Genomic DNA, 111,927 nt, shown 5'->3' with positions numbered 1-111,927 from the left:
CAGGGAGCCCCTGCTGGTGCGCCCGCCGGTCGCCCCGCCCGCAAGCGCATGGTGGACCTCGACCCCAGCGGGCAGGTCACGCAGCGTGAACCGGACCGCGGTGGACGGCAGTTCATGAACTACTCGTTCTTCAAACTCGACCCGGCCTTCCGTCGCCTCCCGCACGCCGAACGCGAGGAGATCAAGGCCGAGTTCATGGCCGCCGCCGACGCGTGGCAGGCCGACGCGCCCGCCGCGAAGGGCCTCATCCAGCGCAGCTACTCGCTGGTCGGCGTGCGCGGCGACGTGGACTTCATGATCTGGCGCATGGCGTTCGACGTCCGCGACTTCCAGGACGCCCAGGCCCGCCTGAACCGCACCCGCCTGATGGGCTACCTGACCCAGCCGTACACGTACACCAGCATGAACAAACGCAGCCAGTACGTGAACCGCGTCGAGGGCAGCGGGCACGGCCTGGAAATCCTGCCCGGCCAGGGCCGCTACCTGTTCATCTACCCGTTCATCAAGACCCGCGCGTGGTACGACCTGACCCCCCACGCCCGCCAGGGCATGATGGACGAGCACATCTACGCGTCCGAACCGTTCAAGGGCGTGCGCATCAACACCAGTTACTCCTACGGCATCGACGATCAGGAGTTCGTGGTCAGCTTCGACAGCGACTACCCGCAGGAATTCGTGGACCTCGTGCACCGCCTGCGCTACACCGAGGCGAGCAACTACACGCTGCAGGACACCCCGATGTTCACCTGCGTGAAAAAGGACCTGCAGGAGACGCTGGACGACCTCGCGTAAACCGGGAGTCTGATCTGGGGGGAGGTCGGGTGGCCTCTCCCCTTCTGTTGCCGTCAGCGGCCCAGTGCGTCGAGGGCGGCGCGGATCTGCCGGGCACCCTCGATGAGGCGGGGGCCGGGGCGGCCCAGGCCACTTTCGGGGACGGCGACGACGGGGACACCCAGGCCGCGCGCCTCGATGACCTCCGGGCGGAGTTTCTTCGCGCCGCACCACGAGCAGACGATCAGGTCGGGGCGGGCGGCGCGGACCTCGTCCAGCGTCAGGGGGCTGCTGCGCCCGGCCCGCTCGGCCAGGGCGTTCACGGCGCCCAGGCTGGTCAGCAGGTCCGTCACCCAGGAGTCGCGGGTGGCGGCGATGATGGGTTTCGGCCACCACTCGACCAGCACGCGCGCCGGGGCTGGGGATGCGCGGTGCAGGGCGGCCAGTTCGGCCTCCAGCGCGGCGGCGACCTCTTCGCCACGTTCCGGCAGGCCCAGCAGCGCCCCCACCTGCCGGATGGTGGCGGCGGTGTCCGGCACGCTGGTCGGGTCGAGGATCACGGTGTTCAGCCCCGCGTCCTGCACGGCCTGCACGACGCGTTCCATGCCGGGCACGCTCAGGCTGGCGAGCACCAGATCCGGGCGGGCGCGGGTCAGGGCGTCCACGTCGATGTTCAGGTCCGGTCCCAGCCGCGCGGCGTGTTCTATTCCGGGGGCGTCGCTGTGGCTGTCCACGGCCACCAGCCGGTCGGTGGCGTGCAGGGCGTGCAGGATGTCGGTGTTGCTGCACGTCAGGCTGGCCAGTCGCGTGGGGGGCATGCCGGGCAGTCTAGGGCGCGGCGGGCGCGGGTGGGAAGTGCGCGCTGGCACGGGCAAACGCCCCCTGACCGTATGGTAGGCTCGGGGGTATATGAAGAACACGTTCGTCGTTTCCATGGCCCTGCTGCTGGCCCTGACCGTCGGCGGCTCCGTCGTCGGGTACAACATCGCCACCACCCCCCACCACAGCGAGGAGAAGGGCGGCCACGGCGAGGAGAAAGGCGGGCACAGCGAGAGCGGCGCGCCCATGAGTGAACAGGGTCCCAGCGCGAACAGCGCCGCGACGGGTGCCGCCGGGGCCGAGGGTGCCCTGGGTGACGTGAAAGCCGACAACGAGGGCGGCGAACTGGCCGGCGAGAACGGCGCCGTGACCGCCAGTGGCGAGGCCACCACCGGCGACGAGAAGGTCAGCACCACCGAGGGCAGCGCCACCGACACCGACGCGGCCGGGTCAACCGGCGAGCAGCCCGTGGAGACCGCCGCCGCCGCCGAGACGCAGGGCGACGCCGTTGCGGGCGAGAAATCCTACGCGGTCAGCTGCGCCGGGTGCCACGGAGCCGAGGGTCAGGGCGTCGTCGGACCGGCCCTGAGCAAGGTGAAGGACTGGACGCTGGCGGAGTTCACCGTCGCCCTGCGGGAAGGCAAGACGCCCGAGCGCGAACTGTCCACCGCGATGCCCCGCATTGCCGACACGCAGCTGACCGACAGCGACGTGGCGAACGTGTACGCCTTCGTGAAGACCCTGAACTGAACACCACCAGCAGAGGCGGCCCCAGGAGTACCGGGGCCGCCTCTGCTCCTGCTGCGCTTCAGATGGGGTAGTACGCGCGGGGCTGTCCCTGCACGAAGTCACGGGTGGGCACCCAGATCAGCGGGTTGCGTTCCTCGACCTCGGGGGGCGGGCCGTAGCGGACCAGGGATTCCACCTGCGCGAACGGCACCCACTTCACGCCCACGACCTCGGGGTCGGTGGGGTCGAGTTCACCGTGGAAGGTCGCGGTGAAGCGCCCGAAGATGGCGTAGCACTCGTTGCGGGTCCCGGTCAGCAGTTCGCCTTCGAGCAGGCTGACGAACATCAGGTCCGTGACGGTCAGGCCGGTCTCGACGAGCACCTGACGGACGGCAGCGTCGCCGAGGGTCTCGCCGGGAAGGGCCTTGCCGCCGGGCAGGCCGTAGAAGATGCTGCCGTCGTCCATGCGTTCCTCGACGAGCAGCAGGTGCCCGTCCCGGACGAGGTACACGTGCGCGGCACGTTTCAGGGGCAGGGTGCGCGACAGGTGGCTCATGTTCCCGGCAGTCTAGCGCGCCCCGGTTCCTGCAGCAGGCTCAGCACGTCGTCCGGGAGGCGGGCGGGGCGGTAGGTCTGGTCGGTGGCGATGTGGCGGGTCTCGCCCGTGGCGAGCAGTTCGTCGCCGCGCAGCACCTCGTACGTGAAGGTCATGGTGCGCGAGCGGACGCTGCTCAGCCGCGCCACGATCCGCAGTTCGTCGTCGTAGCGGGCGGCGCGGCGGTACTCGACGTTTAGGCCCGACAGCATCAGGTAGTACCCGCGCGCCTCGACCTCACGGTACGGGAGGCCCAGGTGGTGCATCAGGTCAGTGCGGGCCACCTCGAACCACACGGGGTACGTGGCATGGTGCGCGACGCCCATCGCGTCCGTCTCGGCGTAGCGCACGCGGATGACGGTGGGCGGCCAGGGCGCGGCCTGCGATTCGGCGGTCACAGGGGGGGGCGGTCGCTGGCGTCGTGGAATTCCAGCACGGGCGTGCGGCGCAGCTTGACGTGATCGGCCACCTGCCGCTGCAGGTACCCGCGCGCGCCGCGCAGCGCGTCGAGCAGGTCCTCCATGTCGCCGGTCATGGCGCTCACGTACACGCGGGCCTGGGCGTAGTCGGCGGTGACGGTCACGCGCTCGACGGTGACGATCATGGGCACGCGCGGGTCGCGCAGTCCGGCGATGGCGTCACTGATCACGCGGGTCAGTTGCGACTGGATCTGTTCGGGTTTCATATGGACTCCGACTGAACGGTTTGCATGAACCGTTCAGTTCGAGCGGATGCGAGTAGGAGAAGGACGGATTCCGGACGTGAAGTGGATAACCCGGTGGTGTTCCGGGTTGCCAGCGGAACAGACGGAATCCGTCTCACGTGCCGCTCCGGCGGTCGAGGGGGTGGGGGGTGGGGACTGGCATCCCGGCATGCTACGGCATCCGGGTCCACCCTGACCTTCATGCGCGCCGCGCGGTCACGGTGCGGGCACGGTGCGGTCACGGCCCCGCGCGCACCCTGGGCGCAGTCACCGCCCGCACCACTTTCAGGCGCGGTGACCGGAGGGGGGAACGCATGCTGGGAACTGGACTGTTGGACCGCGTGACGCGCCGTCACCTGCTGCTGCTCGCCGCGCTGCTGGGCACGCCGCTGGCGCAGGCGCAGGCGCTGGCTGGGCCGGAGGACGTCGTGATGGCCGTGCTGACGGGCGGCGAGGGCGTCACGGCGCTCAACACCACGCACGAGTTCGCGTGCGGGGTGCTGGAACGCGCCGGGTGGACCCTGAGCCGCGCGGGTGTGGACGGGCAGGGGCGGGCGGTGCGGGTGTACCGGGACGGGTCGGGGCGGCACTCGGCGCTCGTGTGGGACCTGAAGCCGGTGCAGGTGCGCGTCACGGACGGCGACATGAGCCCGCTCCGGTCGTGGACGCTGCTGGAGGAGTGATCGGAACTTCTCAGCCGGGGCGCGCGTAGCGTGGGGCATGAACCTGAAACTGCCGTTCCTGAAGACCGATGACGCGCTGCCCGGTGGCGTGACCCGCCCGACGTGGGTGGTGCTGGACCTGAGTGGCCCCTACCCGGAGCGTCAGCCGACGAATCCGGTGGCGGGGCTGCTCAGCCGCACCGAGTCGCTGGAGGCGCTGGCGGCGCGCGTCGAGAAGCTGCGCGGGGCCGCGTGGCTGCACGGGGTGCTGGTGCGGTTCGGGGAGTTCACGGCGGCACCGGCGACGGCGCACGCGATCCGGGGGCTGCTGGCCGACCTGCAACGGGAGAAGCGGGTGGTGGCGTACCTGCCGCAGCTGAACATGCTGTCCCTGATCGCGGCGAGCGGCGCGGGGGAACTGGTGTCGCCGGAGTCCGCCGAGGTGAACATCGGCGGGTTCGGGATCGAGAGCACGTTCCTGGGTGAGTTCCTGAAGAAGCGCGGGATCGAATTCGAGAACCTGCGCGTCCGCGAGTACAAGGCGGCCCTGACGCGTTTTTCCGAGGAGCGGATGGACGACCACAACCGCGAGCAGCTGCAGGCGTACCTGTCGGGCCTGGAGGGCGCGTGGGTGCGGGACCTCGCGGCGGCGCGCGGCGTGCCGGAGGACGTGGCGGCCGGGTGGCTCGCGGCGGACCTGACGAGCGCGCAGGCGGCGCTGGAGGCGGGCCTGATCACGAAGGTCGCCTATGAGGACGAACTGATCGGCCCGGCCAGCCGTCCGTTCGCGGCGGTCGCGGACCTGCTGCTGCCCGCCCGGTCTGGGAAGGCGGCGAAAGCGGGGCGGGTGGCGGTCGTGCCGCTCGTCGGGGCGATCATCACCGGGAAGAGCCGTAATAATCCTGTGCCGCTGCCGCTGCTGGGCGGCCCGATGGCCGGGTCGGACACGGTCGTGGCGGCGCTGCGCCGCGCCAAACAGGACAAGACCACGAAGGCGATCGTGCTGTACGTGAACAGCGGGGGCGGCAGCGCCCTGGCCAGCGACCTGATCTGGCGCGAGGTCGCCACCAGCGAGAAGCCGGTCGTGGTCGTCATGGGCGAGTACGCCGCGTCCGGCGGGTACTACGTCGCCACGCACGCGAAGACGATCGTCGCGTCGCCGTACACGCTGACCGGGAGCATCGGCGTGGTGAGCGGCAAGCCGGTCCTGACGGAATTCAACCGCCGTCACGGCCTGAACCCCGAACGGGTGGGCCGCGACCGCGCCCTGATGTACTCGGCGGCCCGCCCCTACAGCGACGACGAGCGGGAGCACGTCGAGAAGGGCATCCTGGAGGTGTACGACCGCTTCACCACCCGCGTCGCCGAGGGCCGCAACCTCAGCAAGGAGCGCGTGAACGAACTGGGCCGTGGCCGCATCTGGAGCGGGCAGGACGCCCTGGACCGCGGGCTGGTGGACGAACTGGGCGACCTCCGCACCGGTCTGGCGCGCGCGCGGGAACTCGCGGGCCTGCCGGGTGATGCGCCCGCGTGGAACGTCACGCCGAAGAATCACGGTCCCCTCCCGGAATTCGCGCAGGAGGCCGCGCAGGCCGCCCGCGTGACGGTGTGGCCGTTCGGCGGGGAACGCGTGCTGACGTGGTTCGATCAGGACATCAAAGTGCGCTGACGCGGAGGTTGTGGGTTGTGGGCCGTGGGTTGTCGGAGGGGCAGCCCTTCCCACCACCCACGGCCTACAACCTACATCCCTTCGTACGCGTCGATCTGGCGGCGGATGACGTTCAGGCTGCCTTCCCAGAAGTCCGGGGCGTGCAGGTCGATGCCGAAGCGCGCGGCGAGGTCCAGCGGGGTGGCCTGCCCGGTGGCGGCCAGCAGCGCGTCGTAGCGGGCCTGGAAGTCCGTTTCCCGCCCCTGGGCGCGGGCCTGTTCGTACTGAGCGTAGAGGCCCAGGCCGAACAACAGCCCGAAGGTGTACGGGTAGTTGTAGAAGGAGCGGCCGTAGTAGTGCGGCTTGACGGCCCACATGTAGGGGTGGGGGGTGTTCAGGGCGTCGCCGTACGTGTCGCGTTGCGCCTGGACCATCAGGGTGTTCAGGTCGCTGGGGTTCAGGTCGCCGCCCGCGCGGCGTTCGAAGACGGCCTTCTCGAACAGGAAGCGGCTGTGGATGTCCACGACGACCTGCGCGTGCCCCATCAGCTGCGTTTCGAGGACGTACAGACGCTCGGCGCCCTGCGCGGTGGCCAGGGCGGCGTTCTGGATGATGGTCTCGCAGAAGATGCTGGCGGTCTCCGCGAGGGTCATGGGCGTCTCCTGCTGGAGGGGGTCCAGCGGGGCGAGCTGCACGTTGTGGTACGCGTGCCCCAGTTCGTGCGCCAGGGTGCTGACCGAGTCGAGGCTGGGGTCGTGGTTCATCAGGATGCGGCTGTCGGCCCCCTGCCATTTCATGCAGAACGCGCCACTGCGTTTGCCGTCGCGGGGTCCGGCGTCGATCCAGCGTTCCCGGAAGGCGCGGGCGGCGAAGTCGCCCAGGGCGGGGCTGTACGCGCGGAACTGGCGTTCCACGAACGCCTCCCCGGCGGCGTAGTCCCAGTGGGTGTCGCTTCTTCCCACCGGGGCGAACAGGTCCCACCAGTCCAGTTGCGTCTTGCCCAGGTGGCGGGCCTTGGCGCGGAAGTAGCGGCGGAAGTCCGGCAGGGAGCGGACGACGGCGGCCTGCATGGCGTCCAGCGTCTCGCGGTCGATGCCGTTGCTCAGGAGGCTGGGCGCGACGACGTCCGTGAAGCCGCGCCGGGTGGCGAGGGTCCCCGCCTCGCCCTTGACGCCGTTCATGCAGGCGGTGAACACGGTCTCCTGGGTCTTCCAGGCGGCCACTTCGGCGCGGTAGGCGTCCTCGCGCACGCCCGCATCGGGGTCGCTGGCGAGGGCGCGCAGGGCCGTGACGGGCAGGGTCTGGCCGCGGTACTCGCCGGTCAGGGTGCTGGAGACGTTGCCGTGCAGTTTGCCCCAGCCGCCGCCGCTGGCGGGGTGCAGTCGCGCGGCGAGGTCCTCTTCGGGCGGGGTCATCTGGTAGCGGGCGAGTTCGGCGGCGCGGCGCAGCCGGTGCTCGTGCGCGCGGGCGACAGCGCTGCTTTCCAGCAGGTGGGTCAGGGCCGCGTCGTCCAGGCCGCCCAGCCACGCGGTCAGGCGTGAACCCAGCGGCCCGAGGGGCAGGGTCAGGGTGGTCAGGGCGGCCATGCGGGCCTGCGCCGCCTCGTCGCGGCTGTCAGTGGTGACGAAGGCGTACACGAAGGCGCGCACGCGGCCCGCGCGGGTCAGGACGGCGTTCAGTTCGCCCAGCACCGCGTCCACACCAGCCGTCGTGACGGGCGAGTCGGCGCGGACGGCGTGCGTGTCGAACAGGGCCTCCAGCGCCTGCACGTCCTCGGTCAGGGCGTTCAGGTCGTGGTCCAGCTGCGGGTCGGTCAGGCTGGCGTACAGGTCGTCGGTGCGCCAGCGGGGCATCTCGGTTGTGGTCACGTTCCGGAGTGTACGGCGGGGCGGGTGGGGGCAGGTAAGCCAATTGGCGCACGGGTGGGGGTGGGCGTGCCATGCTGGTGGGGTCATTCTCCGTTGGTCTGGACAGGGTCGCCGCGCGCGACTGGATCAGCAGGTCTTTAGTTGATAAAACAAGTCCACTTTTTCTTCTGGAGGTTCCCATGCGTACCCGACTCACCCTGACCGCCACCCTGGCCCTCGCCGCGCTCGGCAGCGCCCACGCCGCCACCACCCTGACCGTCTTCATGGGCAGTCAGCAGCGCCCCGAGATCTTCCAGCCCATCTTCGACCGCTTCGAGAAGCAGAACCCCAACGTCCGGATCAAGATCGAGACCGGCGGTGCCACCAGCGAAGCCCAGAACCAGTACCTCACCACCGTGCTGGCCGCGAAGGACAACACCCTCGACCTCTTCCTGATCGACGTGGTCCGCACCGCCACCTTCGCCGCCGCCGGCTGGGCCGAACCGCTCGACGCGTACCTGCCCAGCAAGGACACCTACCTGAAAGCCTTCCTGCCCGGCCCGGTCGCCGCCGCCAGCGTGAACGGCAAGCTGTACGCCATGCCCGCCTTCACCGACGCGCAGTTCCTGTACTACCGCAAGGACCTCCTCGAGAAGTACAAGGCCAAGGTCCCCAAGACCTGGGACGAACTCGCCGCGACCGCCGCGCGCATCCAGAAGGCCGAAGGCGGCACCCTGCAGGGCTTCAACTTCCAGGGCGCGCCCATCGAGGGCACCGTGTGCAACTTCCTGGAGATGACCTGGACCGGCGGCGGCAGTGTCAATGACGTCACCAGTCCCGCCGCGAAGCAGGGCCTGGGCTTCCTGGTGAACGCCGTGAAGACCAAACTGGCCCCCGCCGCCAGCGCCGAGATGAAAACCGACGACTCCCGCCAGCAGTTCCAGGCCGGGAACGTCCTGTTCGGCCTGAACTGGAGTTACGCCTGGGCGCACTTCCAGGGCAACAGCCCCCAGCCGACCAGGGTCAAGGGCGACGTGGGCGTCGCCGCGCTGCCCGCCTTCGGGAAGAACGCCAGCGCCACCTGCACCGGCGGCTGGGAATGGGGCCTGAACGCCTACAGCCGCAACAAGGCCACCGCCGTGAAACTCCTGCAGTTCATGTCCAGCAACGACGTGCAGCGCGAGATGGCCGTCAAGGGCGCGTACCTGCCCGTCCGCAAGAGCCTGTACAACGACAAGGCCGTGCTGGCCGCCAACCCGCACTTCAAGTCCCTGTACCCCATCGTCACGAAGGCCCGCCCGCGCCCCGTCACGCCCGCCTACCCGCGCGTCAGCGAGATCATCCGCAATAACGTCTCCGCCGCCGTCGCGGGCAGCAAGAGCGTGGACGCCGCCCTGAACGACATGAAGCGTGACCTGGAACCCCTGCTGAAGTGATTCCACCCCTGAACTCCCCTTCCCGCCGGGTTCGCCGTGAACCCGGCGAGGGCCTGCTGGCCTTCTTCCTGCTGCTCCCGGCGGCGGCGCTGCTGCTGGGCGTGCTGCTGTTCCCCATGCTGACCACCTTCCGCGACAGCCTGTACCTGAACAAGCTGACCGAACCGTGGCTCACGGGCTTCGTGGGTGTCAAGCAGTACGCGCAGATGCTCGGCGACGCCCGCTTCGGCGCGGCGCTGCGCAACACGCTGTTCTTCGGCGTGCTGACCGTCGGCGGGTCGTTCCTGGTGGGCGTGCCCATGGCGCTGGCCGCGCACCTGCCCAGCCGCGCGCGGGACGTGGCCCGCGTGGCCCTGCTGCTGCCGTGGGCGATGCCGCCGGTCATCACGGGCCTGATCTTCGCGTGGCTGTTCAACGCGCAGTACGGCGTGTTCAACGACCTGCTGGTCCGCGCGGGCTTCATTCAGGAGCCGCTGCGCTGGCTCAGCACGCCCGGCCTGAGCGTCCTGGCGATGGTCCTCACCATCGTCTGGAAGACCAGTTCCTTCGTCGCGCTGATCGTCCTGGGCGGCCTCCAGGGCATCCCGAAGGAGATGATCGAGGCGGCGCAGGTGGACGGCGCGACCCCCACCCAGACGTTCTTCCGGGTGATCCTGCCGCTGCTGGCCCCCAGCCTCGCCGTGGCGTTCATCTTCCGCACCATCAGCGCCGTGCAGGTCTTCGACATTCCCTACACGTTCATCCAGCAGGCGCCCGCGCAGGGGCTGCTGGAGACGCTCGGCGTGTACATCTACCGCACGGGCATCGAGTTCCTGGACTTCGGGTACGCCGCCGCGCTCAGCGTCGCGTTGTTCGCCCTGAGTCTGGCCGTGACCGCCGTGTACGTCCGTTTCGTGCGGGACGGAGGCAACTCGTGAGTGGCGACACCAGCCCCCAGCGCCTCACGCCCGCGCAGCGCGCCGGACGGTACGCCGCGCTGGCCGCGCTGATCGTCGGCGGGTTCTTCCCGTTCATCTGGATGGTCCTGACCAGCCTGAAATCCGAGGGGGAACTCCAGAAGTTCCCGGTGCAGTACCTCCCGTCGAAACTGGACTTCAGCAACTACGCCCGGGTGTTCAGCGAGCAGCCGTTCGCGCAGTTCTTCCTGAACTCCCTCACCGTCAGCCTGCTGAGCACCGTGCTGTGCATCGCCGCTGCCGTGCCCGCCGCGTACGCCCTGGCCCGGTTGAACCTGCGCGGGCGCGGGCTGCTCATGACCGCCGTGGTCACGTTCAGCATGCTCCCGGTCGTCAGCCTGCTCGTGCCCATGTTCCGCCTGATGCGCGGCGCGAACCTGCTCAACACGTATCCCGCGCTGATCCTCCCCTACGCCGCCCTGAGCCTCCCCATCGGCATCCTCACGCTCGTGGCGTTCTTCAGCGCCATTCCCCGCGACCTCGAAGCAGCCGCCATGGTGGACGGCACCACCCGCGTCGGCGCGCTGACCCGCGTCGTGCTGCCCCTCTCGACGCCCGGCGTCGTCACCGCCGCGCTGCTGGTATTCGTGAACTCCTGGAACGAATTCCTGCTCGCCCTGAGCTTCAACACCAAACTGTCCATGCGCACCGTGTCCGTCGGCGTGACCCTCTACCAGGGCGAATTCGCGTTCCCCTGGCCCCTGATCGCCGCCGCCGTCGTCGTCGCCACCGTCCCCCTCGTGCTCTTGATCGCCATCTTCCAGCGCCGCTTCGTCGCGGGCCTCACCGCAGGCGGCGTGAAGGCGTAGACGGGTGATGGTTGATGGTCGATGGAACCACCCCACCCCCCACTCCCCACTGCCCTTCCCTTCAGGTGACCTATGACCAATCCTTCCCAGTCCGAATTTCTGTGGTTTCTTCAGCTGTCGCGTGACGGCGAGTTCATCGGCACGCGGGAGAAACCGCCGCGTAAGCCGACCCTGGCGTACCTGCAGTCGCTGATCAGCACGGCGGGCGAGGCGGGGTTCGAGGCGCTGCTGACCGCCACGAACTACCACAGTGAGCACGAGAACTACACGGCGGCGGTGGCGGCCCTGGCGCGCAGCGCGCCGACGGATCCGGCGCTGCTGATCGCGGTGCGGCCGGGGATGTTCCACCCGGCGATGTACGCGAAGATGCTCGCCACACTGCAGAACCTGTTCCCGGGGCGGGTGCGGGTGAACATCGTGACCGGCAGCAGCCCGGCCGAGAACGCCATGTACGGGGACCGCGAGGATCACGGCAGGAGGTACGAGCGCACGCGGGAGTTCATGCAGATCCTGCGGCAGTTGTGGACGGCGCCGCCGCCGCAGTCGTTCAGCAGTGACCTGTACTCGTTCGAGAACGCGGTGCTGGACCCGGCGCCCGTGCAGCCGATCCCGCTGTACTTCGGCGGGGCGTCCCCGGTCGCGCAGGGGATCGCGGCGGATCTGGCGGACGTGTACCTGATGTGGGGCGAGCGGGAGGACATGCTCGCCGAGCGGCTGGTGCAGATGCGGGCGCTGGAGGCGCAGACGGGCCGCCCGCTGCGCTACGGGCTGCGGACGCACGTGATCGTCCGCGAGACGGAGGCCGAGGCCCGCGAGGCCGCCGAGCGCCTGATCAGCCGAGTGGACCCGGAGGTGCGGGCCGCGTTCGTGGCGAGCCACGCGCACGTGGACGGCGTGGGGCAGAAACGGCAGATCGACATGATCAAGGACCTGGACGGGGACCTGATGGTCGAACCCGGCCTGTGGGCGGGCGTGGGCATGGCCCGCAGTGGCGTGGGCGTCGCCATCGTCGGCGATCCGCAGCAGGTGGCCGCGAAGATTCGCCGCTACGAGGACATGGGCTTCAGCTCGTTCATCTTCAGCGGCTACCCGCATCTGGAGGAGGCGCGCCGTTTCGGGGAGCTGGTCATGCCGCTCCTGAAGGGCGGCGCGCGGGAGGAACGCGCAATTCACACGGACAGGGTCGCGCCGGTCGCCTGACCTGCCCTGCTCCTCCCCCCTTGAGGGGGAGGTCGGGTGGGGGGTGGCGGGCCGCGCCCGCCGGGTTCAGCTGGCGCGCAGGATGACGTGTTCCAGGCGTTCGGCGACGTTCACGAGGTGATCGCCGAGCCGTTCGAGGTTGCGGGCCATGCGCCCGGCGGTCAGGGCGACGTCGGTGTCCTCGGGGCGTTCGAGCAGGCGGGTGAGGCTGGCGCGCTGCATCTGTTCGTACAGGGCGTCCACCTGTTCGAAGTCGAGGCGCATGACGTCGCGCGCGGCGTGCAGGTCGCGTTCCGCGAAGGCGTACGAGAGCCGTTCGAGCATCTGCGTCAGCAGGCGCACGAGGGGCAGGGCGTCCTGCACGGTGGCGCTGCGGGTGCGGGGCGCGATGGTTTCCAGGTCGCGGGCGACGTTGAAGGCGTAGTCGCCGACGCGTTCCAGGTTCGTCAGGCTGCGGAAGACCATCAGGTTGAACGCGAGGTCGTCCTCGGTCAGGGGGGTGCTGAAGGCCTGGAGGCACAGGTCCTCCAGTTCGCGTTCCAGGGCGTCGGTTTCGGCTTCAAGGCGTTCGGCGCGGGCGGTGAGTCCGGCGAATTCGGCGCGTTCGTTCGCGTCGCGTACGGCGTCGAGCTGTTCGAGGGTGATGCTGAGCATCCGCAGGAAGCGCGCGGTGATGGTGGCCACCGGGCCGGTCGCGGGTGCGCCGGTCGGGTGGGGGGTGGGGGGTGCGCCGCCGTCCATGCCGCCCAGTATCCTGCCGCGTTGTGATGAGGTGGTCAAGGCGGGCGTGACGGGGCGTTCACCCATGCGGACCTCCCCTGATGGCGGGGGTGGAGGGGCGGGTGGTCAGCGGTGGGTGCGGACGGGTCCCAGGGGTGTGAACCCGGCGCGGGTCAGCGCGGCGCGCAGGTCGTCCGGGCTAGCGGGGTGGTGGGGGCGGGCCTGGAGGGTCAGGTCACCCAGGCTGGCGACGGGCCAGCTCTGCACGGTCCAGCCGTCGAGCTGCGGGGCCTGTCCGCTGGGGGCGATGACCTCCACGCTGTACATGGGCAGGCTGTACAGGGGCGCGGCGGGATTGGTCTGCCGGGCGAGGGGCTGGAGGTCGGGCGTGAGGGGGAAGCGGGCCGTGGGGCGCAGGGTGGCAGTCATGGGGGGACCTCATCGGGGGCGCGGCCGGGGTGGCCGGTGATGCCCTCAGCGTGCGCCTGTGGGTGGGGTGTTGACCATCGGTGCGGACGCTGACCCTCGCGCGTCGCATCGGTTTTCCCGATGCCTGCCGGGGTGGGCGCGGCCTACACTGGGGCATGACCTCCCAGCGCCCCTCCTCAGTCGGTCTGCCGTCCCTGGCGCAGCTGCGCGCCCTGCTGGCGGTGGCGGACGCCGGGGGCTTCAGCGAGGCGGCGGCGGAACTGGGCGTGTCGCAGTCGACCCTCAGCGAGGCGATCAGCAAACTGGAGGTGCTGGCGGGGCGGCCCCTGCTGCGCCGGGGGCGCGGCGGGACGGTGCCGACCCCGGCGGGCGAGCGGATGCTGGTCCACGCACGGGCGGCGGTGCAGGCGGCGGGCGACGCGCTGCTGGCCGCGCAGGAGAACACGCAGCTGCGTGGCGTGCTGCGCGTGGCGTCCTTCCGTTCGACCGCCACGCACCTGCTGCCGCCCGCGCTGGCGGCGTTCCGGGCGCAGCATCCGGGCGTGACGGTGCGCCTCCTGGACGGCGAGACGGAGGGCGGCGGGCAGGACCTCGTGCGGCGCGGGCAGGCGGACGCCGCCATCGTGATCGAGGAGAACTGGGGCGACCTGCGCCTCACGCCGCTGGTCATGGACGAGTACCTGTTCGTGGCGCCCGCGCGGCGGGGCACGCACCCGGTCACGCCGGAGGACCTCCAGGGACCGCTGCTGCTGGCTCCGGGGCCGAATTCCTGCAACCTGCGGGTGATGGGGTACCTGCGCCGCTGCGGCGTTCAGCCGGAACGCGTGACCGAGATCGGCGAGGACAGCGTGATCCTGGGCATGGTCGCGCACGGGCTGGGCGTGAGCGTGATGCCCCGGCTGGCGCTGGAACCGCTGCCCGAAGGGCTGGTGGCGCTGCCGCTGCCGGAGCGGCTGATGCGGCCGCTGGCGCTGGCGACCCTACCGCACCGCGCGAACCTGCCAGTGATCCGGGCGTTCACGGATGCGCTGCTCGCGGCGCTGCACCGGCCCCACGCGCCCGCGCCGGACCCGGCGGTGGCCTTGCCGGGCGGGGCTTCTCTGCTACATTGAGCGCATGACGACCCTGTGTTGCCTCCGCTAGCGGCCCACGCGCAGCCCAGCGTCCGTGACCGCGCCCTGATCTCTGTGGCGCGGTCTTTTTATTGCCTACTGAACGTATTGCCTACTGAACGAGGAGACCCCATGACCCAGCGTCCCGAACCCCGCCTGCCCGATCCGAACATCGTCCTGTACGACACCCTGACCCGCCAGAAGGTCACGTTTGAACCGACCACGCCGGGCCGGGTGGGCATGTACCTGTGCGGACCGACCGTGTACAGCGACGCGCACCTGGGCCACGCGAAGAAGGAGGTGGCGTTCGACGTGATCCGCCGCGCGTTCACGCACTTCGGGTACAAGGTGCGGTACGTGGCGAACATCACCGACGTGGGCCACCTCCAGAACGACTCCGACGACGGTGAGGACAAGATGCTGGCCCGCGCCCGCCTGGAGCAGCTGGAGCCCATGGAGGTCGCGGACAAGTACATGTGGTCGTTCGTGAAGGACATGGAGGCCCTGAACGTCCTGAAGCCCAGCATCAACCCGCGCGCGACCGGGCACATCGGCGAGCAGATCGCGCTGATCACGGAACTGATCGAGAAGGGCCACGCGTACGAGTCGGCGGGCAGCGTGTACTTCGACGTGCGCTCCTGGCCGCAGTACGGCAAGCTGTCGGGCCGCCGACTGGACGATCAGGAGGAAGGCGTGCGCGAGGCGGTCCGCGAGGAGAAACGCGACCCGCGTGACTTCGCGCTGTGGAAGAACGCCGAGCCCGGCCACATCATGCGCTGGGAGTCCCCGTGGGGCGTGGGCTTTCCCGGGTGGCACATCGAGTGCTCCGCGATGAGCCTGAAGTACCTCGGCGAGGGCTTCGACATTCACGGCGGCGGCCTGGACCTGCAGTTCCCGCACCACGAGGCCGAAATCGCCCAGGCCGAGGCGGCCGGGCACGCGTTCGCGCGCTACTGGATGCACAACAACATGCTGACCATCGGCGGCGAGAAGATGAGCAAGAGCAAGGGCAACTTCCTGACCATCCAGGACGTCCTGGCGCAGCACGACCCGATGGTGGTGCGCTTCCTGCTGGTCGGCAGCCACTACCGCTCGATCACCGAGTTCAGCGACGCGGCCTTCGAATCGGCCCGCAGCGGGTACCGCCGCCTGACCGAGGCGCTGCACGAGGTCGAACGTCGCCTGCCGGGCGCGCCTGCCGGGCAGAACGCCGCGCTGGACGCGAAGATCGCCGCGCACGTCCAGGCGTTCGAGGACGCCCTGCGCGACGACTTCAACACGCCCAAAGCCGTCGCGGCGCTGTTCGGACTGACCACCGACCTGAACGCCGCCCTGAACACCGGCGAGGTGCCGCGCGGCACGCTGGAAGCCGCCCAGCGCGCCTACCGTGACCTGGGCGGCGAGGTGCTGGGCCTCTTCGCGGGTGGCAGCGGCCCCGCGCAGAGCGACGACTCGCAGGTCGTCAGCGCCCTGATGGACCTCGTCCTGAAAGCCCGGCAGAACTACCGCCTGAACAAGCAGTACGCCGAGGCCGACGAGCTGCGCGACACCCTGACGCAGGTCGGCGTGACCGTCGAGGACACCAAGGACGGCGTCCGCTGGAAACGTTAACCCCGCGGCCATTCCTGAAGGGACCGCGCAGCGCATGAGCCGGCCATGACAGAACCCCCCCATCCGGGCTGACCCGACTGTCAGGAATCTGCAAGCCTGCTCCCCTATCATGAAAAGCGAGCGGTGACCAACACCACCCTCATCCTTCCCTCCGACGGGCACGCCACCTCCCCCCCTGGGCGTGCCCTTCTTCATGCCGCTCCCGGAAGGTAAACCCGCCCCAGCCTGCCCTCACCCGCCCGCAGGGGCGAGCGGTACACTCCGGATCATGCTGCCCCCGCTCGTCAAACAGGTGCTCGACAACTTCAACTTCGACGTCGACCCCGACCTCAGCCGCGAGGAGAACACCGAAGACGTCATCAAGAGCGCCGCCCTGCTCGCCGGGGCGATCAGCGTCGAACCGATCCCCTTCGCGGACATCCTGCTCATCACCCCCGTGCAGGCCAAGATGGTCCTGCACATCGGCAAGATCTACGGGCACGACGTCACACCCGAACGCGCCCTGGAGATCGCGCGGGAACTCGGCGTGACCGTCGCCTACGGCCTCGCCGCGCGGCAGGTCATGCGCGGCCTCGCCAAACTGGCCCTGCCCGTCATCGGCGGCCTGATCACCGCGCCCGCCGTGTACGGCTGGACCTTCGCGCTGGGGCGACTCGCGCAGAACTACTTCGAACGCCGCCTCCAGGGCCTCCCCGACAGCCGCCCCGCGCAGGTGCAGGTCGTGCAGGAAGCCAAACGCGACGCCAAGAAGGTCCTCCCCACCGCGCAGGACTTCAGCGACCTCGCCAGCGAACTGAGAAGGCGGGCCGAGCAGAAGAAATAACGACCCGCCCCTTTTCCCTGCTCCATCCCACCATCCAGTGGGAAAGGCGCACCGCATAGGATGGTGCGCCTTTCCCTGTTTCACGTCACTTCAGGTCGATGTCGATGACGGGGGGTTTCTCGTCGGGTTCCGGTTCGGGCGCGCGGCGGATGTCGGGGATGGCGACGGGGCCGCTGCGGTCGGCGGGCTGGTGGGGCTGGCCGGGGCGGACCCACTGGGTGGTGGCGGCGGGGCCGCCGAGGCGGGGGGTGGGGGGTGGGGTGGCGGCGGCGCGGGCGGCGCGGAGGATACCGTCGACTTCCTGGCTGCTGAGCAGGCCCTTGGTTTCGAGCACGCTGAGGATGCCGAGGACGGTCTTGCGGAGGAATTCGGCTTCCACGGCGGGGTCTTTGGGTGGTGTGGGTTGCTTGCTGGGGCGGGTCATGCCCTGCAGGGTAGCGCGTGGTTGCTCCCCACGCGGTGACATCGGGCGTCCCGGATTCTGCGGCCGGGAGGGGGCGCGGCTTGTGGCGTGGGTGGTATTCTGCTTGCTGTCTGAAAGCGTGGTGTGAATGGTCACCCACACGGCATAACGCTTCGCCCTAGTGTGTTGGCGAGACGGGGCTGAGACGTCGAGGAGGTTTGGATGTACCGAGGAAGAGAGGGGCAGTGGGCGTTCCTGCTTCACCGCCTGTCGGGGCTGGCGATTCTGTTTTACCTGATGCTGCACGTGTTCAGCATCGGGTCGTTCATCTTCGGGGAGCGCTTCTACATGGCGATTCACGAGACGTATGACCTCGTGCCGTTCCGGGTGGGGCTGCTGTTCGTGACGGCGGGCGTGGTGTACCACGCGTTCAACGGGCTGCGGATCATCGTGATGGACTTCACGGGCTTCGGCGTGGCGTACCAGCGGCAGATGTGGTACGGCGTCCTGCTGCTCAGCGTGCTGGCGTTCATCGGTTCGGCCATCGTGGTCGTGCCGCGCATTCTGGGAGGGTACTGATGATTCGCGCCCGGACCTTCACGGACGCGCGTCAGCAGGCGCACAGCAATGCGGAGCTGAACTGGTGGATCTTCATGCGGATCAGCGGTCTGATCCTGATGTTCCTGATCCTGGGGCACGTCTACATGACGTTCATTCAGGTCAGCGAGTCCGACGCGACGTTCGACGCGGTCGTGAACAAGCTGGCGAACCCGGCGTGGAAGTTCTACGACTGGTTGATCCTGAGCCTGTCGCTGCTGCACGGCGCGAACGGCGCGCGGTATTCCATCGAGGATTACGTGCGCAGCCGTCCGAACCGCGCGTGGGTGAAGGGTGTGTTCTACACCGTGATCGCGCTGCTGTTCGCGTTCGGCACGGTGGGTCTGTTCTCCATCTGAAGTTCTTGTTCTCGGCCCCGTTCCTGCGGGGGTGGGGCCGGTAAAGGAAGTTGACTATGCATCATCGTTATGACGTTCTGGTGGTGGGTGCGGGCGGCGCGGGCCTGATGGCGGCGCTGTATGCCGCGAAGGGCAACGTGAGCGTGGCCTGCATCAGCAAGCTGTACCCCACGCGTTCGCACACCGGCGCGGCGCAGGGCGGGATCGGCGCGGCGCTCGGGAACGTGCAGGAAGACCATTGGGAATGGCACATGTTCGACACCGTCAAGGGTGGCGACTACCTGACCGACCAGGACGCCGCCGAGGTGTTCGCCAAGGACATCATCGACGCCGTGTACGAACTGGAACACATGGGTCTGCCGTTCTCCCGCACGCCGGAAGGCAAGATCGCGCAGCGCAAGTTCGGCGGGCACACCCGTGACTTCGGGAAGGCCGCCGTGGAGCGCAGCTGCTACGCGAAGGACCGCACGGGTCACATGATCCTGCAGACCCTGTACCAACAGAACGTGAAGGCCGGGACGACGTTCTTCAACGAGTTCCACGTCACGGACCTGCTGATCGAGGACGGGCGCTGCCAGGGTCTGGTCGCGTACGAACTCTCGACCGGTGAGCTGCACACCTTCCACGCGAAGGCCGTGATTCTCGCGGCCGGCGGGTACGGGCGCGTGTTCAAGATCACCAGCAACGCGCTGACCCTGACGGGCGACCTGATGAGCATCTACTACCGCAAGGGCCTGCCCCTTGAGGACATGGAGTTCTACCAGTTCCACCCGACTGGTCTGGCGAAGCTGGGCATCCTGGTCACGGAAGGCATCCGCGGCGAGGGCGGCATCCTGCGCAACGACAGCGGCGAGCGCTTCATGGAACGCTACGCGCCGACCATCAAGGACCTCGCGCCGCGTGACATCGTGTCGCGCAGCATCATCACCGAGATCCGCGAGGGTCGCGGGGTGGGCCGCGACAAGGACGCCGTGAACATCGACCTGACGCACCTCCCGCGTGAAGTGATCGAAGGGAAACTCGCGGAGATCACGGACCTGGCCCGCACGTACCTGGGCATGGACCCCGTCAAGGACCTCGTGCCGATCCAGCCGACCGCGCACTACGCGATGGGCGGCATCCCCACGAACCTCGACGGCCTGTGCCTCAGCGACGGGTCCGGCGGCACCGTGGAAGGACTGTACGCGGCCGGTGAGCAGGCCTGCGTGTCCCTGCACGGCGCGAACCGCCTGGGCACCAACAGCCTGGGTGACCTCGTGGTGTTCGGCCGCCGCGCCGGGATCGCCGCCGCGAAGTACGCCCGTCAGGTCGAGTACCCCGACATGCCCGAAGGTGCCCAGCGCGAGAGCGTCGACCTGTTCGAGCGGCTGCGCAACGGCAGCGGCAAGGAGAACGTCGCCGCGATCCGCAAGGACCTGCAGGAATCCATGATGAACAACGTGGGCATCTTCCGGAACGGGAAGGACATGGCCGCGCAGGTGGAGATCCTCAAGGAACTCAAGGCCCGCTACCAGGGCGTGACGGTCTCCGACCCGAGCCGCCGCTACAACAGCGAACTGATCGAGGCGATGGAACTGGGCTTCATGCTCGACTGCGCCGAGGCCATGACCGCCAGCGCCCTGAACCGCACCGAGTCGCGCGGCGCGCACGACCGCGAGGACTTCACCGAGCGTAACGACACGGACTGGCTGAAGCACACCATGGCGTACAAGAACCTGAACAAGGCCGACGACGTCATCATCGGGTACAAGCCCGTGGCGCTGAAAGGCTTCACGCGCGCCTTCGAACCCAAACCCCGCGTGTACTGACCCCACCCGGACCGGCGGACCCCTTCACCCCCGCCGGTCCCTGGAAGGAACCTCCCATGACCCAGACCACTGCACAAGCCAGCAGCGCGCCCGTCAGCGCGAGCGTGCCCATGCTGCAACTGAAAGTCAAGGTCCTGCGCTTCGACCCCGAAAAGGACAAGAAGGCGTACTGGACCACCTACGACGTCGAAGCCCAGCCGGGCGACCGCGTGCTGGACGTCATCAACCACATCAAGTGGTACCTGGAACCCAGCCTGACGTTCCGCCGCTCGTGCATGCACGGCATCTGCGGCAGCGACGCCATGCTGATCAACGGCCGCAACCGCCTCGCCTGCAAGACCCTGGTGCGCGACGTCGCCAAGAACGGCGGGACCATCACCGTGGAACCCATCCGCGGCCTGAAGGTCGAGAAGGACCTGCTGGTCGACATGGAGCCGTTCTTCGACTCGTACAAGGCGATCATGCCGTACTTCATCAACGAGTCCCCGGCCCCCGCCGCCGAACGCATCCAGTCCGAGGAAGAAGCCGAGCGCATGGCGCACTCCTCGAACTGCATCCTGTGCGCGTGCTGCACGACCTCCTGCCCGATCTTCTGGGTGAACGGTTCGTACCTCGGCCCCGCCGCGATCGTGCAGGCCCACCGTTTCATTTTCGACACGCGCGACGAGGCCACGCAGCAGCGCCTGGGCATCATGAACCAGAACACCGGCGTGTGGCGCTGCCGCACCGCGTACAACTGCACCGAAGCCTGCCCGCGCGACATCCCGATCACGCAGCTGATCGAGGAAGTCAAACGCGCCGTCATGTACGGCCAGGCGTAAGCCGAAACCCTCCTTCTGGACTCAGCCCCGCCCCGCCCGACGGCAGGCGGGGCTTTGTCAGTCTGGTTGGGGACGTGTACCGTGGGGCATGACCGACGCCCTGCCCCTGCCGTCCTCCCCGCGTGTCATTCCCACCGTACCCGGCCCACCCGTGATCGGGAGTATCACGAACCTGTACCCGCACCGGCTGCGCGCCTTCCTGACCGGCGCGTACCGCGAGCATGGCCCGGTGTTCAACGTGACGGGCCTGGGACAGACCTTCACGGTGCTGGCCGGGCCGGAAGCGAACGTGTGGGCGGTCAGGGAATCCGCGCGGGTGCTGCGCTCGCTGGAGGCGTGGCGCCCCAACGACCGGGCGTTCGGGGTGCAGCGGTCCATGATCAGCGTGGACGGCCCGGAGCACCGCGCGTTCCGGCGGGTGGAGGGCCGCACGTACACCCGCTCGTACCTGGGCGCGAACCTGCGCCGCGCGCTGGCCGTCACTGCCGAGGACCTCGCCCCGCTGCGGGCCGGGGATGACCTGCAGGTGGCGCACTGGTGCAAGGCCGTGATCACCGAGCAGCTGGCGCGCCTGGTCGTGAACGGCACCGCCCGCCCGTACCTGAGCGACCTGCTGTGCTTCGTGCAGAACACCCTGATGGTCCGCGTGACCCGGCAGCGCCCGCCGCTCGTCGAGCAACTGCCGGGCTTCCGGCGGGCGCGGGCGCGGTCGCTGGGCATGGTGGAAACCCTGATCGACGAGCACCGCCGCGTCCCCCCGGAGCAGGCCGGGCGCGAACCGGACCTGATCGACGACCTGCTGGCCGCGCAGGCCGCCGACCCGGCGTTCTGGTCGGACCTGGACCTGCGCATGGCGGCCATCGGGGCGTTCATCGCGGGCATGGACACCGCCGCGAACACCCTGGCGTTCGTGCTGTACCGAGTGGGGCGACACCCGGACCTGATGCCCGCCCTGATCGCCGAGGCCGACGAGGCGTTCCGGGACGGCCCGCCCAGCATGGACACCCTGGGCCGCCTGCCGCACCTGCACCGCTTCGTGATGGAGTGCCTGCGCCTGCACCCCATCGCGCCCGCCATGACCCGCACGGTCACGCAGGACTTCGACTTCGCGGGGTGCCGCGTGCCGCAGGGACGGCAGGTGATCGTCGGCACGACCGTCTCGCACGGGCTGGAGGACTGCTTCACGGACCCCGACACCTTCGACCCGGACCGGTTCGCGCCCGGCCGCATGGAGCACCGCCGGCCCGGCGCGTTCGCCCCGTACGGACTGGGGCCGCACATCTGCGCGGGCAGCGGCATGGCCGAGGGGCTGATCATGCTGAACCTCGCCGCGATCCTGCGGACCCTGGACCTGCGCGGCGACCCCACCTACGTGCTGCGCGAGATGGCCCGCCCCACCGCCACGCCCGACGACCGCCTGACCCTGCGCGTGACGGGCGTGCGGCACCCGGCGGTCAGTCTGCTCGCCTGAACCTCTACACGGTCAGCGGCTCGAGGCTCCGGACGGGCTTTCCGGTCTGCCGCGCGTACGCGATCTCCCGGCGGGTGGATTCGCCCACGTACCCGCCGGGGTTGATGACCAGCACCTCGTCCGCGAGGTCGATCTTGCACAGGTGCAGCTCACCCAGGCGGTCCAGGGCCGCCTCACGTTCGGTACTGCTCAGGTGTGCCAGCGCGTCCTCGTCCCGCTGGCGGTGACTGCCGACACTCAGGACGATCCGGCCCGCCAGCGTCTCGGCCAGCGACGCCGCGTCGAATTCGGTCAGGAAGCGCACGCTGCCGCACAGGCACACCACGCGCGGCCTCTCCCCTACCGAGGTGCTCACGCGGCATCCGCTCCGGTTGAACGATTCTGCGAACCTTTCAACAGGCCGCTCCCTTCAGAACTGCAGGGCGTAGCGGGTGCCCGCCCCGTCGAAGCACTCGCCGACGCCGCGTTCCTGCGCGTCCACCGTCAGGGTGCAGGTCAGGATGCCCGGCGTGTCACCCTCCGCGCGGGCGATCAGATTCCCGGTGTACGCGGGGACGGGGCGGCCTCCCTCCACGCGGGTGCCGCCGCCCGTGAAGGCGCTGCCGTCCGTGCTGCTGCTCGCGCCGAACGCCACGCTGAAGCCCAGCCCGCCGGGCAGCGCGCCGCCCCCGATCAGGTACGTGCGGCCGGTGAACGTGCGCCCGCCGATGCGGATGATGGCGTTGTCCGGCGCGAACGGGTCCCCCAGGCGCGGCGAGAGCGTCCCGCGCTTGAAGGTCACGGTGCCTTCCTCGCCCGTCACGGCGTTCACGATCCGCCCGGTCTGCGGGGCGGTCACGGCGGGCGCACACGCGCCGAGAGCAGAGGCGAGCAGGACCGCGCCGATCAGGGCAGGAGGCTTCATACGCCCAGTGTAGCCCTGACGGTTCCGCTCAGCGGGCGACGACCTCATGGATTTCCAGGACGTTCGGACCGCTGAAGGCGTCCTTCGGGAGGGTGCCACTGCGGGCGTGCCCCTGCCGGAACGCGTCACTGGTCGTCCAGGCCTCGAACGCCTCGCGGGACTCCCACAGCGGTTTCCAGTTCCATTGAAGGGCCAACACCACGCCCTTCAATTCCACTTCCAACCGCCGGTGTTGTCAGGTGCTCGCTCCGCTCGTTCAGGAGATTGAAGGTGCCCTTCAATACTCCTGAATTCTGCTGTCAGAAGGTCAGCACCACGAACGGGTCGCCGTCGCGGGTGGGGCGCAGGACGTGGTTGGCGATGAAGCCCGGCATGCCGTCCACCAGTCCGGCCCGGTCGCGGAAACGTGCCTCGAACGCGTCGTGGTACTCGGCCCTCACGTGGATGCGGTTGGCGACGCTGATCATGGGGGACCTCCATGCCCTCAGCGGGCGAAGTCGTGGATGAACTGTTCCTGCTTCGCCGTCTCGATGGCGTGTGGGCTGCGGGTGTCCCGCACCAGGGCAATGGCGTCTTCGGGGTTCAGGCCGCCCTGCACGAGCAGGCACGCGGCGGTCAGGCCCGCGCGGCCCAGTCCGCCCCGGCAGTGGACGACGACGCTGCGGCCGTCGAGCAGGTGGGTCATGAGTTCGTCCACGTACGCGGCGAAGTCGCGCGGGTCGTGCGGCACATGCTGGTCAGGGATGGGGTACGGGGCGACCTCGATGCTGTACTCGGAGGCGGTGTCGTGGTAGCCGTCCATGCCCAGGAGGTCGAACTCGAAGTCCTCGATGAGGGGCGCGATGACGTTCGTGCCCTGCTGCGCGAGGGTCTGCATGTCCCCGGTGACGCTGCGGTCATGTGTGACGCCCGGCTGGTACACGCTGCCGCCCTTCTTGCCGGGCGCGAAGGTCAGGCCCAGACGGCCGGGCCACAGGCCGGTGGGAATCCAGTCCACGCGGATGGGGTTGGCGGCGCTGGTCACGCGCGGGCGTCCTCGGCGATCCAGCGGGCCGCGTCCAGGGCGTGGTACGTGATGATGGCGTCCGCTCCGGCGCGGCGCATGCCGGTCAGGGTCTCCAGCACGGTGCGGCGTTCGTCCATGAATCCGGCGGCGGCGGCGGCCTTGATCAGCGAGTACTCGCCGCTGACGTTGTACGCCACGACGGGCAGGTCGAATTCGCGTTTCAGGAGGTTCAGGACGTCCAGGTACGCCAGGGCGGGTTTGACCATCAGGGTGTCGGCGCCCTGTTCGGCGTCCAGGCGGGCCTCGCGCAGCGCCTCGCGGTGGCCGCCGGCGGGGTCCATCTGGTACGTGGCGCGGTTCCCGACGCTGGGGGTGGACCCGGCGGCGTCGCGGAAGGGGCCGTAGTAGGCGCTGGCGTACTTCACGGCGTAACTCATGATCGGGGTGTGCGTGAAGCCCGAGTCGTCGAGCGCGGCGCGGATCGCGGCGACCTGTCCGTCCATCATGGCGCTGGGCGCGATGACGTCGGCGCCCGCGCGGGCCTGGGACACGGCGGTCTGCGCGAGCAGGGCGAGGCTGGCGTCGTTGTCGACCGTCCAGGCGTCCGCGCCGCTCAGGCCGGGCACCTCGCACAGCGGGCCGCAGTGGCCATGGTCGGTGTACTCGCACAGGCAGGTGTCCGCGATGACGGTCACCCCGGGCACGGCGTCCTTGATGGCGCGGGTGGCCCGCTGGATGATGCCTTCCTCGGCGTACGCCTGGGTCCCGGTGGCGTCCTTGTGGTCGGGAATCCCGAAGAGGATCACGCTGGGCACGCCCAGGGCCAGGGCCTCGCGGGCCTGCTGGACGGCACTCTCGATGCTGTGGCGCTGCACGCCGGGCATGGTGGCGATGTCGGTGACGGTGTCGCGTTCATGCACGAAGATCGGGTGGATGAACTGACCGGGGTGCAGGTGCACCTCGCGGGTCAGGGCGCGCAGGGCGGGCGTGCGGCGCAGGCGGCGGGGACGGTCCATGCGCCTACGCTACCGCGCGGGCGGCGGGACGAATGCAACGGACCTCCGGCCCACGAAAACAGCTCCCCGGGGTGGGGAGCTGTTCAGGGCCGGTGCGGGATCAGACGGTGCCGAGGAGGCGGCGCACGGCGAAGCGCACGCGGCCCAGGCTGGACACGTCGTCAAAGGCGGTCAGGAGCACCTGGTTGCCGTGCGGGGTGAGCAGCACGGGGCCGCCGTCCACGTCGAGCAGCAGTTCCTGCCAGTCGGGGGTGTTCAGGTTGCTCTGCAGGCTGCCGATCACGGCGCGTCCGGCGGCGACCAGGGTCAGTTCGGCGGGGACGTCCGCTTCCTTCAGTCCGGCCTTGGCGACGATCTTGCCGTCCAGGCCGACCAGGGCGCTGTGGCGCACGCCGCGCACCTCGAGAAGACTGTCGATCATGCCTGTTCCCGTGGGAGGCTCAGGTCCAGCGCGAGCCGGGCGAGGGTCTGCTGGGCGGTGCGGGTGTCGCTGCCGCGCGTCATGGCCGCGCCGACGGTGTAGGGGCCGGTGGTGACGGCGACGACTTCCACGCGTTCGCTGGTGAAGGCGATGCGGGTCACATCCCCGGTGCCGAGGCGGCGGCCGGTGCGGTCCATGCCCTGGCGGAGCGAGGCGAGTTCGGCGGCCAGGCCGTCGCCGCCGTCGCCGTGCGCCTCGACGGCCAGGCCGTCCGGGCCGACGAGGGCGGCGGCGATGACGCCGGGCAGGGTGCGCAGGGGGTCGAGTTTCACAGCGTGGCCTCCAGTTTGCGGGCGGCGTCGCGGCCGTACAGGCGGGCCTGCCCGAGGTTGCTGCGGCCGTCCACGGCGAGCAGCAGGAAGTACTCGGTCTTGATGGGGTGCAGGTACACGCTGAGGCGTTCGCCGCGCAGGTACAGTTCGCGCGGGGCGCCGCCCTGCAGGGTGTCGGTGTAGACGGTGTGCGCGGCGCGGTACAGTCCGGCGTGTTCGGCGACGAGCAGGCTCAGGTCGGCGTCGAGCGTGGCGTGCCCTTCGATCAGCAGGCCGTCGAGGCCCGCGATGGCGGCGGCCCAGGCGCCGTCCACGTCCCGTACGAGTTGTGTGAGTTGATCGAGCATCTGCCCCGCATCATATGCCGCTGACCCGGCGCGGTGTGCGGCGTGTCTGCCCGCGCGGTGGGGGCGCCTCCCCCCCGCGCCGTGCGTGGTTTTTCACGTCCGGTTCAGTCGGTCGCGCAGCGCGGTCAGGTCGGCGTTCGGCAGGCCGTGTGCGTTCAGGTACGCGTCCAGATGGCCCCAGTGCTGGTCGATGTGGGTCAGGGTGCGGCGGATGTCGTCGGCGCGGGTCGGGATGAACGGGGCGAGTTTCGCCCACTGCTCGGGCGTGCGGCGGGCCTGCATGTCCCAGTAGAAGTCGCGCAGGGCGGGGCCGCTGGCGGCGTAGTCGGCGGCGGTCTGGTCGCGGGTCTGTCCGGCGAGTTCGCTGCACAGGGCGGCGATCAGGCCGGTGCGGTCCTTGCCCGCGTGGCAGTGAATGAGGACCGGGCCGGGTGGAGCGTCGAGGATCGCGCCCAGGACGGTCACGATCTGGTTGGGCGCGTGGTCGAGCATGGCAGTCATGTGGTCGGCGTTGGTGCGGGCGGCGGCGCTGGCTTCGTTGAAGGCGCGGTGGCGCCACGGGAGCAGGGGCAGGTTCAGGTAGGCAGGGTGGCCCAGGAACGGGGGTGGATCGGCCGCGCGTTCGGTGCGGCTACGCAGGTCGATGATGCGGCTGAAGTTCAGGGCCTTCAGGTCGCGCCGACCGTCTGGCGTGAGGCGGCTGAGGGTGTCGCTGCGGGACAGGCCGGGGAGACTGCGGCGAAAATTGAGGAGGCCGCCGGGAGGCTGTTCGGATGGGGGCATGTGGGCGGCAGTCTGGCGGGTTGTCCGCCGGGTCCGGGGTGGCGGGAGTGACGGTGTGGTGCGGGATTTCTGGGGTACAATGGGGTCATTGAGGGAGCCGGTTCTATTACGCCAAGAGCAGAATGAGTGTGGTAGAATCAATCCATTCCCGGACTGGCCGGGCCTCGACATTTCAGGCTGACGCGGCGCCACTGCCGGGCCGCAGCAGCCTCACGACTGGAGCCACATGACTGGAATTCACCCCGTTGACATCACCAGTGAAGTCAAGACCAACTTCATCAACTACGCCATGAACGTGATCGTGGACCGCGCGCTGCCCGACGTGCGCGACGGCATGAAACCCGTGCAGCGCCGCATCATGTACGCGATGATGCTCGAGGGCCTGTACTCGAACGTCAAGCACGCCAAGTCCGCGTCCGTGGTGGGCGAGGTCATGAAGAAGTACCACCCGCACGGTGACAGCAGCATCTACGACGCGATGGTCCGCCTGGGCCAGTGGTGGAACATGCGGTACCCGATGGTGCATCCCCAGGGGAACTTCGGGTCCATCGACGGCGATCCGCCCGCCGCGATGCGCTACACCGAGGCGCGCATGACCAAGGTCGCCGAGGAAGTCCTGGCCGATCTGGAAAAGGAAACGGTCGACCTCAAGCCGAACTACGACGAGACGACCGTGGAGCCGTCGGTGCTGCCCTCGGCCGTGCCGAACCTGCTGATCAACGGCGCGTCGGGCATCGCGGTGGGCATGGCGACGAACATCCCGCCGCACAACCTCACCGAGATCTGCAACGGCCTGCTGGCGCTGATCGAGGATCCGGGCATCGGCCTGGACGACATGATGACGCATGTGCAGGGGCCGGACTTCCCCACGGGCGGGCGCATCAGCCGCGCGGGCATCCGTGAGGCGTACGCGACCGGGCACGGCGGCCTGAAGGTGCGCGGCAAGGCCCGCATCGACGAGAAGAACGGCCGCAACCAGATCATCATCAGCGAGATCCCGTATCAGGTGAACAAGACCAACCTGATCCAGACGATCAGCGCGATGTACAAGGCCGGGAAGATCCCGGACATCAGCGCGCTGCGTGACGAGTCCGACCGCAAGGACCCGGTGCGTATCGTGATCGACCTGAAGCGCGGCGCGATCCCGACGCTGGTGCTGAACCAGCTGTACAAGTACACGCAGCTGCAGAGCACGTTCACGATCATCAACCTGAGCATCGTGCACGGCGAGCCGCGCGTGCTGCCGCTGATCGACACCATGCGGTACTTCCTGGAGCACCGCCAGGACGTCGTGACCCGCCGCACGAAGTACGAGCTGAAGAAGGCGCAGGAACGCGCCCACATCCTCGAAGGTCTCCTGAAGGCGCTGGATCACATCGACGAGGTCATCACGCTGATCCGCGCCAGCAACACGGGTGCCGAGGCGCGCGACTCGCTGATGGCCCGCTTCGGCCTGACGGAAATCCAGGCGCAGGCGATCCTGGACATGCGCCTGCAGCGTCTGGTGGGCCTGGAACGCGAGAAACTGCAGGGCGAGTACGACGAACTGCAGAAGACCATCGCGTTCCTGGAGTCGATCCTGGGTGACGAGAAGCTCCTGTGGCGCGAGATCAAGAAGGAGATCCGCGCGGTGCGCGACAACTACGGTGACGAGCGCCGCAGCGCGATCACGCTGCTGGAGGAGGACATCACCAAGGAGGACCTGATCGCCGTGGAGGACATGGTCATCACCATGACCAAGGCCGGGTACCTCAAGCGCACGAAGCTGGACGCCTACCGCGCCCAGAGCCGTGGCGGGCGCGGCGCGAGCGGCGGGAAGCTGCGCGAGGAGGACGTGAACACCCGCGTGTTCGTCGGCTCCACGCACGATTACCTGCTGTTCTTCACCGATCAGGGCCGCGTGTTCCACGAGAAGATCTACGACCTGCCGGAGGCGGGCCGTGACGCGAAGGGCACGCACATCCGCAACCTGCTCCCCAGCCTGCGCGAGGAGGAGAACGTCGCCAGCGTGCTGAGCGTGAAGGGCTTCGAGGAGGCCGGGTGCTTCATCTTCGCCACGAAGAACGGCATCGTGAAGAAGACGCTGATCACCGAGTACGGCAACATCACGTCCGCCGGTCTGATCGCGATCAACCTGCAGCCCGGTGACGAGCTGATCGGCGTCGGGATCGTGCAGGACGGCGACCACGTGGTCCTGGCGACCCGCAACGGCAAGGCGATGCGCTTCGAGAGCGGCGAGGTCCGCGAGACGGGCCGCGCGACGCAGGGCGTGATCGGCATCCGCCTGCGTGACAGCGCCAGTACTGATCAGGATGGGGACGCGGTGGTCAGCATGGCGCTGGTCCCCGGCAGTGACGTGGACAGCGAACTGCTCGCGGTCAGTGAGTGCGGGCTGGGCAAGCGCACCCCGGTGGGCGACTACCCGGCCAAGGGGCGCGGCGGGATGGGCGTGATCACGCTGGACGTGACCGACAAGACCGGCAAGCTCGTGACGCTGGCCCGCGTGGGCGGGAACGAGGAACTGATGGTCCTGACCGAGAAGGGCACCGTGATCCGCACCCGCGTGGAGGAGGTCCGCGTGACGGGCCGCAACGCGCAGGGCGTGAAGGTGATCAACATCGGGGACAAGGACTGCGTGATCAGCGCCTTCCCGATCCGCCGCGAGGATGAACTGTAACCCCCTGAAACATCGCAACCGGGGTGGGCGGTGACGCCTCACCCCGGTTTCTTTCTTCCCGCTGTCTTTATCCGCCGTGCGGTGAGGGGCCGGTGAGGCGTGGCGGCGCACACTGCGGCGGTGGAGGCCGTGCTGGCGCGGGTTCAGCTGGTGGCTTCCAGAGGAGTGATCTGTAATCTAAAGCCAGATTAAAGAAACAAAACTGTTTACAAAAAAGTGAGACTGGGTTACACTGTGAGCACGTCGGGAAAGGGGCCTCACCCCGCCACCCGGCACCAGCGAACACACCTCACACCCGCCCAAGGAGGCGAAACGAATGATCACCAATACCCGCACTGCCCGGACCTTCGTGGACACCGTGACCTACCGCCCCGGCGCCGTCATCCTCTACCCCGGCAAGAGCGACATGCTCTACCGCGTCTCCACCGGCCTCGTGCGCGTGCACACCATGGACGACGACGGCAACGGCCTGACCCTGCGCTACGTCAAACCCGGTGAGTACTTCGGCGAGGAAGCCCTGGCCGGCGTGAACCGCGCCTACTTCGCCGAGGCCGTCACCGACTCCAGCATCGACGTGATCAACCCCGCCCTGATGAGCGCCGAGGACAACCTGCACGTCACCACCCACCTCGTGCGGACCCTGGAACGCGCCTACGAGAGCATCTACCGCCTCGTCGGCAAGCGCCTGCGCGCCCGCATCGCCGGGGAACTGCTGGAACTCAAGGACACCGCGCTGGCCACCCAGCTCGACAGCGGCGAGACCATGATCTACGCCACGCACGACGAACTGGCCGCCGCCGTCGGCTCGGTCCGCGAGACCGTCACCAAGGTCGTCGGGGAACTCTCCCGCGAGGGCGTGATCAGCGCCGGCTACGGCAAGATCACCCTGAAGAACGAATCGGCCCTGGCCGACATCGCCGCCGCGTAACCCCAAGCTTCGCCGCACCGCCGCCTCCAGACTGGGGGCGGCGGCTTTTATGCCCCCTCGCCTGTCCAGCCCTGTTTCTGTACATGTGACACGAATCCTGGACGGTTGGCATTCCCAGCGCGCCCCGCCTGTGCATAGACTCGGGCGATGACCCAGACCTACACCCCCGACCGTCCCCTGCGCGTCGCCGTGATCGGCAGCGGCCCCAGCGGCATCTTCGCCACCGAAGCCCTCCTCAAGCAGGGCGACCTGCCCGCCCAGGTGGACGTCTACGACCGCCTCCCCACCCCCTACGGCCTGGTGCGTTACGGCGTCGCGCCCGACCACCTGACCATCAAGAGCGTCACGCGCGGCTTCGAGAAGACCCTCGCGGACCCGCGCGTGCGCTTCATGGGGAACGTGGAATTCGGCACGGACCTCACCCACGAGGATGCCCTGGCCCACTACGACGCCGTGCTGTACACCGTCGGGGCCAGCAGCGACCGCCGCCTGGGCATTCCCGGCGAGGACCTGACGGGCAGCATGAGCGCCACGGAGTTCGTCGCGTGGTACAACGGCCACCCGGACGCCGCCGCGCGCGAGATGGTCCTGAATGCCAGCGGGGTCGCCGTGGTCGGCGTGGGCAACGTCGCGCTGGACGTGAGCCGCATCCTCGTGAAGACCGCGCAGGAACTCCACGAGAGCGACATCGCCGCGCACGCCCTGACCGCCCTGGACGCCAGCCACGTGCAGGACGTGTGGGTGCTGGGCCGCCGCGGCCCCGCACAGGCTGCCTTCACCACCAAGGAACTGCGCGAGTTCGGGGAACTGCACGCCGCCGAACCCGTCGTGAAACCGCAGGAGATCGCGCTGACCGAATCCGAGAAGGCCGCGATCACCGACAACACCAAGAAGAAGAACGTGGAGGTCCTGCGGGACTTCGCCGCCCGCGAACCCGAGGGCAAGGCGCGGCGCGTGCACCTGCGCTTCCTGGTGTCCCCCGTCGAGATCCTCGACGACGGCCAGGGGCGCGTGGGCGGCCTGAAGGTCGAGCGCAACCGCCTGGACGAGAACGGCAACGCCGTCGGCACCGGCGAGTTCGAGGTGCTGCCCGTGCAGATGGTGCTGCGCTCGGTCGGGTACCGCGGCGTGGCGCTGCCCGGCGTGCCCTTCGACGAGAAACGCGGCGTGATCGCCAACGACGAGGGCCGCGTGACGGGCCGCGTGGGCGAGTACACCGCCGGGTGGATCAAGCGCGGCCCCAGCGGCGTCGTCGGCACCAACCGCAAGGACGCCACCGACACCGTCGCGCACCTCCTGGCCGACGCGAAGGAAGGCAGGCTGCCCGGCGCCGCCCACCCCACGCGCGAGGCCGTGGACGCCCTGCTGGCCGGGAAGGGCGTGCAGGTGTACTCCTTCGGCGACTGGCAGGTGCTCGACGCGCACGAACTCGCCGAGGGACAGGCGCAGGGCCGCCCCCGCGCGAAGGTCGTGCACCGCGACCTGATGCTCGGCCACCGCAAGGGCTGATACCGACTCCGGTTGAAAGGTTTGCAAAATCTTTCAACCCGAGCGGATGCGAGAAGGAGCAAAGCGGGTTCCGGACGTGGAGCTGGCAATCCGGTGAAGTGCCGGATTATCAGCGAAACAAACGGAATCCGTATGACCCGCCTACCCCCGACGTGCCGTCCTGGCGGGTGCCGGGGCGGCACGCCTCATCCCGGCTGGCCAGCCGCTCTGGAATGTGATTTAGATGGAGGTCGATGAGACTTCTGACCTCCCTGACCGCCGCGGCCAGCCTCACCCTGGGGGCCGCGCACGCCCAGACCCTCAGCCTGCCGCTCACCTTCGACGGCCCGCAGACCTGGCAGGTACGGTTCGACGAGGGCATCGGCAACTGGACGTTCGGGCTGACCACGCCCGGCGCCGTGAAGGGCCGCCAGCTGACCGGCACGGCCACCAGCCGCACCGCCGGGAACCGCGCCGCGGCCTTCATGTTCACCCCGGACGACCTGAAGGCCGGACGGGACCGCGCCACCGGAATCGTGGACGGCCTGCCGAAACTGAACCAGTACGCGCTGTTCGCCGTGGAACCCGAGAACGGCCAGATCATCGGCAGCGGCGCCTACACCCGCCTGCTGTGCGTCGTGTCCGGGCCGCCCGCCCCCGGCAGCGCGCCGAACACCCTGACGGGCCGCGCGTACGCCGCCAGCCTGAACCGCCCCGCGCAGGACACCGGCGTCGGCTGCACCGCCACCCGGGAGACCGGCACGCCCACCAGCTTCACGCGGCCCGCCACGCCCCAGGCGCTGGGGTGGCCGGTGCTGCCGCAGGCGGGGCAGAACTGGACGCTCCAGACCCGCCCGGCCTTCTCGGCGCCCACCGCGAAATGGAACGTCCGGGTGGACACGGCCAGCGGCGGCGCCGGGCAGGGGCAGGCGACCGGGCTGAGCAGCGCGCCCGCCGAGTTCAAGTACTTCGACCGCAGCGACCGGCAGTACCCGGACACGCTGGCCGTGCAGATCGGCGAGGACCGCGACCCGCGCGCGTTCGTGTGCCTGTTCAGCTTCGCCAGCAACGGGTACACGCCGGGCCGCACCGTGCTGGGCCGCGCCCTGCTGACCGACACGCTGTGCGAACTCACGCTGGGCGCCCTGGCACCCGGCAGCAGCGTCGGCGCGGCGCAACCGCCCCGCTGGCTGGACGGCGTGAACCGCGTCCCGAAGGCCGGGCAGACCTGGACGTTCAGCACCTTCCAGCTCACGTACCGCCTGAGCTTCGACCGGGCCGAACCCGACGGCTGGAGTGGCCGCGCCACCCTGACCGGGAACGGCACCGCCGAGAAACTCCCGGCCGACTGGACGTACCGCCTGACGTGGCTCGCGACCGGCCTGAAACTGGACGTGACGCTGGGCGGCGCGACCTTCAGCTGTGTCCTGCCCGAACAGGCCCAGGGGGCCCTGGGCGGCAGCCTCAGCGGTGACGCGGTGCTCCTCGCGGGCGGCAAACGGCAGCAGGAGAACAACTGCCGCGTCGAATTCTGACCGGATCCACACGGGCCGGACGCCGGGTCACCCCCAGGCGTCCGGCCTGTAGTGACGGGCGGCCTCAGCTGATCAGGCCGGTATGCACGCGCGGCCGGAGGCCCTGCTGCCGCACGAGTGCCCGGACCTCCTGGCAGCGGCACCCCCGGTAGGTGCACAGCAGTCCCTCCGGGTCGCGGTTCAGGAGGCGCACCGTGCTGTCCACGAGGTCCCGCACGAGGTACAGCCGCAGGGTGCTCTGACCGACCTGCACGCTGCGGGCGCGGGCGTGCACATCCGGCGCGAGATTATCGAAATCCGCCGAGCAGTTCGGGAACGCGGTGGGCAGCACCTGCCCGTCCAGCGGCACGTACCGCGTCAGCAGCGGCACGCCCGCGAGGTGCTCGCCGTAGTGGACGCTGGTGTTACTGCCGAAATCCACGCCCATCAGCAGCGCGAAGCCGTCCAGGTCGTACAGCGCCCCGATGGGCTGGTACGGGCTGCTCAGGGACTGCGCCTCGGTGATGCGGCGCGCCTCCTGGCCCAGCGCGATGAAACTCAGGGTGGGGTGAAAGGACCGCAGCGCGTCGGCACGTTCCACCATCTCCTGCGGTACCCGCCCGATGTCCCGGCTGACCCGCGAGTCCCGGTGGAAGCGCGCGTGCGTGGTCGAGGTGGGCCGCGAGAGCAGCGTGGAGTACGTGAAGGCCGGGGCGACCACCGTCGCGCTCGCGCGTTCCAGGGCGTCCACGACCGTCCGCGCGCCGCCGTCCAGCTGCCCGAAGGCCTTCAGGCTGGCGTGCACGATCAGGTGCTGCGAGCCGTCCAGTCCCAGTGCGCGCAGGCCCTCGTCCAGTTCGGCGGGGGTCACGGCGGGTCGGCGCAGCAGGTTCAGCACGCCCCCAGTCTACTCCGGCGTGCCTCCGGGGCGGGAGGAAAGGCGCACAGTCCCTACCCGCCCGCCGGGCCACCCACAGGGGGCGGCGCGCAGGTCCCCCCACGCGCCGCCCCCTTCAGGACTGGGTTTACTTGACGAACAGCATCTGGCGGTAGGTGGGCAGCGGCCAGTGCTGCTCGGCGACGACCTTCTCCAGCTTGTCGGCGGCCTTGCGCACGGCGCTCATGGCGGGCAGCACCTGGTCGCGCATGTGGTGGGCCTTCTCGTGCACCTCGTCCCCGCCGGTGGCGGCGTTCTGGGCGCTGAGAGCCTGCACGGCGTCGAACAGTTCGTCCGCGGCGGCCTCGACCTCGGCAGCGACGCCCTTGACGGCCTTGCTGGTCCCGGCGGAGTGCAGTTCGGACAGGTACTTCACGGCGGCGGGGAGGATCATGGTGCGGGCCATGTACTCGGTGGTCTCGCCCTCGATGTTCACCGTCTTGAAGTAGATGTCGTACATGATTTCCTGACGGGCGGCCAGTTCGCGTTCAGACAGGACCTTGAACTTCTCGAACAGCGCGCCGTTCTTCGCGTCGGTCAGGTGGTGAACGGCGTCCAGGGTGGTGCGCAGGTTCAGGAGCTTCCGGCCGTGCTCGGCTTCCTGGTGCCACTCGTCGCTGTAACCGTCGCCGTTGAACACGATGCGCTTGTGGGCGCTGTAGGTGGCCTTGACGATCTCGGCGACGGCCGCGTCCAGATCGGTTCCGGCGTCCAGCTTGGCCTTCAGATCTTCGGCCAGGGCGCTCACGGCGTCCGCGACGATGGTGTTCAGGACCGTGATCGGGAAGGAGATGCTCTGGCTGCTGCCCGCCGCGCGGAACTCGAACTTGTTCCCGGTGAACGCGAAGGGGCTGGTGCGGTTGCGGTCCCCGGCGTGACGGGGCAGGGGGGGCAGGACGCTGGTGCCCAGGCCCAGCAGGCCAGCCTCGGCGCCGCGGCCACCCTGGCCGCTTTCCAGGCGGTCGAAGATGTCGCTCAGTTCGCTGCCCAGGAAGATGCTGATGATCGCGGGCGGGGCCTCGTTGGCCCCCAGGCGGTGGTCGTTGCTGGCGCTGGCGACGCTGATGCGCAGCAGGTCCTGGTGCTCGTCCACGGCCTTGATGACGGCCGACGTGAAGAACAGGAACTGCAGGTTCTCGTGCGGGGTGTCACCGGGCTCCAGCAGGTTCTCACCGGCGTTGGTGCTCATGCTCCAGTTGCAGTGCTTGCCCGACCCGTTCACGCCCGCGAAGGGCTTCTCGTGCAGCAGGGCGACGAGGCCGTACTTGCGGGCGGTGTTGCGCAGCACCTGCATGGTGAGCTGCTGGTGGTCGGCGGCGATGTTGCTGTCCTCGAAGATCGGGGCGATCTCGAACTGGCCGGGCGCGACCTCGTTGTGGCGGGTCTTGACCGGGATGCCCAGCGCGTACAGCTGCTGCTCGGCGTCGGTCATGAAGCTCAGGACGCGGTCGGGAATCGCACCGAAGTAGTGGTCTTCGAGTTCCTGGCCGCGGGGGGGCTGCGCGCCGAACAGGGTGCGGCCGGTCATGACGAGGTCAGGGCGGCGGTAGTAGTACTCCTCGGCGATCAGGAAGTACTCCTGCTCGGCGCCCAGGGTGCTGCTCACGCGGGTGCCCTCGCTGGCCCCGAAGAGTTTCAGGGCGGGCGTGACGGCCTTGTTCAGCGCCTCGACGCTGCGCAGCAGGGGCGTCTTGGTGTCCAGCGCCTCGCCGGTCCAGCTGGCGAACGCGGTGGGGATGCACAGGGTCGCGCCGTTGGCGTGCCGCATGATGAAAGCGGGGCTGCTGGCGTCCCAGGCGGTGTAGCCGCGCGCCTCGAAGGTCGCGCGCAGGCCGCCGGACGGGAAGGAGCTGGCGTCGGGTTCGGCCTGGATGAGTTCCTTGCCGCTGAACGCCGCGATAGCGCTGCCGTCGCCGTTGGGGGACACGAACGAGTCGTGCTTCTCGGCGGTCGCGCCGGTCAGGGGGTGGAACCAGTGGGTGTAGTGCGTGGCGCCCTTCTCCATGGCCCAGGTCTTCATGGCCAGAGCCACGGTGTCGGCGATGGTCGGGTCGAGGGTCGCGCCGCGTTCCAGGGTCGCCTGGAGGCTCTTGAAGGTGGGTTTGCTCAGGCGGGCCTTGAGCTGTTCCAGGGTCAGGACGTCGCTGGAGTACACGCTGCTGATGATCTGATCGGGCGTGGCGGTGTCCACGGCGTCCGTACGCCAGTTGCGGGCGGCGGAGATCACGTCGAAGTCATGGTTCATGTCGCTCCCTGTGCGCGGTGGGGTGGGGTCTGTGCGGCGCGCTTGGCATCCCTGATTTCACGCCGCTCCCGTGATGGCACCCACCGGGCATCCTACAGGGGGAGTATATGAGCGGCGCATCAAGACGGTCAACGAATACTTCTGCACAACATGCCGGAATAACGGGACACTCCGGGACTTGACACCAAGAGTCGTGCAGTTTGTACAGTCACGATCTGCCACACTGAAGCCCGACGCGCAACACTCTGCACCGCCCCCCCGGCACGGGCCGGAGGTCGTAGCATTTCTGGACGCGCCGCCCAGCGCCCGGAGGTTCCCCAGTTATGTCCCCCCAGTCCACCACGCCCCCCACCCGCGACCAGATCCTGCAGCAGCTGCAGGAAGCGGAAGTCAAGTTCCTGCGCCTCCAGTTCACCGACATCCTCGGCACCACCAAGAACGTCGAGGTGCCCAAAAGTCAGTTCGGCAAGGCCCTGAACGGCGACGTCACCTTCGACGGCAGCGCCGTGGAAGGCTTCACCCGCGTCGAGGAGAGCGACATGCTCCTGCGCCCCGACCTGGGCACCTTCCTGATCTACCCGCAGTTCTCCCGCGAGGAAGGCGAACGCGGCAAGGTCGCCCGCCTCATCTGCGACGTGGCCCTGCCCGACGGCACCCCCTTCGACGGCGACCCCCGGCAGGTCCTCAAACGGCAGATCGCACGCGCGCAGGCCATGGGCTTCGAGATGTTCGTCGGCACCGAACCCGAATTCTTCCTGTTCGAACGCTCCCCCAGCGGCGTCGGCACCACGGTCACGCACGACAAGGCCGGGTACTTCGACCTCGCCCCGATCGACAAGGGCGAACGCATCCGCCGCGAGATCACCAACAAACTCGTCGAGATGGGCTTCGAGATCGAAGCCGCGCACCACGAGGTCTCCCCCGGCCAGCACGAGATCGACTTCCGCTACGCCCCCGCGCTGGAAACCGCCGACCGCATCGCCACCTTCAAGTTCGTCGTCAAACGCGTCGCGCTGGAATACGGCCTGCTCGCCAGCTTCCTGCCCAAACCGCTGCCCGGCGTGAACGGCAGCGGCATGCACTGCCACCTCAGCCTGTTCAAGGGCGGCGCGAACGCCTTCGCGGACCCCGGCGGCGAACACGGCCTGTCGCGCACCGCGCAGCAGTTCATCGCGGGCCTCCTCGACCACGCGGGCGCGATGGTCGCCATCACGAACCCCCTCGTGAACAGCTACAAGCGCCTCGTGCCGGGCTTCGAAGCCCCCGTGAACGTCGCCTGGAGCACCAGCAACCGCAGCGCGCTGATCCGCATTCCCGCCAAGCGCGGCAACTCCACCCGCGCCGAAGTGCGCATGCCCGACCCGAGCTGCAACCCGTACCTCGCGCTGGCCGTCATGCTCGCCGCCGGACTGGACGGCATCGAACAGGACATGGAACCCGCCCCCGCCATCCAGCGCAACATCTTCAAGATGACCGTCCGCGAAAAACGCCACCACCGCGTCAAGGAACTCCCCAGCGACCTGCGCGAGGCCGTGGACGAACTGGAAAAAGACGACGTGCTGCGCCGCGCCCTGGGCGAACACGTCCTCGACCACTTCGTGGAAGCCAAACGCGCCGAATGGCGCGAGTACAACGCCACCGTCCACGCCTGGGAACTGGAACGGTACCTCGACCTGATCTGAGAGACCACCCCCTCCCAGCCTCCCCCCTCAAGGGGGAGGGGCAGAGCGGACATCAGGCGACGTCCTTCGTCGTGGTCACTGGAAAGCGCAACAGAGAGACAGGGGCAGCCGGTGTCCCATGTTTGTCTTTTACTGGCGGTTGTCGTCGTTGCCGGTCGTGCCGAAGCTGGTGCCGGTCGCGGGCGTGGTCGCGTCCGCCTGATCCTGCCCGTCGGTGACGTGCGCCGTGCCGACGCCCGTGTCGGTCATGCCGCTCTCGGAGTTATCCATGTAGCCGCTGCGGTCGCTCATGCCGTTCCCGGCGTCGGCAGGAAGCCCACCCTGTTTCGTGTCGTCGCTCATGCCCCACTCTCCCCCACCACGGGCCGGACGGGGATGAGCGGGGCGTGCGGGAACCTTGATGCGCAAACGCAGCTCAGGCGATCAGCGGGTGCAGGTCGCCCGTGCTGACGAGGGCCAGCCAGTGCAGCGCGCGGCTGGCGGACACGTACAGCAGGCGGCGTTCGTACTCGGTGCTCTCGTCGTACGTGTCGGCGTTCGCGCTGGCGACAATGGCGGCGCTGAACTCCAGGCCCTTGGCAAGGTTCACCGGCAGGATCACCAGGCCGCCCCGGAAGCGGTGCTCCTGCGTGGTGATGGGCTGCGCGTCCGTGTCGAACTCGCGCAGGGCTTCGGCCATGCGGTCGGCGTCCACGCCGCGCCGGGTGACGATGGCGATGTTGGTGTGTCCGGCGGCCTGCGCGTCTTTGACGGCCCGCGCGATCAGCGGGAGTTCCCCGTCCGGCCCGGCGGGCGCGGTGTAGCGCTGCACCTCCGCGCCGTCGCGGTCGACGCCCTGCACGGCGGCGGCGCGGTTGTACGTCGCGGCGATCCGCGCGCCCAGTTCCGTGATCTGCCGCGTGGAACGGTACGTGCGGCCCAGCGTCAGCACCTGCGCGCCCGGCAGCTGCGCCTGCACCGCCTCCCAGGAACTGGGGCCCTTGTAACCGTGCATGCCCTGGTTCATGTCGCCCAGCGCCGTGATGTGCCCGGAGCGGGTGGCGCGGCCCAGCAGCGCGTACAGCAGCGGCGAGTAGTCCTGCGCCTCGTCCAGCACGACGTGATCGAAGGGTTCCAGCGTGCGCCCGTCCAGCCGCCCGATGCCGCCCGTGAACGCCTGCACGGCCAGCATCAGAGGCAGTTCGGTGACGTCCGCGTGCGCGCGGCGGGGCGTGGGAATCCCGCTGAGGGGATCGGTGCCCAGCAGCGCGATCTCCCGCTCGGTCAGCAGGCCGCTCGCGGCGAGTTCCGCCGGGCTGCCCAGCAGGCGGCGCGCCTCGGTGATGGGCGTGGTCGTGGCGAAGATGCGGCCCAGCAGGTTCGTCAGCGGGGACGACAGCTGGCGGCGCACGCTGGCCTCCTCGTCCTCCGGGACGCGCAGCGTGGACAGCGCCAGGGCCTCGATGGCGCGGCGCATCCCGGCCCGGTAGCCGTCCAGGGGATCGGCGGCGAACACGTCGCGCAGCAGCCCCGCCAGGGCCGCCTCGTCCAGCGTGAACACCTGATCCTCCCGCCCGCGCAGCGCCACCGACTCACGCAGGCCCTGCCCGGCCAGCGCCGCGTTAAAGCGGTTCCAGAGGTGAGTGCGGACCACGTCCAGCATCCGCGCGTCGCCCAGCAGCTTCGCCTTGCGCCACGCCAGCGCCCGGCGGGTGTTGTCCCGGTCGGTCAGCAGCAGGCTGAGGGTGCGGTCCGTGACCTCCAGCTTCTCCAGGCCCAGCAGTCCCGTCGCCCAGGTTTCCGGCGTCGTGACGACCACCCGCTCGATCCCGAGTTCCGGCAGGATGCGCGCCGCGTACGTCGCCAGCACCCGGTTCGGCATGAGGACCATGCACGCCTCGGGCCGCGCCCGGTGCGCCCCCCGGTCCGCGTTCGTCATCCACGCCAGCCGGTGGAAGCCGATGGTCGTCTTCCCGGAGCCCGCCGCACCCTGAATGATCACCGGGACGCCCGCCGGGTGCCGCATCGCGTCGTTCTGCTCCGGCTGGAGCGTCTCGACCACGTCCCGCATCCCGGCGGTGCTGCCCTCCTGCAGGCGGCGCAGCAGCACCTCCTCGCGCCCACCCGTGTCGCCGCCCTGCTCGTCGTCGTACAGGTCCGTCACGCGCAGCAGCGTCTTCTGACTCACGTCCAGCTGCCGCCGACGCCGGATCACGCCCGCACTGCCCCGCCGGGGCGTCCAGCCGAGCGCCTGCGAATAGAACAGACTGCCGACCTCGCTGTCCCAGCTGACCACCGTGTGCGGCCCCTTCACGTCCCGGAAACCGTGCTTCCCGACGTAGAGCGTCTGCTCACGCCCGGCCACGCGCACCTTCAGGCTCCCGAAGTACGGCTGATGCACGTGCGGGGACAGCATCGCCGCGAACTCCTCGGCCTGATCCCCCAGGATGATGCTCGTCTCCAGGTCCGCGCCCATCTGCCGGTCGCGGTCCTCCCAGAACTCGATCTGACGGATCATGGCCGCCACCGTCCCCGACAGGTGTTCCTTCTCCAGTTCAAAATCCGGGTGGGTTTCCGGACGCAATTCCGCAACAGGCATAACGTACAGGATACGGGAAAACGAGAAAGAGGGCACCCGCAACAGGTGCCCCCTACCCCATCCGAATTTACTTGCTGCTCTTCTCAGGCGTGGTCCGGATCGAAAGCAAGGTGTCCTGCTCCTTCCCATTGAATGAGAAGTTCAGCCTGGCGAACTCGATTTCTGGTGACAGGGCGTCTGTGAGACTCGGCAGATACTGCCTCAGCAGAGACATACTATTCGAGCTCGCCTCCGCCGAACTGCCCGTCGCTTCCTTGGTCGGCGTGAAATCAGCCGCGACACTCACCTTGTACGTCAGGCGCACTTTGTCGAGCTGCTGCCACTGCACTCGACTGCCCGTCAGACGGCTGTTCGAGATGACTGCACCGATCTCGGACTTGACGAGTACCACGCTGATGCCCTTCGGAGCGTTCACCGACGTCAGCTTGATCCAGGAAGCGTCCATGTAGGGATCGGGGATCTTGTCACCGCTGGCGCGAACAGAGCTGACATCGACACTCAGCTGATCGAAGTAACGATCGAGTTCGTTGTCGTCCTCGAAGATGGACCTGGGGTACGTCACCTGTACGAACTGAGTCTTGCCCGGCAGCACGGGGGCCGCCGCGTACGGCGCCGCAAGTTCGACGGGGTAGTTTTCCTGCTCGCCGCGCTGCATGGCGGTGCAGGCGGTCAGGGTGGTCAGAAGTGCGGCGGTCAGGGCAATCTTACGCATACCGGCGGAGGCTAGCAGGCTTCATGATTCTCGCCTGCCTCACATGAAGCACACCCCCAGTTTATGAAGTCTTAACCTGGGTGGATGAGCCGACGTTTCCTGGCCGCCGCGCTTCTCCTCTGCTCGACCGCTTCCGCCGAGGTCACCCTGGGCCTGAGTGCGGGCGCCGGACCGGGCGTCGTGCAGGTCGGCGCGCACGCCTCCATCCGGTCCGACTGGCGGGGCGGCGGGGCGTGGCGCGGCACCCTGGTCCTGGAGGCGTGGGCGCCCACCACCCTCACCCCGTAGGTGCGTGCGGACGTGACGTACCTGCGTGCCCTCCCGAGCAACCAGTACGCGGGCATCGGCGTGGGCAGCGGCGTCCTGCTGTCGAATGAGGGCACAGCCGGTGGCGTCCCGCTGTTCGTGTACAGCCCACTGCTCAGCGCGAACGTGCATGGCGTGTATGGCGTCCGCATGAACGGCGTGAACGTCGAGGGTCTCCTGCGGCTCGGTGGGCTGTCCAGCGTCGGCGTGCGCGTGGACGCGCCACTGCGCTGATGCACCGAACGTCTGCGGCGCCCTTGACCCTCTCCCCTGCCGTGTTTCACACTGTGGGTCAGGTGTCGATCCGCAGGAGTACCGCGCGCAGCCACCAGTGAGCGAGCCCGTGACGGTGAGAGTCGGGCGGTGAGGCGGCGCGGGAAGGGCAGCGGGGAGCTGATCACAGACAAAAGTGCCAGTCGGCCGGGGATTCCGGGACTGGAACTGGGGTGGAACCGCGCGTGTCCTCATGCGTCCCCAGACGAGCGAGTGCCGGGAACTGGCCGCCGTCTGGGGCTTTTTTCCGTCGCCTGCCCGAAAGGAGCACGTGATGCCTGCAACGTCGATGGAAGAACTCGTCAGCCTGTGTAAACGCCGGGGCTTCATTTTCCAGGGCTCGGAGATCTACGGGGGCCTTCAGGGCTTCTACGATTACGGCCCGCTGGGTGTGGAACTGAAGAACAACATCAAGGCCGCGTGGTGGCGCACGAACGTGTACGAGCGTGACGACATGGAGGGCCTTGACGCGTCGATCATCATGCACCGGCAGGTGCTGCGCCACAGCGGGCACGAGGCGACGTTCAGCGACCCGATGGTGGACAACAAGAAGAACAACAAGCGCTACCGCCTGGACCACCTCGTGAAGGACCAGAAGGCGGACGTGATCGCCAAGGTGGCCGAGGCGATGGGGCAGAGTGCCGAGAACTTCCCGGCGGTCGTGGCGGCGCTGAACGCGAACCCCGCGCAGGCGTCGCAGGCGCTGAGGGACGCGGGCGTGCGTGACCCGTTCAGCGGCGAGGTCGGCGAGTGGACCGAGCCCAAGCCGTTCAACATGATGTTCAAGACGACCATCGGCCCGGTCGCGGACGACGAGAGTTACGGCTACCTGCGTCCCGAGACCGCGCAGGGGATCTTCACGAACTTCAAGAACGTCGTGGACAGCACCAGCCGCCGCCTGCCGTTCGGCATCGCGCAGATCGGGAAGGCGTTCCGCAACGAGATCACGCCCCGCAACTTCATCTTCCGCGTGCGTGAACTCGAGCAGATGGAGATCGAGTTCTTCTGCACGCCCGGCACGGACGAGGAGTGGCACGAGAAGTGGCTCGAAGCCCGCCTGAGCTGGTGGGAGGCGCAGGGCGTGCCCCGCAGCAAGATCGAGATCCTGGACGTGCCGAAGGAGGACCTGGCGCACTACTCGAAGCGCACGTACGACCTGATGTACGACTACCCCACCCTCGGGCACGAGGAGATCGAGGGCATCGCCAACCGCAGCGACTACGACCTCGGCAGCCACACGAAGAACCAGAGCGAACTGGGTCTCGTGGCGCGCGTGGAGGAGAACCTCGACAGTGTCGCCAAGCTGACCATCCCGCACCCGGAGACGAACAAGCCGGTCGTGCCGTTCGTGATCGAACCGTCCGCCGGGGTGGACCGCGCCATGCTGGCCGTCCTGAGCGAGGCGTTCACGAAGGAGACGCTGGAGAACGGCAACGAGCGCATCGTCCTGAAGCTGAAGCCGCACCTCGCGCCCATCAAGGTGGCCGTGATTCCGCTGGCGCGCAACAAGGCCGAACTGGTCGACCTGGCCCGCAGCATCAAGAACGACCTGCAGAAGCTCGGCCTGGGCCGCATCCTGCTCGAGGACAGCGGGAACATCGGCAAGGCGTACCGCCGCCACGACGAGGTCGGCACGCCCTACTGCGTCACCGTGGACTTCGACACCGTCGGCAAGGGCGAGGACGCCAGCCTGACCGACACCGTGACCGTCCGTGACCGTGACACGCTGGCGCAGGAACGCGTGAAGATCAGCGACCTCAGCGCGTACCTGCAGGCGAAACTGCGGTGAGCGTCCCCGCCGATCACCTCCTGCCGTACCTGAGTGCCGTGGAGCTCGCGGTGCTGGGTGTGTACGCCGTCCACCCGGACCTGACGGACGCGATGGTGGACAGCGCCTACGAGGAACTGATGCGCCGCTACCGCGCCGAGGCCACGAACCACCCCTTCACAGAGGGGAAGCTGGACGGTCTGCGCGCCGAGGTGCACGACGCGGCGCTGCGCGGCCTGACGCTGCGCCTGTCGCAGCCCGGCGGACACCCGGGCGCCGAGGACCTGCGGCTCGCGATTGGTCGCCTTCGCAGCAGCATCAAGACCTGGACGCGCGCCGGTGGGCGGCAGGGGTACCTGCACTTTCTGGAGCGGGAGATCGGCGACCTGAGCGTCGACGCCGAGGAGTAACGGCAGCGTGGGAGAGGGGGACGGCCAGTCGCGCGTCCCCCTCTCCTGTTTCGGTTCAGTGCTGGTGGTCGCCCATGTCCATGCCGTCCATCCCGCCGGGCGCGGGCAGCGGCTGCGCCCCCCGGTCCTTCAGCAGGCGGGTCATCAGGGTGATCTCGGCACTCTGCGCCGCCCCGATCTGCCGAGCGAGGGCCTGCACCTCGGGCCGCACGCCGCGTCCCAGCGCGGGGGGAACCATCGCCAGCGCGCCCTGGTGGTGGCGGGTCATGAGTTGCAGGAAGGTCACCTCGGCCTGCTTCTCGGGCTGGGTGCTGATCGTCGCCACCTCGGCCTGGGTGGCCATGCCCATCATGCGGGCGTGCCCGGCGGTCATGCCGTCCCCGGCCCACGGGCGGCCCCAGAGGGTCAGCCAGCCGCGCATCTGCCCGATCTGCTCCTGCTGGCCCAGCATGATGTCCAGCGCCAGGGTCCGCAGTTCCGGGTCTGTGGTGGTGTCGCGGATGCGGGTCGCCATGTCGATGGCCTGGGTGTGGTGCTGGATCATCTCGCGCACGAAGCGCACCTCGCGGCTGTCCTCGGCGGGCATGATCAGGCGCGGGGCAAGCAGGAACGCGGCGGCCAGGGCGGCGAGCAGGACGGCAATGAACGGAAGGGCGCGGCGCAGGTTCACGCCCGCGAGTATAGGGGCGCGTTCATGAGGCCCGGTGCTCTCCATGCGGCCCGCTACACTGCCCCGGATGACTGGGGAGCGGTGGCGGAACGTGGCGGGCGGCGTGGCGGTGGGTGCGGGGCTGGCCGTGCTGGCCGCGTTCCTGGGCGAGGTGCGCGCCCCGGCAGGCCTGCTGCTGGGCCTCATCGTGGCGGGCGGGGTGGCAGGGGCGTTCCGGCCCAGCTGGGCGGCCCTGCGGGTTGCGGCGGGCGCGCTGGCGGTGCTGATCGCCGCCTGCCTCTTGACGCCCGTGCTGCGCGGGCCGCTGGCGTCCCTGACCCTGAGCGAACCCCCCGTCCGGGCGGACGCCATCGTGGTGCTGGGCGGCGGCGTGCAGTGCGGTACGCGCACGCTGGACGTCAGCAGTCAGGCGCGCCTGCTCCGAGGCCTCGAACTGTGGCGGGCGGGCTACGCGCCTGCCCTGACCCTCTCGGAACAGTCGGGCCTGATCGGGCCGCGCGACTGCCCGAAAATCGACGTCCTGGAACGCGAGATGATCCGCGCGCTGTACCCCTCGGGCGGCCCCACCCTGGTCACGCTGCGCAGCGTCACCACCACCCGTGACGAGGCGGCCCGGGTGCGCGATCTGGCACGGGCGCGCGGCTGGACAAGGGTGCTGCTCGTGACCTCTCCCAGTCACTCGCGTCGCGCCGCCGCCCTGTTCCGCGCGCAGGGCGTACCCGTCGTCAGTGTCCCCGCGCCGGAACCCCTGCTGGACGGCACCCTCCCCTCTCCGCACGACCGCCTGCGCGCCCTGCGCATCCTCACGTACGAGGGTTTGTCGCGCGTGAAGGCCGCGCTGGGCGGCACGCCGGAACGCTGAGGCCTCAGCGCACACTTGCCTGCGCCTGCTTCCCGTACACTGCGCGGTTGTGAGTGAGCGTGTGACGGTGATCGGTGGGGGACTGGCGGGGTCGGAGGCGGCGCTGGCGGCGGCGCGGCTGGGCGTGCGGGTGCGCCTGCACGAGATGCGGCCGGTGAAGATGACCCCGGCGCACCGCAGTGGGAATTTCGCGGAGCTGGTGTGCAGCAACTCGCTGGGGGGCGAGGGCGAGCTGCAGAGCAAGGGTCTGCTGCAGGCCGAGCTGCGCAGTGTGGGCGGCGCGATCGTGGGTGCGGCGGACGCCTCCAAACTGCCGGCCGGGAATGCGCTGGCGGTGGAGCGGGACGAGTTCAGCGCTCGGGTGACGGCGGCGGTGCGGGAGCATCCGCTGATCGAGGTCGTGGACGGTGAGGTGGAGGCCGTGCCGGATGGGATCGTGGTGATCGCGTCGGGGCCGCTCACGTCGGACGCGCTGGCGGCGGACGTGGCGCGCCTGACGGGCAGTGAGCGCCTGAGTTTCTACGACGCGGCAGCGCCCGTGATCGCGTTCGATAGCATCGACATGGACGTCGCGTGGCGCGCGGGGCGGTACGAGCAGAGCGCGGACTACATCAACTGCCCGTTCACGAAGGACGAGTACCTCGCGTTCTTCGGGGCGCTGGAGCAGGCGCGCAGTCACACACCGCACGACTGGGAGAAGCTGGAGTTCTTCGAGGGCTGCATGCCCATCGAGGAGATCGCCCGCCGCGGGATCGACACGCCCCGCTTCGGGCCGATGTCCCCCAAGGGCCTGGACAATCCGAAGACGGGGCGCTGGCCGTACGCGGTGGCGCAGCTGCGTCAGGAGGACCGCGAGGGCCGCATGTGGTCCCTGGTGGGCTTCCAGACGGGCCTGAAGTGGGGCGATCAGAAGGCGGTCGTGAACCTGATTCCGGGCCTGGAAGGGGCGGAGATCGTCCGGTACGGCGTGATGCACCGCAACACCTACCTGAACGCCCCGCTGGTGCTGGAGTCCACGCTGCAACTCAAGGCCGACCCGACCAAGCTGGTCGCGGGTGTCCTGGCGGGCACCGAGGGGTACCTTGAATCGGCGGCGACCGGCTGGCTGGCCGGGACGAACGCGGCGCGCCTCGCGCTGGGCCTCCCGCCCCTCACGCCGCCTGCCGAGAGCATGCTGGGCGGCCTGACCCGCTACCTCGCCAGTGCGAACCCGAAGGGCTTCCAGCCCATGAACGTGAACTGGGCGCTCGTGCCGGAACTGCCCGCCGAGATCAACGAGAAGACCGGCAAGCCCCGCAAGCTCGGCAAGCGCGAGAAACGCCCGGTGATGTTCCGCCGCGGCCTGAACGCCTTCATGACCTGGGCGCAGGCGGAGGCGGGCCTGACCGTCACGCCGCCCCCGGTGCGGGAACCGGAAGCAGTGGGCGCAGAGGGCTGATCACCAGACCGTCAGGGAGGCTGGGGCGACTGCTCCGGCTTCCGCGTCTTATAGCCCCGGGTACTGCCGCAGTTCAATCCGGTACGTGCCCGCCGCGTCCTCCCGCCACGCGAGCGTGAGGGTCCCGTCGGGCGCGGTGGTCAGGCTGGGGCTGCGGGCGTCGCGGCGCGGGTCGCGGTTCTGGACGCCCTGGTCGGTCCATGCCTGGCCGGTCCAGCGGGCGAGGTGCACCTGCCCGGTGCCGTTCACTTCCTCCACCCAGGCGAGGGCGGCGTGTCCGGCGGGGTCGGTGCTGAGGCTGGGGGCGGTAGCGAAGCCCTGGCTGACCTGCGAGCCCATGGGTTGCCAGTTCTGCCCGTTCCAGCGGGCGGCGTAGAGGGTGTCCTGTCCGGCGTGGTCCTCGATCCACGCGGCGATGGGGCGGTCCTGCCCGTCCAGCACGAGGCGCGTGGCCGCCACGTACCCGGGCGCGTGGCGGTTCAGCGGTCCGCCGAGCGGCTGCCACGTCTGCCCATCCCAGCGGGCGGCGAGGACGCGGCTGGCGGTGACCTCGCCCTGAAGCCACGCGACGATGGGCTGCCCGGCGCGGGTGACGGTCAGGGCGGGCGTGCGGGAGAACTGCGTGCGGTCGTTGAAGCGCGGGCCGCGCACCCAGCTCTCCTGAGTGTCGTTCCAGGTGCGGACGGTCAGCTGGCTCCCGTCGGGGCTGCGCAGCCACTCGCCCCACGCGAGGAACGGTTGCCCCTTCCACAGGGCGATCGAGCGGGTGCGGGCGGCGTAGGGCAGGTCGTCGCCCAGGTAACGGTCCCCCCAGTCGGTCCAGGTGTCGCCGGTCATACGGATTCCGTTGGTTTCGTTGACAACCCGGGACAGCGCCGGGTTGCCAACTCCACGCCCGGAACCCGTTTCGCTCCCACTCGCTCTGCTGCGCAGCTCTCCGAGACTGCTCGGATTGAACGGCTTTGCAAGCCATTCAATCGGAGTCCGTATCAGGGCGCGGAATTCGACGACGTCGTTGTCGCCGTAGTTCTCGTTCCAGGCGAGCAGCGCGCCGCCCTGCGCGTCGGTGGCGAGGTTCAGGCTGGCGATGGGGCGCGGCTGCCGGTAGTTGAGGATGTCCCCGACGGGCGCCCAGCCGCCGGGGCCGCCCACCCAGGTGCGCAGCACACGGGCGGTGGAGGTCCCTCGCCCGCTGTTGAAACGGCCGTTGTCGCTGATGGCGGCCAGCAGCACGGTGCCGTCGGGCCGCGCGGCGACCGCGAGTTCCCGGACCGGTGCGCGGATCTCCGGTGGCGCGAGGGACTGGCTCGGGCGTCCGCCCCCCCGGCCAGGGCGGAGGCGAGGAGCAGGGCGGCAGGCAGGAAACGCGCGGGGCGGGCCATGGGAAACCTCCGGGTCAGGTGGGACGGCGAGCGGGACTGACCGCATTGTTCTCCACCGGACGGCCCGTGGGCCAGGGGCACGCCTGCGCTGGGGGTTTCTCACGTGCTGCACGCACCACATCAGGCGGGGCGTGTTCTATGGTGTGGGCGTGAAGCTTGACAGGGTGCTGGTGTACGGGTTGGGGCGCAGTGGGCGGGGCGCGGCGCGGTTCCTGGCGCGGGCTGGCGTGCGGGGCGAGTGGCTCGACGCGCGGCCCGCGCCGGAGGATGCGGCGCTGATGGATGAACTGGGCTGGGCGCGCGGGGACGCCGGCGGCGCGTATGACGTGGTGGTGGCCGCGCCGGGCGTGCCGATCGATCATGCGGACCTGCTGGCCCTGCAGTCGCGCGGGGCGGAGGTGATCGGCGAGGTGGTCCTCGCGGCCCGCCTGCGTCCGGGCCTGCCGATGGTGGGTGTCACCGGAACGGCCGGGAAGGGCAGCACGACCGTGCTGGTCGCGCAATTGCTGCGCGCGGCGGGCCTGAACGCCCGCGAGGGCGGCAACATCGACCCGCCCCTGCTGGACGTCGTGGACAGCGCCGAGGTGGCGGTGGTGGAACTGTCCAGTTTCCAGCTGGAGCGCGTGCCGGGTCTGCGGCTGCCGGTGGCGGTCATCACGAATCTGGGCGTGGATCACCTGGACCGGCACGGGACGGTGGAGACGTACCATGCGGCGAAGCGGAACATCACGGCAGGTCAGGAGGCCGGGGACGTGCTGGTCGTGCCGAAGGGGCTGAACGTGGCGACCCGGGCGCAGGTGCGGCCCTTCTCGCCGGGCCGGATCGCGCTGGCTGACGACACGCCCGTGCTGGACGCCTCGGAACTGCCCGAGGGGGTGCATCCGGCGAACGCGGCGGCGGCGGTGCTGGCAGCCGAGGCCCTCCTGATCCACCTGGACCGCCCGGTGGACGCGGACGTGCTGGCCGGGGCGCTGCGCGCGGCTCAGCCGGTGTCCGGGCGGTTCGAGACGGTCGCGCGGATCGGGAATGTGCGGTTCGTGGAGGACTCGATCGCCACGCGCACCCTGGCCGTTCAGGCGGCCCTGGAACGCGCCGCGCCGCCAGTCGCGTGGCTGGTGGGTGGCCGGGACAAGGGCGCGGACCTCCTCCCGCTGCGCGAGGCGGCGGCCGGGCGGGTGGCGCAGGTCATCGCGTTCGGGGAGGACGGCGAGGCCCTGGCCCGTGGGCTGGGCCTTCCCTACCGGGTCGTGTCGGGCGCGGACGGTGAGGCGACGATGCGCGCCGCCACGCAGGCGGGACTGGACGCCCTGGGTGGACCGGCGGGTGAGGGCAGCGTGCTCCTCGCCCCGGTCGGCACGAGCTTCGATCAGTTCAGGGATTACAAGGCGCGGGGCGAGGCGTTCCGCCGCGCGGCATTGACCCTGGCGGGCGCGGAGGTGCAGGGGTGAGCATTCAGTTGATCATCGCGCAGGTCATGCTGCTGTGCCTGGGCGTGCTGGGCGTCGCGACCGCCGAGCCGGGCATGATCGCCGATCACGGCCTGAAGGCGCTGCTGGCGCTGGGATTCACGCTGGTCATCGCCCGGTTGCGGCCCCGCGCGTTCCTGAAACTCGGTCCGCTGGCGTGGGGCGTGACCCTGTTCCTGCTGCTGCTCGTGCCGTTCGTCGGGGTGGGCACCGCCGAGAGCGAGGCGACGAAACGCTGGCTGGAGTTCGGCCCGGTGCGGTTCCAGCCGTCCGAGATGGCCAAGCTGGGGCTGGTGCTGATGCTCGCGTCGTTCTTCGCGCGGCGCGGCGTGCACAACAAACTGATCAGCGCGACCGCCATGATCATGTTCACGACGTTCCTGGTGTTCATCGAACCGGACCTGGGCACCAGCGTCCTGATGTTCGGGCTGGGACTGGTGCTGATGTACGCGGCGGGCGTGCGGATCAGCAACATCATCTGGTTCCTGCTGGCACTGGTCCTGCTGGCCATCCCGGTCGCGGGCCTGTACCTGGAGCAGCACCCGTACATCCTGTCGCGCTGGAACCAGCATTACTCTGCAGAAGAGGTGCGCGAGGCCGGGTTGGGGCAGATCGGCCTCGCGCACCGCGACCTGAGCTTCGGCGGGATTCCCGGCCAGGGTCCGGACGGCCTGCGGTACGTGTACTTCGGGGATCACACCGACCTGGTCGTCGCGTCGGTGGGGTTCTCGTCGGGGCTGCTGGGCGTGGCGATGCTGCTGTTCGCGTACTGGCTGATCGTGATGACGGCGCTGGACGTCGCGCATCTGGCCAGCCGGGTGCGGCCCATGACACCCGAGATTCACGGGGCGAGCATCCTGGCGATCGGGGCGATGTTCATGATCGTCGGGCAGGCGTTCGTGAACCTGTGCGTCGCGGCCGGGCTGTTCCCGGTGACGGGCGTTCCGCTGCCACTTGTCAGTTACGGCTTTTCCAGCATGCTGACCATGAGTGTCGCGCTGGCCGTGATTCACTCCGCGATGCGGGAGGTGCGGCGGCAGCTGAGTGGGCTGGACACCCCGGACTCGCAGGACGCGCAGGCGCCCCTGCCCGCACCGGCGCCCGCGACCGACTGACGGCATCCAGCAGAGCAGGCCCCCTCGCGCGTCGGAGGGGGCCTGATTCTGTAACGAGTGCGGGTTCAGCCCGGGATGCGCAGGCGGTCGCCGGGGTGGATCAGGTCCGGGTTGCTGATGTTGTTGTAGTGGGCGATCTTCTTGTACTGCATGGGGTCGCCGTAGAACTTCTGGGCGATGGCGGACAGGCTGTCGCCGGGCTTCACGGTGTACACGGTATCGCCGGACTCCTGGTCCTTCTCCTTCGCCATCTCCTTGGCACCCTGGGCGACGCGCACGCCGCTGATGTCCACGCCACTGACGCCATCCACGCCGCGCGCGACCTGTTCCAGCAGGCGTTTCTCGTGGTCGTTGTCCACGACGCCGCGCAGGATGACGCTGCTGCCGCTCTGGAGAACGTCGATGGGGTCGTCGGCCAGTTCGCCGTTGCTGCGGATGGCACTCAGGACGGCCTTGGCGACGCGGCTGCGGTCTTCGGCCTGTTTGATCTCGGCGTCCATGTCCGCGCTGGCGTTCATGTTGCCGGTGGTGGGGGCGATCTCGGTGACGGTGGCGTCGGGCGCGGCCGGGGCGGGCTGGGCGGGCGCGGCGGCTTCCTCCTGGGCGGTCACGCCGGACAGGTCAACGGACTTGACACCGTTGATGCCTTCCGCGATCACGCGGATGAGGTTCATGTACCGCGAGTTGGGTACCATGCCGCTGACGCTGACGGCGCCGCCGCGTTCCTGCACCTGCAGGCCCAGGTCCTTCAGTCGGGGTTGCTCGTTCAGCGCGTCTTTGACGCGGTCCGCTGTGCTCTTTCCGAATGGCCACATGCGCCGAGCGTACCCTGTGGCTCTCGGACACGGTGCGCTGGATTCAGGTTTGGTGAAGTGCGCGGGTCAGGGCAGTTCCGGTTGCGTGATCCAGTTCTCCAGCAGCGTGGCCGCCTCCGGGCCGAGCTGGGTGCGGGTCAGGTGCAGCATGTCGGCGGTGCGGGTGGGCTGTCCGGCGCGGGTGCGGGCATAGGTGTGCAGGAAGGCCCGGAAGGCGTCGTCCCCGATCTGGGTGCGCAGGGCGTGCAGGGCCAGGGCGCCTCTGGCGTAGGCGGTCGCGTCGAACATCTGGGCGGGGGTGGTGGCGGTCAGGGGGCGGGTGCCGGGGCGCAGGCGGTCGCGCCAGCCGCGCAGGAGGGGGGCGGTGTCCTGTCCCTGGGCCTGCGTCCACAGGAGTTCGGCGTAGGTGGCGAAGCCCTCGTTCAGCCAGGTGTCGCTCCAGTCGCCCAGCGGGACGGCGTTCCCGAACCACTGGTGGGCGATTTCGTGAACGATGACGCGTTCGCGGCTGGAGCGGACGGGCATGGTGCTCAGGGTCGCGGTTTCCAGCGCGGGGAGGTCCGGGGTGACGACGACCGAGCCGTAGGTGCTGAAGGGGTACGGGCCGAACCAGTCGCTCAGGGCAGTCAGGATGTCGCCAGTACGGGCGTAGGGGGCGCGGACGGTGTCGGGGATGCTGGTGGGAAAGTAATCGGTGAGGGTGACGTGCTGGTCCCCGATGCGCAGGTCGGGGCGGCGGACGGTGTCGAGCGTGCCGACGCTGATGCCCAGCGCGTAGGTGGGGATGGGGGTGGTCAGGGTGTACGTGACGCTGTGCGTGCCGTCGAGGTTGGGGTGGTCGGCGAGGCGGGTACCGCCGGCGACGGCCGTGACGCCGCGCGGGACGGTCAGGGTGGTGGTGAAGGTGGCGGGGTCGGCGGGGTGGTCGTTGCAGGGGATGAAGCTGCGCGTGCCGTCGGGTTCGCTGAACGTGAAGTTCGCGCCGGGCTGGGTGGGGGTGGCGGGCACGCTCTGCCAGCCCAGCGTGATGTTCAGGGTGGGGTCGGGGACGCCCCCGGCGGGTCCGGCGGCCGTGACGCGGAGGCGGACGTCCTGACCTGCGGGTAGGGGCAGGGGGATAATCAGCTTGTCGGCGGCGCGGCGGTGGGGGACGGGCTGACCGTTCCAGGTGACGTTCAGGATGGCCGGTCCGCTGTAGTCGAGCTGGACGTCCGGCAGGTCGCGTTCGGCGTGCAGGGTCAGGGTGGTGTCGCTGCGCAGGTCCGGGGTGCCGGGGGTGGGGACGGTGAGGCGCAGGTCGTAGTGGGTGACGTTCAGGCCGAGCTGGCCCAGGTGGGGGTACAGGGTGTCGCCCATGGGGGTGGAGGGCGTGAGGACGGCGAGCAGGACGGTGCTCAGCGCGGTTCGCAGCATGGTGCGTTCAGCATAGAGGCTGCCGGGCGCGTGCGACTGGATGAGGGCCGGTGGGAAGTGGGGGCTTGCGCCGCAGTGGCAGGGGTATGATCAATCTCTCACGGGCCAATCAAGAAAGCGCAATCAGATTGCTATGATCGATCTATTTTCGGCAATGATATAGACAGGTCAGTCTGGAATCATGGGAAAGATTTCAAGTTCATTCATGAGCGGCGCATTGACAGACCATCAAGACCCACCTAGAATTGCCGCATCTCAACACCTAACCCCCGGGCACAGCGTGGCCCGCGGGCGACCCATATCCGGAGGACACATGAAGAAAAGCGCACTCAGCCTGACCGTTCTCGCCGCCCTCGCCCTCGGCACCGCCTCCGCGCAGACCACCATCAAGATCGCCAGCCTCAGCCCCCTCTCCGGCGGCCAGAGCGACCTGGGCACCCAGATCCGCAACGGCGCCCAGCTGGCCGTCAACGAGTACAAAGCCCAGTTCAAGAAACTCGGCTTCGACCTCGTCCTCGTCCCCTACGACGACCAGGCCGACCCCGCCACCGGCACCGCCGCCGCCCGCAAGATCGCCGCTGACCGCCAGATCCTCGCCGTCGTCGGCACCCTGAACAGCGGCGTCGCCATCCCCGCCAGCCAGGCCCTGGTGTCCAGCAAGGTCGCCATGGTGTCCCCCGCCAACACCGCCAACGGCGTCACCGACCGCGGCCTGAGCAACATGAACCGCATCGTCGCCCGTGACGACGCGCAGGGCCCCGCCGGTGCCAACTTCATCAGCGGCACCCTGAAAGCCAAGAAGGTCTACGTCCTGAACGACAAGACCGCCTACGGCGAAGGTCTGGCCAAGGAAGTCGAGAAGGCCCTGAAGGCCAAGGGTGTCACCGTCAGCGCCAACGAAGGCACCGAGGAGAAGAGCGACTTCTCCAGCATCGTCGCGAAGATCAAGCTCGCCAACCCCGACGCCATCTACTTCGGCGGCATCTACAACCAGGTGGGCGTGTTCATCAAGCAGCTGCGTGAAGCCGGCGTGCAGACCCCCGTGGTCGGCGGCGACGGCCTGGACAGCGGCGAGCTGCCCGTCATCGTCGGCGAGGCGAACGCGAACAACATCTACTTCACGACCGTCGCCGCGCCCCTGAGCGCGCTGCCCGCCGCGAAGGTCTTCGCCACCAACTACAAGAAGACCTTCAACGACGACGCCCAGGGCTTCGGCGCCTTCGGCTACGACGCCGCCAAGGTGGTCGTGCAGGGCGTGCTGAACGCCGTGCGCGCCAACAAGAACAAGCTGCCCACCCGCGCGCAGGTCGAGAGTGCCATCCGCAAGGGCAGCTTCACGGGTCTGCTGTCCGGCAACGTCAGCTTCAACTCCGCCGGTGACCGTAAGGCCGCGACCCTGTACGTGATGAACGTCACCGCCGGGAAGTTCAAGCTCAGCACCAGCATCCCCGTCAAGCCCGTCAAGCAGTAAAGCGCACGGGAGCGTCTATACACGCTCCCGGACGGTACCTCTACCTCCCCGTACCATCCTGGGGCCGGGCCACGTGCCCGGCCCCTTGCCTTGATGCAAACACGCGTTTGATCGGCGGGGCCGGACACCGCACCCGCCAGGCATCGTGAAAAGCGATACCATTCGGGATAACTGACGCAAAACTGACCTCTTGCACAGCTAGACCATCACGGGCGCGACCCGTGACGTCCGCCCCGCGTATTTCCGTTTCCTGTGGCGCCACCCTTCCCACCTGCATCCGCACTGGCCTGCGCCCTCACCACACGAAAGGAGTTGAGCTGCCTTGGAACTGTCCACTCTGCTGCCCTTCCTGGCGAACGTGATCGTCGGCGGGCTCGTGCTGGGCTTCGTGTACGCCATCATCGCCCTGGGTTACACCATGGTGTACGGCGTGCTCCAGCTCATCAACTTCGCGCACAGCGAAGTGTTCGTCACCGGAGCCGTCGTCGGCTTCGAAGTCTTCCGCGTCCTCGCCCCCGTGAACATGAACGGGTACCTGAAACTCCTGATCGCGCTGCTGGCCGCCATGACCATCTCGGGCCTGCTGAACGTGGTCATCGAACGCCTCGCGTACCGACCGCTGCGCGGCGCACCGAAACTGGTGCCGCTGATCACCGCGATCGGCGTGTCCCTGATCCTCCAGGACGTCCTGCGCGTCATCGAGGGCTTCCAGGGCCGCTTCGACCTGACGTACACCCTGCCCACCGGGTTCTCCTCGGCGTTCTGCGGCCCCGAGAGCAGTTGCGCGCCCCTCGGGAAATTCCTGACCGGCATCGGCGTGAGCCTGCAGCTCAAGGACGTCATCCTGATCATCGTGTCGCTGCTGAGCCTCGCGGTGCTGAACTACATCGTGAACCGCACCCGCATGGGCAAGGCCATCCGCGCCGTCGCGCAGGACCGCGTGACCGCCGGCCTGATGGGCATCGACGGCAACCGCATGATCAGCGCCACCTTCCTGATCGGCGGCGCACTGGGCGGCATCAGCGGCGTCCTGTTCGGCATGAAATTCGGCACCATCAACGCCTACAGCGGCTTCATTCCCGGCGTGACCGCCTTCACGGCCGCCGTGCTGGGCGGCATCGGCTCGATTCCCGGCGCGGTGCTGGGCGGCCTGCTGCTGGGCGTGCTGGAGAAACTGATCGGCGTGTCCAACGTGTTCGGTGAACTGCTGGGCATCAAGAACCTCGCCGTGATCGACGACTCGTACAGCAAACTGGGTGCGTTCATCGCGCTGGTGTTGATCCTGATCTTCAAACCCACCGGTCTGCTCGGCAAGAGCAACGTGGAGAAAGTATGACCGCCGCCCTCAAGTCTCCCAAAGTCACGCCGGACCGCACGATCCTGCTGGTGCTGTTCTTCATCGTCACCAGCGCGTTCCTGCTCGTCTCGCACAACGGCGACCTGCTGAACCAGATGGGAGCGGTCGGGACCGCGCTGAAGAACCCCATCGTGGAAGCCCTGATGGTCAGCCTGTTCCTGGCGAACATCCTCTTCGCGTACCTGTGGAAGGCCGCGCCATGGGCACGCGCCCTGGTGGGGATCGGCAGTCTGCTGTTCGTGCTGCCCGCCGCGGGCCGCGAGGACACCAGCCTGCTCGACCTGAGCATCCAGATCATGATCTTCGCCGCGCTGGCGCTGGGCCTGAACATCGTGGTGGGCCTCGCGGGCCTGCTCGACCTGGGCTACGTGGCCTTCTTCGCGGTCGGCGCGTACACTTGGGGCATCGTGGGCAGCCCGCGCTTCGCGGAGATCCTGCGGTACTTCGGTGAGAATCCGGGCGGCACGAACGCCGGGACGCTCGCCATCGGGCTGGTCCTGACCGTCGTGACGGCCGCGAGCATGATGTACATCAACCGACTGACGTCCCGCGCCGCGCCGACCGCCGCGACCACCTGGAGTTTCCGGCTGGCCAGCGTCGGTCTGGTCGCCGGGGTCATCCTGACGGTCCGCGCCATTCTGGTACTGATGGCCCCGCAGGCTGACGGTCTGGCGAACGGCCTGAACGCCGGGTTCTTCTGGCTGTTCCTGGCGCTGAGTATCTTCGCCGCAGCCGCCGTGGGCGTCCTGATCGGTCTGCCCGTGCTGAAACTGAAGGGCGACTACCTGGCGATCATCACGCTGGGCCTGGGCGAAGTGATCCGCGTGCTGGCGAACAACCTCGACCTGTACTCGGCGGGTTCGCAGGGCATCACGCCCATCAAGAGCGCCTCGGTGCCGTGGTTCGACGCGGCGGCGGGCGCGCTGGGCTTCGCGCCGGACCAGTACTACCTGCTGTTCCTGTACGTGCTGGTGCTCGTCATGATCGTCCTGATCCTGACCGTGAACGTCCGCCTGGACCGCAGCCGTATCGGCCGCGCGTGGATCGCCATCCGCGACGACGAGGTCGCCGCGCAGGCCATGGGCGTGCCGCTGATGCAGACCAAACTGATCGCCTTCGCGACCGGCGCGAGCTTCGCCGGGGTCATGGGCATGATCTTCGCCGCGAAGCAGCAGTTCATCAGCCCCGAGAGCTTCGTGTTGAACCAGAGCATCGCGATCCTGTCCATGGTCATCCTGGGCGGCATGGGGTCCTTCCCCGGCGTGATCCTGGGGGCGGCGGTCGTGACCCTGCTGAACCTGCGCATCCTGCCCGGCCTGGGCGAGGCCACCGCGAACGTCCCCTGGATTCCGCAGGACGCCAATCCCGGCCAGCTGCAGCGCCTGATCTTCGGCGCGATCCTGGTCGCCATGATGCTCCTGCGGCCCGAGGGTCTGCTGCCCAACCGCAGGCGGCAGCTGGAACTGCACCACGACGACAACCAGGAAGACGAGAGTGCCCAGGGTAACGCGGGCGCGCTCGGCACGGCCAGCGGCGACGTGTACAGCGCCGGGTACGCCCCGGCCAAGGAAGACGACAAGGCAGGGGGCAGCAGGTGAGCGGCAACATTCTCGAAGTGGCGGGCGTCACGAAGGTCTTCGGCGGTCTGACGGCCGTGAACGACGTGACCATGAACATCCCCGAACGGTCCATCGTCAGCGTGATCGGCCCGAACGGCGCCGGGAAGACCACCTTCTTCAACATGATCACCGGGATCTACGAACCCACGCGGGGCACCATCCGCCTGGCCGGGCGTGAACTGGTGGGCATGCGGCCCGATCAGGTGACGGAAGCCGGGATCGCGCGCACGTTCCAGAACATCCGCCTGTTCTCCACGATGACCAGCGAGGAGAACATCATGGTGGGCCGCCACAGCCGCCTGAAGAGCGGGTTCCTGGACGCCGTGCTGCGCACCAAGAAATTCCATGAGGGCGAGCAGGAGGCCAGGGACGCCGCGCGGATCATGCTGGACTTCGTGGGGCTGGGCAAGTGGCGGAACGAACTGGCGACCAACCTCCCGTACGGGGATCAGCGCAAGCTGGAGATCGCGCGCGCGCTGGCGACCACGCCGAAACTGATCCTGCTGGACGAACCGGCCGCCGGGATGAACCCCCGCGAAACCGAGGACCTGAAGGCCCTGATCCGCCGCGTGCGGGACGAACTGGGCGTGACGGTGTGCCTGATCGAGCACGACATGCGCCTCGTGATGACGCTGTCCGAACACATCACCGTGCTGGATTACGGCAGCAAGATCGCCGAGGGCCTGCCCCATCAGGTCCGCAACGACCCGCGCGTGATGGAAGCGTACCTGGGCCGCGGCGCCGCCGCCGGCGACTACGGGAAGGAAGAACGCCCCCATGCCTAAGCCCATGCTGGAACTCGACAACGTCCACACGTACTACGACCACATCCACGCCCTGAAGGGCATCAGCCTGACCGTGAACGAGGGTGAGATCGTCGCCCTGATCGGCGGGAACGGCGCCGGGAAGACCACCACGCTGCGCACCATCAGCGGCATGATGAAACCCCGCACGGGCGCCCTGACCTTCGAGGGTCAGACCATCGCCGGGATTCCCGCGCACCACATCATGCAGAAGGGGATCAGTCACGTGCCGGAGGGCCGCCGGATCTTCAAGGACATGAGTGTCCGCGAGAACCTCGACGTGGGCGCGTACACCGTCACCGACCGCGCGCTGATCGAGAGCCGCATTCAGGAGGGTTTCGGGTTCTTCCCGCGCCTGAAGGAACGCGAGCATCAGCTGGGCGGCACCATGTCCGGCGGGGAGCAGCAGATGCTCGCCATCGCCCGCGCGCTGATGGTCGCGCCGCGACTGCTGCTGCTGGACGAGCCCAGCATGGGCCTGTCCCCGCTGTTCGTGGAGGCGATCTTCGACATCATCGTGAAGCTGAACAAGGAGCGCGGCACGACCGTGCTGCTGGTCGAGCAGAACGCGAACATGGCCCTGCAGATCGCGCACCGCGCGTACGTGCTGCAGACCGGCGAGATCAAACTCTCCGGGAACGCCGCCGACATCGCGCAGGACGAGAGCGTCCGCAAGGCGTACCTCGGCGACGAGTAACCCGCGCGACACGGGCCGACCCTCCGGGAGACTGGGGGGTCGGTTCGTTTGTGGGGAGGCAGTGGGGAGTAGGAAGTGGGAAGTGGTGTTCGCGGCCGTCCGCCATCTGCGGCAGCAGGTGAACCGCCGGTCGGTTAGGCTGGGTGCCGATGCGTCTCAAGGTCATTCCGGTGCTGGCGGCCCTCCTCCTGAGCGGGTGCGCGCCGGTGCAGACGGTCGTGAACCCGGCCCAGTTGCCCGCCGCGACCGACTACGGGGCACACGCGAACCCGATGGAGTGGTGGTACGTGAGCGCCTACCTGCCCGCAGAGGGGCTGGCGCTGCACTGGGCGCAGTTCCGGGTGCAGGACAGCCGCGTGCCTGTCCCACTGATGATCTCGCACGTGGCGGTCACGGACCTGCGCACGGGTCAGCTGACGTTCCTGGAGCAGCCCGCCGGGGCGGGCGAGGTGACCTCTCCCCCGCTGCGGGTGAGGCAGGGCGCGTGGACGCTGACGCAGGCGGGGCCGGAGCCGACCGCGCCGCTGAGCCTGAAGGCCGGGCCGCTGGATCTGACGCTGACCGCGGTGAAGGGGCCGGTGCTGCACCCGCCGGGGTTCAGCGGCAGTGCCGATACGGGCGTGCTGTTCTATCAGGGGATCACGCGGCTGGACCTGACGGGCACCGTGAACGGGCGCGCGGTGCGGGGGCAGGCGTGGCTGGATCACCAGTGGGGGAACCAGATTCCGGGCCGGTCGGCGCTGTGGGACTGGTTCAGCGTGCACCTGGCGGGTGGGCGGGACCTGATGGTGTACCGGGTGCGGCGCCCGGACGGGAGCGTGGCGCAGCTGATCGGCAGCGTGGTGGAACCGGACGGGCGCGTGCGGGCCGTCTCGGGCCTGCGTGCCGAACCGGGCGAGGTGTGGACCAGTCCCACCGGGCGGCCCTACACGCTGGGCTGGCGGCTGGTGTCCGACGAGTTCGACCTGAGCGTGCGGGCGGTGCGGCGTGATCAGGAGCTCCTGAGCCGCAGCACCCGCATCGCGTACTGGGAGGGACCCATCGAGGTGACGGGCACATGGGCCGCCGCGCCCGCTGCGGGCACCGGCATGATGGAACTCGTCGGGGGGACGTGGTCCCCGTGAGGCTCATCGGGGCGTTCGGCCTGAGGACACGGCGCTCACTTCCGGCAGGTGAGGTTCACGCGAAAGCTGGGGTCCTTGCTGTAGTTGACGGTCTTGTACAGGGTGCTGCCGCCGCGCCGCAGGGCCGTGACGTCCACCGGGACGATGAGTTTGACCGGTGGGTTGGCCTGGAGTTGCTCGTTGGTGGGCGTGCCGCCCTGCCAGGAGAACGGGAGGTCCATGACGAGGCCCGCGCCGGGCGGCAGGTCCGTGCCGGTCTTGAAGGCGGAGGCGATGCCGCTGAGGCCGAGTTCCTTGGTGCTGCCGTCTTTCAGGGCGAGGCTGACGCCCTTCTCGATGCCGGTGTTGGACAGGTTGAGGAGTTGTTTGCCGCCGTTGCGGATCTCGGTGGTGGCGACCCAGCCGTAGTAGTTGCCGTTCCGGTCGTCCGGGACGTATTTGATGGCGGTGACGCGCAGTCTCCAGGTGCCGTTGAACAGCCATTCGTTCAGGCAGCCTTCCGCCGCGCCGAGCTGGTTGCTGCCGCCCGCAGCGGTCAGCGCCTTCTGCAGCTGGTCCAGGGCGACGTAGGTGCGGCCGCCGACCTTGACGGTATCAAAGGTGGTGGGCTGCCCGCCGATGGTGAGGGTGGTCTTCTGCGCGGCGGCGGTGCTGATGGTGGCGAGGCTGAGGGTGGTGAGAAGCAGCGTGCTGAGGGTGCGGGTCATGGGTGGTCCTCCTGTGTGGTGCTGGGCTGAGGGGAGTGTGCGCCGGGGGGCGTTGCAGGGGCGTTGCGTGCAGGACGGGAGCCACGGCACCATTCTTAAGCCGCAATAAACTTGACACGACTGCACTCAAGTTTCAGAATAGTGGGAGATTGAACGTCCCCGATCCTCACCCCACGGAGGCCCACCCTTGAACCCCGAACGCTTCACCGAAGCCACCACCCAGGCCGTGCAGCAGGCGCAGACGCTCGCGCAGCAGAGCGGGCACCAGAACCTGACGCCCACCCACGTTCTGCGTGCCCTGACCGACAACGACACCGCCACGCGCGCCCTGACCCTGGCGGGCGGCGACCTGACGCAGATCCGCGCCGCGCTGGACGCTGAACTGGCCAAACTGCCGCGCGTGCAGGGTGGCGAGGGTCAGCTGTACCTCGACCCCGCACTGGCCCGCGCCTTTCAGAAGGCCGACACCCTGGCCGGGCAACTCGGCGACTCGTTCGTGGCGGCCGACGCCCTCCTGCTCGCCCTGCGCGGCGAGTACCGCGGCAAGGGGCTGCCCACCGAAATCGACCTGAACCGCGCCGTGAACGAGCAGCGCAAAGGAAAGACCGTGACGACCAAGACCAGTGAGCAGCAGTTCGACGCCCTCGCCAAGTACGGCACCGACCTCACGCAGCGCGCCCGCGACGGCAAGTTCGACCCCGTCATCGGCCGCGACGAGGAGATCCGCCGCGCCATGCAGATCCTCCTGCGCCGCACGAAGAACAACCCCGTGCTGATCGGCGAACCCGGCGTCGGCAAGACCGCCATCGCGGAGGGCCTCGCCATCCGCATCGTGAAGGGCGACGTGCCCGACGGCCTGAAGAACAAACGCATCGTCAGCCTGGAGATGGGCAGCCTGCTGGCGGGCGCGAAGTTCCGCGGGGAGTTCGAGGAACGCCTCAAGGGCGTCATCGACGAGGTGATCGCCTCGGCGGGCGAGGTCATTCTGTTCGTGGACGAGATCCACACCATCGTCGGCGCGGGCAAGACCGAGGGCAGCCCGGACGCGGGCAACATGCTCAAACCGGCGCTGGCGCGCGGCGAACTGCACCTGATCGGCGCGACGACCCTCAGCGAGTACCGCGAGATCGAGAAGGACCCCGCCCTGGAACGCCGTTTCCAGCCGGTGTTCGTGGACGAACCCAGCGTGGAGGACACGATCAGCATCCTGCGCGGCATCAAGGAGCGCTACCAGGTGCACCACAACGTGGAGATCACCGACCCGGCGCTGGTGGCCGCCGCGCAGCTGTCGCAGCGGTACATCACGGACCGGCAGCTGCCGGACAAGGCCATCGACCTGATCGACGAGTCCGCCGCCCGGCTGCGCATGGCGCTGGAGAGCAGCCCCGAGCGCATTGATCAGCTCGAACGCCGCAAGCTGCAACTGGAGATCGAACGCGAGGCCCTGAAGCGTGAGAAGGATCAGGACAGCCAGAACCGCCTGCTGGACATCGAGGGCACCCTAAAGGGCATCATCGACGAGCTGGCCGACGTCCGCGCCCGCTGGGAGGGCGAACGGCATGAGGTCGCCGCGCTGCGCGAGAAACGCGAATCGCTCGATCAGGTGCGCACCGACATCGAGAAGGCGCGCCGCGACTACGACCTGCAACGCGCCGCCGAACTGGAGTACGGGACCCTGCCGCAGCTGGAGAAAGAGGTGCAGGAACTCGAGCGGAAACTCAAGGGCGCCGAGTTCGCGCACACGCAGGTGACCGAGGAGGACATCGCGTCGGTGGTCAGCCGCTGGACTGGCATCCCCGTGAACAAGCTGATGGAGGGCGAACGCGAGAAACTCCTGAAACTGGAGGAGCAGCTGCATGGCCGCGTGATCGGGCAGGACCGCGCCATCGTGAGCGTCGCGGACGCCATCCGCCGCAGCCGCGCCGGGCTCAGCGACCCCAACCGCCCGCTGGGCAGCTTCATGTTCCTCGGGCCGACCGGCGTAGGCAAGACCGAGCTGGCCAAGGCCCTCGCGGAGTTCCTGTTCGACAGTCAGGACGCCATGGTCCGCATCGACATGAGCGAGTACATGGAGAAGCACACCGTCGCCCGCCTGATCGGCGCGCCTCCCGGATACGTGGGCTTCGAGGAGGGCGGCCAGCTGACCGAGGCCGTCCGCCGCCGCCCCTACGCCGTGCTGCTGTTCGACGAGATCGAGAAGGCGCACCCCGACGTGTTCAACGTGCTGCTGCAGGTGCTCGACGACGGCCGCCTGACCGACGGGCAGGGCCGCACCGTGGACTTCCGCAACACGCTGATCATCCTGACGAGCAACATCGGCAGTCCTCTGATCCTGGAAATGCAGCACCGCGGCGAGGACGCCAGCGAGATCCGTGACGCCGTGATGGGCGAGTTGCAGGGTCACTTCCGCCCGGAGTTCCTGAACCGCGTGGACGACATCATCGTGTTCGACGCGCTGACCGCCGCCGACCTGCACCGCATCGTGGACATCCAGATGCGCGGCCTGATCAAACGCCTCGCCGAACGCCGCGTGAGCCTGCACCTGACGGGCGCCGCGAAGGACCGACTGGCGCAGATCGGCTACGACCCGGCCTTCGGCGCCCGCCCCCTCAAGCGCGCCATCAGCCGCGAGATCGAGACGCCCCTGGCCCGCGAGATCCTCCAGGGGAACGTGCCCGACAGCAGCAGCCTGACCGTGGACTACGACGGGACGACCTTCACGTTCCAGACCGGCGCGCTGAACTGATATGGACTCCGATTGAATGGGCTGCAAAGCCCGTTCAATCCGAGCGGATGCGAGTAGGAGCCAAGAGGATTCCGGGCGTGGAGTTGGCAGATCGGTGGGGTTCCGATCTGCCGACGAAACAGACGGAATCCGCACGATAAGGCAGCGGGCAGCGGCTCCCCCGATAAAGGTGGGAGCCGCTGCCCGTTCGGGTCAGGCGAGGTGTTCGGCCAGGCGGTCCCACGTCTCGCTGATGCCCTGCAGCATCCCCATGTCCATGACGGCCTGGAGGTCTTCCGGGCGGACGTACGTGGAGCGGCTGGTGACGCGGGTGCCGCCGGGAACGGCCTCGAAGGTCAGGTCGGCCAGCGTGGCGGGCATCTGGTCGTTCATGGCGCCGTGCTCGTCGCTGAAGTGGTCGGTGTACGTCAGGCGGGTGGGCGCCTCGATGTGCTCGTACACGCCCAGGCCCCAGCTGTTCATGCCGAAGAACTCGCCCTGTGCGGGGTCGGTGCAGGTCATGCAGTAGTGCCAGCGGCCGCCGGGGCGCAGGTCCACGGTGCAGTGCGTGAGGGTCCAGCCGCGCGGCCCCCACCAGTGCTTCAGGTGCTCGGCCTGCGTGAACGCGGCAAACACGCGTTCAGGAGTGGCGGCGAACGTGCGTTCCAGCACGAGGGTTCGGGCGTCTTCGATGCGGTGGTCGAGCGTGGCGTGCGTCATGGGGAACCTCCGGATTCGGTGGGGTCGGGTGCGGGGTCTTCGGGTGGGAGGGTGCGCAGGTAGTCGTCCAGCCGGTCCAGCCGTTCCTCCCAGAGGGGGCGGTAGCGGGTCAGCCAGTCGTCGAGGTCACGAAACGGGGTGGGGCTCAGGTGGGCGATGCGGCGGTTGGCCTGGGGTTCCATGTGGACCAGTCCGGCGTCCGTGAGGACGCGCAGGTGCTTGGAGGTCTGCGGCTGGCGCAGGCCCAGGCGGTCGGCGATCTCGCCGACGCTGTGGGGCCGTTCGCGCAGCAGTTCGACGATCTGGAAACGGTGCGGGTCGGCCAGGGCGGTGAAGGTGTGGTGGTTCAAGCGGCGCGTGACCTCCTTCTGATGCGTTCTGTTGTGCGCTTATTATGCCTCAATCAGAATATTCCTGTCAAGGCATATAGATTGGTGGAGGCAGTCCGGCTTCACCCCTCCCCCATCCGCTCAGGGATGCAGCGCCGCCCCGCCTCCCGCATGCGCGTCCGGCCCCTCGATCTGCACGGTGCTGTGGGTGATGCCGAATCGGGCCGCGACCTCCTCCACCTCATGCAGGAGCGAGTCGTCTGCCGTCGGAGCGACCAGATGCGCCGTCAGGTTGTTCACGCCGCCCGTCACGCTCCAGACGTGCAGGTCGTGCACGTCGTCCACGCCGGGCAGTGCGTGCAGTTCGGCGCGCAGGGCGTCAAGGTCCAGGCCGCGCGGTACGCCCTCCAGCAGGACATTGATGCTGGCGCGCAGCAGCGCCCAGGTGCGGGGCAGCACCCACAGGCCGATGCCCGCGCCCAGCAGCGGGTCCACCCACGTCCAGCCGGTGAAGCGGATCAGCAGCGCGCCGACGATCACGGCGACGCTGCCCAGCAGGTCCCCCATGACCTCCAGGTACGCCGAGCGCATGTTCAGGCTCTCGCCCTGCCCCCCGACCAGGATGCGGGCGCTGATCAGGTTCACGATCAGGCCCAGCACCGCCACGATCAGCATGGGGGTGGCCTGCACCTCGACCGGCTGCGCGAAGCGGCGCGCGGCCTCCACGAGCACGTAGATCCCCACGGCGAACAGCGCCCCGGCGTTCAGGGCGGCGGCCAGCACCTCTGCGCGGCGGTACCCGAAGGTGCGCCGCGCGTCGGCGGGCCGCGCCCCCAACCGCAGTGCCAGCAGGGACAGGGCCAGCGCCGCCGCGTCGGTCAGCATGTGCCCCGCGTCGCTCAGCAGGGCCAGACTGCCGGAGATGAACGCGTACGCGACCTCCACGAACAGGAACCCGCCGGTCAGCAGCAGCGCGAGGGTCAGCTGCCTAGCGTTCGCGTTCGCGCCGTGGTTGTGGTCGTGCCCACCATGGCCCTGCCCGGCGTGCCCGTGCTCGCTGTGCTCGTGCCCGTGGTCGTGCCCGGCATGGTCGGGAGCGGTGGAACCTCTTGTCATGCCCCGAGGGTCGCACCCACCGACCCCCGGCAGATGCGACCCCCGTTCACGAGACCTGCACTCAGGAGTCCGGCTCAGTCCAGCACGGGCACACCCCGCGCGGCGAGCGCCTGCGCGAAGGCGTCCGGGTCGGCGGGCGTCAGGTAGTACGGGGTGCCGCCCCGCTCGACGATCAGGCCGCCGCGCGTGTTCGACGCGATGGCCTGCACGCTGCGGTACCCGGCCCCCGTGAAGGTGTAGGTCCCGGTGTAGTAGCCGGGCAGGCCCACCCCGCCGCCCCGCACGCCCAGCCCGGCGTCGGTGCGGCGCACGCGCAGTTCGCGGTACGGCCACTCGAACGTGCCGGAGAAGCGGCTGATGCGCAGGCCCGTGTCGGTCAGGGTGTACGAGAGGCGCCGGGGCACCTGCGCGAACAGTGCGGCCAGCCCCACGCCCAGCAGGGTCAATGCCACGCTGCCTGCCACCGGCAGGGGCTTGTCGGCGCTGTCATCCGGGATCCAGGCGGTCACGATCAGGAGCAGGGGCGCCAGCCACACCAGCGCCCGGAACCAGACGGGCGAGGTGGGCGGCGCGGCCGACAGCGGGGCAGTCATACCCTCAGGTACGTTCGGCAGCCGCGCGGGGTTTCCGGCCGGACGCCGGGGCGCCGCCCCACACCTGCGCGACAGCCTCCTCGACGCTCTTCACGCCGTCCGGGTGGCCGTCCAGGCCGGGCGGGACGATCAGTCGGGTGTACCCGGCGCGGCGGGCTTCCTCGGCACGGCGGATGGAGCCGGTCGTGGAGCGCACCTCGCCCGCCAGGCCGACCTCGCCGAACACGGCGACACTGTCCGGCAGGGGGCGGCCCACCACGGCGCTGTAGATCGCCAGGGCAATGGCGAGGTCCAGGCCCGGATCGGGCACCTTCAGGCCGCCCGCGAGGTTCACGTACACGTCCAGGCCGCCCAGCGTCAGATCCAGGCGGCGTTCCAGCACGGCCAGGACGACGTCCACGCGGCGGGCGTCGAGGCCCACCACGACCCGGCGGGCGTTCGGGTACGGCGTCTTGCTGGCGAGCGCCTGCACTTCCAGCAGCATGGGGCGCTGCCCGTCGATGGTGGCGGCGACGACGCTACCCGGCACGTCCAGGGGCCGCTCGGCCAGGAACGCCGCCGACGGGTTCTCGACGGCGATCAGGCCCTCGCCGCGCATCTCGAACACGCCGAGTTCACCGGCCTGCCCGAAGCGGTTCTTCACGCTGCGCAGCAGGCGGTACGACCCGACCGTTTCCAGGAAGACGGTGGTGTCCACGATGTGCTCCATGACTTTCGGTCCGGCGACCGTGCCGTCCTTGGTGACGTGCCCGACCAGGACGGTGGCGGTGCCGGTCTCCTTGGCGGCGCGGGTCAGCAGAGCGGTGCCGTCGCGGACCTGCGCCACGCCGCCCGGCGCGCCGTCACCCTCGACGGTCACGGTCTGGATGGAGTCCACGATGCACAGCGCGGGCTTATGCTCGGCCATCAGCGCGGCCACATGTTCGGCGCGGGTGTCGCGGGTCAATTGGATCTCGGCCTTCACGCCCAGCCGGTCGGCGCGCAGGCGGATCTGCTCCAGGGATTCCTCGCCCGCCACGTACAGCACCGTGCCGCCCCCCGCCGCGACCTTGTCCGCCACCTGCAGGAGCAGGGTGCTCTTGCCGATGCCGGGCTCCCCGCCGATCAGCGTGACGCCCCCGGCGACCAGCCCGCCGCCCAGCACCCGGTCGAGTTCCGGAATGCCGCTCGGCGTGCGGGGCTCCTCACGGCGCCCCACCCCGGACAGCGGCGTGAGACGGCCACCCGTGATGCCCCCATACGCCCCGCCGCGCGCGGCCGTGGTGACGGCAGGCACCTCTTCCTCGAAGGAATTCCACGCCTGGCAGTTCGGGCAGCGGCCCAGCGGCTTGGCGCTGGTGTACCCGCAACTGCTGCAGACGTAGGTGGTGCGGGCTTTAGCCACGCGCGCCGGGGCGGCCGTCCGCCCGCCAGTAGGTCCCGTCCTGCGCAGCAAGGTAATCGCCGTCCACGAGTTCGGTCAGCAGGAAGCTGGGGTCTTCCAGGGTGCTGTGATCGGCGAGGATCTGCTCGGCCTGCCCCTGGTCGTAGGACACGCCGGGTTCGAACAGCCCGGTCAGGTAGTCGAGGATGGCGAGCTGGTGCGCGCGGCGGCGGTCGCTGGGCCACCCGGTGATACGGCCGTGTTCGTCCTGGAAATCGAGAATGCTCTTCGTCATCCCGCCATGCTACCGGACGCGCGGGCCACTGATGGTTCCCGGCGGCCGCATTGACGCGCCCGGCCCACGCCGGGAACGGTGAACTCATACGGATTCCGTCTGTTTCGTTAACAACCCGGAAGGGCGCCGGGTTGCCAACTCCACGCCCGGAACCCGTTTTTCTCCTGCTCCTGCTCGCTCCGCTCGGGTTGAAAGTTTTTGCAAACCTTTCAACCGGAGTCCATATCACCCCCCGCGCGCGTGATCACGGCCCGATCATGCCCCGCCGCGCACACTGCCCCCATGCCCGCCCAGACGCGGGAAAGGAGAGTCCCCATGACCCAGCGTGCCCACAAAATGCGCTCCCTGACCGTCCTGTCCCTGTCCGCCGCCGCGCTGCTGAGCGTCGCGGTGGCCGCCACCACCAGCGTCCGTTTCTTCATCAACGGGCGGGCTGCCGCGAACGCCATCAGCGTGAACGGCACCACGTACGTCCCGGTGTCCGCGCTGAAGGCCGCCGGACTGAACGTCACCGTGACTGGCGGGCGGGTGGACCTGAACCTCCCAGCGGGCGGGCAGAATCAGGTGGCGGCCGTGAGCGGCTGCCTGGGCGAAACGCTGTTCAACGGCGTGTGGCGCTTCCGCGTGACGGACGTGAAGGCCGTGCCGAACACCTACAACAACCGCCCCGGATTCGAGATCACCGCCGAACTCCGCAACGCCACCGGGCAGAGCCTCGACCTGACCGGCACCGGCTTCGGGATCACGAACGTGAATCTGGCCTTCGCGGACGGCACCACGACCACCGTCGAGAGCGTCGCTCAGAACCGCGACGGCTGGGACCACAACCGCGCCGTGATGCCCGCCGGGGCGTACGTCATGCGGGCGCAGGTGCCCGGCAGCGGCACACCCACGAAACTCGTGTACCTGCGCGCCGGGAACGTGAAGGCGGGCCTGCCGTGGAACACCCCGGACCCCGCCTTCCGCGTGGACCTCACCTGCCGGAAGTAAATGATACGGACTCCGGTTGAAAGGTTTGCAAAATCTTTCAACCCGAGCGGACTCGCAGAGCTGCGCAGCAGAGCGAGCAGGAGAGAACCGGGTTCCGGGCATGGAGTTGGCAACCCGGTGTCGTTCCGGTTTGTTAACGAAACAAACGGAATCCGTATGAGGAAGAGCCCCAGCATCAGCTGGGGCTCTTCTGCTGAAGAGGTTACGCGAGGATCTGGCGGGTGGCGGCTTCCTCGCCCTTCTCGAACTGGATGCCGTCCTGGCCGAGCACGACGCGGACTTCCTCGCCGTGGTTGCTGGCGAGTTCCAGGGCCAGGGGGTCCTCGATCTCCTCGCGGACCAGGGTGCGCAGCTGACGGCTGCTGCCGACGGCGTGTTTGGGGCTGCGGGATTTGAGTTTGCCCACCAGCCACGCGGCGATGGCGGGGTCGAAGGTGACGGTCAGTTCGCGGCTGGCGAGTTCCTCGCGCATCTCGCCCATGAGCTGCTGCGCGACCCGCACGAGTTCCTCCTCGCCGAGGCTCTTGAAGCGGATGACCTCGTCCAGGCGGTCGAGGAATTCCGGCGTGAAGATGTGCCGCAGCGGCTGGTTGTTGTCCGGCGTGACGGGGCTGAAGCCCACGGTGGGGTTCACGTTGAAGCCGGTGTTGCTGGTCATGATGATGATCGTGCGGCGGAAGTCCACGGTGCGGCCCAGTCCGTCGGTCAGGCGGCCGTCGTCGAGGACCTGCAGGAAGGTGTTGTACACGTCCGGGTGCGCCTTCTCGATCTCGTCGAGGAGGATCACGCTGAACGGCTGGCGGCGCACGGCTTCCGTGAGGCGGCCGCCCTGCTCGAAGCCGACGTAGCCGGGGGGCGAGCCGATCAGTTTGCTGACCGAGTGGCTTTCCTGGAATTCGCTCATGTCCATGCGGATCAGGCTGCGTTCACTGCCGAACAGCGTGCGGGCCAGCGCCTTGGCGAGGTGGGTCTTGCCGACGCCGCTGGACCCGACGAACAGGAAGCTCGCGGCGACGCGGGTGCGGCCGCCCAGGCCCACGCGGGCGCGGCGCAGCGCGGAACTCAGCGCGCGGATGGCGTCCGGCTGGCCGTACACCTGATCCTGCAACTGCTGTTCCAGGTCGACCAGTTGCGCGGCGGTTTCCTCGGAGTAGATGCCGCCCATGGAGTTGATGACGCTCTCGATGTCCTCGCGGGTGACGTAGGGCTCGCCGTCCTCGGTCTCCGCGACGGGCAGGCCGACACTCATGTTCAGGCGGACGCGGCTGGCGGCCTCGTCGATCAGGTCGATGGCCTTGTCCGGGAAGTTGCGGCCCGGCAGGCTGCGCTCCCCGATGCGCACGGCGAGTTCCAGCGCCTGCTCGGGGATCTGCACGCCGTGGTGTTCCTCGTACTTGGGTTTCAGGCCGCGCAGGATCTGCAGCGTTTCGGCGGGACTGGGTTCCAGCACGATGACCGGCTGGAAGCGGCGTTCCAGGGCGGCGTCCTTCTCGATGTAGCGGTGGTACTCGCCGGTGGTGGTCGCGCCGATCACCTGGATCTCGCCGCGGCTCAGGGCGGGCTTGAGGATGTTCGCGGCGTCCAGCGTGCCCTCGGCGCCGCCCGCGCCGACCAGGGTGTGCAGCTCGTCGATGAAGGCCATGACCTTCGCGTTGCGCAGTTCCTCGATGATCTGCCGCAGGCGTTCCTCGAACTCCCCACGGTACTTGGTGCCTGCGACGACGCCGCTGAGGTCCAGGCTGACCAGCCGCACGTTGTGGAGGTTGGGCGGGGTGCGCTTCTCGTGAATGGCGAGCGCCAGGCCCTCGACGATGGCGGTCTTGCCCACGCCGGGGTCGCCGATCAGGACGGGGTTGTTCTTCGTGCGGCGCGTGAGGATCTGCGTGACGCGGCGGATCTCCTCGCTGCGTCCGATCACGGGGTCGAGTTTGCCCTCGCGCGCCCACTTGGTCAGGTCGCGGCCGTACTCGTCGAGGAACGGCGTGGCGACCGGTTTGGCGGGTTTGCTGCCCGCGCCCTCGCCCTGCGCGAGGATGCGCCAGCGGATGGTGTCCACGTCCTTGGTAAGTTCCTGCAGGATGCGGAAGGCGACGCCGTCACCCTCGCGGATGATGCCCAGCAGGATGTGCTCGGTACTGGTCACCTGCGCGCCCAGGGCGCGGGCCTCGCTGGACGCGAGTTCCATGACGCGGCGGGCGCGGGGTGTGATGCTGGGCGCGTCGTTCAGGCGGTTGCCCTCGCCCCGGCCGATGATCTCCTCGACGCGGCGGCGCAGGCCGTCCAGGGACGCGCCGAACTCCCCGAGGATGCTCGCGGCGGTGCCGCCCTCGCGCATCAGGCCCAGCAGGAGGTGTTCGGGCCCGACCATGGCGTGGCCCAGGCGGTTGCCTTCCTCGCGGGCGTAGTGGAACACCAGTCGGGCGCGGTCATCGTATCGGTTCATGGGAACCCCCTAGGGAAAGCGCGGCAGGGGCGCAGTGAGCGGTGAGCAGGGCAGGAGCAACTGTCGCGGCGGACGGGGGCAGGTGGTGACAGCCTGAGTGTAGGGTAGCGCCGAGCCTGACGGGAAGGCTGGGGAAACCTTACGATCTGCGCACACCTTTTCCACACCTGGGACTGTACCGCGCGCGACCTGACGGTCTTCTTTCCCACGCCGCGCGGCCGTACCCTGGGCAGCGTGAGTGACGACCCCGCACCCCGCGCCCGCGACGTGATCTTCGGTTCGCAGCAGGACCGCATCCAGCAGCGGCTCGACGCGCTCGATCCCGATCTGGGCACGTATATCCGCGACTTCGCGTACGACACGGTGTACGACCGGCCCGGACTGGACCTGAAAACCAAGGAACTCATCGCGTGCGCGCTGCTGGTGTCCCTGGGCAGCCCGCCGGAACTCCGCACGCACCTGCGCGGCGCGCTGAACGCCGGGGCGACCGAAGCCGAGGTGCGCGGCGCCCTGATGATGTGCGTGCCGTACCTGGGGTTCCCCCGGACGGTCGCCGCCTTCGAGGTGCTGCGCCAGCACCTGGGAACGCAAAGACCGGCCCCCACGCGGGAGGCCGGTCCGGTTGACGCAGGTTAGAAGGTGGTCTTCACGCCGATGCGGGCCTTGAAGACGGTGCCGGGGCGCACGAAGCGGTTGTCATAGGTGGAGTATTCGGCCGAACCGGGCGCGTAGGTGCCGCCGGCGTTGGTGTTGCTGCCGCCGGTGGTGATGCTGGACTTGAAGTAGTGGTCGACGCCCAGGTCACCCACGAGGCTCAGGCCGCCGGTCAGGGCGTAGCTGACCATGACCCCGGCACCCAGACCGAAGGCGTTGCTCGTGTAGGTGACGTTGCCGTCGCTGCCGTAGTCCTCGACGGAGCGGAACATGCCGTAACGGCCGCCGCCGTAGAAGGTGGCGTCCACGCCGGGGGTCAGTTCACCCAGACCGTACGTGCCGTCCAGCGAGACGCTGGTGCGGCTGCCGTATTCGGTGGCGCCCAGGCTGGACTTCAGGTCGCCAAAGGTGGGGGTGCCTGCAGCGCCGAAGTTGTCGTTGTCGTTGATGGCGTCGCTGGCACGGGTGTAGGACACGCCGGCCTTGATGCCGACGGGACCGGCGACGTTGGGGGCGTGGACGAACACCTCGCCGCTGAGGCCGCCGGCGTACCCGCCGGTGAGGCCGAGTTCGATGCCGCTGAGGCTCTGGGCGCCCGCGGTGGCGGTGGTGGCGGCGATGGTCAGCAGGGTGATCGGCAGCAGCGTCTTCATGAGTGGTAGCGTCGGGCCTGAACGTGAGAGGGGTCCCCGGTCTGGGTGATTGAAGATTAAGGCCGCCGGGAGCATGAAGATCTCGTGTTGAAGATGAGAATGGCGGTCTCAGGGCGCAGAGTGGACTTGCGGTGGTGGTGTCCCGATCTGCTAAACTTGAACTCAGTCCAATTTGGCATGCTGGGGCGACCGGCATCACCCGCCGCATCGCACCAGCCGTGAGTGCACACTTCCCGGAGGCCCCATGAACATCCTGACCCTAGTCCGCCAAGTGCCCGACGCCGAAGCGCGCGTCAAGATCAACGCCCAGCAGGTCGACCTCGACGGCGCCACCCTCGTCATCGACGGCATGGACGAGTACGGCGTGGAAGAAGCCCTGCGCCTGCGCGAAAGCGGCGCGAACGTCGAGCAGATCATCGCGCTCGCCATCGGCCCCAAACGCAACGAGGACGCCCTGCGGACCGCCCTGGCCATGGGCGTCGACCGCGCCATCCACGTCGAGACCGACGAGAAGTTCGACGCCGTGACCCTCAGCCGCGTCGTCGCGCAGGTCGCGCAGGCCGAGAACGCGGGCCTGATCCTCGTGGGCGGCCAGGAAGCCGACTGGGACTCCCAGGCCCTCGGCGCCGCCAGCGCCGAACGCCTCGGCTGGCCCCAACTCACCTGGACGAACGAACTGAAACTCGACGGTGACACCCTGACCGGCCGCCACGACGTGGACGACGGCAACGAGAGCTTCCGCGCGACCCTCCCGGCCGTGGTGACCACCCAGCAGGGCCTCAACGAACCCCGCTACCCCACCCTGCCGAACATCATGAAGGCCAAGAAGAAGGAACTCCGCAAGGACGACCCCGCTGGCTACGGCCTGACGGGCAAGGTCCGCACCGTGAACGCCGAGATCCAGACCCGCGCCCGCCTGAACAGGATGATCGACGGCAAGGACCCCCAGGCCGCCGCCCAGCAGCTTCTCGACCTGCTTCGCAACGAAGCCAAGGTGATCGCATGATTCTGATCGTCGCTGAACACACCGCCGGGAAACTGGCGAAAGCCACCCTGGAAATGGTCACCGCCGCCCGCGAGTCGGGCCGCGAGGGCCCCATCACCCTGCTCGTGCTGGGCCAGAACGTTGCCAATGTGGCCACCGAGGCCGCCGCCGTCGCCGATCAGGTGCTCGTCGCCGACCTGCCCGGGCTCGCCACGTACAACGCCGAGGTCTGGGCCGCCGCCACCACGCAGATCGCACAGGAAGGCGAGGCGCACACCGTCATCATCGGCGGCAGCCGCTCCGGCCGCGAGTACGCCCCCCGCGTCGCCGTGAAGCTGGACGCCGCGTACCTCGAGGACGCCACCAAGCTCAGCAGCAACGGCGCGGCCCTCCAGGCGCAGCGCTACACGTACCTCGCCCGCGTGACCGAGACCGTCGAGGCCGACGGGCTGGTCGTCGTGACTGTCAAACCCGGCTCGTTCGCGCCCGCCGCCCCCGCCGCCGCGGCCGGTGAGCAGTACGACGTCGAACTCACCCTGCCCGCCCCCCGCGTCGAGGTGACCGGCAAGAGCGTCGAGAAGAGCAGCCGCGTCGCCCTGACCGAAGCAGACGTCATCGTCACGGGTGGCCGTGGCGTGGGCAGCCCCGAGAACTTCAGCCGGTACGTCGAGGCGCTCGCGGACAACCTCGGCGCAGGCGTCGGCGCCACGCGCGCCGTCGTGGACGCCGGGTGGCGCCCCTACGCCGAACAGGTCGGCCAGACCGGCAAGACCGTGCAGCCCAAGGCGTACATCGCGCTGGGCGTCAGCGGTGCCGTGCAGCACCTGAGCGGCATGGGCAAGAGCAAGAACATCATCGCCATCAACAAGGACGCCGAGGCCCCCATCTTCAAGGTCGCGGACTACGGCATCGTCGGCGACATCAACGAGATCGTCCCTGCGCTGATCGAAGCCAGCCGGAAATAAACCGGGAGTAGGGAGTGGGTTGTGGGTCGGTTGCCGACCTCCGCCCCGCCCACCTCCACCTGAGGGGTCCGCCGACTGCGTTTGCGTCGGCGGACCTTCCTCTTTTCCCACTCCCCACTCCCTACTTCCCACAACCCACTCCCCCATTGAGCGTGCCTTATGCCTCCGCGCCCCTGTCGCGGGTGTCCGTGACACTGGGGGCATGACGGACGTTTCGGGTGGGGTGGTGGTGACGGGCGCGGCGCGTGGCATCGGGCGGGCCATTGCCGAGGTGTACGCGGAGCGGGGCTGGCGGGTCCTGAGTGCCGACCTGAGCCTCCCGCCGAACCTGCGGGGGCAGCGGCGCGTGAAGGCGGACGTGAGTACCGCCGCCGGGCGCGAGCGGATCGTGCGCGCGGCGCGCGAGATGGGCGGCGTGCAGGTTCTCGTGAACAACGCGGCGTTCCAGGGCGCGCACGGGAGCGTGCTGGACGTCAGCGAGCGCGGCTGGGCGCGGACGCTGAACGTGAACCTGACCGCGCCGCTGCTGCTGACGCGGGCGCTGGTGGACCTGCTGCCGCGCGGCGGGGCGGTCGTGAACGTCGCGAGCGTGCAGGGGCTATTCGCTGAGCAGGGCAACGCGGCGTACAACGCCAGCAAGGGCGGCCTCGTGAATCTGACCCGCGCCATGGCACTGGACCTCGCGCCACACGGGCTGCGCGTGAACGCCGTGGCCCCCGGTGCGATCAGCACCGAGGCCGTCTTGCAGAGCATCACCGAGAGTGACGACCCCGAGCAGACCCGCCGGGACTACGAGGACCTGCACGCCCTGCGCCGCCTCGGCACGCCGCGCGAGGTCGCGCAGGTGGTGTACTTCCTCGGCAGCGACGAGGCCGCCTTCATGACCGGCACGATCATCCCGGTGGACGGCGGCATGACCGCCTCGTTCATGATGGCGGGCCGCCCGGTGTAGGAGGGGGAGTGGGAAGTGGGGAGTGGATGGGGCCTCTCCTCCGCCCCGATCCGTGCGGGCGACAGAAAGAGCAATCCGGTCCTTCCGACAACCCACAACCTACTCCCCACACCCCACTTCCCTCAGATCGTGCGGTTCCGCCGCCAGCTCAGCAGGGCGATGATCAGCGTGAAGGCGATCATGCTCAGGACCGGGATGGTGAGGATCGTGTTCAGGGGGGAGTTCATGCCCCACACGGGCCAGGGCGTGCCGCACGACGCGCTGGGGTCGGCGCTGCAGGCGCGCAGGACGGGCACGACGCCCCACGTTTCGAGGTTCTGGTACAGCGCGATCAGTACGCCGGTCCCGGCCAGGGGCAGGGCGTAGCGGCGCACGCGCAGGTCGCCGGTCAGGGCGGCGACGCCCAGGATGACGGCCAGCGGGTACATGAAGATGCGCTGGAACCAGCACAGGATGCAGGGGTTGAAGTGGCGGATCTCGCTGAAGTACAGGCTGCCGAGCGTGGCGATCAGGGACACGACCCACGCGGCGTACAGGCGGTTGTCGCGACTCACGGGCTTACTTCGCGGCGTCGATGGCGGCGCCGATGTCGGCCAGGGTGCCGGTGACCTGCTTGCCGTTCACGAAGACGGTGGGGGTGCTGTTCACGCGGGCGCGGGTGGCCTGGGCTTCCATGGCGTCCACGCGGGCGGCGGTGGCGTCGGTGTCCAGGCACTCGGCGAACTTGCTCTGGTCGAGACTCTCGAGGTTCCCGGCGAGGTCCTTCAGGCGGGCCTTGGTCGCCCAGACGACGTTCTCTTCGCCCTGCGCGCGGAACAGGATGCTCTTGAAGGTGGTGAAGGCGTCGTTGCCGCCCTGGTCGTACACGCACAGGCTGGCCTGCGCGGCGAGCTTGCCGTCGTCGGTGGGCAGCGAGAACTTCTCCGCCAAGAACGGCCAGAGGATGGTGTGGACCTTGGCCTTGCCGGTGTCCACGTACCTGGTCTTCAGTTCGGGGGTGACGGTCTCCTCGAAGTTCTTGCAGGCGGGGCACTTGAAGTCCTCGACGACCACGACGTCCACCGGGGCGCTGTCCTGCCCGGCGAAGGGGACGCCCTGCAGGTCGAATTCGGCGGTTCCGGCGGCGGGTTTGCCCTGCACGGCGAACACGGCCAGGCCGATGAGGACGGCGGCGATCAGCGTGCCGATCACCAGGAACATGCGGTTGGGGTTGCTGTTGGCAGTCATGGTTGGGGGCAGTGTAGAGCATTTGCCATAAAGGGCCGTTCTTTATGGCCGAGCGGAGCGAGTGAATTTTGCCGAGCAGGACGAAGAATGGAGGCATCGGAAGTCTGTTTTTCCGGTGCCGTAATTCGGAGACCTGCGCTGACGCGGGTCACGTGGGGCACGCGCCCTGCTCCACATGAGAACGCCCCGGCGCGGGGCTCGGGGCGGCGGACGTGGGGTGCGGGTCAGGCGGTCAGGGCGGCGTCCCGCTGCGCGCGGCGGGCGCGGGCGCGCAGGATCAGGCTCACGATGCGCCGCACGGCGCTGACGGTCAGGCCGATGATCAGGGCGACCAGAGCGGTCCGCTGGAATTCCTCGTTGGCAGGCAGGGTGAGGCTGCCGTCGAGTTTGGTCGCGAACTGACCCATGCCGATGATCACGCCCGCGTACAGCGCGGCGGCGAAGGGCAGCACGAACAGCCCGCCGGAGTGCTTGATGAGCAGGACGCCCGCCAGCGCGCCGCCCACGAGGGGCAGGATGACCGTCCACTGGTCGGGCGGCGTGACGGGACTGAAGTACCCCAGGCCGCCCAGCAGCAGCGCGACGTAGCCGTACCAGCCGTCGAACTCGTCGGCGATGATGGTCAGGGCCACCCAGGTGAGCAGGCGTACCGGCCACTCGCCGGGCGTCCACTGGAAGTACGCCAGGGCGGCCAGGGTGATCAGGCCGCCCAGCAGGTGCGCCAGGGCGCGGCCCGGCGTGATGCGCGGCGGTTCGAACTCCGGCAGGCGTGGGCGGGCCCGGCGGGTGCGGGTCGGCGCGGGGGCCGGGGTGACCGGCGGGGTGGGCTGGGGGGAGGGGGCGGAGTCGGGCGCGGTCATGCGCTTTCTTTCTTAGCACGCCCCTTGCGGGTGGGGGCCGCGCCGACGGGTTCCGGCTCCTCGGCGGCGGCCTTCTTCGGGGTGCGCTTGGCCTTCTTCGGGGCGCTGTCAGGCTCGGCTGGAGTCGCGTCGGCTCTGGGCTGGGCGGGCGTGATGCCGGGTACGCGGCGCAGGTACTCGCCGGTGTGGCTGGTCGGGTGCGCGGCCATCTCCTCCGGGGTGCCGGTGCCGACGACCGTGCCGCCGCGCACGCCGCCCTCGGGACCCAGGTCGATGATGTGGTCGGCGGTCTTCATGACGTCCAGGCTGTGCTCGATGATCACGAGGGTGTTGCCGCCCTCCACGAGGCGTTGCAGCACTTCCATGAGTTTGCGGACATCCTCGAAGTGCAATCCCGTCGTGGGTTCGTCGAGGATGTAGATGGTCTTGCCGGTGGCGCGTTTGCTCAGTTCGCTGGCGAGTTTGATGCGCTGCGCCTCGCCGCCGGAGAGGGTGGTGCTGGGCTGCCCGATCTTCATGTAGCCCAGGCCCACGTCGCACAGCAGGGTCATCTTGCGTTCGATGGCGGGGATCGCCTCGAAGAAGCTCTGGGCGTCCTCGACGGTCAGGTCGAGCACGTCGGCGATGGTCTTGCCGTTGTACTTGACCTCCAGCGTCTCGCGGTTGTAGCGCGCGCCCTTGCAGACCTCGCAGGGAACGTAGATGTCCGGCAGGAAGTTCATCTCGATCTTCATGACGCCGTCGCCCTTGCAGTGCTCGCAGCGGCCGCCCTTCACATTGAACGAGAAGCGCCCGGCCTGATAGCCGCGCCGCCGCGCCTCGGGGGTGCGGGTGAACAGGTCGCGGATCTCGGTGAACACGCCGGTGTACGTGGCGGGGTTGCTGCGCGGCGTGCGCCCGATGGGACTCTGGTCGATCTCGATGACCTTGTCCAGATGCTCCATGCCCTCGATGCGGTCGTACCGGCCGGGGGTGGTCTTCGCGCCGTTCAATTCGCGGGCCAGCGTGGCGTGCAGGATGTCGTGGATCAGGGTGCTCTTGCCGCTGCCGGACGGGCCGGTGACGACGGTCATGGTGCCCAGCGGAATCTCGATGGACACGTTCTGGAGGTTGTGTTCGCGCGCTCCGATGACCTTCAGCCCCTTGCCGTTGCCCCGGCGGCGGTGGGTGGGCACCTCGATCTTCAGTTCGCCGCGCAGGTACTTCCCGGTCAGGCTGTTCTTGTCCTTCTTCACCTGTTCGGGCGTGCCGACCGCGACGACCTGCCCACCGTGCACGCCGGCGCCGGGGCCCATGTCCACGAGGTAGTCGGCGTCCATCATGGTGTCCTCGTCGTGCTCGACGACGATCAGGGTGTTCCCCAGGTCCCGCAGGTGCTTCAGCGTGCCGATCAGGCGGTGGTTGTCCTTGGGATGCAGCCCGATAGACGGCTCGTCGAGGACGTACAGCACGCCGGTCAGCCCGCTGCCGACCTGCGTGGCCAGCCGGATGCGCTGCGCCTCCCCGCCGCTCAGGGTGTTCGCGGTGCGGTCCAGGCTCAGGTAGTCCAGGCCGACGTCCACCAGGAATTTCAGGCGGGTGCGGATCGCCTTCAGGATGGGCGCGGCGACCGCCGAACCGAAGTCGTTCAGCACGTACTCGTAGTGGCGGGGGCCGTGCGCCTTCGCGCTGCCGCCCGTGTGTCCCTTCAGGAACGGCTCGATGGCCGCGTGGTCGAGCGCGCCACCCTGCAGTTCCTGGAAGAAGGTGTCGGCCGCCAGGACGCTCATGCCGCTCGCCTGACTGATGTTCAGGCCGCCCACGCGCACCGCGAGGATCTCGGGTTTGTAGCGGGTGCCGCCGCAGGTGGGGCACGGCTGGAGTTCCATCAGTTCCTCCAGCTTCTCGCGCATGAAGTCGCTTTCCGTGTCGGCGTAGCGGCGTTCCAGGTTCGGGATGACGCCCTCGAACTCGGTCATGAAGCGCATGGTTTCCTTGCCCGCGCGGCGGTACACGACCTCGAACGGCGCGCCAGGGCCGCGCAGGATGGCGTCCTGCGCCTTCCTGGGCAGGTCACGCCAGGGGGTCTTCACGCTGAAGTCCAGGTGCTCGGCCAGCGCCTGCAGTTTGTCCCAGTAGTAGATGCCGCCGCCCGTGCCCTTCTTGCTCCAGGGGAGGATGGCGCCCTCGGCGATGGAGAGCTTGTCGTCGATGATCTGGTCCGCGCTGAACTCCTGCTTGCTGCCCAGGCCCGCGCAGTCGCCGCACGCGCCGTACGGCGAGTTGAAGGAGAACGAGCGGGGTTCGAGTTCCTCAAGGACGCTGCCGTGCTCGGGGCAGGCGAACTTCTCGGAGTACAGTTCCTCGTGCGCACTGCCGTCGTCCTCACCCGCGCTGTTCTTACCGGCGTCGGGCATCAGGACGCGCAGCAGGCTCTCGCCGCGGCGCAGGCCCAGCTCAACGCTCTCGGCGATGCGGCTGCGGTCGCTCTCGCGCAGGGTCACGCGGTCGATGACGACGTCCACGTCGTGCTTCTCGAACTTCTCCAGCTTCAGCTTCTCGGCTTCCTCCAGTTCGTACAGCGTGCCGTCCACCCGCACGCGCGCGAAGCCCTCGCGGCGCAGGTCGGCGAACAGCTTGCGGTACTCGCCCTTGCGCCCACGCACGACGGGGGCGAGCAGGATGGCGCGCTTGTCGGGGAAACCCGCCAGCAGGCGGTCGGTGATCTCGCTGGGACTCTGCTTCTCGATCTTCCGGCCGCACACCGGGCAGTACGGGGTGCCCACGCGGGCGTACAGCAACCGCAGGTAGTCGTGAATCTCGGTGACGGTCCCGACCGTGGAGCGGGGGTTGTGGCTGGTGGTCTTCTGGTCGATGGAGATCGCCGGGGACAGGCCGGTGATGCTCTCGACGTCGGGTTTCTCCATCAGGCCCAGGAACTGACGGGCGTACGCGCTGAGACTCTCGACGTAGCGGCGCTGGCCCTCGGCGTAGATGGTGTCGAAGGCCAGGGTACTCTTGCCGCTGCCGGACACGCCGGTGATCACCACGAACTGGTCGCGCGGCAGTTCCACCGTGATGTCCTTGAGGTTGTGTGCCTTCGCGCCCTTCACGATCAGATTGTTCTGCAAGGTCTGGCTCCTCGTGCGCGGCCGGGCGTGCATGCAGCGGGCCGCCGAATATTTACGTTGCGTGCGTAAGGTCACCCCTGCGCTTCGGAAACGAGACAGTGTAGCAGGTCAGCCCGCGATTCTGCTATGACCCGCAGCCTCATCCTTCATTACGGCAGCGTCAGCACGCGCACGTTCCCGTCGCGGGCACTCAGGAAGCTCAGCCTCCGCCCGTCGGGACTGACCGACCAGTCCGCCAGTCGCACCTGACCGCCCAGGTCGCCCAGCGTCGACCACGCATTGGCGGGCACGCTGTACTGCCGCAGCTCGTGCGCGCCGCCCCCGGTGCTCAGGGGAATCAGGAGCAGGCGGTTCGCGTCCCGCCAGCGGTAGGAACCGAACACGCTCAGTTCGCGCGGGCTGCCCCCGACGGTGGCCTGGAGCCAGAGGCCATTGCGGGCGGCGCTGTCGAAGGCGACGGTGTACGCGACCTGCCGCCCGTCGGGGCTGAGGGCCACAGAGCGGAAGTTCAGCGCCTGCCGCAGCACCCGCCGCGCGCCGGTGCGGGTGTCCAGGGTGAACAACTCCCGGTCGCGGGCCGACGCGCTGGGCTTGCCGCTCAGGAGCAGCGTCGAGTCGTTCACCCAGCCGTGAATGCTGCCGCCCGCGAGGGTCGCCACCAGCCGGGGCGCGCCGAACACGTCTGCGACGAACACCCGCGTCACGCGCCGGTCGAAGTTGCCGCTCGTGCTGCTGCGCGCGTACGCCAGCCGCGTCTCGGCGCGCGTCCAGACGACGTCCGCCCCAAAAGTGGGCAGCGTGAAGCGCCGCCCGTCGGTCAGGCGTTCCAGGGTGGTCGCCTCGCCCGCGCCGGGCCGCACCGCCCAGCGCAGCGACGGCGAGAAGAACGCCACGCTGGAGAAGCGCCGCGTGACCTCTCCCCCGTCCGCCGGGACGCTGTAGATGCCGGTCGAGCCGCGCGCCGGGGGACCGTCCAGGAACAACAGAGAGCGTGAGTCGGGTGTCCACACCACGCCGGGGCAGCACTCGCCGCTCAGGACCGCGCGGGACGGCAGGGTGGCGGCCTCTACCGCGCCCAGCAGCAGGGCCGCCAGGGCCAGCAGGGTGCGCTTCACCGGGCACCCCCGGCGGCGGGCGGCCAGGGTTGCCGGTACTCGTTCAGCAGCGGGCCGCCCCGCAGCGCGGCGGGCTGCGAGTCCGGCGTCTGCCAGCGCCGGGGACGCTCCAGGTCGTACTCGTAGCCGCGCCCGAAACTCCCGGCCAGCGCCAGCGAATTCCAGTCCGCCGCGAGGTACGGCAGCGGATTCAGGAAGCGCTGGTGCGAGCGGTCGCGCAGTTCCAGGTGCAGGTGCGGCGCGCTGACGCAGGTGCCCTGCGAGTCGCCGCTCTCGCCGATCACCTGCCCGCGCGTGACCCGCTGCCCCACCCGCAGGCTGGACCGCACCCGCAGGTGCCCGTACAGACTGGAGAGGTTCCCGGCGTGATCCACGACCACGTTGTGCGGCGGGCTGCCGTGCGGGCCGTCCACCTCGGCCACCACGCCGTCCCCGATCGCCCGCACGGGCGTGCCGCACGGCGCACTGAAATCCAGGCCCGCGTGGATGCCCTGCAGGGCTCCGTACGTGCTGCGCCGCTGCCGGTACGCGCCGGTCGTGTTCCCGTAGCCCTGCCCCAGCATCCAGGTGTCCGGGCCGGGCGGCCCCGCGAACGGCAGCCCGAACTGGGCCTTCGCGGGCGCGACGGCACTCACGGGGAGCGGCGCGGCGTAGTGGGCCAGGGCCACGCCGGTCAGCGCGGCAGCCAGGAGCAGGAATCGGCGGGCAGCCATACCCGATGCTGCCCGCCGACCGCGCGTGCCAGGGTAGGCGCGCCCACCTTCTGCCCTGCGCGTTCCTTCAGGCTTTGCGCAGCAGGATGCTCTTGAGGTACAGGCTCTCGGGCACGCTCAGGAGGTGCGGGTGATCGGCCGGCTGGTAGGTGACGTCCAGCACCTCGGCGTCGGTGTTCGCCTCGGCGGCGGCGACGCGGGCGGCGTCGAGGAGGTCGTCCACGCGGATGTAGTGCGCGCAGGTGCTGATCAGCAGGTGCCCGCCACTGTCGAGCATGCGCAGGGCGCGGGCGGCGCCGTCGGTGAAGATGCGTTTGGTGCGGGGCACGTCGTCGCGCCGCTTGGCGAGGGTGGGCGGGTCGAGGACGATCGCGCCGAAGGTGCGCTTCTCCTTGACCAGCGCGTCGAGCTGTTCGATGGCGTCACCCCAGCGCACGCCGACCTGGACGCCGTTGCCGCGCGCCGCGCCTTCCAGCGCGCCCAGCGCGACGCTGTCCTTGTCGATGGCGACGGCCTTCGCGCCCGCCTTGGCAGCGTGCAGGCTGAAGCCGCCGGTGTACGAGTACACGTCCAGGAACCCCGCGCCGGGCTGCACGAACGTGCGCATCAGTCGGCGGTTGTCGCGCTGGTCGAGGAAGAAGCCGGTCTTCTGCGCGTCCATCGGGTTGAAGTGCAGCTTCAGGTCGTCCTCGAAGAATTCCACGCGTTCGGGCACGTCGCCCCAGAGGGTGCCGGTCACGAGGTCCAGGCCCTCCTTGCGGCGCTCGCCGGTGTCGCTGCGCTCGTAGGCACTGGTGGCGCCCGTCTCCTCGCGCAGGGCCTTCACGATGAGGTCACGGTGCCGCTCGACGCCCGCGTTGCGCAACTGGACGCCCAGCGTTCCGGCGAACTGGTCGGCGATCACGCCGGGCATCCCGTCGGCTTCCGCGTGCAGGACGCGCATGGCGTCGGTGTTCACGATCCGTCCGGCGCGGCGGGCCAGGGCGGCCTTCACGCGGGCGCGGTAGAACTTCAGGTCGATGTCCTCCTCCTGCCACGTCAGCAGGCGCAGCGGCGTGCCGCCCTGCGGGTTGAAGTACCCGCGCGCGATCACCTTGCTGGAGTCGGGGCCCTTGACGTTCACGACCTCGCCGGGCTGGATGCCGTCGTCGGCGCGGGCGATATCGCCGCTGTGTCCGAACGGGTAGCGGCCCGCGATGCGGCGCACCGCCTGGGGTTGCAGGGTCACGGTGGGGGACTTCTTCATCAGGGCAGGGTACCAGACCGCAGAAATCCGAGGTCGTGCGGGCTGCAGCATGCAGAGGGGTCGAGGGGGTTCCAGGGTGCCTCCGACACGAGCAGCGCGGGAAGCCGTCCAGACCGGCGGTTGGAGGTGAAGCTGGAGGGCCTGCTTCTCGCCCCAGGACAAGGCTGGGCACCACTGCAAGTCCCGACCGCGCATGAACGCCGCCCCACACGTTCCCTCACCCTCCGGCACGGACGCGCGGGCCATACTTCCAGGCGTGATGCCCCGCGCTGCCCGTCCCCTGCTCGCCCTGCTGTCCTGCACCCTGATCGCCGGGTGTGGCCTGATTCCCACGCCCAGCGTCGACGTGAAGGATTCGCGGCTGGACCTGCCGTCCAGCGGCGCGCTGAGCGGGAAGGTCGTGTACCTGATGCGGGACAGTCTGGCCGGGAACACCGTTCCGGCGGTCCTGCAGCAGGTCACGGTGCGCGGCGTCGCCACGTACCGCACAGGCGGACTGGGCACGCTGCGCGCGGTGGACATGTACGTGCGAACCGACCTGACGACGCTGCCCGCGACCTGCACGCGGTACGCGGCGACGCCCGCCGCGCCGGGCATGGTGGTGTGCGACGCGGCGGGCGAGGCGGCGCAGGCCATCGGGCAGCTGGCCCTGACCGCCGGGCAGAGCGTGCCGTTCACGCTGGGCGGCCCGGCGCTGGACACGGCCGCAAAGGCCGGGCACGGCTACTTCGGGATGCGCTTCAGTGACGGCCAGAGCGTCTTCGGGGACACCCTGGACCTGACCGGCATGAAGGCCAGCGCGCGGCTGTAATACGGACTCCGGTTGAATGGTTTGCAAAAACCGTTCAACCCGAGCGGATGCGACTCGTAGAGCTGCGGAGCAGAGAAGGAGCAAAGCGCCCCTCCGGGCGTGGAGTTGGCAGATCGGTGGTGTTCCGATCTGTCAACGAAACAGATGGAATCCGTATAAGCCTCCGCGGGGGTGGCGTGCCCCCCGCTTCATGAAGCGCGATGGTGCGCCGCGTACCGAATATGGCCTGGCCTTTGCCGTAGCTTCAGGCGTGCCTCACAATCTCCGCGTTCGCCTGCTGGGCCTGGGCATGGCCCTGCTCCTCTCCCCGGCCGCGCTGGGCAGTCCCGCCAGCGACCTGTTCGACGCGGCGACCCGGCAGGTGCAGCGCAACTACTACGGCTGGGCGACCGGCGACCTGACTGATCTGACCCGGCAGTACGCGGACACCCTCGCGCAGCGCTGCGCGCCCGAGGGGGACGCCTGCTCGTTCGATACGGGCCGCGCGGTGCTGGGTGACCTGTTCAGGGCGTTCGGGGACGCGCACACGAACGTCCGTGACGCCGAGGGCGCCGAGCGTCTGCGCGAGCAGCAGCTGAACCTCGCGGTACCCCGCACGGGCGCGCGGGTCGTGCGGGTCGAGGGCGGCCTGCTCGTCGCCGGGGTCACGCCCGGCAGTCCGGCCGAGGGGGCGGGGCTGCGCGAGTTCGACCTGATCACCACCGTGCAGGGCGAGGCCGCCGGGAAACGCGGCGGGGAGGACGCCCTGGTCGGCCCGAAGGAGTTCGTGCGGCTGGAACGTGCCGCGCAGCCCATCCAGGTAACGGTCAGGCGCGCGGGCAGCCCGGACCTGGCCCTGACGCTGGGCAGCGCCGAGTTGCAGGCCCGTGACGAACCCACGCTGTCCTGGGTGGGGCCGGAGAACCGCACGGCGCTGATCCGCTACCCGACGTTCCTCCCGGCCGACGCGGCGGCGCTGTTCGTCAAGCGGGTGCAGGAGGCCCGCGCGGGCGGCGCGCAGGGGCTGATCGTGGACCTGCGCTTCAACGGTGGCGGGAGCCTCGCGCAGTGCGTGGCGGCCGCCAGCGTGTTCACGCCCGTCGAGTACCGCGCGCAGTCACGCGGGGGCGGCAGCGTGTACCGGGGGCTGGACGGTCAGCTGGCCCCCGTGAAACCCACGGGGCGCCCGCCGGGACCGCCGCCCGCGCCGCTGTGGGCCGGGCCGACCGCGGTGCTGGTGGGGCCGAACACGGCGTCCTGCGCGGAGGTCTTCACGTTCTACGCGCAGCGCGCCGGGGCACTCGCGGTGGGCGAGGCGACCAGGGGCGTGCAGAACAGCGGCGTGAACTTCCTGCCCCTCCCGGACGGCGGGGTGGTGTCGGTCACGATCCTGCGGGCCTTCGGGCCGGACGGCGCGCCCCTGCCCGAGCGGATCACGCCGGACGTCACGGCCCCCACCGACCTGGACCTGCTGACGACCGCGGGCCGCGACAGCACCCTGGAGGCGGCGCTGTTGAACCTGCGGGGCGCGCAGGGCCTGCGGCCACCCGAGCGGTAATACGGACTCCGATTGAATGGCTTATAAAGCCGTTCAATCCGAGCGGATGCGAGAAGGAGAGAAACGGGTTCCGGACGTGGAGTTGGCAACCCGGTGCTGTCCCGGGTTGTTAACGCAATAAACGGAATCCGTGTAACACGCAGCGCAGGCAGGGGGGGCCGCGCCGGAACTGTCCTGGCGCGGCCCCCCCCTGTGCGCGGGTCAGCGACTCCAGCGTTTCATCAGGGTCACGAGGCGCTCGGGGGTGACGTTGCGGTACTCGACGTCGCCGACCCGGACCAGGGGGGCGTCCTCGGGCGCCACGGCGGGGCCGCAGTGCGAGAGACTCAGTTCCACGTTCCCGTCGGCGGTGACCATGCCGGGGCTGATGCGCAGCGCCGCCCAGACGGCGTCCAGCAGGTCTTCTCGTTGGTCGATGCTCAGGTGTTCGGTGCAGATTTCCAGGCGGGTGACGGGCACAGCGGGGGGCCTCCTTGCGGCGGGTCACTCTAGAGCATTTCGGCAGCGGTCACGTGGTGGTCGCGCTGGGCAGGAAGTCCAGCACGACGTGCGGCGGGAGCGGCTGACTCTCGCGCAGCGGGGTGGTGTCCCCGGCGGCGCGGAGCGTCACGCCGTCCGGGGCGGCCAGCAGCAGCAGGACGCCGCCGCTGAGGCTCAGGCGCAGTCCGTCCAGGGCGGGGGCGCGCAGCACCTGCCCCAGGTCCGTGACGGGCGCCGTGACGCGCAGCGCGTGCGCGCCGTACGGGCCGCGCACCTGCATGTGTGCTCCCGTGACGTGCAGCGCCAGCGGCAGGCCCAGCCCCGCGAGGTCGCCCAGGTCGGGGCGTGGCGCGCGGACCTGCCGGGCGACCGCCACGCCGATCAGCGTGCCGGGCCGGACGATGTCCCCGGCCTGCAGCAGTCGCGCGCCCTGACTGACGTCCAGGTCCGGCGGGAGGCGCAGGAGTTTCAGGCCGTCGCGGTGCTGCTCGGCGCGCAGGCCGCTCAGGTGCGGCACGCGGCTCAGCTGCCCCAGGTCGAAGGGTCCGCCCAGCGGCGTGGGCACGCCCGCGACCTCGCCGTCGGCGGTGACAAGGTGCAGGGTGCGGTCCTCGCGGTACTCCAGGCCCTCGACGCCCGGCAGGAACGGGCGGGCGGGCGCGGCGCGCGGCGCGGGTTTCGCGGCGGGTCGGCGCCGCAGCGCGGCCCAGATGCCCAGCGCGAGCAGGGGCAGCAGCGCCAGCCACGCCCAGCGGCCCGCCGGGGACGGGGATGGGCGGGGGGACGGGGCCGGGGTAGGCGCCGGGGGCTTCACGGTGGTCGTCGCCGGGACAGTCAGCGTGCGGCCGCCCGCCTGCCCGCGCAGGGTGGGCAGCGGGACGGTCCCCACCTCCGGCAGCAGGAGGGTCGGCGTGACGGTCAGGTCCGGCAGCGGGCGGGCAGCGCGCAGCGTGACCGTGAAGTCCCGCGATCCGGCGGGGGCGTCCACGCGGCCCGTCACCCCGGCGGGCAGCGCCCCCAGCGTGATGCGGGCGGTGTTCACGCCGGGCGCGGCGCGCAGGCGCAGCACGACGTCCTCCCCGCCGCGCAGGGCGAGGTCCGCGCCGGGATTCAGCCACGTCAGCGGCTGCCCGGTCAGGCGCAGCAGCACCTGCCGTTCCCTCGGCGCGATCCATGCGGCACCCGCGACGGGCGGCGCACACAGCAGCGCGGGCGTGCCGGGCCGCAGTCCGGCCGGGACGGTCAACCTGAGCTCGCCTCCCTGCACTGATTCCGTGGTCAGCGAGAGGCCGGGGGTGCCGCTCGCCAGCGTCACGGGCGTGCCGTCCGGGAACGGGGCGGGCAGCGCGTCCCCCGTCACGCGGCGCAGGCCGCCCTCCAGACCCGCGCCGCCCAGGTCCGGGACGACGTTCACGGGCACCGTCAGGCCGCTCGCGTACGTGCTGGCACTCAGCGCGGCGCGCGCCTCGGCGGGAATGTCCGCGCCCAGGGCCACGTACGTCAGGCGGTCCAGCGGCCCACGACCGGTCCAGGCGTTCAGGGCGCCTTCGGCAGTCACGGTCTTCCCCTGCTCGCGGGTGTCGTTGTCGATCCCGTCGGTCAGGACGAACACCTGCGTGACCTCGCCGCCTTGCGCGGTCAGGGGCCGCAGCGCGTCGCGGACGCTGCGGTACAGGAACGTGTTGCGGCCGTCTGCCTGCAGGGTGCCCAGCGCGGCGTTCCAGGCCGGGCTGCCTGCGGGCGCGTCGAAGGTCCGCCGGGACCGCAGACCCGAGTCGAAGGTGATCAGCTCGGCCCGGTCGGGCTGCGCGGCGCGCACGAAGGCGTTCAGCTGGCCCCTGACCCGGTCGAAGATGTCGGCCCGGCCGTCCCCGATGCCGCGCATGCTGCCGCTGGTGTCCAGCACGAACACCACGCGGGTCCGAGTGGGCAGGTCACCGGACGGCAGTGAGCAGGAGGCGTCCTGCGCGGCCCCGGCGGACGCCAGCAGCAGGAGAGGCAGGAGGGCGGTGCGGGGCATCGGGTTCCTATTGTGACGCCTGACCTGCCCGCACGGGGCGAGTCCGTGGACAGGCCCCCTGGGATGAGCGGTGTTTTGTGCGTTTCGGGCGCTGTTTTCGGCAGGTTGTGCGCCGGGCGATACCCGGACCGATATTACGCTATTGGCGTAAAATATTTGACCGTTTTCAACCCTGGTAGTATACTGGACAGACGCAGAAGACGCGCCCAGCGCGCCTCACACCACCTCTCCCCCACCCACACCCGCCGCCCGGCCCACCCGCCGCGCCGCGCCCCAGGAGTGACATGACCCAGACCGACGACACCGTGCACGACATCACCGCCACCGCCGGCCCCAGCGCCGAATACACCGCCGCCGACATCAGCGTCCTGGAGGGCATGGACGCCGTGCGCAAACGCCCCGGCATGTACGTGCAGGGCGGCACCGGCATCGACGGCTACCACCAGCTCCTGACCGAGATCATCGACAACGGCATCGACGAGGGCCTCGCCGGATTCGCCGACGAAATCCACATCATCCTGCACGCCGACGGCGCCGCCACCGTCACCGACAACGGCCGCGGCATCCCCATCGACATCATGCAGAGCAAGGGCCGCCCCGCCATCGAAGTCATCTTCAGCGAACTCCACGCCGGTGGCAAATTCGGCCAGGGCGCCTACAAGGTCAGCGGCGGCCTGCACGGCGTCGGCAGCACCGTCGTGAACGCCCTCAGCCTCTACCTCGACGTCACCGTCAACAAGCACGGGCACCTGCACAACGTCCGCTTCGAGAAGGGCATCCTCGTCAAACCCCTGCGCGACGAAGGCCCCACCCCCAGCGACATCACCTGGGCGACCCGCGTGTCGTTCCACCCGGACCCCAGCATCTTCAAGGAGTTCGACAACCAGTTCAACTACGACCGCATCCGCAACCGCCTGCGCGAACTGGCGTACCTGACCGGCCTGAAGATCGTCATCCGCGACGAACGCACCGAACTGCACGCCGGGCAGATCAAGGAAGAGACCTTCCACGAGAAGGGCGGCGTCGCCAACTTCGCCCGCGCCCTCGTCACCGACGACAGCAAACTCCTGTACGACCAGCCCATCGTCATGCGCGGCAAGCACAGCGACGTGGAAGTCGAGGTGGCGTTCATCCACGCGAACACCTACGCCAGCGACAACATCCTCACGTACGCCAACATGATCCGCACCCGCGACGGCGGCACCCCCCTGACCGGCTTCAAGACCGCGTACACCCGCATCCTGAACAAGTACGCCCGCGACAAGAACCTCATCAAGAACGGCAACCCCGTCCCCAGCGGCGACGACCTCCTCGAAGGCATCTACTGCGTCGTGTCCGTCAAACTCGGCGACCCGCAGTTTGAAAGTCAGGCCAAGGTCAAACTGCTGAACAGCGAGGCGCAGACCGCCGTGAACGCCGTCGTCGGCGAGAAATTCGCCGAGTTCCTCGAAGAGAACCCCAAGGTCGGCAAGACCATCGTCGAGAAAGCCGCCGAAGCCGCCCGCGCCCGCGAGGCCGCCCGCAAGGCCCGCGACATCGTCCGCCGCAGCAACCCCCTCGAGAACGACGACCTGCCCGGCAAACTCGCCGACTGCTCGTCACAGGACCCCAGCGAGAGCGAACTGTTCATCGTGGAAGGCATCAGCGCAGGCGGCAGCGCCAAAGGCGGACGCGAACGCCGCTTCCAGGCGATCCTCCCCCTGCGCGGCAAGATCCTCAACGTCGAAAAAGCCGAACTGAACAAGATCCTCAAGAACGCCGAAATCCGCGCCCTCATCGGCGCCATCGGCGCCGGCGTCGAAGGCACCGGCGACCGCATGCACTTCGACCTCAGCAACCTGCGCTACCACAAGATCATCATCATGACCGACGCCGACATGGACGGCGGCCACATCGCCACCCTCCTGCTGACCTTCTTCTACCGCTACATGCGCCCCGTCGTCGAAGCCGGATACCTCTACATCGCCCAGCCCCCCCTGTACCGCATCATGATCGGCCGCGAAAAGAAAGGCACGTACCTCTACACCAACGAGGACCTCAAGGAACACGTCGCCCGCGCCAACAAAGAAGGCAAGAAGTACGACATCCAACGCTTCAAAGGCCTCGGCGAGATGAACGCCGACCAGCTGTGGGACACCACCATGAACCCCGAAACCCGCGCCCTCAAACGCGTCGGCATCGAAGACCTCATCGTCGCCAACGAAGTCTTCGAAAACCTGATGGGATCGGACGTCGCCCCGCGCAAGACCTTCATTCAGGAGAATGCGAGGTTCGCTGAAATCAGCGTGTAACCTTACGCTCATGCCGGAGATGCCCAAGAAAATATTGGTCATCTCCGGTTTTTATATTGACATAGTTAGCAATTTAGACCACGGCTACCAGAAGGAAAACGTAGTACCATTACCCCAAGATTGACATCCACTTCACCAATCCTACATGGCATTTTTTCTCCTGAAATGTATTGCCATAAGGCGAGCACGCCTGAAACGTATGGGACCGAAAACGATGTTCCTTTTCTCTTAATTGCCGCTATGCCTCTATCCATCATGTAATACTCCCCGGGGGCATATATAGATGCATAATTTAAATTATCCGGATTATTTGCAGATTTAATATCAAAATCAGAAAACTTATCGTATCTCAACGAATCTTTACCATACGAAGGCTCAATCGATCCCACAGAAATAATGCCCCCTAAGGCAAGTCCATTAATCTTGCCTATCCAATCCGCCGGATACTGACGACACAATGATTTAGAAGGGTCGTCCGAGCACTTATCGGTATTACCGCTAGATACAACAAAGATTATACCCACACCTGAAGCATACTTTATAACTTCAAAAAGGTCTCTACCGCCAAAACTACCCGAAAGGCTCATATTAATAATGATTGACCTTTCTCCGGCCTCATATATAGCTTGGCATATCTCATCAATAATATACCGAGTGTCGCATACACCATTAGCAGTTTTGCAGACATCCCTTGCAACCACATCTGCGCTTTCTCCAACAATACTCTTAATTATATTGTAAACCACTTTGCCATGGTATAGCCTATTCTCTAAATTGAAATTATCAATTCCAGTTTCAGAATCGAAGGTATCAAGAATAATGATCTTCGATTTGATCGGCTCATAATAATCACTTGTCGGAACATCAAATCTGGACATCGAATCATTGTTTTTATCTATACGATATTGAGTTAAAAATTTATCCCGCATATCTTCAGGCAAACCAAAACTCTTTATTATAATGTCATTCATAACACTTGCTTCATCTGCAGAATAAACAGTTTGAAAATCAGATTCCAGAGAAGAGTCTCCCACAGTTGGCTCCCTGGTCGGGACTACCGCCAAGGAGCTGTCCTCCTGGCTGGATAACAACATTTTTAAAGTAATGTGCGATTTTGGCTCGCTAATAATCGTCATCCCGCTTGTGCAAGCCCTCGGGATGCTTGATTTTTCATCTTCGTTCTGCGATGCAAACAATTGAGCAGATTTGGGAATATACACATCAGATCTTGAAAGAGCATCATCTCCATCAAAATCAGCTGCGTAAAGATTTTTCTTTACTAGATCACCACTTTCACCAATTAGCGAGGCAGCCCAAATATCGAAAGGCGGATCAACATGGGATATTGTGGCACTTTTTGCAGCTCCGATCTTCCCCAAATCGTTTAATATTATGACAGATATCTCTTTAGCGCCAAAAATTGCACTCGCTTTTGATATTACAGGACCGATCCTAGAGGCTAGAAGGTGAATCTGCTGCTCTCCAATAGGTACTCCATCCGGAATATTACAATACCATGTATTCAGATTTTGAATTGGATAGCATTCTGAATATGAATTCCCTATTTTTACAAATGGCCGCCTTCCATCATTAAAGAAAGCACTCTCTCTGGCGTCCATAACTATATTAAGCCCTAGCTTATTAATTATATGGTCTGGAACAATACTAAACGCACCCGCATTACCGTATATTAAAATCAATATCAACCACCAATATATGTTTTTCATAGCATATACCTCCACTTGTGTGCCCTCATAGAAGGTTATTTCCTATTTGTTCTGCTATCTCACCGTGCCCCGACCGAGATAGAAAATCGATGACCCCTTTAATTCTGTCCGCATCTCCCATCACTTCCGCCAAATTCGCCGAAATAATTCCAAGAAGTCTAATGTTTCCTGTACTTTCAACACATTTCAACGCCATTTTATAATATTTTAACGCGTATTCGAACCTTTCGCCAAAATGGGCGCACACTCCACAGCTATTCAATGCACTTGCTTCGCCATCACTATTTTCATTCTGCCGGAATATCTGTATTGCTTCTTTATAAATTGATTCAAATTGCTCAAAGTCATGGTATCCCAAATACTCAGATAAACAATCTGCATAGTTAACAAGTATTGAAGCCCTTTCTAACAGAACATTCTCTGAATCTACTAACACATCGGCAAATGCAAGTCGAGGATCTTCTCCTTTTTTGCAAATTAATGTAGAAATCATTCCGCCGCATTGTATAGCGGACGAGATTTCACCACTAGAATAATATAAATCACGTGAATTATAATACCAATCAAGACTTTTTTCATAATTACCAATTCTGAGATGGTAACTAGCAAGCGCATATGCTGCGTGAGCACTCCATATGCCCAGATTCATCGGGATCTTTTCCGCTAAGTCTCTACATTCATCGAGTCTACCTAATCTAAACTTGCACATTGCCATGACCGACATCAGCGCCCAACTGCCGGAAACGCCTTGGCCTATATTGTTCAACCAATGTTCAGCATTAACTGAATCACCAGCCTTCACTAACACCCATCCTCGGAGTAGTTTCACTTCATCGGTCTGCGGGGCGACTTCCAGTGTTCTGGCGGCTCTGGCGGGGTAGCCGCGTTTCATTTCCTGGTCGGCGTGCCAGTGGGCGGCGGCGGCGCAGGGGGTGTGGTCGTGGTCTTCCCAGAGGTCGCGGGCGGCGAGCCAGTGGGGCCAGGCGGTGTCGCGGGGGTGGTGGCGGGCGAGGTGCAGGTGGGTGAGGGTGGTGTCGAGGGGGTGGGTGTCGAGGAGGTGCCGGGCGGGGGTGCTGGCGCGGATGCTGCCGTCTGGGGTGGTGAGGCCTTCGCGGGTGAGGGTGTCGAGGGTGCTCGCGAGGGTGGCGGCGCTGAGGTTCAGGGCGGCGCGGGTGGCGCCCAGGTTGGGGGTGTCCTGCGCGGCGAGGGCGAGGAACAGGCGGCGGTGGTCGTCGCCGAGGTGTCTGAGGTGCGCGTCGAGGGTGCGGTCGGGTGGGGTGCCGTTCAGGTACGCGCTGAGGAGGGTGGGGTGGCCGCCGGTGGCGGCGTGCGCGCCGGGGTGCCCTTGGAGGTCGTGTTCGGTGAGGGAGTGCAGGGGGAGGTGATGTGGGGTGGGGATGGTGGGGGGTGGCGGGCGGTGATGGCGATGGTCGCGCCGGGGGTCTGGCGGGCGGCGAGGGTCAGGGCGGCGCGCGTGGTGTCGTCGCAGTCTTCCCAGTCGTCGATGGCGAGTTTCAGGCGGGTGTCGCGCAGGAGGTTCAGGGCGTCGGCGGTGCTGCTCAGGGGGTGGGGGCTGAGGGGTTCGAGGGTGGCGAGGGGCAGGCCGCCGCGGGCGCTGAGGAGGCGCCACCCGTGGCGGGTGAGGGCGCGCAGGAGGGTGGTCTTGCCGATGCCGGGGGGGCCGCTGATCCAGGCGACACTGCCGGTGGGGAGGCCGGTCAGGGTGCTCAGTTCGTCGTGTCGTCCGATGAGGGTGTGGTCTGGGGTGGGTGGTGTGGGGGTGGGGAGGCGCAGGCCGAGGTCGTCGGCGTCGCGGCGCAGGTGCAGCGTGAGGGGGTGGTCGGTGCTGCCGAGCAGGTGCCACAGGCGGGTGAGGTCCTCGGGGGGGCAGGGGGGCGCGCCGGGGGTGCGGTAGGCGCGTTCGGCGTGCGCGTGGGCGGGGGTGGGTTCGGCGCGGGCGTGGTGGTGTTCGGCGAGGGTGAGGTGCGCGGCGCGGGCTTCGCTGGCCAGGGTGTCGCGGGTGTCGAGCAGCCACTCTTCGAGGTCGGGGGTGAGGTCCAGGCGCAGGCCTTCGAGGAACTCGCCGGTGTAGGTGTCGCAGGCTTCGGTCCAGCGGGCGGCGCGGTGGTGGGCGCGGAAGTCGGCGGCGTCGCACGGGAGGTGCGCCTCGACCCGCTGGTCGGTCTCGGTGATGGCGCCCAGGGGTCGCAGGCGGATGAGGTTCTGCGCCAGGGAGTTCATGGGGTTCGCGGCGTCCGGCCAGAACAGGTCGGCCAGTCGGCGGCGGGGCTGCGGGCCTTCCAGGAGCAGGTAGGCGAGGAGCAGCAGGGGTTTCTCGCGGCGGTAGCTGGCGCCGTCCACCCGCAGGCCACCCAACGTGAGAAGTTTCATAGACCATTGTAGCGACACACCCGGCGGGGGGGTCAAGTGAAAATGACACGCCCCCACCCGGTCGGGGCAGGGGCGCGCGGGTCTGGTGGGGTCAGGTGGTCGGAATCATGCGGATTCCGTTTGTTTCGCCAACACTCCGGAACTTCACCGGATTGCCGGCTGCACGTCCGGAGGGGCGTTTCTCTCCTTCTCGCCTCCGCTCGGACCCAGCGGGCTTTGCAGCCCATTCAATCGGAGTCCGTATCAGGGGCAGGCGTTCACGACGCTGGCCGCGATGGGCACCTGTCCGGGCGTGGTGATCAGCGGCAGCAGCGGCACGCCGGGCTGGCAGGTCATCCAGTTCGCCAGGAGGCCACTCACGACCGGCGCGGCGAAGCTGGTCCCGAAGTACGGGTACCCGCCCAGCCAGAATTCACCGGGGGCCTGCACGCTGGGCGCCTCGGTCAGCACGCCGGGGTTGCCCACGCCGCGGTTGTATGTCGCCATGTCCTGTGTGGCGATGTCCCACCCGGCGACGCTGAACAGCATGGTGGGCCGCAGGCTGCGTGACGCCAGATTCACGGCCGGGCCGAACTCGAAGGCGCGGGTCCAGTCGGCGGGGTAGTGGTTGCAGCGGTCCCCGGCGACCAGACTGGCGCAGTCGTCGCGGTTGCCGTAACTGGCGGCGACGGGCACGCCCAGGGCGGTCACCTCGCGCAGCGCGAGTTCCAGGCCGCGCGTGGGGTTCGGGCCGCCCACGCTGAGGTTCACGACGTGCCGCCCGCCGCGCCGGGCGTCGGCGGCGACGGCGCACAGGGCCTGCACGGTCTTCAGGGTGGAGCAACTGCCGTCCTTCTCGCAGACCTGCCGGTAGTTCAGCTGCGCGCCGGGCGCGACCGCCTGCGCGATCTCCCCGACGGCGCGCCCGTGGTAGGGGCGGTTGCCGTACAGCTGGTTGTAGTAGTTGATGTCGCCGTCCATCACGAAGGAGTCGCCGGTGGCGGTGGCCGTGTCGAGAATGTGGATGGTCGTCCCCTTGCCCGACGCGGCTCTGACCTGCAGGACCTTCTGCAGGACCGTGATGGGTTTCTCGTCCCGGTACGGTGCGTCGCTCTGGGTAGGGTGCCCGGACCAGGTCGGATCGGTCTGCAGGTCACCGGCGAAGATCAGCTCCAGCAGCGTGAGCACCTGTCCCAGCGGCAGTCCGGCGGTCGGGACGGTGCCCGCCAGTGCCGAGCAGATGGAGTCGGTGGGCGCGGCGGGCGGACGGGCAACCGGGTTTAGCAGCTGGGTCAGGTTCGTGGCTTTCAGCGTGTTCAGGTTGATCAGGGGCGCACGGACGGCGGGGTTCACGGCGACCCGCGCGGCCAGTCCCGGCGTGACGCCCTGAACTTTCACGGGGGCGGTCAGGGGCGTCAGTGCGGGGGACGGCTGGGCACTCAGGCGTCTGAGCACCGACTGCACCTCGGCCGGGCAGCTTTTGGCGCAGGTCTCGGTCAGGGCCTGGAGGCGGCGGGTGTATTCGGCCTGCACGGTCTTCGCGGCGTCAGGCCGGACGTACACCAGGGCGTCGGTGCCGGGGGGCACGGTCAGGACGTTCAGCCGCAGGGTCTGTGGGGCGCCGCGCAGCGTGAGGGTCTGTGGTCCCCCGGCGGCCGCCTGGGGCACCTGGAAGGCCAGCCAGCCGCTGGGGCGGTCGAGGCGGTACTCGGTGGTCTGACCGCCGACGTTCAGTTTTCCCTCGGCGGGGAGGCCACTGAGCCCGAAGATCCAGGCGGTCTCGCCGGGTGCGGCGGCAGCCGGGTACACCCCGGCGGTGCGGGCGACGGTGGCGGGCGCGCTGAGCTGGGCGTGGGCGGCGCCCAGCAGCAGTGGGAGCAGGGCAGGCAGACGGGTTCGGAATGCGGTTCGGATCATGGGTGTCCCTCCGGGGCGCAGCATGTCAGGTGGGTCGTGACCGGGCCATGATCAGGGCGCGCTGACCATCTGTGCGTTGTGACGGATCCGCTGCACCAGTTCGACCTGCCCGGCCTGTTCCAGGAGGGTGAGGGCGTCCTCGAACCCGGACAGATCACCGTCGATTTCACTGAGGTTACTGAGGGTCACGCCGAGCAGTCGGATGTGTCCTGACCCGGACAGCAGCGCCAGCGCCCGGCGGTAGTGCTCGATGGCCTCTCGCAGTTGACCGGCCAGGTGGCACCGGACGCCCAGGTTGCCGTGGACCGTGGCGAGCCCCTGGCGGTCGCCGGCCAGCGTCAGGTGTTCGACCGCGCGGTGAAGTTCGGCCTCGGCCTGGGCGGTGCTGCCACGGTCACCCAGCGCGGCGGCGTAGTTGACGAGGATCATGCCGTGCACGCTGGGAAGGTCCTGGGACCGGCGCAGGACCTCCGCGAAGGCCACCTGCGGCTCCGATCCGAGGCCGACCTGGGCGCGGGCGACCATGCCCAGTTCGGTCAGGTGCGCCTCGTCGTCGCCGTGGAGGTTCCAGAGGTCGGCGGCGATCTGGGCGTGGCGGCGGGCGGCGTCCCACCCTTCACGCATGCGGGCGGCGTGGGCGCGGACGCTGGCGGCGTGGGCGGCGTCGGGGCCGCTGCCGCTGATCTGCTCGGCAAGGGTGACGGCCTCGTCGGTGCGGCCCAGGCGGATCAGGGTGACGGCGCGGGCGGCCAGGGCGTCGCTGACCTGCTGGTCGTGGGCGCTGAGGGTGTTCAGGCGGTTCAGGGCGTCCTGGTAGCGGCCCACGCCGATCAGTGCCCAGGCGTGTGGGACGGCCAGGGTGGGCAGGTGACCCAGGGTGTCGAGGAGCGCGGCGGCCTGTCCGGGGTAGCCGCGTTTGAGGTGGGTGTGGGCGTGGTGGCGGGCGGCGTGGGCGGCGCGGGTCTCGTCGGCGTCTTCCCAGAGGTCGCGGCTGCGGTCGTAGTGGGGCCAGGCGGCGTCCTCGGGAAGGGCGCGGGCGAGCCGCAGGTGCAGCAGCGCGGCGTGCACGTGGATCTGGTTCAGGTGTTCGCGGGTGGTGGCGGCGGCGTACACGCGGCCGGTTTCGCTGGTGAGGCCCTCGGTGGTCAGGTAGGACAGGGTACGGGCGAAGGTGGCGGCGTCCTGGTTCAGCGCGGCGCGGGTGGCGCGCAGGTTGGGCTGGTCCTGCAGGGCGAGGAGCAGGAACGCGTCGCGCACGGGGTCGGGGTAGGCGCGGACGCGGGCGCCGAGGCGCAGGTCGAGCGGCTGGCCGCGCAGGGCGTGCCCGACGAGGACGGGGTGCCCGTCGGTGCGGGCGTGAAGGTCCGGGTGGGCGCGCAGGTCGCCCGGGGTCAGCGGGCCGAGGTTCAGGTGCAGGTCCACGTCGAAGGGCGGGTGGTGCCGGGACGTGATGACGATGACGGCGCCGGGGCGTGCGGCGGCGGCGTGGGTCAGGGCGGCCTGCGTGGCGGGGTCGGCGGCGTCCCAGCTGTCGATGGCGACGCGCAGGTGCGGGTCGCGCAGCGCGGCGTGCGCGGCCTGCGGGTGGGTGGGGGGCGCGGCGGTCAGGGGGGTCAGGGTGGCGTAGGGGGGTTCGGCGCGGCCCGCGAGGACCGTCCAGCCGCCGCTGCGCGCCAGGGCCTCCAGCAGGGCGGTCTTCCCCATTCCGGCGTGCCCGCTGATCCAGGCGGTCTGGCCGGGGGTCAGGGTGTTCAGGGCGGCCAGTTCGGTTTCGCGTCCGGCGAAGGGGGCGCTGACGGGAGCGGGCGCGGCGGTCAGGTTCAGGCCGAGGCTGCGGGCGTCCCGTTCGACCTGCGCGGCCAGCGGGTGCCCGGCCAGGGTCAGGAGGTGGTGCAGTCTGGGCAGGTCGAGTTCGTCGGGGGGCGGGGCGCCGTCCAGGGTCAGGGCGCGCGCGGCGAGTTCCCCGGCGCGGGGGGCCTGGCCGTGCGCGGCGGCCTGCGCGCCGAGGGTCATCAGGGCGGCGCGGGCGTCCTGCGCGACGGCGTCGCGGGTGTCGAACACCCATTCCTCCAGGTCGGCGCCCAGGGGGATGGTCAGGGCGTCCATGAACGGCCCGGCGTACAGCGCGGCGGCGTCCTCGTGGCGGCCCCGGCGGACGAGGTCGCGCAGCGTGGCAGCGTCGCAGGGCATGGCGGCCGCGACCCGCTGGCCGTCCTCGGCCAGGGCGCCGGGCAGGCCGCGCAGGTGCACGAGGTGCTGCGCCAGGGAATTCATGGGGTTGGTCGCGTCGGGCCAGAACAGTTCGGCCAGGCGGCGGCGGGGCTGCGGGCCTTCCAGGCACAGGTACGCGAGGAGCAGCAGGACCTTCTCCCGGCGGAAGGTCACGCCTTCCACGGACAGGGTCCCGAGTGTCCGCAGGGTCATGCGTGCATTGTCGGGGATGAGGGGCGCATGAAACAAGCGGCGGGCGGGTACCCTGGGGCATGCTGACGTTCCCGCACGACATCTCCCGCCTCCTCACGCCCGGTCATCCGAACTGGCCGGGGGACGCGCCGTTCCGGGTGAATCCCGGCGCGCGGATCGCGGCCGGCGACAGCGTGAATACAGGCGAGCTGTGCACGAGCACGCACACCGGGACGCACGTGGACGCGCCGTGGCATTACGACGACGCCGGGGTGAGGTTGCAGGACGTGCCGCTGGACGTGTACGTGGGCCGCTGCCGGGTGCTGGAGGTCACGGCACACGACGGAGCAATTCAGGCAGAGGTGCTGGACAGTCTGCCGGGCACCCTTGCGCCCAGGCTGCTGCTGCGGACCGGGCAGCCCGCGCACTGGGACCACTTCCCGACCGATTTCCCGGCCCTCTCCCCGGCCTTCGTGCGGGAGGCGGCGCGGCGCGGCGTGCGGCTGATCGGCACGGACTGCCCCAGCGTGGACGCCCTGACCAGCAAGGACCTGCCGGGGCACGCGGCGTGTCGGGACGCGGGGGTGTTCATCCTGGAGAGCCTGAACCTGGAGGGCGTCCCGGACGGCGAGTTCGATCTGGTGTGCCTGCCCCTGCCCCTGGCCGAGGTGGACGGCGCGCCCGCCCGCGCGATCCTGCTGCGGGCCGGGACGCTGTAGGTGCAGGAGGTTGCGAGGTTCAGCCGTCGAAGCCGAACGCGGCGCTGACCTGAGCCGGGGCGCGTTTGGGCCGCCCGGACTGCGGGTCCACCCAGACCCATTCGGTCTGGCATTCGGCGAGGCGGACGCCGCCCTCGGGGTCGCCGGGGTTGACGCGGTCCAGGGCGTAGGCGCGGACGCTGCGGACTCCGGCGTGCAGGGTCAGCGCGGTGCGGACCCGCACCTGATCCCCCAGCAGGGCGGGGCGGTGGTAGGTGATGATGTGCTGCCGCGCGACGGGCACGGCGCCCAGCGCGGTCAGGGCGTCGGTGCCCATGCCCAGGCGCAGGGCGTGCTCGCGGGCGACCTGCTCGCACCACGCGAGGTACACGGTGTTGTTCACGTGGTCCAGGTCGTCCAGGTCACCGGGCTGCACGGTGACGGTCCGCTCGTGGCGGCGCGTGTCCGGCACCTCGGTCCACAGGACGTCCGCGTCGGGAATGCGGAGCTTCAAGCCTGCTCGTTTCCAGAGTGCGCATCTGCGGCGAGCAGGGCGTCCAGGGCGCGTGCGGCGTCCAGGTCGAGCTGCGTGACGCCGCCCGCGTCGTGGGTGTAGTAGTTCACGCGGACGTAGTGGTAGTGGATGTGGATGTCCGGGTGGTGGCCGCGTTCCTCGGCCTGCTGCGCGACGCGCACGGCGAAGTTCACGCCCTCCATGAAGTTCTGGAAGGGGTAGTCGCGGTACAGTTTCCCGGAGTCGCCCCACCAGCCGTCGGGTTTGCCCTGCAGGACATCGCCGTCGGTGAGTTTGCGCGCTGAGTCGTAGCCGATGCGGGGGTCGTACGCCATACCCGGCATGGTAGGCCGCGCGCCGGGGGTGGGGGTGTGGTCGGGGACGCGGTTCAGTGGACGGGGCGGGTCAGCGGATGATCCGGCCGGGTTCCACGCTCGCGGCGCGCCGGGCGGGGATCAGCGCGGCCAGCAGGGTGGTGGTCAGGCCGATGGCGTTCACGGCGAGGATGTCGGTGAGTTTCACCTCGACCGGCAGCGTGGTGATGAAGTACAGGTCACCGGGCAGCGTGAACGGGCGCACGGTGAAGTACGCGCTGATGCCCAGGCCCAGGACGTTGCCCAGCAGCAGGCCGCCGAAGCCCAGGATCAGGCCCTCGATCAGGAACACGCGGGTGATCAGGGCTCGGGTGGCGCCGATGGCGCGCAGGATGGCGATCTCCTGGGTCTTCTCGAACACGGCGAGCGTCAGCACGTTCGCGATGCCGAACGCGGCGACCACGACGATCAGCAGCACCACGAACGCGATGACCCGCTTCTGCAGGGCCAGCTGGTCGAGCAGCGTGCCGTACAGGCTCTGCCAGGGGAGCGCCGAGTACGCGCGGGTGCGGGTCAGGTCGTCGCCGACCCTGGGGGCGAGGTCCGGGTTGAACAGGCGCAGCTGGTACCCGGTGATGGTCGTGGTGCCCTGCAGCTGTTGCAGGGTCTTCAGGTTGGTGAAGGCGTAGGCGGAGTCGATCAGGTAGTTCCCGGTCTGGAACACGCCCCGGACCTTCAGGGTGGTGCGGCGCTGGCTGCTGTTCAGCAGGCGGACCTCCTCGCCGCTGAATGCGCCGACGCTGCGGGCCAGGGCGGCGCCCAGCATGACCTCGCCGTCTTTCAGGGTGCCCAGGGTCAGGCGTTCCTCGGGGGGCAGGTCCAGCACCCGCGCGGCGTCGCGGCTCACGCCGAACAGCGTGGTGAAGTCCACCCCGGCGGCGCGGCCACTGCTGGCGGGGCGGGTCAGGAGGCCCTTGTCAGCCAGGAACGGCGTGAAGGCCTGCACGCGCCCGTCGGCGCGGATGGCCTGTTCCAGGTCCGGGCTGGGGCCGCTGGGCGTGTAACTGGTGACGCTCAGGTGCGGGCTGGCGCGCAGGGTAGCGCTGATCAGGGCGCGGGTGAAGCCGTTCGTGAGGCTCAGCGCGGCGATCAGCGCCATGACGCCCACCGCGATGCCCAGGATGGTCAGGACGTTCTGGGTGCGGCGGCGGCGCAGGTGCGCGCGGGCCAGCGTCCAGGCGAGCGTCCGGTCGGGGGCAGTCATGACAGCGGAGGATAGCACCCCCCGCTCAACTGGGCACGCCACATCAAAACCGCCGCTCCCGGTGTGGGGGCGGCGGCCTGTGGGTGAGGGGCTTCAGCGGATGGCGGTGATGCGGATCTGCCGGGCGCCCCAGTTCAGGGCCTCGCTGCGGGTGGGCATCCAGACGTCCACGGAGTTGGTCTTGCGGGCGGCCATGGTGTCTTCCACGATGAACACGCGGCCCTTGAGCATGCTGCTGTAGCGGCCGCTCAGGTCCTCGATCATGACGCGGGTACCGTACGGGAAGATGCGCAGGAGGTCGCGGGACAGCGCGATCACGCCGGGGCGGGTGCGGGTGCCGGTCGCGGTGATGAACGGCGTGGCGTCGGTCTGACCGGGGGTGCTGTTGTAGGCGGTGCTGCGCGCGATGACGCTCTTGCCGCGGATGGGCGTGACGGCGACGGTGTCGCTGGCCTGCGTGGCGGCGACGCCCGCGGCGCGGTTCTGCGCGGCCTGGTTCTGGGCGGCCTGCTGGGCGCTGTTCTGGGTGGGGGCGGTCTGGGCCAGGGCGTCGCGGACGGCGTCGGTGGCGACGGTGCTGGCCGGGAGGGCCGGGGCGGTGGGCAGGGTGGTCTGGGCAGCGGCGACGCTGAAGCCGAGAAGGGCCACGATCAGGGCTTGCAGTCGGCGGATGGGGGCTTGGAACATGAACTCTCCTGTCAGGCACGTCGGTGCTCGTGCCTGGCTCGTGTGGGGTGGGGTTGTGAAACGGTCCCTGTTGGTGGGGACATTCAGCGGTCTGGAATGAAGAATTCCACTTACCTGCTGATGAGCGTACGGGCTCAATATGACCATTTTCTAAGATATTCACTTTTCTAAACTCATTATAAATACCTGAAAAAATTGCACCGCTGACAAAAAAGTCAATAAATTCCGATATATAGGAGATATCTAAAATGAGACAAATTCTAATACTCTCATTTAGTTTCTCACAGTATACGTCTGCTCCAGACAGAAAATCCGTTCTCGGGACTGCCTGTCAGACCAGCACACCCACCAGAATGCAACCTGAGACACCAGTCGCACCTGAGTGACCATGAGCCGAGCAAGAAGAAGAGCTGACCCGAGGGCCAGCTCCACATCACTTCTCATTATGTCCTCATGGCTCGTTCTGGGCGTGTGGCGCGGCCCCCCACGACGACAGCACCTGCGCCGAGATCTCCCGGAAGATCGGCGCGGCTAACTGCGACCCGTGATGATTTTTCTTCGCCCCGTGCACCATCACCGTGATCGTCACGCGCGGCGCCTCTGCAGGCAGGAATCCCGCGAACACACTGTCGTACACCGTGCTGGAGTACCGCCCGTCCACGACCACCTGAGCCGTGCCGGTCTTCCCCGCCAGGTCGTAGCCCTCGATCCCGGCCTGCCCGAAGATGCCCTCGTTGATCACGTTCAGCAGCAGCTGCCGCGTGGTGCGCGCCACCTCGGGCCGCAACACCTCGCGCCGTTCCAGGCCACCGGCGTTCTCGATCAGGCGCGGCGACACGTACTGCCCGTCGTTCGCCAGCACGTTGAACGCCGCCACCAGTTGCAGGTTCGTGCCGTTCATGCCCTGCCCGAACGAGTTCGTCGCGCGGACCAGTTCGCCCCACTCGGCCAGCGGGCGCAGCGACCCCCGGCCCGTAGGCACGACCGGCAGCGCCACCTCCTGCCCGAACCCGTACTGCGCCAGGTAGTTGCGCATGCGTTCAGGGTCGAACTTCTCGACGATGTGCGTCATACCGACGTTGCTGCTGTAGCGCAGGACGCCCTGCGTGGTCAGCGTCGCCGGGTGCGCCACCGCGTCCCCGATGCGGCTCCCCCAGCGCCCCCCCACGAAGCGGCTCATGGGCGTGCTGTACAGCGTGTTCGGGGTGGTCAGGCCCTCGTTCATCGCGGCAGCCACCACCAGCGCCTTCACGGTCGAACCCGGCTCGAACAGGTCGATGAACGGCCGGTTGCGCCGGTCATCGTCAGAGTACCGGCGCCACTCGTTCGGGTTGAACGGCGGGTACGTCGCGGCCGCCAGGACGCGGCCCGTGCGGGTTTCGAGGACCATCACCGAACCGTACTTCGCCTGATGCTCCGGGACCGCCCGGGCCAGCGCCGCCTCGGCCGCCGCCTGTACCTGCGAGTCCAGCGTCAGCTTCAGGTTCTGCCCGGACGTCAGCGCGCCGTTGTACGCGGCCTCCAGACCCTCCAGGCCCTCGGTGTCGCCCATCATGCCGACCAGCTGCCCGGCCAGCGTGCCCTGCGGGTACACCCGCTTCCCGTTCACGCTGGTCGCCAGCACGCGCCCGTCGGCGGACAGGATCGAGCCGCGCGCCTGCACCACGCGCTGCTTGACGCTCTGCGGCGCGCCCCACTCCAGCTGCGCGTACGCCCAGACCAGCGTCAGGAACATCGCCAGGGCGATCAGGCGCATCAGGGCCGAGCGGGTGCGGATCTTTACTTCCACTGCGTGGTCACCTCCACGGTGCGGACCGGTGCGGTCGGGGTGGGCGCCTCGGGAATCCCGGCGATCTCGGCGGTGTCCTTGGGCGCGGCGGCGTACAGGACCATGCCGTTGCCACGCGCCCACTCGAAGATCCGCTGCGGCGTCTCCAGCGCCTCGAGCTGCAGGATCAGGTTGTCGCGCTGCGTCACGAGCGCCTGCTCACGGCCCTGCGCCTCACGCAGCGCGGGCCTCACGTCGCTCGTGGAGGCCCGCACGCTGACCAGCGCCACGACGAGCGCGACGTAGATCAGCAGGTACCGCACCGCCCGCGCCCGCCAGGTGGGCAGCGTCAGGTCCAGGTCCAGGGTGGGCAGGGGCCTCATGGGGTCACCCGCTGCGCGCCGCGCAGTTTCGCACTGCGGGCGCGCGGGTTGGTCTCCTGCTCCTCTTCCGCAGCGACCACAGGGCGTTTCGTGAGAGGCTCCAGCACCTCGCTGCCCAGCAGGAACCGCTTCACGATGCGGTCCTCCAGCGAGTGGAAGCTGATGACCGCCAGCCGCCCACCGGGCGCCAGCAGCGTCTCCGCGGCGGCCAGTCCGTCGCGCAGCGCGCCGAGTTCGTCGTTCACGTGGATGCGCAGCGCCTGGAAGGTCCGCCGCGCCGGGTGGATGCCCTTCGAGAAGCCGGGGTACGCCCGCTTGACGATGTCGGCCAGTTGCACGGTCGTCTCGATGGGCGCCTGCTCACGCGCGGCGAGGATGGCCCGCGCGATGCGGCGCGACAGGCGGTCCTCGCCGTACTCGTAGATGATCGACGCCAGTTCCTCGGCGTCGTACTCGTTGACCACGTCGGCGGCGCTCTCGCCCGACTGGCTCATGCGCATGTCCAGCGGCGCCTCGGTGTGGTACGAGAACCCGCGCGCGGTGTCGTCCAGCTGGAAGGAACTCACGCCGATGTCGAGCAGGATGCCGTCCACCTGCGTCACGCCCACCCCGGAGAGCAGCGAGACCATATCGCGGTAGTTGCCTTCCAGCACCGTCAGACCGTGCGGATTCGCGGTGCGGGCGCGGTTCAGGGCGTAGGGGTCCTGATCGATGCCGTACACGCGGGCACCCGCCGCGAGCAGCAGACCCGTGTGCCCGGCGCCGCCCAGCGTGCCGTCCACGAACACCTTGCCGGGCGCGGGCTGGAGCATCTCCAGCACCTCGGCCGCCAGGACGGGTACGTGCGAGAGGGTGTCCCCGTCAGGGTCGGGGGTGAGGTCGGATTGAAGCGCTTCCCCGGTCGGGGTCGCGTGGGAGTCAGTGGGAAAGTCAGGGTCAGTCATTGGGATCACGCCACGAAGTTCGTGAGAAGGTCAGGTTTGGGGGGGTTGTCCTGCACGGCCGTGATGGCCGCTTCCCAGCGCGCCGGATTCCACAGTTCAAGGCGACCGGGCGCGCCGGCCACGATCACCTCGCTGTCCAGCCCCGCGAAGGCCCGCAGCGTCTGCGGGACCGACACGCGGCTCTGGTTGTCCAGTCGCGCCTTGTTCGCGCCAGAGTAGAAGAACCGCACGAACGCGCGAGACTCGGCGTCCGTGAGCGGCAGGCCCTCGAGCTGGTCCTCCACGCGTTTCCAGCTGGACAGCGGAAACACGTACAGGCAGCCCTCCATGCCGCGCGTCAGGATCATGCCGTCCTCCACGAAGTCACGGAACGCGGGTGGCATGACCACGCGGCCCTTGTCGTCGATGGTGTACGGGTACTCTCCAAACGGCAAACGACTCTCCTCTTCCCCACCCGGTCCCACCACCACAGGCGGCCGGACGGGCGGTCACGGTCAACCGTGAACACGAGCTGAACGCATTTCGGTTGATGCGGCGAGTGTAACAGCCACCACCACGATTTACCACCGATTCCCACCGTCTCCCCCACTTCCCCCCACAAGTGGCCCCGGATTCCCACCGGACCTCCCCGGGCGGGGTAGGACACCCACCCCGCCCCCCACCCGCTACCCTGCCCGCATGACCCCCTCCCGCACCCTGAGAAGCGGCGCGATCCTGGCCGCGCTGGCCGTCGCGCTGGGCGCCTTCGCCGCGCACGGCCTGAAACCCCGCCTGGACGCCGCGATGCTCGCCAACTTCGAGACCGGCGCCCGCTACCAGATGTACGCCGCGCTGGCGTTGCTCGCGCTGGGCACCCAGCCGGGCCAGCGCCGCGCGCCCGGCTTCCTGCTCGCCGGGGCCGTGATCTTCAGCGGCAGCCTGTACGTGCTGGCCCTGACCGGCGTGAAGGTGCTCGGCGCGGTCACGCCCATCGGCGGCGCGCTCATGATCGCCGGGTTCGTACTGGCCGCGCTGGACGTGAAGAAGGGGGTGTAGGTTGTCGGTTGTGGGCTGTAGGAAAAGCTGTTCCCACGACCGACAACCCACAGCCCGAAACAGGCCGCCTCCGAGGAATCGGGGCGGCCTGTTTCGCGTGGTGCGGGGGAACTGTAAGCCGGGTTCTGTCCGCCACTTGCGTGACTGTTCGGCCATCTCTCTGGGACGCGTGTCGCCACGCGCCTCAAGCGACCATCCTGGCGGTCATCGGGCGGGCCGCCCTCGCGCACTGTCGGGTCTTGCACCGGATGGGGTTTACCAGCGCTCCCGGTCTCCCGGGGGCCTGGTGCGCTCTTACCGCACCGTTTCACCCTGACCACCTGCCCGCCCGCGCCGGGGCTCCGCGTACTGAAACGTCAGCAGGTGGCGGTCTGGTTTCTGTGGCACTGTCCTTCGGCTTCGCCGCCACCCACGCGCAGGCGCGCGCGGTGGGCGCTTGACTCGCCGACCAGCCGTTAGCTGGCATCCTGCCCTGCGGTGCCCGGACTTTCCTCACCTGAACTCACGCCCAGGCGCGGCCGAACATTCCCCCGCAAGGACAGAGCATAGCAGGCCGGGTTATGGGCTGTGGGCTGTGGGTTGTGGTAAAGGCCCTTCCGACAACCCACAGCCCACAACCCCCTTATCCCCAGCGTTTCTGGATGCGTTCCCACTGGCGGTCCCAGATGGCCGCCGGGACCTTCTCCGGGTGCAGGAGGTCCTGCAGGTCCCGCTCGTCGAGCTGCTGGTACTCGCCGACCTCCATGTTGCCCAGCCACAGGCCACCCACGCGGTAGCGCAGCAGGCGCGTCACCGGGTGGCCGATGTCTTCGAGCATGCGGCGCACCTGCCGGTTGCGGCCCTCGCCGAGCGTCACGAACGCCCCGCCGCGCGCCGGTGTCGCCTGCAGCGCCCGCGCCGGGCCGTCCTCCAGCTTCAGGCTGCCGTCGGTCAGGGCGTCCAGGTCCGCCTGGGTGGGTTCCGCCGGGCCGTCCGTCCAGGCGCGGTAGGCCTTCTCGTGCCCGAAGCGGGGGTGGGTCATGGTCAGCGTCAGGTCACCGTCGGTCGTCAGGAGCAGCAGCCCTTCCGAGTCGCGGTCCAGGCGGCCCACCGGGTGCAGGCCCGGGATGCGCGGCATGGCGTCGAGGACGTTGCGGCGGCCGTACTCGTCGCGGGCGGTCGTGACGTACCCGCGCGGTTTGTACAGCATGTACGTGACCTTCGGGACGCTCTCGGTCTCGATGAGCTGCCCGTCCAGACGGATGTCGTCCGCGTCGGTGACGGAGCGGCCCAGCACGGCGACCTCGCCGTTCACGGTGATCCGCCCGGCCGCGATCATCTCCTCGGCGGCGCGGCGCGACGCGACCCCCGCGCGGGCGAGGCGTTTCTGGAGGCGTTCAGGGCTCATATGGACTCCGATGGAATGGTGTGCGCACACCATTCCGTCCGAGCGGACGCGAGTGGGAGCCGCACGGATTCCGGGCGTGGAGTTGGCAACCCGGTGAAATTCCGGGTTGTGAACGGAACAGACGGAATCCGTGTCACAAGCGCCCCCGGCGGGACGGAGTGCCCAGGATGCCCAGGACGGCCAGCACGGCCAGCACGCCCGACACGACCAGCATGGACGTCCGGACGGGCGCGGCCAGAGCGTCCCCGCCGCGCAGCGCCGCCGGAACGAGCGCCGCGACCAGCAGCAGGTGCCCGCCGACGAGTCCGCCGATCTTCACGCGGTCCGGCGCGAATCCCGCCGCGACCTGGAACGCGCCCCACGCGAGCACCAGTGCGCCCGCTCCGCGCGCCAGCCACAGGGGGGACACCCCGATCAGGGACGCGACGTCCGGCGGCAGGAAGTAGAGGTACAGGCCCAGCGGGATGAACAGCAGGGCGGTCAGCCAGAACGCGACACGCAACACAGGACCCAGTCTACCCGCCCGGATGAGAGGAAACGTCCCGCGCGGTCCCGGCCGCCGGGGGGCACTGCGGCGGCCCCGCCTCTGCTACCCTCCCCCGTATGCCCGTGATTGCCGTGGACAAGCCGCTGAACCTCACCTCGCACGATGTCGTGAACCGCGCGAGGCGGGCGCGCGGCACGAAACGCGTCGGGCACACCGGCACGCTGGACCCGCTGGCAACCGGGGTGCTGGTGCTATGCGTGGACGACAGCACGAAGGTCGTGCAGTTCATGGAGGCCGACAGCAAGGATTACCTCGCGTGGATCAGCCTCGGGGCCGGTACGCCGACCCTGGACGCCGAGGGGCCCGTGGAGGAGGTCGCAGAGGTACCCACGCTGGACGCCGCGCGCGTGCAGGAGCTCCTGAACACCTTCACCGGTCCGCAGGCGCAGGTGCCGCCGCAGTACAGTGCCATTCAGGTGGGTGGCCAGCGGGCCTACGCGGTCGCCCGCGCCGGGGGCACGCTGGACCTGCCCGCGCGGAACGTGGTGATCCACTCGCTGAACCTGCTGGGCGTGTACCCCAGCGTGGACGCCGCGCCGCGCACTTTCGACCCGCAGCACTGGACCCCGGTGGACGCCAGCACAACTGGAAACGGGCACACCTTCACGCTGCCGCCCGCGCTGGGCGAGTACCCCACCCTGCTCGTCCGCGCCAGCGTGGGCAGCGGCACGTACCTGCGCTCCCTCGCCCGCGACGTGGGCGCCGCTCTGGGCGTGCCCGCGCACCTGGGCGGCCTGGTCCGCACCCGCGTGGGCCGCTACGACCTGCGGGGCGCCGTGACCGTGAACGACCTGCCCGGCGCGACCGGCATTCCCGACCTCGCCGCGCTGGACTTCCCCGTCATCGAGGCCGACGACCGCCTCGCCCGCGAACTGCGCCAGGGCAAACGCCCGGCCCACACCGCACAGGGCCGCCACGTCATCACCCTGGGCGGCGACCTCGTGGCCGTCGTGGACGGCAACGGCGAACAGCTGAAAGTCGTGCGCGCCTGGGCGTAAAGGGGTGAGTAGGGAGTGGGGAGTGGAACGAGCTGAACCCACTCACCACTTCCCACTCACGAGATCAGTACCCCGGGGCCACCTGCGGTTGCGCGATGCCGATGCCTTCCAGGCCGCCCGCAATCCGGACGAGGCGTTCGTCCTGGAGGGGCGGCGCGATGAACTGGATGCCGACCGGGAGGCGCACGCCCTCCGCCGTGTCGAATCCGGCGGGGACGCTCAGGGCGGGCAGGCCCGCGAGGTTGATGGCGACGGTGTCCACGTCGGCGGCGTACATGGCCAGGGGATCGCTGGTCTTCTCGCCGCGCCGGAAGGCGGGGAACGGACTGGTGGGCGTGACGAGCACGTCGAACTGCCCGAAGGCCTGGGTGAAGCGGTCGGCGATCAGGCGGCGGACCTTCATGGCCTTGCTGTAGTACGCGTCGTAGTACCCGCTACTCAGGGCGTAGGTGCCGATCAGGATGCGGCGCTGCACCTCGGGCCCGAAGCCCTGCTCGCGGGTGAGGGTCATCGCCTCGGTCAGGTCGCTGCCCTGGGCGCGCTGGCCGTACACCATGCCGTCGAAGCGGGCGAGGTTGCTGCTCGCCTCGGGCATCGCGATCAGGTAGTACGCGGCGATGGCGTACCGCAGTTCGGGCAGGCTGACCTCGCTGACGGTCGCGCCCGCGCCGCGCAGGGCGTCCAGCGTGGCGTTCAGGGTGGCGTCCACGCCCGCCGTGTTCCCCGCGAGGCTCTCGGTGATCACGCCCACGCGCAGGCCGCGCAGGTCGTCCGGGGTGCCCGCCGCGAAGGTGGGGGGCGCGTCCAGGCTGGTGGCGTCGTGCGGGTCGTGCCCGGCGATGACGTTCATGATCAGCGCCAGGTCCTCCGCGGTGCGGGCGAACGGCCCGATCTGGTCGAGGCTGCTGGCGTACGCGACCAGCCCCGAGCGGCTCACGCGGCCGTAGGTGGGTTTCAGGCCGTACACGCCGGTGAACGCGGCGGGCTGCCGGACGCTGCCGCCCGTGTCGCTGCCCAGGCTGACGTCCACGAGGTTCGCCGCGACCGCCACGGCGCTCCCGCCGCTGCTGCCGCCCGGCACGCGCCCGGTATCCCAGGGGTTCAGGGTGGGGCCGTGCGCGCTGCTCTCGGTGGAGCTGCCCATCGCGAACTCGTCCATGTTCGCCTTCGCGACGATCACGGC

Annotated in this window: 106 protein-coding genes, 1 other RNA gene and 2 pseudogenes (1 of these 109 cut by a window edge); 47 read left to right on the top strand and 62 right to left on the bottom strand. The window is 68.9% G+C overall.

Features of this window, described 5'->3' with window-relative positions:
* Window positions 1-48 precede the first annotated feature (48 nt).
* Entirely contained in the window at window positions 49-792 is a 744-nt protein-coding gene (locus tag EXW95_RS16390; protein ID WP_229783701.1) for a chlorite dismutase family protein, read from the top strand.
* A gap of 53 nt (window positions 793-845) precedes the next feature.
* Here the strand turns inward: EXW95_RS16390 and EXW95_RS16385 are convergent, their stop codons facing one another.
* Window positions 846-1,589 carry a helical backbone metal receptor gene (locus EXW95_RS16385; protein ID WP_174368346.1) on the bottom strand — a complete coding sequence of 248 codons (744 nt, stop codon included), beginning with the start codon at window positions 1,587-1,589 and terminating at the stop codon, window positions 846-848.
* Window positions 1,590-1,680: 91 nt separating this feature from the next.
* Here EXW95_RS16385 and EXW95_RS16380 point away from each other — a divergent pair, with 91 nt between their 5' ends.
* The gene (locus EXW95_RS16380; RefSeq protein ID WP_174368345.1) at window positions 1,681-2,340 is read left to right on the top strand and encodes a cytochrome c; all 660 of its coding nucleotides are present in this window, start codon (window positions 1,681-1,683) and stop codon (window positions 2,338-2,340) included.
* A gap of 58 nt (window positions 2,341-2,398) precedes the next feature.
* Here the strand turns inward: EXW95_RS16380 and EXW95_RS16375 are convergent, their stop codons facing one another.
* From EXW95_RS16375 to rbfA, 3 genes are read right to left on the bottom strand one after another with little or no spacing between them, the layout of a single operon-like run.
* Window positions 2,399-2,875: an NUDIX domain-containing protein gene (locus EXW95_RS16375; protein ID WP_174368344.1), complete on the bottom strand. Its 477-nt coding sequence runs from the start codon at window positions 2,873-2,875 to the stop codon at window positions 2,399-2,401.
* Window positions 2,872-3,312 carry an acyl-CoA thioesterase gene (locus EXW95_RS16370; protein WP_371810126.1) on the bottom strand — a complete coding sequence of 147 codons (441 nt, stop codon included), beginning with the start codon at window positions 3,310-3,312 and terminating at the stop codon, window positions 2,872-2,874. Before EXW95_RS16370 ends, EXW95_RS16375 begins: the two co-directional genes overlap by 4 nt.
* Window positions 3,309-3,599, bottom strand: a complete 291-nt coding sequence (gene rbfA, locus EXW95_RS16365) for a 30S ribosome-binding factor RbfA (protein ID WP_174368343.1) — start codon at window positions 3,597-3,599, stop codon at window positions 3,309-3,311. The genes EXW95_RS16370 and rbfA overlap by 4 nt, the downstream gene beginning before the upstream one ends.
* 332 nt (window positions 3,600-3,931) lie before the next feature.
* Between rbfA and EXW95_RS16360 the strand changes: the two genes are divergently transcribed.
* Together EXW95_RS16360 and EXW95_RS16355 are read left to right on the top strand one after the other, a co-directional pair.
* A complete protein-coding gene (locus tag EXW95_RS16360; RefSeq protein WP_174368342.1) occupies window positions 3,932-4,300 on the top strand; it encodes a hypothetical protein in 369 nt (122 codons plus the stop codon).
* A gap of 37 nt (window positions 4,301-4,337) precedes the next feature.
* Window positions 4,338-5,948 carry a S49 family peptidase gene (locus EXW95_RS16355; RefSeq protein WP_174368341.1) on the top strand — a complete coding sequence of 537 codons (1,611 nt, stop codon included), beginning with the start codon at window positions 4,338-4,340 and terminating at the stop codon, window positions 5,946-5,948.
* Between the two features lie 71 nt (window positions 5,949-6,019).
* Here EXW95_RS16355 and EXW95_RS16350 read toward each other — a convergent pair whose 3' ends face one another.
* On the bottom strand, window positions 6,020-7,780 hold the full coding sequence (locus tag EXW95_RS16350) for a M3 family oligoendopeptidase (RefSeq protein ID WP_174369031.1): 1,761 nt from the start codon (window positions 7,778-7,780) through the stop codon (window positions 6,020-6,022).
* A gap of 194 nt (window positions 7,781-7,974) precedes the next feature.
* Here EXW95_RS16350 and EXW95_RS16345 point away from each other — a divergent pair, with 194 nt between their 5' ends.
* From EXW95_RS16345 to EXW95_RS16330, 4 genes are all read left to right on the top strand, one after another.
* The gene (locus EXW95_RS16345; protein ID WP_174368340.1) at window positions 7,975-9,210 is read left to right on the top strand and encodes an ABC transporter substrate-binding protein; all 1,236 of its coding nucleotides are present in this window, start codon (window positions 7,975-7,977) and stop codon (window positions 9,208-9,210) included.
* On the top strand, window positions 9,207-10,127 hold the full coding sequence (locus tag EXW95_RS16340) for a carbohydrate ABC transporter permease (protein ID WP_371810124.1): 921 nt from the start codon (window positions 9,207-9,209) through the stop codon (window positions 10,125-10,127). Before EXW95_RS16345 ends, EXW95_RS16340 begins: the two co-directional genes overlap by 4 nt.
* Entirely contained in the window at window positions 10,124-10,975 is an 852-nt protein-coding gene (locus EXW95_RS16335; RefSeq protein ID WP_062157804.1) for a carbohydrate ABC transporter permease, read from the top strand. The genes EXW95_RS16340 and EXW95_RS16335 overlap by 4 nt, the downstream gene beginning before the upstream one ends.
* Before the next feature lie 72 nt (window positions 10,976-11,047).
* On the top strand, window positions 11,048-12,175 hold the full coding sequence (locus EXW95_RS16330; RefSeq protein ID WP_174368339.1) for an LLM class flavin-dependent oxidoreductase: 1,128 nt from the start codon (window positions 11,048-11,050) through the stop codon (window positions 12,173-12,175).
* Window positions 12,176-12,241: 66 nt separating this feature from the next.
* Here EXW95_RS16330 and EXW95_RS16325 read toward each other — a convergent pair whose 3' ends face one another.
* Both EXW95_RS16325 and EXW95_RS16320 read right to left on the bottom strand, forming a co-directional pair.
* Entirely contained in the window at window positions 12,242-12,829 is a 588-nt protein-coding gene (locus tag EXW95_RS16325) for a phosphate uptake regulator PhoU (protein ID WP_174369029.1), read from the bottom strand.
* 192 nt (window positions 12,830-13,021) lie between these two features.
* On the bottom strand, window positions 13,022-13,324 hold the full coding sequence (locus EXW95_RS16320) for a hypothetical protein (protein ID WP_174368338.1): 303 nt from the start codon (window positions 13,322-13,324) through the stop codon (window positions 13,022-13,024).
* A gap of 155 nt (window positions 13,325-13,479) precedes the next feature.
* On the opposite strand from EXW95_RS16320, the gene EXW95_RS16315 reads away from it, so the two are divergent.
* From EXW95_RS16315 to EXW95_RS16305, 3 genes are all read left to right on the top strand, one after another.
* A complete protein-coding gene (locus tag EXW95_RS16315; RefSeq protein ID WP_174368337.1) occupies window positions 13,480-14,436 on the top strand; it encodes a LysR family transcriptional regulator in 957 nt (318 codons plus the stop codon).
* A gap of 132 nt (window positions 14,437-14,568) precedes the next feature.
* Window positions 14,569-16,047, top strand: a complete 1,479-nt coding sequence (gene cysS / locus EXW95_RS16310; protein ID WP_174368336.1) for a cysteine--tRNA ligase — start codon at window positions 14,569-14,571, stop codon at window positions 16,045-16,047.
* Window positions 16,048-16,315: 268 nt separating this feature from the next.
* Window positions 16,316-16,870 carry a YcjF family protein gene (locus EXW95_RS16305; protein ID WP_174368335.1) on the top strand — a complete coding sequence of 185 codons (555 nt, stop codon included), beginning with the start codon at window positions 16,316-16,318 and terminating at the stop codon, window positions 16,868-16,870.
* 85 nt (window positions 16,871-16,955) lie between these two features.
* Here the strand turns inward: EXW95_RS16305 and EXW95_RS16300 are convergent, their stop codons facing one another.
* Window positions 16,956-17,294 (bottom strand): hypothetical protein, encoded by a 339-nt coding sequence (locus EXW95_RS16300; RefSeq protein ID WP_174368334.1) that lies wholly within the window; start codon window positions 17,292-17,294, stop codon window positions 16,956-16,958.
* Window positions 17,295-17,495: 201 nt separating this feature from the next.
* On the opposite strand from EXW95_RS16300, the gene sdhC reads away from it, so the two are divergent.
* From sdhC to EXW95_RS16275, 5 genes are all read left to right on the top strand, one after another.
* Window positions 17,496-17,852: a succinate dehydrogenase, cytochrome b556 subunit gene (sdhC, locus tag EXW95_RS16295; RefSeq protein ID WP_174368333.1), complete on the top strand. Its 357-nt coding sequence runs from the start codon at window positions 17,496-17,498 to the stop codon at window positions 17,850-17,852.
* A complete protein-coding gene (locus EXW95_RS16290) occupies window positions 17,852-18,229 on the top strand; it encodes a succinate dehydrogenase hydrophobic membrane anchor subunit (RefSeq protein ID WP_174368332.1) in 378 nt (125 codons plus the stop codon). Before sdhC ends, EXW95_RS16290 begins: the two co-directional genes overlap by 1 nt.
* A 56-nt stretch (window positions 18,230-18,285) precedes the next feature.
* Window positions 18,286-20,037, top strand: coding sequence for a succinate dehydrogenase flavoprotein subunit (gene sdhA, locus EXW95_RS16285; protein WP_174368331.1), 1,752 nt, complete (start codon window positions 18,286-18,288; stop codon window positions 20,035-20,037).
* Between the two features lie 56 nt (window positions 20,038-20,093).
* Window positions 20,094-20,858 carry a succinate dehydrogenase iron-sulfur subunit gene (locus EXW95_RS16280; RefSeq protein ID WP_174368330.1) on the top strand — a complete coding sequence of 255 codons (765 nt, stop codon included), beginning with the start codon at window positions 20,094-20,096 and terminating at the stop codon, window positions 20,856-20,858.
* An 88-nt stretch (window positions 20,859-20,946) separates the two neighbouring features.
* Window positions 20,947-22,329, top strand: a complete 1,383-nt coding sequence (locus EXW95_RS16275) for a cytochrome P450 (protein ID WP_174368329.1) — start codon at window positions 20,947-20,949, stop codon at window positions 22,327-22,329.
* Window positions 22,330-22,333: 4 nt separating this feature from the next.
* Here the strand turns inward: EXW95_RS16275 and EXW95_RS16270 are convergent, their stop codons facing one another.
* The 10 genes and pseudogenes from EXW95_RS16270 to EXW95_RS16225 all read right to left on the bottom strand — a co-directional run bounded on the left by EXW95_RS16270 (window position 22,334) and on the right by EXW95_RS16225 (window position 27,138).
* Entirely contained in the window at window positions 22,334-22,684 is a 351-nt protein-coding gene (locus EXW95_RS16270) for a hypothetical protein (protein ID WP_174368328.1), read from the bottom strand.
* A 54-nt stretch (window positions 22,685-22,738) separates the two neighbouring features.
* Window positions 22,739-23,233 carry a hypothetical protein gene (locus tag EXW95_RS16265; RefSeq protein WP_174368327.1) on the bottom strand — a complete coding sequence of 165 codons (495 nt, stop codon included), beginning with the start codon at window positions 23,231-23,233 and terminating at the stop codon, window positions 22,739-22,741.
* Between the two features lie 28 nt (window positions 23,234-23,261).
* Window positions 23,262-23,399: pseudogene (locus EXW95_RS16260) on the bottom strand (antibiotic biosynthesis monooxygenase); the annotation flags it as partial.
* A 136-nt stretch (window positions 23,400-23,535) separates the two neighbouring features.
* Window positions 23,536-23,700, bottom strand: a pseudogene (locus tag EXW95_RS16255) (antibiotic biosynthesis monooxygenase); the annotation flags it as partial.
* Between the two features lie 17 nt (window positions 23,701-23,717).
* A complete protein-coding gene (locus tag EXW95_RS16250; RefSeq protein WP_174368325.1) occupies window positions 23,718-24,257 on the bottom strand; it encodes a cyclin-dependent kinase inhibitor 3 family protein in 540 nt (179 codons plus the stop codon).
* Complete coding sequence (hemB, locus tag EXW95_RS16245) at window positions 24,254-25,255, bottom strand: porphobilinogen synthase (RefSeq protein ID WP_174368324.1); 1,002 nt, start codon at window positions 25,253-25,255, stop codon at window positions 24,254-24,256. Before hemB ends, EXW95_RS16250 begins: the two co-directional genes overlap by 4 nt.
* Before the next feature lie 100 nt (window positions 25,256-25,355).
* Window positions 25,356-25,676, bottom strand: a complete 321-nt coding sequence (locus EXW95_RS16240; protein WP_174368323.1) for a roadblock/LC7 domain-containing protein — start codon at window positions 25,674-25,676, stop codon at window positions 25,356-25,358.
* Window positions 25,673-26,008 carry a roadblock/LC7 domain-containing protein gene (locus EXW95_RS16235; protein ID WP_174368322.1) on the bottom strand — a complete coding sequence of 112 codons (336 nt, stop codon included), beginning with the start codon at window positions 26,006-26,008 and terminating at the stop codon, window positions 25,673-25,675. Before EXW95_RS16235 ends, EXW95_RS16240 begins: the two co-directional genes overlap by 4 nt.
* A complete protein-coding gene (locus EXW95_RS16230) occupies window positions 26,005-26,355 on the bottom strand; it encodes a roadblock/LC7 domain-containing protein (RefSeq protein WP_046844572.1) in 351 nt (116 codons plus the stop codon). The genes EXW95_RS16235 and EXW95_RS16230 overlap by 4 nt, the downstream gene beginning before the upstream one ends.
* 93 nt (window positions 26,356-26,448) lie before the next feature.
* A complete protein-coding gene (locus EXW95_RS16225; protein WP_174368321.1) occupies window positions 26,449-27,138 on the bottom strand; it encodes a tyrosine-protein phosphatase in 690 nt (229 codons plus the stop codon).
* Between the two features lie 226 nt (window positions 27,139-27,364).
* Here EXW95_RS16225 and gyrA point away from each other — a divergent pair, with 226 nt between their 5' ends.
* From gyrA to EXW95_RS16205, 4 genes are all read left to right on the top strand, one after another.
* Complete coding sequence (gyrA, locus tag EXW95_RS16220) at window positions 27,365-29,815, top strand: DNA gyrase subunit A (RefSeq protein WP_174368320.1); 2,451 nt, start codon at window positions 27,365-27,367, stop codon at window positions 29,813-29,815.
* 316 nt (window positions 29,816-30,131) lie between these two features.
* The gene (locus EXW95_RS16215; RefSeq protein WP_174368319.1) at window positions 30,132-30,743 is read left to right on the top strand and encodes a helix-turn-helix domain-containing protein; all 612 of its coding nucleotides are present in this window, start codon (window positions 30,132-30,134) and stop codon (window positions 30,741-30,743) included.
* A 147-nt stretch (window positions 30,744-30,890) separates the two neighbouring features.
* The gene (locus EXW95_RS16210; RefSeq protein WP_174368318.1) at window positions 30,891-32,252 is read left to right on the top strand and encodes an FAD-dependent oxidoreductase; all 1,362 of its coding nucleotides are present in this window, start codon (window positions 30,891-30,893) and stop codon (window positions 32,250-32,252) included.
* Between the two features lie 233 nt (window positions 32,253-32,485).
* Window positions 32,486-33,766 carry a hypothetical protein gene (locus EXW95_RS16205; RefSeq protein WP_174368317.1) on the top strand — a complete coding sequence of 427 codons (1,281 nt, stop codon included), beginning with the start codon at window positions 32,486-32,488 and terminating at the stop codon, window positions 33,764-33,766.
* Between the two features lie 64 nt (window positions 33,767-33,830).
* On the opposite strand, the gene EXW95_RS16200 is transcribed toward EXW95_RS16205, so the two are convergent.
* Both EXW95_RS16200 and EXW95_RS16195 read right to left on the bottom strand, forming a co-directional pair.
* Complete coding sequence (locus EXW95_RS16200; RefSeq protein WP_174368316.1) at window positions 33,831-34,643, bottom strand: AAC(3) family N-acetyltransferase; 813 nt, start codon at window positions 34,641-34,643, stop codon at window positions 33,831-33,833.
* A gap of 127 nt (window positions 34,644-34,770) precedes the next feature.
* Entirely contained in the window at window positions 34,771-36,927 is a 2,157-nt protein-coding gene (locus EXW95_RS16195) for a glutamine synthetase III (RefSeq protein ID WP_174368315.1), read from the bottom strand.
* Between the two features lie 323 nt (window positions 36,928-37,250).
* Here EXW95_RS16195 and glnA point away from each other — a divergent pair, with 323 nt between their 5' ends.
* The gene (gene glnA / locus EXW95_RS16190; protein WP_174368314.1) at window positions 37,251-38,609 is read left to right on the top strand and encodes a type I glutamate--ammonia ligase; all 1,359 of its coding nucleotides are present in this window, start codon (window positions 37,251-37,253) and stop codon (window positions 38,607-38,609) included.
* Window positions 38,610-38,738: 129 nt separating this feature from the next.
* Here the strand turns inward: glnA and EXW95_RS16185 are convergent, their stop codons facing one another.
* The 3 genes from EXW95_RS16185 to EXW95_RS16175 form a co-directional block, all read right to left on the bottom strand.
* Window positions 38,739-38,951 carry a hypothetical protein gene (locus tag EXW95_RS16185; protein WP_174368313.1) on the bottom strand — a complete coding sequence of 71 codons (213 nt, stop codon included), beginning with the start codon at window positions 38,949-38,951 and terminating at the stop codon, window positions 38,739-38,741.
* Window positions 38,952-39,024: 73 nt separating this feature from the next.
* Window positions 39,025-41,187, bottom strand: coding sequence for an ATP-binding domain-containing protein (locus tag EXW95_RS16180; RefSeq protein WP_371810122.1), 2,163 nt, complete (start codon window positions 41,185-41,187; stop codon window positions 39,025-39,027).
* Window positions 41,188-41,254: 67 nt separating this feature from the next.
* Window positions 41,255-41,899 carry a hypothetical protein gene (locus EXW95_RS16175; protein ID WP_174368312.1) on the bottom strand — a complete coding sequence of 215 codons (645 nt, stop codon included), beginning with the start codon at window positions 41,897-41,899 and terminating at the stop codon, window positions 41,255-41,257.
* Between the two features lie 84 nt (window positions 41,900-41,983).
* Here EXW95_RS16175 and EXW95_RS16170 point away from each other — a divergent pair, with 84 nt between their 5' ends.
* From EXW95_RS16170 to EXW95_RS16155, 4 genes are all read left to right on the top strand, one after another.
* Complete coding sequence (locus EXW95_RS16170) at window positions 41,984-42,187, top strand: hypothetical protein (RefSeq protein ID WP_174368311.1); 204 nt, start codon at window positions 41,984-41,986, stop codon at window positions 42,185-42,187.
* 12 nt (window positions 42,188-42,199) lie between these two features.
* Complete coding sequence (locus EXW95_RS16165) at window positions 42,200-42,439, top strand: hypothetical protein (RefSeq protein ID WP_174368310.1); 240 nt, start codon at window positions 42,200-42,202, stop codon at window positions 42,437-42,439.
* Between the two features lie 313 nt (window positions 42,440-42,752).
* Window positions 42,753-44,267, top strand: coding sequence for a glycine--tRNA ligase (locus EXW95_RS16160; protein WP_174368309.1), 1,515 nt, complete (start codon window positions 42,753-42,755; stop codon window positions 44,265-44,267).
* The gene (locus EXW95_RS16155) at window positions 44,264-44,656 is read left to right on the top strand and encodes a hypothetical protein (RefSeq protein WP_174368308.1); all 393 of its coding nucleotides are present in this window, start codon (window positions 44,264-44,266) and stop codon (window positions 44,654-44,656) included. Before EXW95_RS16160 ends, EXW95_RS16155 begins: the two co-directional genes overlap by 4 nt.
* A gap of 55 nt (window positions 44,657-44,711) precedes the next feature.
* Here the strand turns inward: EXW95_RS16155 and EXW95_RS16150 are convergent, their stop codons facing one another.
* Window positions 44,712-45,326, bottom strand: coding sequence for a DUF305 domain-containing protein (locus EXW95_RS16150; RefSeq protein WP_371810121.1), 615 nt, complete (start codon window positions 45,324-45,326; stop codon window positions 44,712-44,714).
* 67 nt (window positions 45,327-45,393) lie between these two features.
* Between EXW95_RS16150 and EXW95_RS16145 the strand changes: the two genes are divergently transcribed.
* Together EXW95_RS16145 and trmFO are read left to right on the top strand one after the other, a co-directional pair.
* A complete protein-coding gene (locus tag EXW95_RS16145) occupies window positions 45,394-46,188 on the top strand; it encodes a YdcF family protein (RefSeq protein ID WP_174368306.1) in 795 nt (264 codons plus the stop codon).
* 49 nt (window positions 46,189-46,237) lie between these two features.
* Window positions 46,238-47,626 (top strand): methylenetetrahydrofolate--tRNA-(uracil(54)-C(5))-methyltransferase (FADH(2)-oxidizing) TrmFO, encoded by a 1,389-nt coding sequence (gene trmFO, locus EXW95_RS16140; RefSeq protein ID WP_174368305.1) that lies wholly within the window; start codon window positions 46,238-46,240, stop codon window positions 47,624-47,626.
* Window positions 47,627-47,674: 48 nt separating this feature from the next.
* Here trmFO and EXW95_RS16135 read toward each other — a convergent pair whose 3' ends face one another.
* On the bottom strand, window positions 47,675-48,859 hold the full coding sequence (locus EXW95_RS16135; RefSeq protein ID WP_174368304.1) for a hypothetical protein: 1,185 nt from the start codon (window positions 48,857-48,859) through the stop codon (window positions 47,675-47,677).
* A gap of 298 nt (window positions 48,860-49,157) precedes the next feature.
* Here EXW95_RS16135 and murD point away from each other — a divergent pair, with 298 nt between their 5' ends.
* Both murD and EXW95_RS16125 read left to right on the top strand, forming a co-directional pair.
* Window positions 49,158-50,456: a UDP-N-acetylmuramoyl-L-alanine--D-glutamate ligase gene (gene murD, locus EXW95_RS16130; RefSeq protein WP_371810120.1), complete on the top strand. Its 1,299-nt coding sequence runs from the start codon at window positions 49,158-49,160 to the stop codon at window positions 50,454-50,456.
* Window positions 50,453-51,589 (top strand): FtsW/RodA/SpoVE family cell cycle protein, encoded by a 1,137-nt coding sequence (locus EXW95_RS16125; RefSeq protein WP_174368303.1) that lies wholly within the window; start codon window positions 50,453-50,455, stop codon window positions 51,587-51,589. The genes murD and EXW95_RS16125 overlap by 4 nt, the downstream gene beginning before the upstream one ends.
* A gap of 65 nt (window positions 51,590-51,654) precedes the next feature.
* Here the strand turns inward: EXW95_RS16125 and EXW95_RS16120 are convergent, their stop codons facing one another.
* Both EXW95_RS16120 and EXW95_RS16115 read right to left on the bottom strand, forming a co-directional pair.
* On the bottom strand, window positions 51,655-52,404 hold the full coding sequence (locus tag EXW95_RS16120) for a BON domain-containing protein (RefSeq protein ID WP_174368302.1): 750 nt from the start codon (window positions 52,402-52,404) through the stop codon (window positions 51,655-51,657).
* Between the two features lie 66 nt (window positions 52,405-52,470).
* Entirely contained in the window at window positions 52,471-53,817 is a 1,347-nt protein-coding gene (locus EXW95_RS16115; protein ID WP_174368301.1) for a M1 family metallopeptidase, read from the bottom strand.
* A gap of 313 nt (window positions 53,818-54,130) precedes the next feature.
* Between EXW95_RS16115 and EXW95_RS16110 the strand changes: the two genes are divergently transcribed.
* The 6 genes from EXW95_RS16110 (at window position 54,131) to EXW95_RS16085 (ending at window position 60,888) form a co-directional block, all read left to right on the top strand.
* Window positions 54,131-55,288, top strand: coding sequence for a branched-chain amino acid ABC transporter substrate-binding protein (locus tag EXW95_RS16110; protein WP_174368300.1), 1,158 nt, complete (start codon window positions 54,131-54,133; stop codon window positions 55,286-55,288).
* A gap of 322 nt (window positions 55,289-55,610) precedes the next feature.
* Entirely contained in the window at window positions 55,611-56,624 is a 1,014-nt protein-coding gene (locus tag EXW95_RS16105; RefSeq protein ID WP_174368299.1) for a branched-chain amino acid ABC transporter permease, read from the top strand.
* Complete coding sequence (locus EXW95_RS16100) at window positions 56,621-58,243, top strand: branched-chain amino acid ABC transporter permease (protein WP_174368298.1); 1,623 nt, start codon at window positions 56,621-56,623, stop codon at window positions 58,241-58,243. The genes EXW95_RS16105 and EXW95_RS16100 overlap by 4 nt, the downstream gene beginning before the upstream one ends.
* The gene (locus tag EXW95_RS16095; RefSeq protein ID WP_371810119.1) at window positions 58,240-59,049 is read left to right on the top strand and encodes an ABC transporter ATP-binding protein; all 810 of its coding nucleotides are present in this window, start codon (window positions 58,240-58,242) and stop codon (window positions 59,047-59,049) included. The genes EXW95_RS16100 and EXW95_RS16095 overlap by 4 nt, the downstream gene beginning before the upstream one ends.
* On the top strand, window positions 59,042-59,764 hold the full coding sequence (locus EXW95_RS16090; RefSeq protein WP_217449210.1) for an ABC transporter ATP-binding protein: 723 nt from the start codon (window positions 59,042-59,044) through the stop codon (window positions 59,762-59,764). The genes EXW95_RS16095 and EXW95_RS16090 overlap by 8 nt, the downstream gene beginning before the upstream one ends.
* 149 nt (window positions 59,765-59,913) lie before the next feature.
* Window positions 59,914-60,888 carry a lipocalin family protein gene (locus EXW95_RS16085; RefSeq protein ID WP_174368297.1) on the top strand — a complete coding sequence of 325 codons (975 nt, stop codon included), beginning with the start codon at window positions 59,914-59,916 and terminating at the stop codon, window positions 60,886-60,888.
* Between the two features lie 35 nt (window positions 60,889-60,923).
* Here EXW95_RS16085 and EXW95_RS16080 read toward each other — a convergent pair whose 3' ends face one another.
* Window positions 60,924-61,595: a hypothetical protein gene (locus EXW95_RS16080; RefSeq protein ID WP_174368296.1), complete on the bottom strand. Its 672-nt coding sequence runs from the start codon at window positions 61,593-61,595 to the stop codon at window positions 60,924-60,926.
* A 187-nt stretch (window positions 61,596-61,782) separates the two neighbouring features.
* Between EXW95_RS16080 and clpB the strand changes: the two genes are divergently transcribed.
* Window positions 61,783-64,341 carry an ATP-dependent chaperone ClpB gene (clpB, locus tag EXW95_RS16075; RefSeq protein WP_174368295.1) on the top strand — a complete coding sequence of 853 codons (2,559 nt, stop codon included), beginning with the start codon at window positions 61,783-61,785 and terminating at the stop codon, window positions 64,339-64,341.
* Window positions 64,342-64,533: 192 nt separating this feature from the next.
* Here clpB and EXW95_RS16070 read toward each other — a convergent pair whose 3' ends face one another.
* The 6 genes from EXW95_RS16070 to EXW95_RS16045 all read right to left on the bottom strand — a co-directional run bounded on the left by EXW95_RS16070 (window position 64,534) and on the right by EXW95_RS16045 (window position 68,736).
* The gene (locus EXW95_RS16070) at window positions 64,534-65,040 is read right to left on the bottom strand and encodes an SRPBCC domain-containing protein (protein ID WP_174368294.1); all 507 of its coding nucleotides are present in this window, start codon (window positions 65,038-65,040) and stop codon (window positions 64,534-64,536) included.
* Window positions 65,037-65,390 (bottom strand): helix-turn-helix transcriptional regulator, encoded by a 354-nt coding sequence (locus tag EXW95_RS16065; protein WP_174368293.1) that lies wholly within the window; start codon window positions 65,388-65,390, stop codon window positions 65,037-65,039. The genes EXW95_RS16070 and EXW95_RS16065 overlap by 4 nt, the downstream gene beginning before the upstream one ends.
* A 120-nt stretch (window positions 65,391-65,510) precedes the next feature.
* On the bottom strand, window positions 65,511-66,485 hold the full coding sequence (locus EXW95_RS16060) for a cation diffusion facilitator family transporter (protein WP_174368292.1): 975 nt from the start codon (window positions 66,483-66,485) through the stop codon (window positions 65,511-65,513).
* Window positions 66,486-66,559: 74 nt separating this feature from the next.
* The gene (locus EXW95_RS16055) at window positions 66,560-67,078 is read right to left on the bottom strand and encodes a PH domain-containing protein (protein WP_174368291.1); all 519 of its coding nucleotides are present in this window, start codon (window positions 67,076-67,078) and stop codon (window positions 66,560-66,562) included.
* Between the two features lie 4 nt (window positions 67,079-67,082).
* Window positions 67,083-68,462 (bottom strand): DNA repair protein RadA, encoded by a 1,380-nt coding sequence (gene radA / locus EXW95_RS16050; protein WP_174368290.1) that lies wholly within the window; start codon window positions 68,460-68,462, stop codon window positions 67,083-67,085.
* Window positions 68,455-68,736 (bottom strand): DUF2087 domain-containing protein, encoded by a 282-nt coding sequence (locus tag EXW95_RS16045; RefSeq protein WP_174368289.1) that lies wholly within the window; start codon window positions 68,734-68,736, stop codon window positions 68,455-68,457. Before EXW95_RS16045 ends, radA begins: the two co-directional genes overlap by 8 nt.
* Window positions 68,737-69,051: 315 nt before the next feature.
* Here EXW95_RS16045 and EXW95_RS16040 point away from each other — a divergent pair, with 315 nt between their 5' ends.
* Window positions 69,052-69,726: a hypothetical protein gene (locus EXW95_RS16040; protein WP_174368288.1), complete on the top strand. Its 675-nt coding sequence runs from the start codon at window positions 69,052-69,054 to the stop codon at window positions 69,724-69,726.
* 202 nt (window positions 69,727-69,928) lie between these two features.
* Here the strand turns inward: EXW95_RS16040 and EXW95_RS16035 are convergent, their stop codons facing one another.
* Window positions 69,929-72,169, bottom strand: a complete 2,241-nt coding sequence (locus EXW95_RS16035; RefSeq protein ID WP_046844541.1) for an ATP-dependent Clp protease ATP-binding subunit — start codon at window positions 72,167-72,169, stop codon at window positions 69,929-69,931.
* Between the two features lie 234 nt (window positions 72,170-72,403).
* Between EXW95_RS16035 and EXW95_RS16030 the strand changes: the two genes are divergently transcribed.
* Window positions 72,404-72,805: a carboxymuconolactone decarboxylase family protein gene (locus EXW95_RS16030; RefSeq protein WP_174368287.1), complete on the top strand. Its 402-nt coding sequence runs from the start codon at window positions 72,404-72,406 to the stop codon at window positions 72,803-72,805.
* Here EXW95_RS16030 and EXW95_RS16025 read toward each other — a convergent pair.
* A complete protein-coding gene (locus EXW95_RS16025; protein ID WP_174368286.1) occupies window positions 72,802-73,476 on the bottom strand; it encodes a hypothetical protein in 675 nt (224 codons plus the stop codon). The genes EXW95_RS16030 and EXW95_RS16025 overlap by 4 nt on opposite strands.
* A gap of 244 nt (window positions 73,477-73,720) precedes the next feature.
* Between EXW95_RS16025 and EXW95_RS16020 the strand changes: the two genes are divergently transcribed.
* The 3 genes from EXW95_RS16020 to EXW95_RS16010 all read left to right on the top strand — a co-directional run bounded on the left by EXW95_RS16020 (window position 73,721) and on the right by EXW95_RS16010 (window position 76,378).
* Window positions 73,721-74,482 (top strand): electron transfer flavoprotein subunit beta/FixA family protein, encoded by a 762-nt coding sequence (locus EXW95_RS16020; RefSeq protein WP_174368285.1) that lies wholly within the window; start codon window positions 73,721-73,723, stop codon window positions 74,480-74,482.
* The gene (locus EXW95_RS16015) at window positions 74,479-75,426 is read left to right on the top strand and encodes an electron transfer flavoprotein subunit alpha/FixB family protein (protein ID WP_174368284.1); all 948 of its coding nucleotides are present in this window, start codon (window positions 74,479-74,481) and stop codon (window positions 75,424-75,426) included. Before EXW95_RS16020 ends, EXW95_RS16015 begins: the two co-directional genes overlap by 4 nt.
* Window positions 75,427-75,628: 202 nt before the next feature.
* A complete protein-coding gene (locus EXW95_RS16010) occupies window positions 75,629-76,378 on the top strand; it encodes an SDR family NAD(P)-dependent oxidoreductase (RefSeq protein WP_174368283.1) in 750 nt (249 codons plus the stop codon).
* Window positions 76,379-76,500: 122 nt separating this feature from the next.
* Here the strand turns inward: EXW95_RS16010 and EXW95_RS16005 are convergent, their stop codons facing one another.
* From EXW95_RS16005 to EXW95_RS15975, 7 genes are all read right to left on the bottom strand, one after another.
* Window positions 76,501-76,932, bottom strand: coding sequence for a disulfide bond formation protein B (locus EXW95_RS16005; protein WP_174368282.1), 432 nt, complete (start codon window positions 76,930-76,932; stop codon window positions 76,501-76,503).
* Between the two features lie 4 nt (window positions 76,933-76,936).
* A complete protein-coding gene (locus EXW95_RS16000) occupies window positions 76,937-77,605 on the bottom strand; it encodes a thioredoxin domain-containing protein (RefSeq protein ID WP_174368281.1) in 669 nt (222 codons plus the stop codon).
* A gap of 224 nt (window positions 77,606-77,829) precedes the next feature.
* Window positions 77,830-78,465 (bottom strand): hypothetical protein, encoded by a 636-nt coding sequence (locus tag EXW95_RS15995; RefSeq protein ID WP_174368280.1) that lies wholly within the window; start codon window positions 78,463-78,465, stop codon window positions 77,830-77,832.
* Window positions 78,462-81,608 carry an excinuclease ABC subunit UvrA gene (uvrA, locus tag EXW95_RS15990; RefSeq protein ID WP_174368279.1) on the bottom strand — a complete coding sequence of 1,049 codons (3,147 nt, stop codon included), beginning with the start codon at window positions 81,606-81,608 and terminating at the stop codon, window positions 78,462-78,464. Before uvrA ends, EXW95_RS15995 begins: the two co-directional genes overlap by 4 nt.
* Window positions 81,609-81,724: 116 nt before the next feature.
* On the bottom strand, window positions 81,725-82,690 hold the full coding sequence (locus EXW95_RS15985) for a hypothetical protein (protein ID WP_371810116.1): 966 nt from the start codon (window positions 82,688-82,690) through the stop codon (window positions 81,725-81,727).
* Window positions 82,687-83,403 carry a M23 family metallopeptidase gene (locus EXW95_RS15980; RefSeq protein ID WP_174368278.1) on the bottom strand — a complete coding sequence of 239 codons (717 nt, stop codon included), beginning with the start codon at window positions 83,401-83,403 and terminating at the stop codon, window positions 82,687-82,689. Before EXW95_RS15980 ends, EXW95_RS15985 begins: the two co-directional genes overlap by 4 nt.
* A 67-nt stretch (window positions 83,404-83,470) precedes the next feature.
* Complete coding sequence (locus EXW95_RS15975; RefSeq protein ID WP_174368277.1) at window positions 83,471-84,649, bottom strand: class I SAM-dependent rRNA methyltransferase; 1,179 nt, start codon at window positions 84,647-84,649, stop codon at window positions 83,471-83,473.
* A 259-nt stretch (window positions 84,650-84,908) separates the two neighbouring features.
* Between EXW95_RS15975 and EXW95_RS15970 the strand changes: the two genes are divergently transcribed.
* Window positions 84,909-85,460: a hypothetical protein gene (locus EXW95_RS15970; protein ID WP_174369023.1), complete on the top strand. Its 552-nt coding sequence runs from the start codon at window positions 84,909-84,911 to the stop codon at window positions 85,458-85,460.
* Between the two features lie 250 nt (window positions 85,461-85,710).
* Entirely contained in the window at window positions 85,711-86,997 is a 1,287-nt protein-coding gene (locus tag EXW95_RS15965; protein WP_371810114.1) for a S41 family peptidase, read from the top strand.
* A 201-nt stretch (window positions 86,998-87,198) separates the two neighbouring features.
* Here the strand turns inward: EXW95_RS15965 and EXW95_RS15960 are convergent, their stop codons facing one another.
* A complete protein-coding gene (locus EXW95_RS15960; protein ID WP_174368276.1) occupies window positions 87,199-87,456 on the bottom strand; it encodes an NAD(P)H-dependent oxidoreductase subunit E in 258 nt (85 codons plus the stop codon).
* A gap of 49 nt (window positions 87,457-87,505) precedes the next feature.
* On the bottom strand, window positions 87,506-89,497 hold the full coding sequence (locus tag EXW95_RS15955) for a vWA domain-containing protein (protein ID WP_174368275.1): 1,992 nt from the start codon (window positions 89,495-89,497) through the stop codon (window positions 87,506-87,508).
* 284 nt (window positions 89,498-89,781) lie between these two features.
* On the opposite strand from EXW95_RS15955, the gene EXW95_RS15950 reads away from it, so the two are divergent.
* Entirely contained in the window at window positions 89,782-91,788 is a 2,007-nt protein-coding gene (locus tag EXW95_RS15950; protein ID WP_174368274.1) for a DNA gyrase subunit B, read from the top strand.
* A 65-nt stretch (window positions 91,789-91,853) separates the two neighbouring features.
* On the opposite strand, the gene EXW95_RS15945 is transcribed toward EXW95_RS15950, so the two are convergent.
* The 5 genes from EXW95_RS15945 to EXW95_RS15925 form a co-directional block, all read right to left on the bottom strand.
* Window positions 91,854-93,515: a S8/S53 family peptidase gene (locus tag EXW95_RS15945; protein ID WP_174368273.1), complete on the bottom strand. Its 1,662-nt coding sequence runs from the start codon at window positions 93,513-93,515 to the stop codon at window positions 91,854-91,856.
* A gap of 25 nt (window positions 93,516-93,540) precedes the next feature.
* Complete coding sequence (locus EXW95_RS15940) at window positions 93,541-94,407, bottom strand: lipopolysaccharide assembly protein LapB (RefSeq protein ID WP_174368272.1); 867 nt, start codon at window positions 94,405-94,407, stop codon at window positions 93,541-93,543.
* A 392-nt stretch (window positions 94,408-94,799) separates the two neighbouring features.
* A complete protein-coding gene (locus EXW95_RS15935) occupies window positions 94,800-95,906 on the bottom strand; it encodes an ATP-binding protein (RefSeq protein ID WP_174368271.1) in 1,107 nt (368 codons plus the stop codon).
* Window positions 95,907-96,149: 243 nt separating this feature from the next.
* Complete coding sequence (locus EXW95_RS21195; RefSeq protein WP_174368270.1) at window positions 96,150-97,802, bottom strand: S8/S53 family peptidase; 1,653 nt, start codon at window positions 97,800-97,802, stop codon at window positions 96,150-96,152.
* A gap of 51 nt (window positions 97,803-97,853) precedes the next feature.
* Window positions 97,854-100,226: a tetratricopeptide repeat protein gene (locus tag EXW95_RS15925; RefSeq protein ID WP_174368269.1), complete on the bottom strand. Its 2,373-nt coding sequence runs from the start codon at window positions 100,224-100,226 to the stop codon at window positions 97,854-97,856.
* 59 nt (window positions 100,227-100,285) lie between these two features.
* On the opposite strand from EXW95_RS15925, the gene EXW95_RS15920 reads away from it, so the two are divergent.
* On the top strand, window positions 100,286-100,924 hold the full coding sequence (locus EXW95_RS15920; protein WP_174368268.1) for a cyclase family protein: 639 nt from the start codon (window positions 100,286-100,288) through the stop codon (window positions 100,922-100,924).
* 19 nt (window positions 100,925-100,943) lie between these two features.
* Here EXW95_RS15920 and EXW95_RS15915 read toward each other — a convergent pair whose 3' ends face one another.
* The 8 genes from EXW95_RS15915 to mraZ form a co-directional block, all read right to left on the bottom strand.
* Window positions 100,944-101,417 carry a thioesterase family protein gene (locus EXW95_RS15915; RefSeq protein WP_174368267.1) on the bottom strand — a complete coding sequence of 158 codons (474 nt, stop codon included), beginning with the start codon at window positions 101,415-101,417 and terminating at the stop codon, window positions 100,944-100,946.
* A complete protein-coding gene (locus EXW95_RS15910; protein ID WP_174368266.1) occupies window positions 101,414-101,752 on the bottom strand; it encodes a 4a-hydroxytetrahydrobiopterin dehydratase in 339 nt (112 codons plus the stop codon). The genes EXW95_RS15915 and EXW95_RS15910 overlap by 4 nt, the downstream gene beginning before the upstream one ends.
* A gap of 70 nt (window positions 101,753-101,822) precedes the next feature.
* Window positions 101,823-102,995, bottom strand: a complete 1,173-nt coding sequence (locus EXW95_RS15905) for an ABC transporter permease (protein ID WP_174368265.1) — start codon at window positions 102,993-102,995, stop codon at window positions 101,823-101,825.
* 93 nt (window positions 102,996-103,088) lie between these two features.
* Window positions 103,089-103,682 (bottom strand): 3D domain-containing protein, encoded by a 594-nt coding sequence (locus tag EXW95_RS15900; protein ID WP_174368264.1) that lies wholly within the window; start codon window positions 103,680-103,682, stop codon window positions 103,089-103,091.
* Between the two features lie 451 nt (window positions 103,683-104,133).
* Window positions 104,134-105,471 (bottom strand): penicillin-binding protein 2, encoded by a 1,338-nt coding sequence (locus EXW95_RS15895; protein WP_174368263.1) that lies wholly within the window; start codon window positions 105,469-105,471, stop codon window positions 104,134-104,136.
* A complete protein-coding gene (locus EXW95_RS15890; RefSeq protein ID WP_174368262.1) occupies window positions 105,462-105,833 on the bottom strand; it encodes a hypothetical protein in 372 nt (123 codons plus the stop codon). Before EXW95_RS15890 ends, EXW95_RS15895 begins: the two co-directional genes overlap by 10 nt.
* Window positions 105,830-106,777 carry a 16S rRNA (cytosine(1402)-N(4))-methyltransferase RsmH gene (gene rsmH, locus EXW95_RS15885; RefSeq protein WP_174368261.1) on the bottom strand — a complete coding sequence of 316 codons (948 nt, stop codon included), beginning with the start codon at window positions 106,775-106,777 and terminating at the stop codon, window positions 105,830-105,832. The genes EXW95_RS15890 and rsmH overlap by 4 nt, the downstream gene beginning before the upstream one ends.
* 5 nt (window positions 106,778-106,782) lie before the next feature.
* Window positions 106,783-107,211: a division/cell wall cluster transcriptional repressor MraZ gene (gene mraZ, locus EXW95_RS15880; RefSeq protein ID WP_174368260.1), complete on the bottom strand. Its 429-nt coding sequence runs from the start codon at window positions 107,209-107,211 to the stop codon at window positions 106,783-106,785.
* Between the two features lie 244 nt (window positions 107,212-107,455).
* Here mraZ and EXW95_RS15875 point away from each other — a divergent pair, with 244 nt between their 5' ends.
* Complete coding sequence (locus EXW95_RS15875; protein WP_174368259.1) at window positions 107,456-107,812, top strand: DUF423 domain-containing protein; 357 nt, start codon at window positions 107,456-107,458, stop codon at window positions 107,810-107,812.
* A 98-nt stretch (window positions 107,813-107,910) separates the two neighbouring features.
* On the opposite strand, the gene rnpB is transcribed toward EXW95_RS15875, so the two are convergent.
* The 3 genes from rnpB to EXW95_RS15860 form a co-directional block, all read right to left on the bottom strand.
* Window positions 107,911-108,346: RNase P RNA component class A (rnpB, locus tag EXW95_RS15870), an RNA gene on the bottom strand.
* A gap of 88 nt (window positions 108,347-108,434) precedes the next feature.
* Window positions 108,435-109,199, bottom strand: a complete 765-nt coding sequence (locus EXW95_RS15865) for a pseudouridine synthase (RefSeq protein ID WP_174368258.1) — start codon at window positions 109,197-109,199, stop codon at window positions 108,435-108,437.
* A 133-nt stretch (window positions 109,200-109,332) separates the two neighbouring features.
* Entirely contained in the window at window positions 109,333-109,704 is a 372-nt protein-coding gene (locus EXW95_RS15860; RefSeq protein WP_174368257.1) for a hypothetical protein, read from the bottom strand.
* 98 nt (window positions 109,705-109,802) lie between these two features.
* On the opposite strand from EXW95_RS15860, the gene truB reads away from it, so the two are divergent.
* Window positions 109,803-110,744: a tRNA pseudouridine(55) synthase TruB gene (gene truB, locus EXW95_RS15855; RefSeq protein ID WP_174368256.1), complete on the top strand. Its 942-nt coding sequence runs from the start codon at window positions 109,803-109,805 to the stop codon at window positions 110,742-110,744.
* Between the two features lie 64 nt (window positions 110,745-110,808).
* Here truB and gatA read toward each other — a convergent pair whose 3' ends face one another.
* Window positions 110,809-111,927: the 3' portion of an Asp-tRNA(Asn)/Glu-tRNA(Gln) amidotransferase subunit GatA gene (gene gatA, locus EXW95_RS15850; RefSeq protein ID WP_174368255.1), read on the bottom strand. The gene runs 330 nt beyond the window's last position; 1,119 of the gene's 1,449 nt are visible here — the last part of the coding sequence; its start codon lies beyond the right edge, outside the window; its stop codon occupies window positions 110,809-110,811.

Origin of the sequence: Deinococcus sp. JMULE3, assembly GCF_013337115.1 — a bacterium.
In the GTDB taxonomy this organism is placed as follows: Bacteria; Deinococcota; Deinococci; order Deinococcales; family Deinococcaceae; genus Deinococcus.
The sequence above is the reverse complement of the archived record's forward strand: the minus strand, read 5'-3'. Positions and strand labels throughout refer to the sequence as shown.

Excerpts from the sequence above, each read along its gene's own strand:
- EXW95_RS16390 (WP_229783701.1), top strand. The coding sequence starts at position 49 with ATGGTGGACCTCGACCCCAGCGGGCAGGTCACGCAGCGTGAACCGGAC.
- EXW95_RS16385 (WP_174368346.1), bottom strand. The coding sequence starts at position 1,589 with ATGCCCCCCACGCGACTGGCCAGCCTGACGTGCAGCAACACCGACATC.
- EXW95_RS16380 (WP_174368345.1), top strand. The coding sequence starts at position 1,681 with ATGAAGAACACGTTCGTCGTTTCCATGGCCCTGCTGCTGGCCCTGACC.
- EXW95_RS16375 (WP_174368344.1), bottom strand. The coding sequence starts at position 2,875 with ATGAGCCACCTGTCGCGCACCCTGCCCCTGAAACGTGCCGCGCACGTG.
- rbfA (WP_174368343.1), bottom strand. The coding sequence starts at position 3,599 with ATGAAACCCGAACAGATCCAGTCGCAACTGACCCGCGTGATCAGTGAC.
- EXW95_RS16360 (WP_174368342.1), top strand. The coding sequence starts at position 3,932 with ATGCTGGGAACTGGACTGTTGGACCGCGTGACGCGCCGTCACCTGCTG.
- EXW95_RS16355 (WP_174368341.1), top strand. The coding sequence starts at position 4,338 with ATGAACCTGAAACTGCCGTTCCTGAAGACCGATGACGCGCTGCCCGGT.
- EXW95_RS16350 (WP_174369031.1), bottom strand. The coding sequence starts at position 7,780 with ATGCCCCGCTGGCGCACCGACGACCTGTACGCCAGCCTGACCGACCCG.
- EXW95_RS16345 (WP_174368340.1), top strand. The coding sequence starts at position 7,975 with ATGCGTACCCGACTCACCCTGACCGCCACCCTGGCCCTCGCCGCGCTC.
- EXW95_RS16330 (WP_174368339.1), top strand. The coding sequence starts at position 11,048 with ATGACCAATCCTTCCCAGTCCGAATTTCTGTGGTTTCTTCAGCTGTCG.
- EXW95_RS16325 (WP_174369029.1), bottom strand. The coding sequence starts at position 12,829 with ATGCTCAGCATCACCCTCGAACAGCTCGACGCCGTACGCGACGCGAAC.
- EXW95_RS16320 (WP_174368338.1), bottom strand. The coding sequence starts at position 13,324 with ATGACTGCCACCCTGCGCCCCACGGCCCGCTTCCCCCTCACGCCCGAC.
- EXW95_RS16315 (WP_174368337.1), top strand. The coding sequence starts at position 13,480 with ATGACCTCCCAGCGCCCCTCCTCAGTCGGTCTGCCGTCCCTGGCGCAG.
- cysS (WP_174368336.1), top strand. The coding sequence starts at position 14,569 with ATGACCCAGCGTCCCGAACCCCGCCTGCCCGATCCGAACATCGTCCTG.
- EXW95_RS16305 (WP_174368335.1), top strand. The coding sequence starts at position 16,316 with ATGCTGCCCCCGCTCGTCAAACAGGTGCTCGACAACTTCAACTTCGAC.
- EXW95_RS16300 (WP_174368334.1), bottom strand. The coding sequence starts at position 17,294 with ATGACCCGCCCCAGCAAGCAACCCACACCACCCAAAGACCCCGCCGTG.
- sdhC (WP_174368333.1), top strand. The coding sequence starts at position 17,496 with ATGTACCGAGGAAGAGAGGGGCAGTGGGCGTTCCTGCTTCACCGCCTG.
- EXW95_RS16290 (WP_174368332.1), top strand. The coding sequence starts at position 17,852 with ATGATTCGCGCCCGGACCTTCACGGACGCGCGTCAGCAGGCGCACAGC.
- sdhA (WP_174368331.1), top strand. The coding sequence starts at position 18,286 with ATGCATCATCGTTATGACGTTCTGGTGGTGGGTGCGGGCGGCGCGGGC.
- EXW95_RS16280 (WP_174368330.1), top strand. The coding sequence starts at position 20,094 with ATGACCCAGACCACTGCACAAGCCAGCAGCGCGCCCGTCAGCGCGAGC.
- EXW95_RS16275 (WP_174368329.1), top strand. The coding sequence starts at position 20,947 with ATGACCGACGCCCTGCCCCTGCCGTCCTCCCCGCGTGTCATTCCCACC.
- EXW95_RS16265 (WP_174368327.1), bottom strand. The coding sequence starts at position 23,233 with ATGAAGCCTCCTGCCCTGATCGGCGCGGTCCTGCTCGCCTCTGCTCTC.
- hemB (WP_174368324.1), bottom strand. The coding sequence starts at position 25,255 with ATGGACCGTCCCCGCCGCCTGCGCCGCACGCCCGCCCTGCGCGCCCTG.
- EXW95_RS16240 (WP_174368323.1), bottom strand. The coding sequence starts at position 25,676 with ATGATCGACAGTCTTCTCGAGGTGCGCGGCGTGCGCCACAGCGCCCTG.
- EXW95_RS16230 (WP_046844572.1), bottom strand. The coding sequence starts at position 26,355 with ATGCTCGATCAACTCACACAACTCGTACGGGACGTGGACGGCGCCTGG.
- EXW95_RS16225 (WP_174368321.1), bottom strand. The coding sequence starts at position 27,138 with ATGCCCCCATCCGAACAGCCTCCCGGCGGCCTCCTCAATTTTCGCCGC.
- gyrA (WP_174368320.1), top strand. The coding sequence starts at position 27,365 with ATGACTGGAATTCACCCCGTTGACATCACCAGTGAAGTCAAGACCAAC.
- EXW95_RS16215 (WP_174368319.1), top strand. The coding sequence starts at position 30,132 with ATGATCACCAATACCCGCACTGCCCGGACCTTCGTGGACACCGTGACC.
- EXW95_RS16210 (WP_174368318.1), top strand. The coding sequence starts at position 30,891 with ATGACCCAGACCTACACCCCCGACCGTCCCCTGCGCGTCGCCGTGATC.
- EXW95_RS16205 (WP_174368317.1), top strand. The coding sequence starts at position 32,486 with ATGAGACTTCTGACCTCCCTGACCGCCGCGGCCAGCCTCACCCTGGGG.
- EXW95_RS16195 (WP_174368315.1), bottom strand. The coding sequence starts at position 36,927 with ATGAACCATGACTTCGACGTGATCTCCGCCGCCCGCAACTGGCGTACG.
- glnA (WP_174368314.1), top strand. The coding sequence starts at position 37,251 with ATGTCCCCCCAGTCCACCACGCCCCCCACCCGCGACCAGATCCTGCAG.
- EXW95_RS16185 (WP_174368313.1), bottom strand. The coding sequence starts at position 38,951 with ATGAGCGACGACACGAAACAGGGTGGGCTTCCTGCCGACGCCGGGAAC.
- EXW95_RS16180 (WP_371810122.1), bottom strand. The coding sequence starts at position 41,187 with ATGCCTGTTGCGGAATTGCGTCCGGAAACCCACCCGGATTTTGAACTG.
- EXW95_RS16175 (WP_174368312.1), bottom strand. The coding sequence starts at position 41,899 with ATGCGTAAGATTGCCCTGACCGCCGCACTTCTGACCACCCTGACCGCC.
- EXW95_RS16170 (WP_174368311.1), top strand. The coding sequence starts at position 41,984 with ATGAGCCGACGTTTCCTGGCCGCCGCGCTTCTCCTCTGCTCGACCGCT.
- EXW95_RS16160 (WP_174368309.1), top strand. The coding sequence starts at position 42,753 with ATGCCTGCAACGTCGATGGAAGAACTCGTCAGCCTGTGTAAACGCCGG.
- EXW95_RS16145 (WP_174368306.1), top strand. The coding sequence starts at position 45,394 with ATGACTGGGGAGCGGTGGCGGAACGTGGCGGGCGGCGTGGCGGTGGGT.
- EXW95_RS16120 (WP_174368302.1), bottom strand. The coding sequence starts at position 52,404 with ATGTGGCCATTCGGAAAGAGCACAGCGGACCGCGTCAAAGACGCGCTG.
- EXW95_RS16115 (WP_174368301.1), bottom strand. The coding sequence starts at position 53,817 with ATGCTGCGAACCGCGCTGAGCACCGTCCTGCTCGCCGTCCTCACGCCC.
- EXW95_RS16110 (WP_174368300.1), top strand. The coding sequence starts at position 54,131 with ATGAAGAAAAGCGCACTCAGCCTGACCGTTCTCGCCGCCCTCGCCCTC.
- EXW95_RS16100 (WP_174368298.1), top strand. The coding sequence starts at position 56,621 with ATGACCGCCGCCCTCAAGTCTCCCAAAGTCACGCCGGACCGCACGATC.
- EXW95_RS16090 (WP_217449210.1), top strand. The coding sequence starts at position 59,042 with ATGCCTAAGCCCATGCTGGAACTCGACAACGTCCACACGTACTACGAC.
- EXW95_RS16085 (WP_174368297.1), top strand. The coding sequence starts at position 59,914 with ATGCGTCTCAAGGTCATTCCGGTGCTGGCGGCCCTCCTCCTGAGCGGG.
- EXW95_RS16080 (WP_174368296.1), bottom strand. The coding sequence starts at position 61,595 with ATGACCCGCACCCTCAGCACGCTGCTTCTCACCACCCTCAGCCTCGCC.
- EXW95_RS16070 (WP_174368294.1), bottom strand. The coding sequence starts at position 65,040 with ATGACGCACGCCACGCTCGACCACCGCATCGAAGACGCCCGAACCCTC.
- EXW95_RS16060 (WP_174368292.1), bottom strand. The coding sequence starts at position 66,485 with ATGACAAGAGGTTCCACCGCTCCCGACCATGCCGGGCACGACCACGGG.
- EXW95_RS16055 (WP_174368291.1), bottom strand. The coding sequence starts at position 67,078 with ATGACTGCCCCGCTGTCGGCCGCGCCGCCCACCTCGCCCGTCTGGTTC.
- EXW95_RS16045 (WP_174368289.1), bottom strand. The coding sequence starts at position 68,736 with ATGACGAAGAGCATTCTCGATTTCCAGGACGAACACGGCCGTATCACC.
- EXW95_RS16040 (WP_174368288.1), top strand. The coding sequence starts at position 69,052 with ATGACCCAGCGTGCCCACAAAATGCGCTCCCTGACCGTCCTGTCCCTG.
- EXW95_RS16035 (WP_046844541.1), bottom strand. The coding sequence starts at position 72,169 with ATGAACCGATACGATGACCGCGCCCGACTGGTGTTCCACTACGCCCGC.
- EXW95_RS16025 (WP_174368286.1), bottom strand. The coding sequence starts at position 73,476 with ATGAAGACGCTGCTGCCGATCACCCTGCTGACCATCGCCGCCACCACC.
- EXW95_RS16020 (WP_174368285.1), top strand. The coding sequence starts at position 73,721 with ATGAACATCCTGACCCTAGTCCGCCAAGTGCCCGACGCCGAAGCGCGC.
- EXW95_RS16015 (WP_174368284.1), top strand. The coding sequence starts at position 74,479 with ATGATTCTGATCGTCGCTGAACACACCGCCGGGAAACTGGCGAAAGCC.
- EXW95_RS16010 (WP_174368283.1), top strand. The coding sequence starts at position 75,629 with ATGACGGACGTTTCGGGTGGGGTGGTGGTGACGGGCGCGGCGCGTGGC.
- EXW95_RS16000 (WP_174368281.1), bottom strand. The coding sequence starts at position 77,605 with ATGACTGCCAACAGCAACCCCAACCGCATGTTCCTGGTGATCGGCACG.
- EXW95_RS15995 (WP_174368280.1), bottom strand. The coding sequence starts at position 78,465 with ATGACCGCGCCCGACTCCGCCCCCTCCCCCCAGCCCACCCCGCCGGTC.
- uvrA (WP_174368279.1), bottom strand. The coding sequence starts at position 81,608 with ATGCACGCCCGGCCGCGCACGAGGAGCCAGACCTTGCAGAACAATCTG.
- EXW95_RS15980 (WP_174368278.1), bottom strand. The coding sequence starts at position 83,403 with ATGGCTGCCCGCCGATTCCTGCTCCTGGCTGCCGCGCTGACCGGCGTG.
- EXW95_RS15975 (WP_174368277.1), bottom strand. The coding sequence starts at position 84,649 with ATGAAGAAGTCCCCCACCGTGACCCTGCAACCCCAGGCGGTGCGCCGC.
- EXW95_RS15970 (WP_174369023.1), top strand. The coding sequence starts at position 84,909 with ATGCCCCGCGCTGCCCGTCCCCTGCTCGCCCTGCTGTCCTGCACCCTG.
- EXW95_RS15955 (WP_174368275.1), bottom strand. The coding sequence starts at position 89,497 with ATGCCCCGCACCGCCCTCCTGCCTCTCCTGCTGCTGGCGTCCGCCGGG.
- EXW95_RS15950 (WP_174368274.1), top strand. The coding sequence starts at position 89,782 with ATGACCCAGACCGACGACACCGTGCACGACATCACCGCCACCGCCGGC.
- EXW95_RS15945 (WP_174368273.1), bottom strand. The coding sequence starts at position 93,515 with ATGAAAAACATATATTGGTGGTTGATATTGATTTTAATATACGGTAAT.
- EXW95_RS15940 (WP_174368272.1), bottom strand. The coding sequence starts at position 94,407 with ATGAAACGCGGCTACCCCGCCAGAGCCGCCAGAACACTGGAAGTCGCC.
- EXW95_RS15935 (WP_174368271.1), bottom strand. The coding sequence starts at position 95,906 with ATGAAACTTCTCACGTTGGGTGGCCTGCGGGTGGACGGCGCCAGCTAC.
- EXW95_RS21195 (WP_174368270.1), bottom strand. The coding sequence starts at position 97,802 with ATGATCCGAACCGCATTCCGAACCCGTCTGCCTGCCCTGCTCCCACTG.
- EXW95_RS15925 (WP_174368269.1), bottom strand. The coding sequence starts at position 100,226 with ATGACCCTGCGGACACTCGGGACCCTGTCCGTGGAAGGCGTGACCTTC.
- EXW95_RS15920 (WP_174368268.1), top strand. The coding sequence starts at position 100,286 with ATGCTGACGTTCCCGCACGACATCTCCCGCCTCCTCACGCCCGGTCAT.
- EXW95_RS15910 (WP_174368266.1), bottom strand. The coding sequence starts at position 101,752 with ATGGCGTACGACCCCCGCATCGGCTACGACTCAGCGCGCAAACTCACC.
- EXW95_RS15905 (WP_174368265.1), bottom strand. The coding sequence starts at position 102,995 with ATGACTGCCCCCGACCGGACGCTCGCCTGGACGCTGGCCCGCGCGCAC.
- EXW95_RS15900 (WP_174368264.1), bottom strand. The coding sequence starts at position 103,682 with ATGTTCCAAGCCCCCATCCGCCGACTGCAAGCCCTGATCGTGGCCCTT.
- EXW95_RS15890 (WP_174368262.1), bottom strand. The coding sequence starts at position 105,833 with ATGAGGCCCCTGCCCACCCTGGACCTGGACCTGACGCTGCCCACCTGG.
- rsmH (WP_174368261.1), bottom strand. The coding sequence starts at position 106,777 with ATGACTGACCCTGACTTTCCCACTGACTCCCACGCGACCCCGACCGGG.
- EXW95_RS15875 (WP_174368259.1), top strand. The coding sequence starts at position 107,456 with ATGACCCCCTCCCGCACCCTGAGAAGCGGCGCGATCCTGGCCGCGCTG.
- EXW95_RS15865 (WP_174368258.1), bottom strand. The coding sequence starts at position 109,199 with ATGAGCCCTGAACGCCTCCAGAAACGCCTCGCCCGCGCGGGGGTCGCG.
- truB (WP_174368256.1), top strand. The coding sequence starts at position 109,803 with ATGCCCGTGATTGCCGTGGACAAGCCGCTGAACCTCACCTCGCACGAT.